Raw genomic sequence first — 115343 nt, 5'->3', positions numbered from 1 at the left:
CTGTGAAAGGAGGAAGCCGTGTGATGTCCCTTCGTTTTTTTCTTATTGAAGATGATGCCGTTGTCCGAAAAATGCTAGAAAAAATAATTGTAGAAAGCGGACTTGGCGAAGTGGTAGGTCAAGCGGAGGATGGCTTGCATGTATCAATCGATCAGCTCTATTCCGTCGATGTTATTTTGATTGATCTTTTGATGCCAGGCTTAGATGGGATACAAACCATCAAAAAATTAAAAGCGCAAGGATTTACCGGTCCTTTTATTATGATTTCACAAGTAGAGCATAAAGAAATGATCGGGCAGGCTTATCTTTGCGGAATTGATACGTACATCCACAAGCCGATTAATCGATATGAGGTCATTTCTGTTCTCAGACGCGTAGCCGACTATATGGCGGCCGTTTCTTCCCTGAATTCGATCCGCCGTTTATTGCACACTTTGGAGCAAAGCAAAAAACATGACATGTATCCTTCTCCGCCGCAGCATACGGCTTATTATGAAAAAGCGGGCTTGGAGCAAAAAATTGAACAACTCCTTTTAACATTAGGAATTGCTGGTGAATCGGGCGCAGCCGATTTACTGCACATTATGCAATGGCTTGCTGAAGCTGAACACAACGGAGCGACCATGCATGATTTGCCACCGTTAAAAGAGCTATATCGGCAAATTATCAAGCGGCTGCACGGCTCAGACGAGGAATCATCCCTTCAAAAAGAAATTAAAGCGATGGAGCAACGGGTTCGCCGCATGATTTTTCAAGCTTTTACCCATTTATCCTCACTCGGATTAACCGACTATACAAACCCTACCTTCGAGCATTTTGCGCCGCGTTTATTTGATTTCAAGCAAATTCGCCTTCGCATGAAGGAGCTGGAAGCCGGTAAAAAAACAACGAAATGCCGGATTAACGTAAAGAAATTTTTATCCGCTTTTTATATCGAAGTAAAAGGAGCATAGGCGTCTATGCTCCTAAGCAGATAGCCAAAACCCATTTTGACTTTAGCTATCATCCGAAGTTTCAAAAACGCTTGGCGGATAAGAAACGCAACTGAATGCAGGCACAAATGAAATGAAACCAAGACGTTCATAAACGATCGAGCGAGTTCAGTGACACAGGAAAAAGCAGTGATCCCCCCTTCCTCTAAAACTCTAAAGCAAATGCCATTTTAATAGTTAACATAATATTAATTATGTTTGCTAAATGCGATTTGTATTCCAATAGCCCCCAATAATACCGCCTTGACCCGATTGATTCGCTTGGCGATCGATGAATGGGCAAGCAACACATGCCGCAGTTTTTCAGCCCCCACACTGACAGCGACAAAAATAACAAGAGCTTGGATCAGAAAGATCAGCCCCAAGATGAACATTTGCAGCGCTGCATGCCCTATCGATTTATTGACGAACTGTGGCAACAGCGCTAAAAAGAATAGCGAGACCTTCGGGTTTAATAAATTCATCAAAATGCCCTTTTTGTATAGAGCTTTGTATTCTAAAGATTGCTGGTTATCTAAATGAAAGCCTTCTTGCTTTTCGCGCCACGCCTGCCACGCCAAATAGAGCAAATAAGCAGCACCGGCATATTTTACAACAGCGAATGCTAGAGCCGATTGATAAATCAATGCCGAAACGCCAAGCGTAGCGGCTGTTATATGGACAATGAGTCCTGAGCATAGACCAAACGCTGTGGCTATTCCCGCTTTCTTATTTTGTGAAAGGCTTTGAGCGATCACAAATAAAATATCCGGTCCCGGCATAAGCGTCAATAAAACGGCGAATCCTAAAAAAGATAGGATCAACGTCAAATCCACATTCCCCACTCCTTTTCTAATCGCTCCCCCTGCTTATAATTTTGTGCGAATATTCCATAATTCAGGGAAGAAGCGATGATCAAGCACTTTCTTTAAATACGTGACACCCGATGAACCTCCTGTCCCTATTTTGTGCCCGATAATGCGTTCCACTGTTTTCATATGCCGGAACCGCCATTGCTGAAGCCAATCTTCAATATCAACGAGCTTTTCAGCCAGCTGATATAATTCCCAATATTGGTCCACCTTTTTATATACATCTAACCAAGCGGCTTCCACCGTCGAATCTTCTTGATACGGCTCTGAATAATCCCGGTCCAAAAGGGATGGATTAATCGCAAATCCAGCGCGGGCCAGCGCCTTTAAGGCGACATCGTAGATGCTTGGAGCATATAGCGCTTCTTTTAGCTCCTCATACAAAACTGGATCCTTCTCGTAAATTTTTAAAATATAGTCCGTTTTGTAACCAAGAGCGAACTCAATCATGCGATATTGGTAAGACTGAAAGCCGGACGCCTGTCCTAATTGATCGCGAAACTCCATATATTCGGATGGAGTCAATGTCGCCAGTACGTCCCAGGCATGAATGATTTGCGACTGAATTTTCGACACTCTCGCCAGCATTTTAAAGGCTGGATCCATTTCATTCCGTTCAATGGCTTGAATCGCTGCTTTTAGTTCGTGAAGAATCAGTTTCATCCATAATTCACTCACTTGGTGAATGATAATAAATAACATTTCATCATGGTGATCGGACAGACGCTTTTGGCTTGATAGAAGCGCATTCAACTGCAAATAATCACCATAGGTCATTTTATTTAAAAAATCCGTATGAATGCCTTTTTCCGCCGCTAGCTTTTGATTTCTTTCTGATGAACTGTGCATGATAGAACCCCCTTCTTATCTATGTTGCCATCGGCTTAATAACTGCGCGCACCGGGCTTCCGTCAGCATCCTTTAACGGAAGCGGCAGTGCGATAAGCTCATAGTCGCCGCATTCGACATGGTCAAGCATTACATTTTCTAAAATATGCACACCGTTTTTGGCAAATGAATGGTGCGTCTTAAGATCTTTGCTGTCAAGCGGATCGACTGACGGAACATCCACTCCAAGCAACACAATCCCTTTCTCTTTGAAAAACGGGCCTAAATCTGGATCAAGCAGCGGAATCGACTCAGGAAACCGCTCTGGCTGGTTCGGAACATTCGTTTTTAATAATAGACGCTGAACGCCGGAAAGATCGAAGGATTGCAGCACAGCGCTATTAATAATGGAGAATGGTGATACATCAATCACACGCGCCGGTCCAATAAAAACATCGATCGCCAAATCGATTATTTTTTGACCATGATCGTCAAAATGAAACGGTGCATCGACATGTGTGCCAATATGGACGCTTGTTGTCATTTTTCCGATATTGACTGAACCCGTTTGTTCTTTTGTAAAAGATACCTCATACGCAAATGGTGTGTCCCCCGGCCAATGAGCAATCGAATGAGAAAGCGGCTGTGAAATATCGATCCATGAAGAGGAGGTTTTTTTTGTCATGCCACCACTCCCCGTTCGTTCGGAAATTTTTTATGCTTTTCTTTCTCCATAATCTCCTTTAAAATATGAACTGCTTGCCAAACATCTTCATACGTGTTGTATAATGCGACCGGAGCCAAACGAATCCCATTCGGCTTACGAAAATCAGGAATGACCCCTTCTGCCTTCAACGCTTGGCAAATTCTCGCCGCTTCTGGATGCTCTAAATAAACATGTCCTCCTCTGCGCTTATCTTCTCTTGGATTCCCTATCATAAATTCGTAGTTTGCCAATTCACGCTCGATCAGCGCCATCATATACTCGGTGAGACGCAATGATTTTTGGCGAATATTCTCCATCCCGACCTCGCAAAATAGAGAAAGAGAGCCAATCAGAGGAGCAGTGCTTAAAATATGCGGTGTGCCGATTTGAAAAGCGCCAGCATGCTCTTCAGGAGTCAGATCCGGCTCCATATCAAACTGCTTGTTTTTCTTTGAGCTAAACCAGCCGCTTAATCCAGGCTCTCTCCCAAAATGCCTTTCGTGAACATACAGAGCCGCCACACATCCTGGGCCGCCGTTCAAATATTTGTAATTGCACCAAAAAGCAAAGTCGACTCCCCAGTCATGGAGCTGATGCGGAATGGCGCCAACGGAATGACATAAATCAAATCCGATCATAATTCCACGTTTATGCGCTTCTTCTGTGAGCGTTTTCATGTCAAAAAGCTGGCCGCTGCGATAAAGAACACTTGGCAGCACAATGAGAGCAATCTCCTCTGTCATCGCTTCAATCAAATCGGCCTCCTCGATGGTTTTTCCATCCCTGCTTTTGACGAGCACGAGATGCTCCTTCGGGTCGTATCCTTTTAGCTTAAGTTGGCTCTTTAATGCATAAATATCCGATGGAAACGTCAGTTCATCGGCTAAAATTTTCGTTCTTGCAGCTGTCGGTTGATAAAATGTAGCCACAAGCTGATGAAGGTTAACCGTCGTGGAACCTGTAACCACCACTTCCTCCGGTTTGCAGCCAACAAGATAAGCCATGCGCTCTCCCAATGCTTCTGATAAATAAAACCATGGATGGTGTCCGTTTGTCCACCCGTCAATGCCGTATGATTTCCATGAATCTAGAATTTCCAGCAATGACCGTTCCGCGCGTTGTGAAAGCAAGCCAAGTGAATTGCCATCCAAATAGATCGTGCCTTCCTGAAGATAAAATTCCTTTCGATACGATGCCAACTTATCTAGTCGATCAAGCTGGCGTGCTTCCTCTCGTGAATACATTTTCCCACCGCCTTGTTTGTTGTGTTTGAATTTTCTATATTTTTAGTTAAAATATATAGGTAAGTTGACACAATGTCAATGACAGATTATCACCAACATACAGAAAGGAAGATAAGCGATGAAAAAGCTTTCTTCAAGACAGCTTCAAGCAATGGAAACAAGACAAAAAATTATCGCTGCATCCTACGACGTATTTTTAGAAAACGGATTTCAGAAAGCCACCATTTCGCAAATTATCCAAAAAGCAAATGTGGGCTATGGAACAGCGTATGTGTATTTTAAAAACAAGGATGACATTTTTGTTGAAATGATGGAAAAAACGATGAGAAAATTTTACGAAGTAGCGGAAATCCCGTTTGCTCCCCGAACAAAAGAAGAAGCCCGCCATCTCATTGAGCATCAAGTCCGCCTTTTTTTACAATTAGCCATCCAGGAGCAGCGGCTGCTTCAGCTAATGAAAGAAGCGATCGGCATTTCCGATTTAGTCGCGAAAAAATGGAAAGCAATCCGCGAACAATTTATCACCCGCATCGCACAGGATGTTGCCTATTCGCAGGCAAACGGACTAGCAAAATCACATTTGCAGCCAAGTTTGGTCGCACGAGGTTGGTTTTACGCTAACGAAATGTATATGTGGGAATTAACCGAACAAGAGGTTCCTTTTTCATTGGAAGATGCCGTTTATCATTTAACAGAAATGTACACAAACGGCATATACGAATAATACGTTTTCACAAGAAGGTGAAATAGATGCTTTTAGCAAAGCTAATGCTTGATTCAAAGCATACAGTCATATTGACCGGGGCAGGAATGTCAACAGAAAGCGGATTGCCCGATTTCCGCTCCGTACAGACAGGATTATGGCAACAAAAGGATCCACAGCGCTTAGCAAGTACGCATGCGCTTCAATATCACCGAGAGGACTTTATCTCCTTTTATCAATACCGCATTCGCACGCTCCGGCAATGTCAACCCCATGCTGGTCATCGTATTCTCGCTGACTGGGAAGCACGTGGGCTTATTCAAACTGTCATCACCCAAAATGTCGACGGATTTCATCAGCAGGCCGGCAGCCGAAAGGTCATCGAACTTCACGGTTCACTTCGGACGGTCCGTTGTGCGCGCTGTAATCAGTCTGATGAAAGCGAGGCTTATCTTGATGATACCTTTTACTGCACATGCGGCGGCTTTTTGCGCCCCTCCGTCGTTCTGTTTGGCGAAGCGCTGCCGGCGGAAGCGGTAGAACAAGCATGGCGCGCCGCCGAGCAAGCCAAACTGTTCATCGTGCTCGGTTCTTCCTTGCAAGTATCGCCCGCTAATCAGTTGCCGCTCATCGCCAAACGAAACGGCGCCCAACTCGTCATCGTCAACCTAGAGCCGACCGAACTGGACGAATGGGCCGATCTTGTCATCCAAAATCGAAAAATCGGCGATGTACTGGCAGAGACGGATCGGCAGTTGGAACAAAGGATATAAACAACAGAGCGTGGCCTCTATTCTATAAAGAGGACACGTTCATCCTTTTCCTTTGGCGATCGATGCCTAACTCCACTTTTCTCGTTCGAACTGCTAAGCAATCGTTTTGCCATTTCAATATATCAAAGCGATTAGTCATCGCGATCACTATTTTTCCTTCATGATAACACTCCATAATATTCATAGCATGAACCTATCCAAACCAATAACGGTATCGTCACCTTATAGCAATGTCTTTCAATCCATAGTTTTCTATACCAGTCTAAATCATCTGTCTTTTTGCAATATCACATGGTTAATTAATCGAGTATCATCATGATCCACATTCATCCACTACCCGGCTCACGGTAACCATATCGGTGATCAACAAAAAACATAGGGCCCGTTCATATGAATGAGCCCTGTGTGGATACACAATGAATCATATAAATATACTACTTTATTTCTTCAAGCGCTCCCGTCAATGTTTGCACTAAAAAGGCAGCATCCTCGCTTTCAATCGTCAAAGGAGGCGACAATGTTAACACATTATTAAAGCCAGCTACCGTCACACCGTTTTTGCCAATCAACAAGCCGTTGTTTTTGCAAATATTGATGGCTTGATTGACAAGCGACACATCCAGCGGCTCTTTTGTAGCTTTATCTTTCACCAGCTCGATCCCAATCAGCAAGCCCCTGCCGCGAACGTCGCCGACATAAGGATGGTTTTGCAGTTTATGCTTCAACTCATTCAACAGCTGTTCGCCAGCTTCGCGGGACCGGTCAAACAAACGCTCTTTTTCCATAATTTCTAAATTTTTTAAGGCAAGGGCGCATGCGGCCGGATTTCCGCCAAACGTATTTATATGACGGAAATAATCATATTCCTCTTCCCCTTTGAATGCCTCATAAATTTCTTTGCGGACTGCAGTGGCCGATAGCGGCAAGTAAGCGCTTGTAATTCCTTTCGCCATGGTGATGATATCCGGTTTCACTCCATCATGCATAAAGCCAAACGGTTTGCCTGTTCGGCCGAACCCGCATATCACTTCATCGACAATCAGCAAAGCTCCGTGCTTTTCACACACTTCCTTCACCGCTTTCATATAGCCATCCGGCGGAATGAGCACTCCCCCGCCTGTGATCATCGGTTCCATGATGACCGCGGCGATGGTTTCACTTAATTCCCATGTCATCACTTGATCAATCGCTTGAACGGATTTTAAATTGCGCGGATTTTCCGCTGTCTCGTTATCGCGGTAGCAATCGGGAGGAGCGACATGAATAAAGCCCGGTGCCAAAGGTTCGTATTTATATTTGCGCTGCGCCTGTCCAGTAGCCGCGAGTGCTCCCATCGAGTTTCCATGATACGCCCGATAACGGGAAATAATTTTATAGCGGCTATGCTCTCCTTTTTGCTGATGATATTGCCGGGCCATTTTAAAGGCGGTTTCATTAGCCTCGGAGCCGCTGTTAGAGAAGAAAATGACATATTCGTCTCCTAGCAGCTCGTTCAATTTCTCTCCCAGTTCAACTGCCGGTGCATGGCTTTGCGTCAGCGGAAAATAAGCAAGCTTCTTTAGCTGCTCATAAGCGGCCTCTGCTAACTCCTCGCGACCGTAACCGACATTGACGCACCAAAGCCCAGCCATGGCATCTAAATATTTTTTTCCGGTATGATCGGTTACCCAGCATCCCTTTGCTTCCTCGACAATCAATGTTGATTTAGGATTGTACGGCTTCATGGCATGCCATATATATCGACCATCTTTTTCCAATAAATGTTGACTTTGATCTGTTTGAACCATTCTGTTCCCTTCCTTCTGTGAAAATTAAAAATCAAATCGGGAGGTTATCATTTTTTTTCGTGTATAGAAATTTACACCATCTTTTCCGTTGACATGAAGATCGCCATAAAATGAATCCTTCCATCCTGAAAATGGGAAAAAGGCCATCGTCGCTGGCACACCGACATTAATTCCTAACATTCCGGCATCTGCTTCTTCGCGAAATTGACGGACGGCTTTTGCATCCTTTGTATAAATGGTCGCTCCATTTCCATAGCGGGATTGGCGGATATATTCAAGCGCTTTATCTAAATCAGCCGCGCGCAGCAAGCTAAGGACAGGGGCAAAAATTTCTTCTTTGGCAATTGTCATTGTTGGCGTTACATGATCAAAAATCGTTGGCCCGAGGAAATTCCCTTCCGAAAGCTCCGCCATTTCTTTTCGTCCGTCGCGAATCAGCACAGCGCCTTCTTCCACTCCTTTTTCGATGTAACCAAGCACTTTCTCCCGATGTGATTGGCGAATGACCGGGGTCAGCAACACGTCCTCATCCATTCCATTGCCGATCACCAGTTCATCCGCTTGCTTTTTTAACGTTTGGACAAACCGTTCATTCTCTCCTACCACCACGACGGCACTGCACGCCATGCAGCGCTGGCCTGCACTTCCGAAAGCGGAGTTGATGATATGCTGCGCAGCAAGCTCAACATTGGCATCGGGCATCACAATATGGTGGTTTTTCGCCCCGGAAAGAGCCTGTACGCGTTTGCCTCTTGCAGCCGATTGCTCATACACATATTTGGCTACAGGCTGGGAACCGACAAAGGAAATAGCCCGAATATCTTCATGGGCAATCAGCGCGTTGACCACATCGTGGGCGCCGTGCACAATATTTAAAACCCCTTCTGGCGCACCGGCTTGCGTAAATAACTCGGCTAATTTATTCGCTAAAATGGGCGTGCGCTCGGAAGGCTTTAGCACAAATGTATTTCCGCAGGCAATCGCCAATGGAAACATCCAAAGCGGTACCATCATCGGAAAATTGAACGGTGTAATTCCCCCGACAACTCCTAACGGATAGCGAAGCATTTCCGAATCAATGTCTTCCGCAATTTCTGCAAGCGTCTCGCCCATTATTAAAGTCGGAGCCCCCGCGGCAAACTCGACGCATTCAATTCCGCGTTGAACCTCGCCATACGCTTCTTTATATGCTTTTCCGTTCTCTTGCACGATCAGCCTTGCCAATTCTTCATGATGCTCCGTCAACAAATGGTGGAACTTAAACATGATGCGCGCCCGTTTTGGAACAGGAGTGTTCTTCCATGAAGCAAACGCCTTTTTCGCCGCTTGTACGGCACGCTCCACATCTTCTTTTGTAGAAATCGGAACTCTAGCCAGCACTTCCCCTGTCGCCGGATTCGGTACTTCCAGCGTTTCCGCTCCGCTCGAATCTACCCACTTTCCATTAATGAAATTTTTTAAAACAGCGGTTTCGTTTCTAACCAAAGCCATGGCGTTCCCTCCTATTGATTGATGGTGCGAAATATTCATTGATCGCCGCGTTGATGAACCAAAAGATTCGTTGCGGTCGCTTAGCGGCTGGACTTCCTGCTTCCTTAAATAAAAGAGCGGATCATCAACACTCGTCATTCATTTCCATTATCGCTTAGTTCGTTGACGCATTCATTAGACATAATGTAAAAAGTGCGTTCGTTCCCATTCCACAATATGACAACTACTTAGACTTTATGACGCAAAATGAAAAACTCTCCTGCTGTTTCAGGAGAGTTTTTCATTCATTGCCGGCTGCCAAATATTCATAGGCCTGAATCATAAACTCGATAGCAAGCCGCTTCTCAGGATTCATAAAATCAGCTCCTAGTAGCGATTCTAGCTTTTGAATGCGATGATAAAGCGTTTGTCTGACGACATATAAACGTTTGGCCGTTTCTTTTTTCGAACCATTGCAGGCCAAATAAACTTTTAATGTTTCCATCAGCTTGCCATTATACTTTTTGTCATATTGAATCACCGGCTCCAGATATTCCATCATCATTTCATGCAGATCACCGTCCTTGTGGATAAGAGAAATAATTCTAGCTAAATGTAAATCTTCATAAAAACAGCTTTTTGTTTTTTGAGAAAGCTGCTGCTGGATTTTGCTTGTTTCAAGAGCGGTTTGATAGCTTTTATGAATAAGTGCAAGGCTTTCCGCGAATTTTCCGACACTAAAAAAAAAGCACGGCATGTTTTTCATATTGGCAAATTCGGAGTCCATCAAGCGTTGAATTCCCGCTTGCATCCGCTGCTTCCATGTTTTCCCGCTTCGTTTATCCACTAAAATAAACACGATGCTGCCGCGCATCTCAATCGGGAAGGATTGGAACCCCTGCTGTTCCAGCATCGTGCGAAAGAGCAACTTGAAATAAGTCATATCAAAAGCGGAATGCTGCTTTAATGATTTAAATTTACAAATACAGACACAGCCGCCTTTTGGCTTTAGCTCAACATCATGGTCAGCTAAATAATCCAAAATCATTTGTACGCTATGTTCGCCCTCCAGCCACCCTTTTAGCCATTCTTGCTCCCTTGCTCTTTTCTTCTCTTCAACATATAAATCGCGCAGCAAATACTGGGCGAGCGCCGTCGCCGTTCGATCTAAAATCAGCAAGTCAAACTCGCTAATATCCCGGTCTGTAGAAATCATCGACAGCTCCGCATATTCATGGCTAAAAAGCTGGATCGACTGGGAGGCCGCTTTTTTCGTTGGCTGAGCCACTTGTTTGAGCCATAGCTGTTTTTTTGCTTCACAGCACTCCGGAACAAATTCAACTTCCTTGCCATGCATGCGAAAGAGAATTTGATGACCTAAATACCGATGCAAATATTTTAAAATTTCATTGTAATGCTCAATAAATAAAAGTTTTTGATTTAACTGCTGGGAATAAGCTTCTAAGTTGGAGATCATTTGATAGTGTTGATTAATCAAATAGGCGTGGATATCTTGAGTAATTTCAACGAATGGAACTTCTTTCAAAAAAAGGATGATTGGAAAGTGGTGCTCGTTCGCTAGCTGAATCACTTCTGGCGGGATGGATGACGTGTAGGTTCCGATTTCGATGCATAACCCGGAGGCGTCGCTTTCAATCAATTGCTCCACAAAGGAAAGGAATAACTCTCCATTTTCTTTCCATCCTACACCCGTAGATAAAATAAGTTCTTTTCCATTTAATAGTTTATGAATCTTCGTCACTTCCACCACATGTACCCATTTGACCGTCCGGTGCAATCCTTGATGTCCTGCAATGACTTGAGTATGCTCAAAGTGCTTTCTGTTTAATACGTCCAAAACAGTAAATTGAAAATGCTCGTGCACTCCTTCCCCTCCTCTATCAACGGAGATTGTCCCATCACACTAAATAATTATTCACCGCAAACAAATCGATTCCTCCTTTTTATTCATGCAAATCTCAGATATGTACATCGTGTAATGGCTGCCTTTGAACCACTCCCACTTTTGCTTTGATTCCTGCGCTTCCACTTCTTATGAAAGGAGAATTAGTAGGCGATCCCCATAGTTCCTACGGTTTCATTGTCCAAACAAGACAACAATCGAAATCCTTCTTTATGGAATGTTTTTGCTTGCGTTTAAATCTCTAGCGTGATGTGTTCTGTAAGATGGGCCTATCCATTCACGAAGATTGAGATTCTTAACATCTTTGCTTTGGTATCCACAGTACGAACATAGAGTATTGGATCTCGATACCTTTGCCTTCTCCTTTAAAATCCATTTTATTTTATACCATTCGCCTTTCCATCGGACGATTCGAGTAAGAAGAAACAGCGCAAGAAAACATGATATCCCCTCTAGTAAGAAAAACTAAATAACTAGATGCAAAAATAAAGGTAGACAAAGTCAAAATGACTTTGTCTACCTTTCGCCTTTTCGCTGATTGTCATAAAGATTTGGAAAGACTGCTTCTCTCCTTGGCTGTCAAAAGCTCATTAGGACGATCGCTTCATTTGCTGAATCAGCAAAGAAGAAACATATTTTCTGGCGTCGGCCGTTTGAATGTGCAATGTTTGCAAAGGCTGTTTTGACTCAGAAGCAGCCGGAGTTGGCAGCGCAAATTCTATAAACGCGCCGCTTAAATTTTCATGAACACGCTTGATCACATACCCTCGACGAAGCAATGCATCCATTCGCTCGCGCTCCACCAGAAACTCTTGATAAGACACCGTATCTCCTCCTTTATATCTACCATCTAGCCAAACAGCAGGACCGTAAGTCCTCTCTCTTGTGGTCTATTCTATTAAATAGTTAATTTCTTGTTTTCGTTTAGAACGGTGTATTTTCCATACTTCTCCCGTTTTAAATATTGGCCATAGCCTGGTTTCCCGACAAAGACTTTGTCCCGTACAACAAACTCACCTCTTGAAAGCACTGATATTGGCTCTCCTGCCACTTTCATTCCTTCAAACGGGTTATAGTCAACGGCCATATGATGAGTTTCAGCGGAAATCACCCGTTCCACATTCGGATCAAAAATGACCAAGTCGGCGTCAGAGCCAACAGCGATCGTTCCTTTTTTCGGAAATAATCCAAACAGCTTCGCGATTCTCGTCGATGTAATGTCGACAAACTGGTTGAGGGTGATTCGTCCTTTCTTTACACCTTCACTAAATAAAATGCTGAGTCGATCTTCAATGATGGGACCTCCGTTTGGTATTTTCGTAAAGTCGTCTCTTCCCAGTTCCTTCTGTCCTTTAAAATCAAATGAGCATTGATCGGATCCCAAGGTTTGCAGTTGTCCATTTTTTAAGGCATTCCATAACACTTCTTGATGCCATTTTTCTCGAAGCGGCGGTGACCATACATATTTAGCCCCCTCAAAGTTCGGTTTTTCTAAATATGACTGGTCTAGCACCAAATATTGTGGACATGTTTCCCCCCACACATTTAATCCTTTATTGCGCGCTTCGGCGATTTTTTCGACTGCTTGTGCACAAGACACATGGACAACATAAAGCTGCGAGTCGGCCAGCTGCGTCAGCTGACAAGCGCGGCCTGTCGCTTCTCCTTCCAATTCCGGGGGCCGAGTAAGCGCATGATAAATGGGCTCTGTGTGGCCTTCAGCGAGCGCTTGCTTTGTTAAATAATCAATCACATCTCCATTTTCGGCATGGACCATGACGAGAGCGCCAAGCTGTTTGGCGGCAGAAAGCGTTCTGTACAAAGTGCCGTCGTCTGCTTGGAACACGTTTTTGTAGGCCATAAATACTTTAAAAGATGTAATCCCCTCTTCTTCGATCACCTTTGGCAATTCGCTTAATACATCATCATTGATTTCGCTAATCATCAAATGGAAGCCATAATCAATGACGGCTTTGCCTTTCGCTTTGTTGTGCCAGGTTTCAATGGCCTTCGCCAGCGGCTCCCCTTTATTCGTTAAACAAAAGTCAATCACCGTCGTTGTTCCGCCAAATGCCGCGGCAATCGTTCCCGATTGAAAATCATCCTTTGTCACTGTCCCGCCAAACGGCATATCTAAATGAGTATGCGGATCAATTCCTCCCGGAAAAACATAGCAACCTTTTGCATCAATGATTTCAGCATCATGCGGACTTACATGTTCGCCAATCGCCGCAATTTTTCCATCTTCAATTAGCACATCTGCATGATAAACATCCGCTGCCGTTACAATCGTTCCATTTTTTATCAGCTTTTTCATAAAAATATTTCCTCCTTGTGTTCTTTACTTGGCTTCCGCATTGGAAACTGTTAATGCACTGATCGCCGCTTGGCGTTCGTTCCATGTCATCGGCGGGCACTCCCTTGGAAGTTCGACCATATCAATCGCGCCGTCAACAGGACAGACAAGCGAACATAAATTGCATCCTACACAATCTTCCTCCCGCACTTTTAAATACTCACGGCCAGTGGCGTCAGCAAGGCGATCGATGCATTGGTGGGATGCATCTTCACAAGCGATATAGCATTTATTACAATTAATGCACACATCGGTGTTAATACGGGCAGCTACTTTATAGTTCAAATCAAGATTGCCCCAATCCGAATATCGGTGAACGGCTTTGCCGACAAGATCCATTACCGAAGCAATCCCTTTGCTGTCAAGATAATGCTGGAGCCCTTCCACCATGTCCTCGATAATGCGGAAGCCATGATGCATCACCGCCGTGCACACTTGCACTCCCGTTGCTCCCATCAGCATAAATTCTACGGCTTCCTTCCAGCTCGATACCCCGCCCATTCCGGAAATTGGCACATTAATTCGCGGGTGGCGAGCACATTCAGCTACCATATTTAGGGCGATCGGCTTCACTGCTGGACCGCAATAACCGCCATGCGCCCCTTTCCCTGCGACATGCGGAATGGTATGCCACGTATCCAAATCGACCCCCATTAAGCTGTTGATTGTATTGATCATGCTGATGGCGTCAGCTCCTCCTTGAACAGCGGCCTCCGCTGTTGCTGTAATATCCGTAATATTAGGGGTTAATTTGACAATAACCGGTTTTTCCGCGACCTCTTTGACCCAATATGTCTGCTTTTCTACTAACTCTGGTACCTGCCCCGATGCTGATCCCATTCCGCGTTCCGCCATTCCGTGCGGACAGCCGAAGTTTAATTCAAATCCATCCACTCCCACATCCTGTACTCTTTTCACAATTTCATGCCATTTTTCCCTTTTTGGCTCGACCATAAGAGAAGCGATAATGGCATGGTTAGGAAATCGTTTTTTTGTTTCATAAATTTCCTTTAAGTTCACCTCAAGCGGACGATCCGTAATCAATTCAATGTTATTAAACCCCGCGATCCGTTGACCGTTGAAGCTGATGGCTGCAAACCGCGACGATACATTTAAAATCGGTTCGCCAAGTGTTTTCCAAACGGCTCCGCCCCATCCGGCTTCAAATGCTCGTTGCACCTGGTATCCCGAGTTCGTCGGCGGCGCAGACGCCAACCAGAACGGGTTAGGAGACTTGATCCCCGCTAAATTCATGCTTAAGTCGGCCATTGTTGTATTCCCCCTTCATTTAAGCCGTCTCGCTTATGTGCTTTTCTAAATATTGATGAATCGCATAAGCAGCCTCTTTTCCTTGCTGCGCAGCTGTGACTACCATCGCTTCACCTTGTCCTTTGCCGAAAACGATATCGCCGCAAGCAAATATTTTTGGATGCGAGGTTTGGTAGCTTCCCTGACGAATCCGAACAACTCCAGCATCGTGCTCTAATCCAAACTCCGTGAGTAGCTCCAGGTGCCGCATCTGGCCAATCGCCTTAATCACGGCATCTACCTGCATGATAAATTCCGATCCTTCAATCGGAACCGGACGCCGCCGCCCATCTTGATCCGGCTCCCCTAATTGCATGCGGATGCATTCGATATGAGTGACTCTTCCTTTCTCATCGCCGATGATTCGTTTAGGAGCCGTCAGCCAACGAAACTCGACTCCTTCCTGTTTGGCAAATTCGTATTCAAAATCATAAGCTGTCATCTCTTCCTTTGTACGGCGATATAAAATCTTTACGTTTTCCGCCCCTAGCCGTACCGAACATGTCGCCCCGTCAATCGCTGTATTTCCGGCACCAATGACAACAACCTTTTTCCCTACCAACCGATCCGTTAACGGCTTGGTTTTCGTTTCTTTAATGAGTTCAATCGCGTCATACACCCCTTCTAAATCCTCTCCTTCAATCCCCAGCATCGGAACTGTCCCCATCCCCGCAGCCAAAACAACCGCATCATAGCTTTCTAAAATTTCGTTTGCGGTTATATCTTTTCCTACCTTTGTATTCGTCCGAATGTCCACACCTAAACGCTTGACTTGGTGAACTTCCCACAATGGCACGCGCTGCGGAAGACGGAATGAAACAATCCCATACGTATTTAACCCACCGGCTTCCTTTTCTGCTTCAAAGATCGTCACACTGTACCCCATAAGCGCCAGCTCCCTAGCTGCTGACAATCCTGCTGGTCCGCCACCAACGACCGCTACCGCCCTACCGTTTGTTCTTCCTACTTGAAATAGCGGTTCGTCATTTTGTATGGCCCAATCTGTCGCATACCGCTGCAAGTTTCCGATCATAATCGGCTTTGTCGAATGGTTCAGAACACAGGCTCCTTCGCATAGCTCCTCTGTCGGACATACTCTCGCGCAGCTTGCGCCTACAGGATTTGACAGCATAATAGTCTTTGCTGCCCCTTTCAGATTCCCTGATGCAATCTTTTTGATGAAGGCAGGAATATCAATTCCTGTCGGGCAAGCCTGAATACAGGGAGCATCGTAGCAATATAAGCAGCGATTCGCTTCCTCAATCGCCTCCCGCTGGGTCAATCCAGACGCGGCTTCTTGAAAGTTTTTCGATAAATCGAATGAGGATTGATTCATGGCACACAGCCTCCTTATCATTTTTTATTTTAAAAAAGGGAATAGAGCTAAAACCCTAATCCCTTCAAAAAACAATGTCTGCCTATCTAGGAGCGCTGCTAGATCTCCACTGTTTATTATTTGCCTTTGCTAAGGCTACATACAAGATTCCTAGATATAGAAATCTATTGAGCGACTTCGCCCTTCTTTCAGTAAAACAACTGGATTTGTGTTCACTCCTTTGCTACGGCAAACGAGGCTATGGCTGTCTTCATGCTCAAGTTTCCAAATTAGCCTAGCGAAAAAAGAAACGCTTTTCTAACCATGGCGTCAATCGTACATGTCCATCTGTACTTTTTAGCATGAGAAAAGCGGTGGATGAGCTCTGCCTTATAATCTATGAGACATACCTATATTTCATTCCTTATGATTGGGTTAAACCCAGAATCTTTTTGTTATTAACAGAAAAATTAAAATATTTAAACATATTTTACTTGATAGCGTTAAGCTTTTCATTATACATTTTGTTAAATAAAGAAGTTTGTTCATTATTCAACATGTCCATTTGATTCCTTTTACGATGCTGCATTGCCGCGATAAATAAAAAAGAGAGCGGCTAGCATAAACAATAGCCCAAAAAGCCGATTCATATTCATCGGAATTTTAGGTACGCCAAATAAACCAAAATGATCAATGACCATACTAATAACAAGTTGTCCAACGATAGCAGCCAAAATAGCAGCTGCTGCCCCTACTTTTGGAACGGAAATAATCGTAATCGTCACAAAAACGGCCCCTAATAAACCTCCTAATAAATTCCATTTGGGAACTTGAAGCAACTGCACCAACTGTCCTTTGCCAAAAAATAAAGCGACAAACGTTAAAAATAAGGTACCGACAAAAAAGGAAGTAAAGGCTCCTTCCAGACTCCCTATTTTCTTTCCAAGGCTTCCGTTGATCGGCGCTTGAAGCCCTGCTAGCATTCCACCTACTAAAGATAATAAAATATACAACCATTTCATACTTCTTTCTCCCTTTCATTCACGTTTGTACAAACGATATCAAATGTTGTATGGCTATAACGGTTTTAAGCATTATTTCACAGCAAGCTGACATCAACCTCTCCCACCTACACTTCGCTTAGAGGTGGGAGACTTCTCGGTGAATGTGTTAAAAATGCTTGCCAGACAAGGAGCACAAATCAAATAAAAAAGTGCATGCGCAGACGAGCTAGACTAGTGCCTATGATTGAAAGCATTTGTCGGCAATCTGAATTCGATCGTTTAACATTTGTTTGGATATGAAGTTGAGAACGTTTTTCTGCGGTCGGGCGAACCAAACAATACGGCTCACAGACGCCCTTATTGGTCTGCTGTCCGGCACTCTGTCACGCTTTGGCATAACGAAAACCAGCATGTTTTCCTCCCGATTGCAGCTCTCCAAAATGATGTGTTCCATCCTTCCGATGTCGTTAAATCCGCATAGAGGGTACGATAAACTCTTTCCTCCTTTCTCCTCATTACATCGTCAAATAAGTGGTAAGAAAAAAACATTCGGGGTTTCCCGAACGCTTTTAACGGTCACTAACACTCTCTAGCAAAGCATCGCCCGCTTGACTTACTCGGACATAGGCGTAACGAGCTCGCTGCTGCAGTTCTATTCCTGTTTTTTCTGGAACAAAAAAGGATTCAATTCCATAAATGATCGTATCTCCTTGCCACTTCCCATTGATGATGACTTCGCCCTTTTTCCGGATATACGACAAATCCTTTTTCCCGTTCATAACATATACGCGTGCAAAGCGGTAAACTCCTGCCTCATCTTTTTGCAAAATGAGTTGAACCTTTCCGTTCCCGCTCATTCCTTGAATCTGCGAAATTTCATAGCGCAGGCGAACATAATCACCCTGGAGTAAAGAGCGCGGATCCATCGGCATGAGCTCCAGCTTTACCACTTCTCCATTTCGCAAAAGCCTTTCTTTATCAAATACGGTATAGCCGATAAAAACGATTTGCAGCGCGATGATCATAAGCAAAGGAATCCATTTGCTGCGAACCCAACTTACTTGTTCGTTTGGCAGAAGATGTTTCTTTTTTTCTAAAAATATTGTACCTGCCAGCACGAGAATTCCAAAAATCAACAGACTTATGGCTTTGTCGAGAAGGCTCCATGCAAATTCGTAATATTTTAAAACAAGAAATAGCCACAAATAAAACCAAGCAATCCCTAATCCAATGGGCTCCTGTTGCTTCGATTGAAAAGCGATCCATCCTGCTGTGATGAATATCAATAAAAGATTCGCCAATACCACCCAAAGATCAAGAGCAAAAAAATCCATACTTGTTAATAATAAAAGAGACCCCATGCCTATAAAGAGAGACAAACGCTGAGTATGCTTCCGCTGGTGGGATGCCATATATAAAAACGCATTCAACAGGACAACGAATAAAAGAGCAAGGCGCAGCTTGTCGCTCCATTCTTCGACAATGAGCATTCCGAAAGCAGATAATGCTACATGAGTAAGGAGCTTAATCCCCGTTTTTTCTGATTTAAAGTATCCAACAAGCAGGACCAGAAAATAGGTTGTGACAATCCAAATGGAAATATCCATGGATGCAATCACACCAACTCCATAACCGATCGCAAGCAGCGTGCAGCGAACTACATCATTCCAGCTTTGCATAAGCATCCCTGGCAAAACAAACGCTCCGACGGATAAAGCAAATAATAGATTTGACGAGAAATGATGGGTCCAAAGCGAAAAAAGGCCCATAATACTTGAAATGGCAATAATGGAAGCAACGGCTGTGACAATAGCCTGAAACACAGCTAAAAAAGTGGTTCCAGCGTTTTCTTCCATTGCCCAATTTCTTAACCTTTTCAGCAAAAACAGACTTCCATAAACAATCCCCGCCGCCAACAGCAGACCTGCAAGCAAAACACCTTCTTGAAAATGCCGGGCCACAAATCGGAAATATTGGACAATCAAAAATCCTCCTGCAAATAAACTTGTGATAAGGACATAGGAGCGATGCTTAACAATCGCGAAAAAATAATAAAGAAACACGAGCAAAAGCAATGAATACACATAAGGCCACCACGTAAAGCTGCCTTCAGTCAAACCGGATCCGACAATCAAGAACAACCATCCTTGCATGGCCACATACAAAAGATAGGAAACAAAAGAAGAACGGTGGAGAAAAAAAACAGCTCCATTCACAGCTGCAAACACAAGCAGAAATAAAAAGGATACCCACTGATCTCTTTCAGTCTGATAAGAGGACGGAAAATAATAAAACCAAAAGGTTAGTTGCAGCAGCACAGCACTTAAGACGCGAAAGGGCTCATAACGAGTGATGAGCGCAAATACAGCACTTGGTATAAACCAAATGAAGAAAAGCCAAAAGCTATCCGCATGTGAATTATAAATTTGTCCTATCAGCGCAACAGAAACCCCAAATCCAATGGCTCCTGCCACAAACAGCCATTGGCTCAAAAAATCGTGGCGATTCATGACATAAGCCAACAAAATACTGATGCCATACAATAAACACATAACCCCTATACTTACTACTATCTTTTCCAATCGATCAAATCCTTGCCAATTAGCAGCAAAAAAATAAATAACAGAAGCCATCATCAGCCCGATTCCCATAAAATACCCGGCCTTTACAAGACGAAGGTTCATTGTCTCGCCTCTCTTTCTTCATTTATCATGGCTACATACCTTTCTTGACTCAGGTGTGTTGATGATCCAATAAAAACCAATTGACATTGTTTGAGGGAAGAGGCAGAAATCTTGTATCTAGCTAGATCATTTCATATTTTCAGTAAAATAATGGAGCATCAACACTTGTGTTCTTGATTTTATTATACCATAATGACACATATAAACCTTGTCCATTTATTGGGGTGCGACCTTCTTTTCCGCATAACCATACATTCGTTCCAATCATTTACAAGCAATCCTCAATACGTTATAATAAATTAACAGCATTTTAATTTTTTTCCTATCATAAACAATTATTAGAACAATGATTCTTCTCTAATCAGTCAAGGGAGTGAAACAATGAAAACGGCCGTTGTGTTTGGCGCTACTGGGGGAATGGGAAGCGCATTAGTCGAAGCCCTTATCAAACGTAAAATATATGTGATAGCGGTAGCCCGTTCAAAACCAACATTATTAGATAAACAGCAAAACTGGGGAAACCTCACAAGCATCCTGCCCGGCGATGCTATGAATCTCGAGGATGTCGAAGCCGCCGTAGCAAAAGGAGACATGGTCTTTCATGCTATCAATCTTCCCTATCAACATTGGGATCCTAATCTAGCGATTATTCTTTCAAACATTTTAGAAGCGTGCCGAATCTACAATAAACCGTTTGTTTACGTAGATAATATTTATTCATATGGTTTGCAATCTCAAAAAACAACCGAAGCGTCTCCTAAAAAACCGCATACAAAAAAAGGCAAACTGCGGTTAAAGCTGTTGGAGCAAATTGAACAATCTAGCATTCCATACCTAATCGTCCATTTTCCTGATTTTTACGGCCCCAACGCAGGAAACACCCTTCTTCATTTTACATTTCAGCAAATGCTAAAAAGGAAAATGGCTTTTTATGTTGGCGATCCTTCCATTCAAAGAGAATTTATTTACATTAAAGATGGAGCAGAAGCATTAGTAGAATTATCGCTGCGTCATGATTGTTTTTATCAATCATGGAATATACCAGGAGCCGGAACGATTTCCGGAAAAGAAATCGCTGAAATTGCCGGAGGCTATTTAAACGCTAACATCCGCATCAAACCCATCTACAAATGGATGATTCAACTTGTCGGGATGTTTAATCCCTTTATGAGAGAATATGCAGAAATGATGTATTTAAACGAAAAGCCGGTCATATTAGACGGCGGCAAATATGAAAAAACCGTCGGTCCGATTCCGCAAACTCCTTATGCAGTCGGCATTAAAGAAACGTTAAAGCATATGCAATCGTAGTTTTCTTCTATAACCAAACTCTTTATGAACCTCTCCCGCCTCCCCTTCGTTTCAAAACGGGAGATTTCTCGATAGATAAGTTCAAGGGAAGATGGGGCGGATGAACTAGAAACGAACACCGCCATCTGCTTGTTCGTTCGAACATTATCGTTTTTAGATTGGATTTATAGACTTGTGATTTAGGCACTCGACTATAAAAAACGGAAGGGACCTTGAAGATCTCTTCCGCTTTTTTAACATCATCTATACAATTACGGTAAATAGGTCACTCCCATTAAGAAACGGTCCACTTCTCTTGCTGCTTCCCGACCTTCATGAATGGCCCATACGACTAAGCTTTGACCGCGTCTCGCATCACCTGCAGCAAACACTCCCTCTACATTGGTTGTATATTGACCATAAGGAGCCTTCACTTTTTGATTGACGGTTTCGACGCCAAATTGCTGTAAAAGAGGCTGTTCAGTGCCTTCAAAGCCAATAGCAATAAACACTAAATCACACGGCCACACTTGTTCAGTCCCAGGAATTTCTTTAAATACCGCTCTTCCGCTTTCATCTGTGATTTTTTCCATTTGAATCGTATGCAGCTCTTTGACTTTGCCCTGTTCATCCCCAACAATTTTTTTCGTTTGAATGCAGTACTGCCGAGGATCTGCACCAAATTTCACTTTTGCTTCTTCATAGGCGTAGTCTAATGTAAACACAAGAGGAAACTGCGGCCAAGGATTATTTTCAGCGCGCTGTTGCGGTAAGGCCGGATGCTTGCCAAACTGAACGACGCTTTTACATTTCTGTCTTAGCGCCGTAGCCACACAGTCCGCCCCCGTATCTCCGCCGCCAATGACAATCACATGCTTATCGCGCGCATCAATCAAACCGTCATCGGTAAAGTTGGAATCAAGCAGGCTTTTGGTCGTTAATGTTAGATAGTCCATAGCAAAATGGATGCCTTCAAGCTCTCGGCCTTCAATGACCAGATCGCGTTGCTTTTGAGCGCCTGTACATAAAACGACCGCATCGTATTGTGAACGCAGTTCATCAGCTGTGATGTCTCTTCCTATCTCCGTATTCGTGATAAATGAAATTCCCTCTTCTTCTAAAAGGCGGACTCTTCGTTCCACGACTTCTTTTTCAAGCTTCATGTTTGGAATGCCATACATCAATAAACCACCGATGCGATCTGCTCGCTCATAAACCGTAACGGAATGCCCGGCTTGGTTTAACTGATCGGCGCAGGCTAGACCCGCCGGCCCCGATCCAACAATCGCCACCTTTTTCCCTGTCCGTTTTTTCGGAATCCTTGGCTGAATCCATCCTTCGGCAAACCCTTTATCAATAATAGCGCGTTCAATGCCTTTAATTGCCACAGCTGGATCTGAAATCGCCACCGTACAGGACCCTTCACACGGCGCAGGACATACCCTTCCTGTAAACTCTGGGAAATTATTTGTTTTTAAAAGGCGGTCTAATGCCTCCTTCCATCGGCCGCGGTAAACAAGATCATTCCATTCCGGAATCAAGTTATGAATCGGACATCCAGAGGTTAATCCGTTCCATTCCATGCCCATATGGCAGAAAGGGGTCCCGCAATCCATACAGCGGGCACCTTGTCTTGCCAACGTTTCATCAGAAAACGGAAATGTATATTCCTTCCAATCATCTAAGCGGGAAAGTGGCTGACGCTTCACTTCTTCTTCGCGCGCATACTCCATAAAGCCTGTTGCTTTGCCCATTGTCATTCCCCCTCCTTTTCCGCTGTGCAGAGGCTATCGCCTATTTTGCGATCGCCTCTAAATTTGCATGCTGAATGTCAATCGACTTTTTTTGCTTTGCCACCACTTCGAATGCCGTCAAAAGCGCTTTTTCCTTCGAGAGACCTGAACGTTCCATTTCTTCGATTGTTTCTATCATTAATTTGTAGTTTTTCGGGATGACTTTGATAAATTTCGCGACAAATTCCTCCCAATGAGCCAATACATGAGCGGCTCTTGGACTGCCGGTATATTGATAATGCTTCGTCATCATTTCTCGTACCCGCTTGATTTCTTCTTCATTTTCCAGCTTCTCAAACAATACCATTTCCTTGTTCGCTGTACGCATAAATTGTTCCGCGTAATCGGCCAATACATAGGCGATACCGCCAGACATTCCCGCCGCAAAATTTTTACCGACGGCCCCCAGTATGACAACACGCCCTCCTGTCATATATTCACAGCCATGATCGCCGATTCCTTCGACAACCGCATTCACGCCGCTATTTCTTACGCAGAATCGCTCTCCTGCCCGTCCGCGAATATAGGCTTCGCCGCTAGTGGCCCCATAAAACGCGACATTCCCGACTATAACGTTATCACCCGAAGAGAAAGCGGCTTCCTCTGGCGGAAGAACAATCACTTTTCCTCCAGAAAGCCCTTTTCCAATATAGTCATTGGCGTCACCGGTCAAGGTCATTGTCATTCCTGTTGGCACAAATGCCGCAAAGCTTTGACCAGCAGATCCATAAAAATGGAAGCGTATAGTATCTTCAGGAAGCCCTTCTTCGCCATAGCGCTTCGATATTTCGCTGCCGACAATCGCTCCAACTGTGCGATGGATATTTCGGATAGAAAGATGCTTCTCTGCTGGCTCCCCATTCTCTAGCGCTGAAGCAGCAACCGGCAACAGCTCATGACAATCAAGCGACTCTTCGATTTTATGGTATTGCGGTCGCGCAAAAGTACGCGGTCCATCCACTTGATAGAGCAATCGAGATAGATCAAGATGCTTGGCTTTCCAATGCTGCTTCATACGATCGCTCACTTTTAATACATCGACGCGTCCAACCATTTCATCGATGGTCCGAAAACCGAGCTCTGCCATCATTTCTCTTACTTCTTGAGCGATGAAATACATAAAATTCACAACATGCTCTGGTTTTCCCATAAATTTTTCGCGCAGTTCCGGATTTTGCGTAGCCACCCCAACCGGACATGTATCTAAATGACAGACTCTCATCATGATACAGCCGAGAACCACCAGCGGCGCTGTAGCAAATCCAAATTCTTCAGCACCGAAAAGAGCAGCCATCACCACATCGCGACCTGTCATCAGCTTGCCGTCTGTTTCCAAAACAACGCGGTCGCGCAGACCATTTAACATGAGCGTTTGATGCGTTTCAGCAAGCCCCAGCTCCCACGGAAGGCCTGCATGCTTAATACTTGTTTTCGGCGACGCTCCTGTACCGCCATCATAGCCGCTAATAACAATGACATCGGCCGCCCCTTTAGCCACACCTGCCGCAATCGTTCCCACTCCAGCCTTCGAAACAAGTTTGACGCTAATACGCGCTTTTCGATTCGCGTTTTTTAAGTCATAAATAAGCTGAGCTAAGTCTTCGATTGAATAAATATCATGATGTGGAGGTGGAGAGATTAGCTCAACTCCCGGCGTAGAACCGCGAACCTTGCCGATCCAAGGATACACTTTGTTTCCTGGCAGTTGTCCTCCTTCGCCAGGCTTTGCTCCTTGTGCCATTTTGATTTGCAGCTCATCCGCATGAACTAAGTAATGGCTTTTCACCCCAAAACGGCCTGAAGCGATTTGCTTAATGGCACTTTTGCGAAGATCGCCGTTTTCATCAGAAACGTATCGGCTTGGGTCCTCTCCGCCTTCACCGCTATTGCTTTTCCCGCCAATGCGGTTCATCGCGATCGCCAGCGCTTCATGAGCTTCCTGGCTCAATGAGCCATAGGACATCGCTCCTGTTTTAAAGCGGCGCACGATCGACTCTACCGGCTCTACTTCTTCGATTGGAACCGGTTTTCTCGTTTTATCAAATTCGAACAAATTTCGCAAAAATGTCATGCGTTCTTCATTTGCCATTTTGCTATATTCCTTAAAGAGCTGATAGTCGTTTTTTCGGCAAGCCCATTGAAGCGTATGAATCGTCTTTGGATTAAACGCATGATGCTCACCGTTTCTTCGCCACTGGAACTCGCTGCCCGAATCCAGTGTCGCTTCCCGTTCCGTTGACTGGAATGCTCGCTCATGGCGCAATTTCGTTTCTAATGCAATCTCATTTAGCCCGATTCCACCGATTTGTGAGGCGGTTCCAGTAAAATACTGATTTATCACTTCTTCGCCGATGCCGACCGCTTCAAAAATTTGTGCTCCCCGATAACTTTGCACAGTCGAAATCCCCATTTTCGACATAACCTTGACCACACCATCTGTCGCTGCTTTTTTATATTTGCTCACCGCATCCTTGTAAGAATAAGCAAGCACTTCTTTTTGGATCGCGTCGCGAATCGTTTCTAAAGCCAAATAAGGATTCACTGCATCAGCCCCATATCCGATCAAGGCCGCAAAATGATGAACCTCTCGCGCTTCCCCGCATTCGATGATAATGCTTGCATTCGTGCGCGTTCCTTTGCGAATTAAATGCTGATGAAGTGCACTCACCGCCAAAAGCGGCGGAATAGCGATATGCTGCTCATCCATGCCGCGATCAGAGAGAATAAGAAGCGTTTTTCCTTCTCTTATGGCAGCATCCGCTGCTTCACAAAGCTGATCGAGTGCCTGTTTTAAATGATCTGTGAATAATGACGGCAGCACAGCACAGCGAAACTCTGGGTACGGATTCGCTTTAAGCGCAGCAAGCTCTTCATTCAAAAGAATCGGAGAGTCTAAGCGGATGCGGCGGGCCGCTGATGCATCCGGATGAAGAATATTTCCTTCTTTTCCGAGGAGTGTCATCGTGGAGGTGACGATGTATTCACGAAGCGAATCGATCGGCGGATTCGTCACTTGCGCAAACAGCTGCTTAAAGTAGTTAAACAAGCTTTGCGGTTGATCTGATAACACCGCAAGCGGCGTGTCATTCCCCATAGCTCCGACAGGATCCTTCCCATCTTTGATCATTGTGAAAATCGTCTTTTCCACATCTTCGTGTGTATAGCCAAACGCCTTCTGCTTGACAACCAGCTCCTCCACCTGCTCCATTTGCTCTGGAATTGGCAAGTCTTCCAACGATATCAACTGTTCTTGAAGCCATTGCCGATACGGCTGCTCTTTGGCAATTTCTGCTTTGACCTCCTCATCGGAAATAATTCTTCCCTCTTCCAAATCGATTAACAGCATTTTTCCTGGGCTCAGACGATCTTTATACAAAATGTTTTCCGGTTCTAATTCAATCACTCCTACTTCTGACGAAAGAACGATGTAATCATCTTTTGTGACATAATAACGGGCTGGTCTCAACCCATTGCGATCTAAAATCGCCCCGATCTGTTTCCCGTCTGTAAACACAATGGCGGTAGGTCCATCCCACGGCTCCATTAAACAGCTATAATATTCATAAAATGCTTTTTTCTCGTCATCCATCTCATGATCCCAAAACCACGGCTCTGGAATCAGCATCATCGCCGCATGTGCCGGCTTTTTGCCCGCTAGAACAAAAAATTCAAATGCGTTATCTAAAATGGATGAGTCGCTGCCATTCATATCTAAAATCGGAGTGATTTTCGCTAAATCATCGCCAAAAAGCTCGGAGACAAATTGTTTTTCTCGCGCTGCCATCCAATTGATATTCCCGCGCAACGTGTTAATCTCACCATTATGAATCAAATAACGGTTTGGATGGGCTCTTTCCCAGCTTGGGAACGTATTGGTGCTGAAGCGAGAATGCACAAGGGCAAAGGCCGATTGAAACCGTTCGTCTTGAAGATCAACATAGAACTCATCAAGCTGATCCGGAGTTAACAAGCCTTTATAAACAATGGTGCGGCTCGATAAGCTAGCGAAATAAAATTCGCTGTCAGAAATCAGCTTTTCCGCTTGCTTGCGTATGATATACAGCTTTCTTTCAAAAGAAAGCTGATCGACAAGATCACGGCTCGCTTCAATAAATACTTGGCGGATGTACGGCTTTGTCTGCTCAGCCTTTTTTCCGAGTTTTCTGATATCCACGGGTACCGTCCGCCATCCTAATAATGTTTGTCCTTCATTTTGAATGATCTCATTAATTTTATGTTCATAATCGATCCGTTCCTGCTCGTTTTCCGGCAAAAATACCATCCCAACACCATATCTACCTTTTTCAGGAAGGTGCATTTTCCCACAAACCTGTCGAAAATAATCGTGCGGAATTTGTACCATAATGCCTGCGCCGTCTCCTGTTTCTGGATCGCTTCCTTGCCCGCCGCGATGCTCAAGCTGGCGCAGCATATGAAGTCCTTTTTTTATAATATCATGGGACGGCTTTCCTTTAAGATGGGCATATAAGCCGATGCCACACGCGTCATGTTCAAATTCAGGACGGTAGAGACCTTGTGCTTGCGGTAATCCGTAATGTTTCATTTGTCTTCTCCCCCATTCCTTTTACCGATAAAGTCTGTTATTGTAATTTTAGTTTCCAAAAATGATATAAACAATATATAATTCAGATTAAATCAATCTCATTTTGAGATAAATGAGAAGGAGAGAACAAAAATGGAGCTAAGGCAGCTAAAATACTTTGTTGAAGTCGCCAAGCGCGAACACGTATCAGAAACCGCTGAAGTGCTTCATGTCGCCCAATCCGCCATCAGCCGCCAAATCGCTAATTTAGAGGCTGAGCTCGGCGTCCAACTGTTTGAACGGGACGGGAGAAATGTGAGGCTTACTCCGGTTGGCCGTTACTTTCTTCCGCATGCTGAAACGGTGCTGCGAGCAGTCGACCATGCCAAGCAGCAAATCGATGAATATTTAGATCCAGAGCAAGGAACAATTAAAATTGGCTTCCCTTCTAGCTTGGCAAGTCACACCATGCCAATGGTGATCTCCGCCTTCAAAGAGCGGCATCCAAACGTAAAATTTCATTTGCGTCAAGGATCTTATCGATTTTTAATTGAAGCCGTGAAAAAAAGAGAGATCGATCTTGCCTTCCTCGGACCTGTCCCGACCGAGGAAAAAGGAATCAAAAAAGAGATTCTATTTATTGAATCTTTTGCCGTGCTGCTGCCGCAAAATCACCGGTTTGCAAAAAAAGAAAGCCTGCTGCTGAATGAACTGCGCCACGAGCCGTTTGTTACTTTTCCAGCCGGTTACATTTTGCATAAAATTGTGCTTGATGCTTGTAAGCAGGCTGGATTTTCGCCAATCATCTCATCTGAGGGAGAAGATTTAGATGCCATTAAAGGGCTTGTGTCTGCCGGCATTGGCGTCACCCTGCTTCCTGAGAATACATTTTATGATACAATGCCGCGCTTTACCGTGAAAATTCCGATTTCCATGCCTGACGTCAAACGAAATGTCGGCATTATTCTTTCTGATTATCACGAGCCGGCGCCATCTGTAAAAGTATTTTATGAGTTTGTGAAACAATTTTTCGCCGTTTTAGAGCGATATAAATAATTGGTAAAAAAATACAAAAATGCTATAATAAACATAAGGAGGGGTTGAGAATGGAACTTTTTATCGGAGCAGTTCTTTTGTTGTCTGGAGCGGTTGTCATCATGAACTTTTTAGGAAGCTCTCCTAGCCTAAAAAAACGTGATGAACACAATCAAAGCAAACCAATGGATGATTCGATCTATCCATCCCATCCATCAGGCCTGTAAACGAACCTAACCACACCTATAAGAAGACCCATTCCAAAGCAGAATCCCCATTTTTTCAACGGTCGGAAGAAAGCCTCCGACCGTTGAAAAGGCGCAAACTTCATATTAAAGGTTACGTTTCTCATTATTTTCGTGACGGTTCCCGCCCTTTTTTTTCCTTCATTATATATAAACACATCCGTAAAGGGAGCGAACGGACTCTAAAAAATCGATACAATCTCCAAGCTCCTGACCTGAAAAGTTCTATTTCTCCACAAAGATAAAAGATTCTTTCCATTCCCCCCGTGATCATGACATTTTTTCAGCAGTAAGATCTAAGCATAAATTAATATAGAAGCTACGATATAAAGATTGAACGAATCCCATCTGTAAAAAACGCGATTGCAAGGCCAGTCAGCCACTTGCCTTTTCGTTGCACCTGCGCATGATGAAAACAACCGTCGCACTCCATATCCATGCCACCGCTACTATATATAATATAAAACCAACCACCTTCCCGTTTTTTAAATGCTTGCTTTTATCGTATTTTATTTTTATATAGATGTCCGTTCATTCTCAGGATCCACACACGATTTTCTCTGATGCTTTTGGTTCATTGTCGCTTTTCATTTATGTCCATTTTTTAATGCCGATTTATATGGTTGCATGTGATGTTCAACTAGCACCATTGGTATCTCTATCCTTCTATTGACAAAGCAAATCAAACTATTATATTCTAGTAACATATTTTTTACTTAAACGCATAAAAGCATAAAAGCGTTTAAGTATTAAAGATCCAGAAAAAATTCTTGAACCTATCGCTCATTTTTTGCAGCAAAAAAGAAGAAAGGAAGGAACAGCATGGAAAATCGTCAGCAAGACTTAAAGCGGGGACTGCTGCCTAGGCATGTCCAATTTATTGCTTTAGCTGGAATGATTGGCACCGGCATCTTTAAAGGCAGTTCAGACACGCTATCAATCGCGGGACCTGGGGTTGTTTTTGCTTATTTATTAGGGGGCTTGCTTTTATTTATCGTCATGTCGGCATTAGCGGAAATGGCCATCGCCCATCCAAACTCAAATGTTCAGCACCTGATAGATAAGGCGTTTGGCTTTCATGTCTCTTTTATTGCGGGCTGGCTCTACTGGATCAACTGGACGATTGTTATCATCGTTGAAATTTTAGCAGCAGGCAGCTTTCTGCAATATTGGTTTCCAGCCATTCCGCTATGGCTTTTAAGCTTGCTTTGCGCCAGCTTCATTTTCGCCATTAACTTTGTTCAAGTGAAATATTATGGAGAAATTGAGTTTTGGTTTGCCGCCATTAAAATTTTGGCGTTAACCGCCTTTATTGTTTTGGGCTGTTTGCTGTTAACAAACATCATCCCAGGACAAACAATCGATGCGCTCTCTCATTACACGGATCACGGCGGCTTTTTCCCTCACGGAATAACAGGGGTGCTAAGTGCCCTCTTAGTGGTGATGTTCTCATATGGCGGTGCGGAGTTAATCGGCGTCGCCGTGACAGAAACAAAAAATGCGGAACAAGTGCTGCCAAAAGTAGTGAAAGGAACGATGTGGCGAGTGATTTTGTTTTATATGCTCCCTATGCTTATTATTTGCGGTTTAATGCCGTGGGATAAAGTGACAGGCGAAAACAGTCCATTTGTCCAAGTATTAGATATGACCGGGTTGCCAGGAGCGGCCCATATTATGAACTTTGTTTTAGTGACAGCTGTTCTATCAGCGGCGAACTCGGGAGTATATGCAACTTCGAGAATGTTATATTCAATGGCACAAAACGGCGAAGCGCCAAAAGCTTTATTAAAAGTAAATAAGCAAGGGGTACCCATTATTGGGCTCACGATTGCAGCCATCTGTATTATCATCGGTTTATTTTTGGCTTATATCGCTCCCGGACAAATTATCAGTTATTTATTGAGCATTCCTGGATTTACTGTTCTTTTATTATGGATCGGTATTTGCTTGGCCCAGTTAAAGCTGCGGTTTCGTTATCAACAAATCCCGGCATTTCATGTCAAGGGATTCCCGTACTTAACTAGTTTTGCCGCATTGTCTTTATCTTCCATTTTCATTTCTTTTCTGTTTAATCAAAACAATTGGATCGGTTCAGCGGTTTGCCTTGTAACGCTTTGTCTGCTTATTTTATTCTCTTTTATAGTCAAAGCAAAAACGAAACAGTCCAACAAACCAAACAACCGCTCGGCCGCCAATCTTTAAAAAATGAACCACTTGAACAGCAAGAGGCCAGTCATTGACTGGCCTCTTCATTATGCCATTCCCTTTAGAGTCCGGCTTGTTTATAGGTAAGTTAAACAATCAGATTTAATAATGCGAGCAATCCTAATGCTACCACCGAAATGATGGTCTCAAGAGCGGTCCACGTCATCAGCGTCTCTTTGACGGTCATGCCAAAATATTCCTTAATCATCCAGAATCCCGAGTCATTGACATGTGACAAAATGAGGGAGCCAGCGCCTGTCGCCAGCACAAGAAGCTCCATATGAGTTCCTGGAATACTGGAAGCAATCGGCGCCACAATGCCGGCAGCAGTCATCATGGAAACTGTAGCCGATCCTGTGGCAATGCGAATAAGCACCGCAATCCCCCAGCCTAGCAATAGCGGCGAAATATGCGAATGCTGAGCCGCTTCCGCAATTTGTGTGCCGATTCCCGAATCAAGCAACACCTTGTTAAATGCTCCGCCAGCGCCAATGACAAGCAAAATATTGGCCACGGGACCAAGGCAGTCGTTCGCTAGCTTTAACACTTTATCACGCTTCCATCCGCGTGCATATCCAAGGCTAAAGAAAGAGTAAACGGTTGCAATCAATAAAGCAACGATCGGGTCGCCAATAAAGCGGATCACCTTCGCGGCTTCTGTCTCCTGGTCGAAGGCAACATTGGCGATCGAGGCCATCAACATTAAAAGAACTGGCAGCAAAATCGTAAACAGTGTGTTTGCGAAGCTTGGAAGTTCCTTCGCTTCATGATGCAGCACCAACTGCTCAGCCATTTCATCCGGCACTTTCTTATGCAGGCGCGCACCGATCCATTTTCCAAACAACGGCCCTGCAATAATGGCTGTTGGTAATCCAACAATGAATGAATACAAAATGGTTAAGCCAACATCTGCTTGAAAGATGCCAACCGCAGCCATCGCAGCCGGGTGCGGCGGAACGAGCCCATGTACAACCGATAATCCCGCAACAAGCGGAACACCAACAGTAATAAGCGAGATGCCCGTTTCCATGGCAATCGTAAATACAAGCGGAACTAATAGCACAAATCCCACTTGGAAAAATACCGGAATCCCCACTAAAAAAGCGACAACCATCATGGCCCAATGCACTCTTTTTTGTCCAAAGCGCTGAATGAGCGTCTTGGCAATTCGTTCTGCCCCTCCTGACTCTGCCATCATTTTTCCGAGCATCGTTCCAAGCGCTAACACAATTGCCAAAAATCCAAGAGTGTTGCCAAGCCCTGCTTTAATCGAATCGATAATACCAGGCACTTCATCGGAAGGAGCAATGAGGGGCATCCCCATCGCTAGACCAACACCAACTGCGGTCAATATTAACGCAACAAACGGATGAAGCTTTGCAACAGTAATTAAAAGAAGCAAAATGACAATCGCCGCAATCACAATAACTATTCCCATCCCCTTATCCTCCTGTTCAACTAAATCGGTTTAGTTTTCATGAATCATAAAGAATGCACCTATTCGGCTTGAGTTTGATCATCCGATCGTTGTCAACATCTATCCTATTTTCGTGAATATTTTGCTTGAAATGCGCTAAGCGCGTCAAATTCATCTTTCAATCGCTGGTACAACCGCTCATATAAATCAAATAACTCTAAATAAACTGCTGTATTTTTCTCGTTCGGAACATGGGTCGCTTGAATATGAACCCACTGCTTAACCTCTTCCAATGACGAAAGGTCGCCAAGCGCATAAAGCGCCATAACCGCCGCTCCCAGCGCTGACGCTTCGTGCGTTTCCGGAACAAGCAGCTCTTTCCCCAGCATATCGGAGAGCATTTGCCGCCAAAATGCCGATTTTGCAAACCCGCCTGATACGCGTATCTCCGACAGCGAACCGGTCACATCGCGGATGGCTAGAACGACAGAAAGGATGCTCAGACACACGCCCTCCATCACCGCACGAATAAAATGCTCGCGCTTATGATGAAGACTAATTCCAAAGAAGGTTCCTCGCGCCTTCGCATTCCAATATGGCGCCCGTTCTCCCGAGAGAAACGGAAGAAATACTAACCCTTCTGAGCCTGCCGGGACGGTTTCGGCATACTGTGTCAAAAGATCATATGGATCCATTCCCAGCTTTTTAGCCACCTCTCGTTCCTGACCGCCAAACTCATCGCGCAGCCATCTTAACAAAATTCCTCCATTATTAGTTGGCCCGCCGACGATCCAATGATGATCGGTCAGCGCATAACAAAATGTCCGCCCTCTTAAATCTGTTTTTGGCACAGAGGAAATCGTACGTACAGCACCGCTTGTCCCGATCGTAATCGCCGCTTCTCCAGGAGAAACGGCCCCTACTCCAACGTTGGCAAGTACCCCGTCACTCGCCCCGATCACGGCAGGGATTCCTTGGTCTACTCCCATTTGTTCTGCCCATTCTTTTTTCATTCCTTGCAAAATATAAGTTACTGGAACAGGGCGGGATAAATGCTGTTTCGTCACTCCGAGCAAATGTAGAACACCGTCGTCCCAGTCCAATGTGTCAAGATGGAAAAGCCCGGTTGCGGAGGCGGTCGAATAATCTACAACGTATTGTTCATATAGCCGATAAATAACATATTCCTTAATCGATACAAATTTATGGGCCTGCCGAAATAATGGCGGCTGCTCTTCTTTCATCCAAAGCAATTTAGGCAAAGGAGACATCGGATGGACAGGCGTTCCTGTCCGTTGATAAATCTCTAATCCTTTCATTTCATCCAACAGCCTCTCCGACTGCGCAGCGCTTCGATTATCTGCCCAGATTAAACAGCGCGTCAAAGGAATCCCTTGTTCATCTAGGGCAATCAGCGAATGCATCGCCGCGCTAAATCCTAAAGCTTTAACTTGAGCAGGCCGAATACCCGCTTTTTTTATGGCAGCGTTTACACTTCGGACAACGGCAGAAAAAATGAGGTCAGGATCCTGCTCTGCCCAGCCGGGATGCGGTTGTATAATAGGATAATCAAATGAAGCGGATGAAACGACTTGGCCAAATTCGCCAAATACCACCGCTTTTGTACTTGTTGTGCCAATATCGACTCCGATGACGACATTTCTGCTGTTGTTCACGGTCACCCGCTCCTTTTTCTTGTCTGTTCTCTATAAGATGGATTGATTTAAACGTATCTGTATGCATCCGTATAAGGAAAACAACCGCCAAAAACAGTTGAAGCTCCGTCATGCAAATGTTCACATGTGAAGTTACGTCCACATAGCAATGATAGAATGACAGATTTTTTTCCATTGCTTCGTGGAATCACAAGTTGGTAGCCATACACTAAGATCAAAATGCCTGATCAGCCCCAAACATACTCGATTGCTTCCATTTGTCCTCAGGTTGTCATAGGTTTGAACGCCATGACACAGACTGGCGTTTTTTCAGCACGGGCTCCAACCGTAAAATTTGCGGCTCTTTTTCTTCATTGTTGCGCTCTATCTTTTGAAACAACCGTTCCGCTGCTTTCCTTCCCATTTCAAACGCTGGTTGGGCAATTGTCGTTAAAGTTGGGGTATAAATGGAAGCAAACGGTACATCGTCAATGCTAATAAGAGCGATGTCATGCGGAATACGGAGCTGATTTTCTTGGACAAAATGCAGTACCTCCATCAATGTTAAATCATTAATCGCAAACAACGCTTGCGGCGGACAGCCAGACCGAAAAAGCTTCGTCAGCCCTTCCTTGATGCAAGGGATCTCCAGATTCACGATGTACTCATCCATCACCTGTAGTCCTCTCGCCTTTACAGCTAGCTTAAAGCCTTCCACCCTCTCCGTTCTTGGAATGTTATACGATACAAGCGGCGGGGTTACGATTCCAATCCGTTCGTATCCTACATCAGCCAAATGATCCACCGCAAGTTTAGCTGCTTTATAGTTATCCAAGAGAACCGCATCCACAGGCAGATCGGGAACCATGCGATCGACAAATACAAGCGGAAACGATTCATTGACCATCTTTTCATACCATTCATAGTTTCTTCCTGTCGGAAAAATAATTAATCCATCAACTTGCTTGGCTCTTAGCATTTCAATATACTTTTTTTCTTTCTCCGGATCATCATCGGTGTTGCATACAATGACATGAAAATCCCGTTCTTGGCATACGTCTTCAATCGCCCGAAGCACCTGTGTTGTTAGCATATGTAAAATATTAAAAACAATGACACCGATCGTAGAAGTGGATTTTTGCTTTAGGCTCCGTGCGACAAAGTTCGGTTGATAGCCAAGTTCTTCAATCGCTTGCGCAATACGTTTTTTCGTCTCTTCACTCATATATTCATAACGCTTATTTAAATACTGGGAAACTGTACTTTTGGAAACATTCGCTGCTTTGGCCACGTCAGCCATTGTAATTTTTTGCAAGGATATCCCTACTTTCCTACTACTAAATCGATTTAGTAAACAAGCAAAATAAACAAATTATTTTATAAACCGGTTTAGTTAAATTATATATCATTTGAAAGCGCTTTTACAACTACTTTTTCGCAAACTTAAGATACAGAGTATAGAAACTCATACAGACAGAGCGCATTAGACAAACCTTTGTCAGGCGAATACGTGATTTTGCTTTTTTTCAATCAATCGAATGATCTCCTATTACCGAAAAAACGATTTTTTATAGAACACCATCCGGCGATGAACCGAAACAATCACACGTCTCCTAAGTCGAATACGATAAAAAACCGTTTAAGTCTAATCTATTTTATTTGATGAACCTGTCTCACTAAATGATTGGATAGATCAAAACAGAACATAGATTGGTAATTTTCTGTTTTTTCTCCTACTTGTCCGTTTTCTTTTTTATCATCTAAATCAGAAACAAAGCGTTCCCTGAAAGAAGATAGGGAACGCTTTGTTTAGCGGAAAAACGCATGAAAAGGGTCTTCCTCTTCTTGTTTGGGTGCTTCTCGTAAGGCTAAGTGCGCGCCGGCTAGCTCTACAGCACATAAAACGATATAAAACAAAAATCCTAGCAACATGATTTCCTCCTTTATGTTATGGTTAAAATGACAATAATTTATGAAATGCGTTTCAATGCAATAGTTTTTTTGAGGGAAGGGAAGACAATGGCAAACATTCGAGAAATCGCTAAACTAGCAGGAGTTTCTGTCGCTACGGTATCGCGTGTATTAAATCATTATCCTTATGTAAAGGAAGAAAAACGGCAAGCGGTCTGGAAAGCGGTCGAGAAGTTAAACTATACAAAAAATATCAATGCTGTTCATTTAGCAAAAGGAAAAACATCGATTATCGGCGTGATTCTGCCGTATGTCAACCACCCATACTTCAGTTCAATTGTGGACGGTATTTCACAAGAGGCGCTCCGCCATGGTTATCATTTTCTTCTGTTTCAGACGAATTATGACGTGCAAAAGGAACTGGAAGCGCTTGAGATGCTGCGAGTGAAACAAGTCGACGGACTGATTATTTGTTCCCGCACAATCAGTTGGGAGATGCTTAAGCTGTACCAAGAAGACGGCCCGATCATCTTATGCGAAGATGCCAAGAGCTGCGAAATGTCGTCCGTGTCCATCGATCATTATGAGGCATTTATGTTGGGGATGAACTATTTGATTGCAAAGGGGCATCGAAAAATTGGCTATTGTATCGGCCGTACGTCAGGCACAAATAGTGAACGGCGAGACGCTGCTTATCGGGATGCCTTACAAAATATCGATGCATCTCCAAGAGAAGAATGGATTTTTGATCATTGTCTCGAAATCGCGGACGGGGCGCGCATTGTCAAAGCACTTCTTTCGATGGAAGACAAGCCGACTGCGCTGCTTGTCGCAAGCGATCAGGTGGCAGCTGGCATCGTGTTGTGGGGGCAAAAAAATGGTTTGCAGGTACCAGAAAACTTGGCGATTGTCAGTTTTGACAATCATCCGATCGCTGAAGCGCTCGGCATTACCACAGTGGACTTGCCTTTGCTATCGATGGGGCAAAAAGCGTTCCAACTCATACACGACTGTTTCATCGGCAAAACAACGATCAACAAAAATGAGCAATTGCCCGTCCGCCTTATCGAACGATTCTCGGTGTAGGGTAGCGTTCAGCAGCGCCCCCTTATAAACGTAACCATCTCGAATCCGCTTTGGGTGGTCTTGGGCTTGCTTATTCTCTCTTGATTCTTTTACGTTATGGTTCAACGAGCATAGCGGATTATGGATGATATGAAAGGGAGTATCACAATGAGCTCTTTGCTTCAGCTTACACTTTCGGCTTTAAAAAAACGGCTTGCCGATCGGCCGTCTATCCAAATCCAGCAGGAATCAGGGTATGTTACAGAAATCCGCTTTTTATTTAATGCCCCTGCGCTAGAATGGGAACTTGTAAAATTTGAAGAAACCAACCAATTGTTTTTGCCGAAGGACTATAAGGAATTTTTATTAATGCATAATGGAGCAAAATTATTTATAGATGAAAAAAGCGGTGCTTCTTTTGAAGTACTAAGTATAAGTGAGATACAAGAGGACCATCAATCTTTAGATTATCCAGAAGGTTGGTATCCTATAGCGTATGGTTTGGAGAGTAGTGTCCTAGTGATGAATCTTAACGAAATCAACCCTCATAAAAGAAGTAATGAATATTTGTTTTGGCTAGAACCGGGAGAAAGCATTGAACATGCGACTCCTCTTTCTATGAATTTTGAGATCTTTTTAGAGAGATTCATTATCTCACAAGGAGTGGAGTATTGGAATTGGCCCGCTTATAAAGCAAGACATTTCTATAAGGCGAATGATTTAGAAGATTAGAATTTGTTTAGCCCCCATACTATGAAGCCACCCACCTTTAAGGAGACTGTAAGCAGGAGGTTTATTTCTTTACATATGGGAAGAACTAAAAATGGTTTATAGGTGATTTTTCATTCTCTTTTCGTTCGGCGATTTGTTTCGAATTTGGATCTTTTTCATTTTTTTAAGTGATTGATGATGTTCCTATAATCTGTTTCGTTCCGGTTTTGGCTTAATTTATAGGCAGCTTGGATTTCTTCCACTTTAATTTTAAATCCAACGATACCTTTTAGTTCGCCTTCTAAGAGCTCAGGAGAAAGCTTGGCCCACAAAATTGTATAATAAACAAGAGGTTTAGTATACCAAATTTATAGGAGTGTATAAAATGAGATTTAAATTAATTGTTTTATTGATACTTTTGTTAAGCTTTTTATCAGCCTGTAAAGATGATTATGAAACAAAACAAGCCATTCTAAAGGAAAAATACAATTCTGTTATTAACCAAGTCATTAAATTAGAAAATGAGAGGTTGAAACGAGAGAATAAACCTGAAATAACCAGAGAAGAAACAGGTATTGTAGTTTATAATAAGGGAACATTAATTTGGCTTCTATATTATGTGGATTCAAAAGAAGTAACAGCGACCTATCAAAAAGAAAATAATAAGTATGTCTTACTTCCTGTCAATGAAGCTTCTAATAAGATTGAGAAATCAAATAAAGATTATGTAGAAAACCTAGGTGCAAAATAAAGAGAGATAGATTATCAACAAAGAGTCGATTCTTTGAGGAACCGACTCTTTGTTTTTTTATGCATATTATCTCGATTAGCTTTGATATCAAAAATTCCTCCCTCTGCAAATGTTGATATATCAAGATTTCTCGGTCTCTCAGCGGTATACCCCAAACATTCCATGGTACGCTTCGCGGATCGAAACATTGATATCGCCCGCTTCATCGATTGGCAAATCGCATACGGGGTGAACGGCTTATGGCAGTAGCACAATTCGTGATCACCATCCACCCGAGTTTCAACCCTTCTTTTCACTGTTTATTCTGCTCTGGCCGTCAGCTTATATCCTTCTGGAATGCGGTGAAGCGCTGTCACCAGCTATAGAAGTAAAATCGGAACCGCCAAAGCAAAACCGCACAAAAATAAACAAGCCGATCATCCCTTCTAGCACGCCGAGCGGCATGAGCCCTTGGGGAATAAAGCGGTTGCTCGAATTGACCCGCCCTAATAAATGGTTCAGCGTAATCGATTGCCGCAAACTCACTTGCGCAATGAAATACACAATGCGGCCGACGCTCGATAAAAATGAGCCGGCAAATATAAACGGAAAAGACCAACGCCTCGAGAACGGCTGTCGTCTCGCTCTGTCCATCCAAACGCGAAAAATAAGTTGAACAAGAAAAATGGCAATGTGCCTAACGCTTGCAATATTCCCATCTCCATTGAATTAGCTTGCAAAAAAGAAACGGGGCCGTAATTGGAATAGCCAGCAGCGAAATTTGCAAGCCAAAAAGCCCAACGGCTTGGCTGAACCAACATTAATGAAATTTCCTATTCATCGAAGGTGTTTCTTCCCTGATTATTATTGAAATATGAATAACAAACGTGGCACCACACATTCTCCTTCAATGGAAATTTTGTTGCCAAAAAAATAAATTTAAGCATGAGAATTTCAACAATTCCCCCGTATAGATGCGGCAGTTCCGAGCATACTAACCGATAACAATATAAATGAATAAGGTGAATGGGATGCTAGAGAATTGGAAACATTGGATTAAGCAAGCGGCCGACGCTATTGAAGATTGGTTCGAACAAGAAGAGCGGTCGTTTGCGGATATTGCGCATTTTATACGCTGTCATCCTGACACGTCTGTCACGGAACAAACATGGCTCGGTCTGACGTACCGCTTTTATTCGCTTCATCTCAAGCACGTCTCGTTCTCGATGGAAGCGAGAAAAAAGGGGACAAACGAAGAACACATTTTATTTCTTTCCGTGTGCCGCCCCTTAAAGGCGCCGATCGTGTATCGTTCTTATGACGAACAAGGCGACCTGTACCGAGTCATCCACGTTCCGCCGCTCACGCAACAAGCCGCATCCCGGCCATAGCGTGATGCGGCTTGTTTCAACCTTTAATGCCTTGCAGCCATTCTTGATAACATTCGGCACACAACGCTTTTTCTTGTTCTTCATTCGCTGTATAGAAGGATACATAATGAACTTGGTCAGCGCATTCGCTTTGGCAGTAAAAACACGTTTCGTCCATCTCCAAATCCCCCTTTGCCCATTATTAGTGTGAGCACACGGGAATTTTTTTTGCGTGTAAACTGCTCCCAATTCTGCTGGTGAAAGCGGCTTTTATTTTTGAAAAAAATTCCGCTAATATACATGTCCACAATGCACACAATAGGTTTCGGAAGGTGGTGAAAGAGATGAGAGCAACAGGTGTTCATGAAATTTTGGAGCTTCATGAGCTTCTTATGTTGAAAAACGTCTGTCTAGCAAAAAGTAAGGTGATGCAGACAATGGCCACAGACCCTGAGCTTCAATCATTAATTCGCCAAGATATTGAGACAACCCAACAACAAATCGTTGATTTACAATCTCTTCTATCCTAACACCAAAAGAGGTGATGTAGATGATGCAACAACCAACTGGTGGCTCTCAACCTTTAAATGATCAATTAATCGCCATCGATCTTCTTATTAGCATAAAGAATGGAATTAAAAGCTACGCAGTAGCCATTACAGAATCCGATACTCCCGAGGTGCGCAACGCCCTTAAACAACATTTAAATGATGCCATTCAATTTCACGAAAAAGTGAGTCAATATACGATTAATAAAGGCTATTACCATCCAATAAATGTTCAAGAACAGCTGCGTGTTGACATGCAAGTGACCCAGCAAATCACACAAGCGAATCAACTTCAATAAACTCATCAGGATTCAGCGTATAACTGAATCCTGATGAGTTTATTTGTTCTATTTTGTCATTTCCATGCCTCTCTGTTCATAAAATCCCCAGACAAATCCATTCGACGCCAACGGAAGAATGGAAAAATACTGCTTTAATGAACCTCCCCACCTAAACTCGGTTAAGAGGCGAGAGACTTCTTGATAGATGATGTTAAAATTCCATTCATTCACCATCATTGATGGATGCCTATTTTTATGGATCTATTTTCATGCCTGCTAAAAACTATCATCCGGACCACTCAAACGAACTTCTCAAATCTCTTCGTCCCGGAAAGAATCGAAAAAATAATACGCTCCACTTCTCTCTTATCGTCTGTCACAGACTATTCACTGCTTCTTTACTGAATATATTTACCATAATCAGGGACCGCTATACGATCGAAATCTCTGACTAACTGGATCAATCCTGCATGGAGCTGCTCTCCAATTACTGGTTTTCCGTGTCCCGTAACAGCTACTTCTGGATGCAGAGTTGCCAATTTACGAACAGACTCTTTTGCCTTCTCCCAATCATTTGTAAAATAACGCGGCGGTCCACTAAACTCTAGCTTCTGCGTCAGCACTTTAAACAGTTGATCCTGACGAACAGTAACAAATGCATCTCCAGCAATGAGCGCGCGGTCTTTTTCACGAAACAATGATATATGTCCAGGGGTATGACCAGGGGTATGAATCCAGCGAAATTCAGGCAGATGAGGAACCATTCCTCCACTTGGAAGTGGTTGAACACTGCTTCCTAAATCGATAGGTTCACTCGGAAAAAGGGCGGATACCTTTGCGATCATCCCTCCCTCTACTGACGGATCAGGCGCAGGGTAGCTTTTTTTCCCTGTTAAATAAGGCAGTTCAGCTGGATGAGCATAAACCGGGATGCGCCAATATCGGATCAGTTCAATCACAGCTCCGACGTGATCAAAATGTCCATGAGTCAAAATGATCGCCTTAGGGCGGCTATTCGAACCAAAACGCTTTTCGGCTGCAGCGATAATCTCATCAGCTGAACGAGGCATTCCCGCATCTACAAGTATAAAATCAGCGGCATTAGGAAGACCGATCAAGCAAATATTCACAACCTGAACGGTATAGCAATATAAATCTGGCAATATTTCTGTTCCTGTTCCATGAGCAACCGATATAGCCGGAATAAAGGTATAGTCGCTTCCATAGTGATTTTCTTCTATCTTCATATCCATTCCCTCCTTCAATGATACTATCCCACTTTTTTTGCCGCCTATTCTGATATAAGAAAATATTCCTAAAAAACCGATTATCCTTTATAATGTGCAGAAGGGGGATATTCATATTAGGAGGGATGTATATGATGAAAGTCTCGTTCCATAAGCTACTCCAAAACGAAGACGGAGCAATCCAGCTGTTTCGCAAAAAAGAGAAAAAGGACGCGAACATGGCTCCCATGCAAACATCTTCGCTTCACTTGCCCGATTCGGCCGTTGCCTATTATCGACAGCTTTCCGCATCCAATTATCATCAACAAGTCGTTCTTATTGGATTGACAGCGGAGGATTTTCAGCGTCTCGCCTCCCTGCGCCCGATTTTTGCCAAACATGTTCAAGCCATTGTTGATGCTTTTTATGAGCGCCTTGGGCAAATAGCAGATTTGGTCCATATTATTGAAAGCCACTCGACGATTGAGCGCCTCAAGAAAACACTGCAATCGTATTTAATGGACATGGTATCTGGTGAAATAGGTGAACAGTATATTATTAGAAGAAAAGTAATCGGCAATGTTCATCATCGTATCGGCTTGTTTCCAGAGTGGTATTTAGGCGCTTATTCTCTTATCCAAAATGAGGTGCTGAAAATATTGATGGAAGAGCTTTCGCCGAGTGAAGCCGTTCTGGCCTATTCTTCTTTTTCCAAGCTTTGTTCGTTCGACATGCAAATTGCCATTGCGACGTATATTGAATCCTATACGTCATCCATGATGAAGCTAAACGAAATCGAAGAGCTGCAGCACCGTCTCACGGAATCAGCTGCGATTCTTGCTTCTAGCGCTGAGGAAACGAGCGCCTCCATCACAGAAAACGAAAAAAATGTACAGGATATTCTAAACGAAATCTATACGATTCAGCAGCAATCAGCCGAAATCGCGGAGCGGGTCGAAAACGGAAAGCACGATGTCATGGACACATTAACAAAGCTTGATACGATCGCCGAGTTAATTCATGGAACGAAAGCATTAACAGCGGAGCTGACTAACAGTTCTTCTCAAATTGGCGAAATTGTGAACACGATTCGCAACATTTCTAATCAGACGAACATTCTCTCTCTCAACGCCAATATCGAGGCCGCCCGTGCTGGTGAACATGGAAAAGGATTTGCCGTTGTAGCAAATGAAGTGCGAAAGCTCGCTTATCAAACGGCTCAATCACTCGATTACATTCAAAATCATATTGATATCGTGCAACAAACGATTCAGCAATTTGAATCCTCGTTTCAACGCATTGTCGATGAAACAGGAGCTTTTCGCGCAGTAAACGAGAGCGTGATTCATATTTTTGATCAATCCATTTCCGATGTTAGGTCGAACAGTGATAAAATTAGTGCATTCACAGAGTTTATGAAAGACTTCCAGCACACATTTAATGAAATCTCGAAGGCTGCTTATCAAATTGCCGAAATGGCAGAACAGCTGAACTATCTGAATCATGAACTCACAGATAAATTCAAAAAGTAGCTCCTTACAACTTTAGGGAGGAAATACGATGAACCAACCTCAATTTAAATATGAACAGCGCACATTTAAACATTTATTTGAAATGTCAGAAACGCTTCTCCACGAAGCTAACGAACAACTGATCCGCATTGACATTGGACAATTGCCAAACGACGTAGACGCACGAAATTATGTTAAATTTCGTCTGATGCATTTGCAGCGCTCGTTTGGCGAAAGCGTTCCGATCGAGTTTCGCTCCACCTATAATTCCTTATGGAGCCAATTGTATCGTCTCGAGCATCAAGCCGACTATCGTCATCCGTATATCCAACAACTTCTTACTCACATCATGAGCGATGATCAAGATCACAGGAAAAATTACCGAAAATAACTATAGCAAAAATATTGCGGCAATGCTCGAACGATTAAATCAATACATTGTACTGACAGAGATGGAACAATACGCGCTGCAGCTTGTCTTGTGGGAGCTCATTTCCAACGTCATTCGCCATTCTACAATAAAAAAAGCGGATGTTCTTATTCATTTATCGACAGAGGACATCACGATTGAGCTCATCGATCACGGAAATGGTTTTGACTGGCGCAGTCAAATCACAAAAGCTCCTCCTTCCCTGCTTGCGCCACATGAAGGATGCGGATTATTTCTCATTCAACAGCTTGCAACACACGTAACCTTTGACGATGCTGGCAAAAAAGCGCGTGTCATCATTCAGCGCGCAAAAATTGAGGAGGAATTTCGATGATTCAAATAACAACCAACAACGATGTGATGATTGCCGTATTTCAGCAAGATATTAACTTTGAAACAACGCGCATCATGGAAGAAATACTGCGTCATCATACATACAGCAACATTTCGCGGTTGCAAATCGACCTTTCTGCCGTCCGATTCATTGATAGCTCTGGAGTGCGCCTATTTATTAGCTGGCTATATCCTCTAAAAGACCGTATACACATTGAAATTATAGGAGCGTCTGCTCCGATTAAAAACGTATTGTCCATTTGTCAAATTGATCAGTTTGTCGATGTCAAATAAAAAATAGCGCCTAAAAGTTTTTATGACGAATCATCAGCTTAAGCTGCCTTTCCTTGACACTCGAGAAAAAGCGGACGATAAGCGGCTTTTGTATAGTAAGAGATCACAACATATTAGACAATGATGCTACATCGCGTCAACATCGCTTTATGCTCCATTCTTATTTATGAATCACTGCCTTGGCCATCGGCAGCCAAAAGCTAGCCGATGGCGCCAGAAAAACAAAAAGCCAGCTGGCGGATCAACATGCTGTGATCCGAAACACTGGCTTGTTCTGTAAACCGGTTATATACTTTTCACAAAAACCGCTGGCCAAATAAACGTTTCCTCGATTAAGAGCGGCTGTTTTTATCCTATCCCGCCAGAACGACTCCCACCTTCAGGAATATGAAGGGCGTTGCCCGATAAACAAGGGGGAGAGGAATGTCGGTTGGCACTAGCCAAAGTAGAATGGAATTACTAGGACATATGGGCTTTTTTATACTTGTAAGTGGTTCTTAGAAAAACGAAAAGATAGGTCGTTTGTCATGTACAATCTTCAACGTGCCCTTGTCTCTGCACGGCTCGAAGCAGCGAAAAACAAGCCCAGAACAAACTTACAAGATTCGTTGTCATTTCACCGTTGGAACGGCGGGGAGAGCCTGCTAAAAAACCGAAAGATGCTTCTATGCTTGCAGGAATCTTCCATTTCGAAGCGAATGCGGAAGTAGCCTAAAAAATATGCATGCCCACAAATGTCATATCATCATCGCCAAAGCGCTGATGATTCATTTTACCTTCAAGTTGCTGCACAAATTCTTGAAACGATCGACAGTTTGGCAAAATGCGCTCCACATAGCTCTCCCATTCCCCTCCGGTCGCTTCGATCATTCCATCTGTATAAATCGCCAAATAAACCGGCCCGCTGAACTGAAGCTTCTCTTTTTTATAAGAAAATTGGGGCACGATCCCGATCGGTATTCCTCCTTCTTTCAATCTCTTCATCTCTCTTCCTTCTAAAAGCAGCGCAGGCGGATGTCCGGCATTCACATACTCGAGCGTTTTTCGTTTCGTATTGACAACACCATAAAAGGCGGTCAAATAGGACCGATTCTCAAAAAGACGCAAGGTATGCCTGTTTAATTCGTAAACCACGCGCAGCGGATCAGTTACACGCATCATAAGCCCTGGCAGCAATGAACGAATCGACATCGCCACAAGCGCAGCGGCAACGCCATGCCCCATCACATCAATAACAATAAACGCATATTCGTGAGGACTCACTTGATTCCAATAATATAAATCTCCTGACAGCTGAGAAGAAGGAATATATTTTCCGTATACACAAATTTCTTCATTGTAGATCGAAGATGGGAGCATTCCTTCTTGGATACAACGGGCAAGCTGCAAATCCTTTTCCATTTTTCTTTTCAGTTCCAACAGCTGCCTGTCTTTCTCGATATGGACGATCCTCATTCTTTTTGACTCATCCGTCCTTTGTTTTTGACGATACGCCAAGCGAATGCGGGAGATTAGCTCCGTCGTTGTAAATGGTTTACGAATATAATCAAACGCTTCGGCCTCCAAAACGTATTCAATCTCGTCATCACATTCAATCATCGCCACAACTAGAATATCTTTTTGAAAAAAAATGGACGGCTTTCGCTCTGTTTGCGCCGCTAATAGCGCCTGAACGTTGGCTAACACAGCATCAACCTGCTTTTCTTGCAACATATACGCGTGGGCCTTATCCATTTGATCAAACACCTGTATCGATATTCCCTTGATCTTCTTTAACATTTCTTTCATTTTCATGACGGCTGCTTGATTCTCTTCAATTACGACGATGTTCATCGTTTAACACCCTTTTTTCATCCCCTGTCTCTTTTATCCGGGCATCATTATTTTCGATAAGCCTTCCATATCAATTGAGTACAATCTAACAAATGCATGGCGGATCGTCAATATGACTTTCTCCTAATGAACCAAAGAGGCGGCCGCACGGTGTCAATAATCGTGTTGCCTTATTGAATAAATAGCTTCATCATCAACGGTAGCCCATAAGATGATGGCTTGCAATCGATTCCGTATTTTTGAATCTGCGTGGCTACATATGAATCGAATTTGTTATCATCATATTTCAGTCAAAAGGCACCCCGAAGGATGCCTTTAATCAAATGACTATCACATTGTCGTCTCGATTTTTCCAAACACTCCATAAATATACCCGCATAGCACGCAGTATACGATATGAAACCTTGTATCCCCATCTTTGCTTTTTCTGACACTGTTACCTGACACAATATTTTCGATCCCACTTGTACCACAATTAGGACATTGCAGATTGACCATTCCTATCCTCTCCTCTCCCTTTATAATCATTCGATAAAAAAAGACAGATTCCTACATGATTTGATCATTTGTTGTCGACAAAAAATAGCGAGACTTAGGATGAATGGTCTTTGCCATTAGAAAATGATACGACGCTTTTAACTCCCTTTGACTCAGATGGTCCCCTCCATCAAAGGGCTTTTTATTGAATGAAGGATTATGAGAGGCCGCTTCTTCAGCAATTGGCAATCCCTGTCCGCAAAACCTCTTCACCGTATGGAAAGCAGAGAAATCGGTATCATTCCTCCTATTCCCGAAACATCAAGCGTCTTTTCTCTCGAACAAGAAATGTTACTGCTTTCTTCTGGATTGCTCATCTGTCTGTTTCACTGCTTATTCTTCCTTCTTGAGTTCCGGGTTCTATTTTACGATATTCAATACTGGATGGATTCAGCCCATTTCCTAAAGATCCGTAAACGTTCCCTTGGCGCGGTTCGACCAATTCGTTTTGCTGATAGTAAAGTCTCGGTGTCTTCCAGAGTGCCCATAATGCTTTGAGCATTGGCATTTCATGATATCGATCTGGCCACATCCTTTTAATATGTTCTTTTACTAACGGATAGTATTTGGAACTCATGCTTGGAAACAGATGATGCTCTGTATGATAGGAAAAATTAAAATGGAGGAAATCCACCCATTTTGGAACGGTAACGGAAAGACTGTTAGCAAGCGGGTCGTTGACAGGAACTAAAGGATTGAGGCGATGATTGGTTGAAATGTAGCTCATCACAATAAAATTAGCGATCAACAGCGGTAATAAAAAGCTAAAAAACCAATTCGCGAATCCAACAATAAACAGCAAACCAATCCATGATATCCAAGGCAACATAAACTGCAAAAAGACGATAGCGCGATTTTTGGGCTGAAACTGTTTGCGAAAATAACCAAGCATTCTGATCGAATGAAACGTAAACATAATCGTTAACGAACTAAAGGCGAAAAACGCCCGTATCGTAAATGGAATTTTATAGATCCAGCGCAACAGACGGCTTTGTGCCAATTTGCTCATGCTCGGCCATGCATCAGGATCTTTTTCTTCATTTTGTGTATGGACATGGTGTGTGGCATTATGCCATTTTCTCCATAGCTTCGGGCCGGTGCATAACGGCCAAAAGGCAACAGCTCCAAGAAAATCCCGTAGCCATGGTGTCCGCACAACCGTACCATGCAAAATTTCATGTCCTAAAAACCCAAGCGCCGCAAAACTAAAACCTAATACAACAGAAATCAAGGTATTCCATATCACATGAAGATCGAACAAAGAAATAACGAGGATACCACTAAGTACTGTCAATAGATACACCAATCCAAGGAAAAGACGGGATGGGGTAGGTTGAAATGCTTTTTTCGGCAAAGACGGGGAGATTTGCGCCGCATACCAACCGAATGAATGAAACTTTTTCATATCATAACTCCTTTCAACTTTAACCTTTTGCCTGTAATCGAATGTAGCAAAAGGGGCCAACCTAACAAAAATTACAATTTTATAAAAAAAATCACATAACTGTTGATACGTTTGATTTATCTTAACATTCCCCTATTTGTCCTGTCAATGGATTTATGACCTAGTATTATTAACAGTTGCTATTCTTTCTATCAGCACGATCCCTAAAGCTGAATATACCAATCGATGGAATTGGGGATAATTTTCCAAATAAAAAAGACATCCTTAAAGATGTCGCTCCCAATCAACGAAATTCTCTATTCTCTTTATCAATGCTTTTCTGCTCACCTTCATTATTTTCAGGCGAGGAGGCTCCCGCTTTAATGAAGAACAGGCGGACACGGGGAAGAGTTGACATGATGGCGATGCAGCAATCCTCCCTTAAAAGAAATCAGCAAAAAACGTCGGTTTTGGCGAAATCATCGCCTCCAGCTGTTTGACTTCGGCTTCTGTTCCCTTCAGCTTGCCCATCTGATATAATGACCAAGGTCGCACATACCCCAGCAGCAGGGCAGCCGCCGTATTGATATCGAGCAAAAGCCCCCGTTTGGGTGGATGCAGACAAGCGGATTCTTCTTTTGTTGTCTTGCGAAATACCTTCACTCCCTTCTCATCCAGTTGGTAAATAGCTGAATTCCACGGCGCCACTTCATCATGCACATGCCAAAACAGCGGATTCTCTTGTTTCACAAAAGGATACGCTTGCAAAAAGCGTTCTAGATCAACGATTCGCGCCATAAAGTACGGATGAATTTCTTGGACGATTCTCGGCTCTTTCAACAAATAAGGAAGCGGATCGTCAACAGTGGTCACAATCGTCACCTGGTCTGCCATGGAATCATGCTGGCAAATAAAGTTCCATAGTCCTCTTTTTGCTTCTTCATGAAGAGCCACCATTTCTTTCACATGCATTTGCCGGTTTTGCATGTCATACAACAAATACCCTGCTGCTTGATGCTCCTTATCTATGTACAATACCGCATGCTCCGCTTTGGCGAACACAAAATGCTCCCACCAAAAATGATCGCGCTTTAATCCGCCGTTATATGAACGAATATAGCCTTCATACACGCTGTTTAACAGATCCACATTCTGAAGGGAGGCCCTCTCCATTCGTCCTGCTGCTTCTGGTAATGGGACGAGCTGCTTATTCTCAATGATTAATTTCTTATAAGAAGCAAAAAGCTCCCAGCCAAATCTTCTGTAAAAATTCACTTGAAACGGATGAAGGAATGATATACTTTTCCCGCTCTCCCTCATTCGTTCCAACGATTTTGTTAACAGCTTGGCCACCTTTCGCTTCCGGCGATGCTCAGGCCATGTCGCTACGCCGGCTACCCCTCCCATTTCCCATTCTTGTTCGTGAATAAAAACCGTAAATGGCAGCAAATGCACTTTTGCAGCAAGTTGGCCATTCTCAAAATCTCCCAAAATCTCTTGTTTATCCATCCATTGTTTGCGAACCATCTTTTGCTGCTCTGTAAGCTTATATTGAAAGGCATATTCTGATAGACGAAAAACCTCTTCATAATCAGCTTCCGTCAATAAACGGACAGATTCCATAATAGCTTCCTCCCTCTTCTCGATATCCTTTTCCCTTATTTCGCTTTTTTTCCTATAAAATCCTTTGTCCAGCAAAAATAAAAACCTTATAACGATAGATGCATTTTCTGGCTTGCTCGTTTTTTGGTCGACTTTCATCTCCTGTTGATGCCAGCTTTCTCATCAGAAGATTCAACTCACAGCAGATTTCCATTTTTTATAATCGAGGGCCAGTAATCGACTGTCGAAATCGGTTATCACCTGTTCATTTGGAGATCACTAGCAAGAAAGCCCTCTTAATCTCAATTGAATAGAGAGCCCAGCCAAACCTAGTTTTTTAATATCATCCACCGAGAAATCTCCCACCTCTAAGCGAAGTGGAGGTGGAGGAGGTTCATCGCGGAGAGCTTCTTAGGACGAAACTGCCCAGCATATAAAGGGAGTGTTACGAAAATCGTCTGATTTATGCTATTCTAATAGTGCGAAAAAATAAACAGAAAAGGTGTTTTTCATGAAATCATACATCGTTGTAGGAGCCGGCATTTTAGGAGCATCAACCGCCTACCATTTAGCAAGAGAGGGAGCAGCCGTCACCATCATCGATCGCGGCGACAAAGGCCAAGCCACCGCCGCAGCCGCCGGCATTGTCTGTCCATGGGTATCCCAGCGCCGCAACCAAGTTTGGTACCGCTTAGCCAGAGGCGGAGCCAAATTTTATCCTTCGTTAATTCAAGAACTTCAATCGCATGGAGAAACAGAAACAGGCTATGAACGAGTAGGGGCCCTTTGTTTGCATACAGATAAAGAAAAACTTGAAAAGATGATGGATCGTACACTGCAGCGCCGCCAAGAAGCGCCGGAAATCGGAGAAGTGACAAAGCTATCCTTTGCACAAGCAAAACAGCTAGTTCCAGCGCTGGCTGAAGGCTACGAGGCTGTTTACGTCAGCGGAGCAGCGCGCGTCAATGGCAAAGCATTGCGCGATGCGTTAGTGAGAGCCGCCCAAAAGCTGGGGGCCATCTATATAAAAGGAGACGCCAAGATTGTTCAGCAACATTCGCATGTGAACGGTGTGGAAGTCGCTGGCACTTATTATCAGGCTGACGCGGTCGTCATCGCAGCCGGCGCATGGGCAAAAGAATTGCTGCTGCCGCTCGGCATCGAATTTTTAGTCACGCCGCAACGGGCGCAAATCATTCATCTCGAAAAGCCAGAACAAGATACCGATCACTGGCCTGTCGTGATGCCGCCTAACAATCAATACTTGCTTACTTTTCCAAAGGGGCGGGTCGTTGTCGGGGCGACCCATGAAGACGGTGTCGGTTTCGATTGTCGAGCAACCGCAGGGGGAGTGTATGAAATATTACATAAAGCGTTAGCAATCGCACCCGGATTATCGGATTGCACACATAGCGAAACAAGAGTCGGATTTCGCCCATATACCCCAGGGTTCCTTCCTGTCTTTGGAGCGCTTCCCGGCTTTACCGGCATTTATGTGGCCAACGGCTTAGGGGCATCCGGGCTAACAGCAGGGCCTTACTTGGGCGCTGAGCTTGCCAAGCTCATTGTCGGAAAGCCGACCGAGCTGAATCCACTCGACTACCATATCGCCGGCGCGGTAAAATGAGAGAATACACCTAACAAAAAAGAACCCTCGCCATAGCTGATATTCAGTTGAAAAAGCTCCCCAATTCATTTCGGCTACTGGATGCTTATTTCACACGCCAATCATAAGCCAAACCGCAATTATCCGTATGACGGTTTGGCTTAGATACCTGGGAATAAGCGAAAATGTTGTGCCCTTCCCGTTTTTTTTTGGATAGAATAATAATATACTTACCGTTCGCAAGAAGGGAGCGAGAGGATGAAAATTACGCAAACGACAGACTACAAAACTATTGCCGCATTGAATAAACACGTTCACGATCTGCATGTTGCGTTATATCCCCGGCATTTCAAAAAATATGATGCGGAAGCCATGAAGCGGTTTTTTCAAAGTGTGATCCACCAGCCGCATTTCATTTTTCTATTATTGGAAGAAAACGAACAAGCATGTGGATATGCTTGGCTGGAGATACGAACACATCCGGAAAATATATTTTTTCAGTCCTATCAATCTATATACGTCCACCAAATTAGCATTAGCGAATCCGTCCGAAACAAAGGCTATGGCACGCAACTGATGGAGTACATTTACCAGCTGGCACAAGACAAAGGCATCTATTTAGTAGAGCTCGATTATTGGAGCAAAAATGAAGTCGCAAAAAATTTCTACGCAAAGCAAGGATTTCAAGTATACCGAGAGCTTGTTTATAAAGAGCTTGCGCCCCGTCATCTATCAGAGGATCATGCTTAAGATCAGATAACGGAATAGTCAAAAAAGCTAGTTTTTAAGTTACGGCGTGCTTTTTCTCCGGTTCGGAATAGAGCAGAGGGTGAGCAGACGAACGAGGCCCGTAACGCAAGATAAAGGCATTTGTCAACATTCTAAGCGGAAGATTTTTTACGCATCTTCCGCCGTTTCTTTTTATCTTGTGATCATTTCCTGTCCCTCTATATATTGTTCCACTTCACGAATGGAAGGAAGACCTTCCCAGTCTCCTTTAAATTGTGTAGCTAGGGCGCCTAATAAATTCGCCCGCTTTAATGCTTTAGGTAAACAAATGTTTAAAACATCCTCATCGAGCGGCTGATCTTCATCTAACAGCACAGACAGCAAGCCCGCGGCAAACGCATCTCCGGCCCCTACCGGATCAACAACCTTATCCATACGAAAAGCGGGGGATTGGACCGCTTCATTTTGATAAAAGCCAATAGATCCCTCTTGTCCAAGCTTCATAACAACCAGTTTGGGGCCCATTTGCAAAAACTGCTTTCCATACTCTGCGACCGGCTGCTCACCAATTAAAAATTTTGCTTCTTCTAATCCAGGTAAAAAAATATCGCACAACGGCATTAATGACAATAAAACGCGCCTGCTCCTCGCTCCATAGCTTTCGGCGTAAGTTCGGGTCAAATGAGACAGTTAATCCTCTTGCTTTCGCTTGCTCCATCACTTTTTTAATAAAATCTTCCGTCCGTTCGCCTAGTGCGGGCGTAATTCCGGTTACATGCAGATGACGGGCGTTGGCCAACCACTCAGGTTGGATATCTGCTTCGGAAAATTTACTTGCTGCTGAATATTTTCTATATTAATATATCATTGGGTCGCCGTAACCTTTAAATTCTTTAAAATAAATGGCGGTCGGCGCCTTCTTATCACGAATAACGCAGGAGACATCGACTCCCTCCCCGGCAAGCGTGCTCACAATCAAATCGCCGAATGGATCGCAGCCAAGCCGGCTGATCCATCTTACTTTTTTGCCGAGCCGCGTAAGCCCGATGGCCACATTGGATTCAGCGCCTGCTATCGATTTGGTAAATAAAGGAGAGTACCTTAAGGAGCCGTCTGTCATTGGTTGAAAGAGAATCATGCTTTCCCCGACTGTCACCACATCAACATCATTATTTTGCTGCATCGCTGCCAACCCCTTTAGCAAGCTCAACAAACATACGCGCCCGCTTTGTGAGTTCATCGTAGTTTTTTTGTTGCACAAGCTGTTTGTCGACTAAATTTCCTCCTAATCCGACGGCAATGGTCCCATTATTTAATATTGTCATCATATTTTTTGTATTGACGCCTCCTGTTGCAATCATTTCAATAAAAGGAAGAGGAGCTTTTACCTCTTTAATATAGTTCGCTCCTAAAGTTCCGACCGGAAACACTTTCACAGCGCTCGCCCCTAGCTGATAGGCCCTGTACATCTCGGAAGGTGTCATCGTACCAGGCCATACGTCGATCCCTTGTTCGACACAATAAGCAATCACTTGTTCATTTAGATGAGGAGAAATAATATATTGCGCTCCCGCCTGTATGGCTTCTTTAGCCATCTCTAGATTTAACACCGTCCCCGCACCAATATAAAGGCGGTTTTCATATGTTTCTCTTAGCTTCGCAATAGCGGCTAAAGCTCCATCGGTATTCATTGTGATTTCCAAAAATTTCATTCCCCCTGACTGTAAAGCCTCGGCAATTGGTTGTATGGAATCTTGTGAAACTCCTCTAATGATCGCGATGATTTTTTCCTCTTTCAATAATGGGAGCAAACGAGACGTCATCAGTATCATGCCTCCATTCTTATCGTTTTATAGTGTAACCCCTGTTTTCCAAATGGCCATGTCGTGAACATGATGATTTCTTATGATTGACTGCTTTGCCACTTGCTATTTCGATAATATACGATATAAAATCACATAATACCTCTTTCCACGAATTTCCTTCTAGTAAACGTCCAACAATGAACCTCTCCCGCCTCTTAACGGAGTAGAGGTAGGAGAGGTTCATGAATTAGAAAATATTTGCTGATCATTAAGGTATGCGCCATCCATTATTTTGCAAAAGCCTTCATAAAAGAGGTCCACCCTCCCCCATTACCCCCACCACATATTGGTCGGTTGGTCTTCGATTAAGACTTGTTTTAAGTTGCTGACAGCGCGTTTAAATCCCTCTTCAATCGACATGAGTGGATCTTCGTGTTCGATGCTGACGACGTAATCGTATCCGTATGTGCGAAGGGCACTCATCATATCAGACCATTCTTGAAGGCTATGACCGCATCCAACAGACCGGAATGTCCAGGATCTTGTTTGAACATTACCGTATGGCTGCATGTCCGTTAAACCATACATATTGACATTGTCTGGATCAATATAGGTGTCTTTTGCATGAAAATGGTGAATAGCCTTTTCTTTTCCTAAAATTTTAATCGCAGCTACCGGGTCAATCCCTTGCCACCAAAGGTGACTTGGGTCAAGGTTTGCGCCTACTGCTTCACATGTTTCCTCACGAAGCTTTAACATCGTATATGGTGAATGAACTAAAAAGCCACCGTGCAATTCTAGACCAATTTTAACGTTATGATCTTGAGCAAATTTCCCCCACTCTTTCCAATATGGGATAAGCTTTTCTTCCCATTGCCACTTTAAAATATCATTGTATTCATTGGGCCAAGGGGCAACCGGCCAGTTTGGATATTTCGCCTTTTCATGGTCACCACTAACGCCAGAGAAACAGTTCACAACAGGAACCTCCATCATCTCTGCAAGCTGAATGGTTTTAACAAACGTTTCATGGGATTGCTTCGCAAATTTTTGGTCGGGAGAAAGGGGATTTCCATGACAGCTAAATGCACTGATCATGAGCCCACGAGATGCTACTTCCTTAAGGTAGCGCTCGCGCTTTTCTTTGCTTTCTAATAATTCATCAAGGTTGCAGTGAGCAGAACCTGGATAGTTTCCTGTTCCAATTTCGACTGCGTGTAATCCTGCTTCTTTCACGTAATCGAGCATGTCTGTAAACGATTTATTAGAAAAAAGCACTGTAAATACGCCTAGTTTCATGACAAACTTCCTCCCATCTCCGTTCGTAATATGCTTTTACTTTTTTCACTGCTTTCATAAATCACATCGATTATATGTGAAACTTGTATCGCTTCTTCTGGTTTCACTAAAGGTTCTTTTAATCCAAGACACGCCTCCACAAATGCTTTTGCCTGTAAAAACCCTTCCTCTTTTTCCTCGGGAATATAGGCAGCCACACTATTAAACAGCATCCCATGTTTCGCATAGTTTAAGGTAAAAGGAAAAACGTCTAAGCCGCCTTTTTCGCCAGAAATGGAAAGAGTATCTTCATCTTTCGAAATGTTAGCAGACCATGATGTTTCAAAAAGGAGGCTTGTTCCATTTTGAAAACGAAGGTAGGCTGTCGCATGATCTTCAACATTGAATGTTTCATGATTAAAGCTGCCCCATTCATTTACTTGATTTAGTATTTTACTAAGTACGTTATAGGTGGCACCTGTGACTTCTTTCACTTTTGGATTTCCCATCAACCAAAGAGCAAGGTCTAATAGATGACATCCGTAATCGATGAGGCACCCTCCACTCTGCAAGTCCTTATTGGTAAAAACGCCCATCCCGGAACCTTTCTTCGCCGTAATGCTTTGACACGGACAACGAGCGGATGACCAATTTCACCTTCATCGATCACTTTTTTTGCTGCTTGTGCTTCTTTCATAAAGCGATAGTGGTAGGCGATCCATAATATTTTCCCGGACTTTTCTTTCGCTTTTATCATTTCCGCACATTCACTCGCATTCATCGCCATTGGCTTTTCACAAAGAACATGAACGCCGGCTTCCAGTGCCGCAATAGTCATTTCCTTATGAAATTTATTCAGGGTACAAATGACAACAGCATCGACATGTGGCAGCATATCTTTATAATTCTCGTAAACTTGTGGAATATGAAATTGGTTTTGTACTTGTTTTGCTTTATCGATGTTTACATCGCAAACAGCCGTGACGGCTTGCTTCATTTAATTGCTGAAATGCTGGAATATGGCAAAATGTAGCGATTCCCCCTGCTCCAATCATACCGACTCTTAATTTTTTCATGGTGACACCTCTTCGCCGTTGGTCTCGTTTCATGAATTTGTTCGGTTAAGCTCGACAACTAAGCAAACAAACCTGTTCTCAAATAAAAAGGACGGCACTCATGTTTTATATGTTGGTTCTTTATTTCTAGGTTCATATCTTTTACGGGCTAGTTTGTATGAGGTTGAAGCGCTGCTATTCGGCTTCGAATTGACATTTTTTGATAATGAAGCTCATTGACTACGGGTCTGGGCTTTCCTTTCAGCTTTGCGGCTTTGATCGCGGTTTAGCACTAGTTTTCGTGTTTTCAGCACCCTTTTTCACGATTTTCGAATAATGCCTATCCGCCACGTTGAATGCTTTATCACTTTTATTCGAGGGTGAGGTTCTTTTTTCCGCAGCTTCATGCCTTGATCCTGCTGCTCTGCGATTTTCCTCCTGAAATAAGCCCAACACATGGATTTTTCCCGCCCTGAGATTTGATCCCCACATCTTTTATTGTTTGACTCTTTCCCATGTTAGCGGTACGACTTTTTTTGCTTGGGCTGCTTCGAACGCAGCAAGAATGACTAGCAAAGATTCCATTCCTTCCTCTCCCGATATCGGCGGTTCTTGGTCGTTTAGAATGCTTTCAACAAATTGGTCAATGACGTGAGATGTTGTTTGCCCGCCTTCTTCATTGGATTGAATGGCACTAAGCTTGTAATTGACCACTTCTCCATTTTTGTATTGGACTACTAAAGAATAGTATGGGTCGTCTTCTAAACGTAAAATTCCTTTTTCACCATAAATGATGGTTGAGTTGTCTTCTTTTCCGTTGTATGACCAGCTAGCAGCTAAGGTTCCGATAATGCCGCTCTCTGTTTTTAAGAGGCAAACGGCGTTGTCATCGACATCTGTTTGTTCCTTTGCTATTGTTTCGACAAATGCGGCTACTTCGATGATTTCTTCACCAAGTAAAAAGCGAATTAAGTCCGCTTTATGGACACCTAAATCGCCCATTGCTCCCATTGCAGCCTGCTCCTTTTTAAAGAACCAGCTCTCCCTTCCATCAGCGCTCCATCCTTCAGGTCCAGGGTGCCCGAAAGCTGTGCGGAAACTGTAGATTTTTCCGATTTTTCCTTTTTCAATTAACTCTTTGGCTTTCACATGGGAGCTTACAAAGCGTTGATTATGGGCAATCATTAATTTCTTTCCAGTTTGTTTGGAAGCTTCAATCATTTCCTCAGCTTCTTCTTTCGTTGTCGCCATTGGCTTTTCACATAGGACGTGTTTCCCTGCTTTTAGGGCAGCAATAGAGATAGGGGCGTGTAAATAGTTGGGCGTACAGACACTAATGGCATCAATTTCTTCATTTGACAAAAGGTCCTCATAATTTGTATAAGGTGTTACATGATATTTTTTAGCTATTTCGACTGCGCGTTCTTTATTACTATCACATACAGCGACAATGTTTACGTGTTCATTTTTTTGAAAATTATGTCAAATAGCGGTGTTTAGCAATACTTCCACACCCAATTACTCCGACTTTCAATTTTTTCATCACAAATATTCCTCCTTAAAACATCGGTGTTGTTTAGGACCTCTTCCGTTAAGATTGGATTGTGCTTTATAAGAGTATAATCCAGCTCCCCAAGCAGCTGATGAGAGCAAGTGCCGCCAATAGTAGTCATAATGGCATGAATACGCGGATTGGCAAACATATCATGTAAATCTTCTAGACGCTCTTCCACTGTACCTGCCATATATTCATTTTGTTTTTGAGCATGCTTGCCAACGGCAACGTTAAATCCTAGTCTCTCAAATTCGGCGATCCCTCTTTGCAACCGTCTTGGACATAAAGCCGCAACCCCCGATGAAGGGGAAATAATGCCAATGGTATCTCCAGGACGCAATCGGTCAGGACGCAACGCCATTTTTTCTCCCTATTTGTAAAAATACACATACAAACAGATAAACTCCAATCCATTTTATCCAGCCTCATCTTGAGTGCTATGGGCAAAACCACTGGCTCTATCGAGATATTCTCCGTCTATGTTAATAGCACATTACCAAATGGCTTTGATTCTTGTTTTATTTTTATCACCTGTAAAAAATAACCAAATTGATAATAACACATAAAGCAGCTGATCTTTGAAGCTATGCCTTTCACAAAGTGAGTTCGGCAAACAAAAACCGAGTAATGTCAGCAAAAAATGGTCACTGTCTTGGTGCCCATAACATGACAGCTACGCCAGCTAAACAAAGAAGCATGCCCATCCAGTCATAGGAATCAGGCACTTTTCGATCAATTCCCCATCCCCAAAGAACAGCAAGTACAACAAAAATGCCCCCATAAGCCGCATAAACTCTACCGAAATTCGGAAATTGCTGTAAGGTTGGAATAATCCCATAAAGAACAAGAAGTAGGCCTCCCAGCATTCCATATATCATTGGCTTGTCTTCACGAAGCCACAGCCAAACTAAATATCCTCCGCCAATTTCCGCTAATCCCGCCAGAACAAATAGAACGATCGCTACAAACATATGTATTTCCTTCCTTTTCCATCCCTAAAATTCAAAAAGCACAGCGATATCTTCTCTCGCAAAGACAGCAAGATGCCCTGTTCTCTATTTTCTTTTTATAGACAATGTCTTCATTTCTCATTTATATCATTATAAACGATCAAATGTTTATTTTATATGATCGCTTGATAAAATCAGAGAATCGACGATCGTCGATTTCCTTAACACTTCCACTTTCTTTTGCCGATAATCAATATGAACAACAAAATAAAAAGATGCTAAATCTCAGCATCTTTTTTCAAACAGAGAGCCGGGCACATAGCTTCTATAAAAGCCGGCTTGTTTTATACGGTTTGCCTTCTCATAGCACTTTTTGCTCGTCTTCCCATTCTTCGATGACCGCTTGATGATCGGGCTGAAGATGAGAAGCCGGACGCCAATAGGAAAATAGAATCATCGATACGATGCTGGCTACGATGCCATACATAATCGGTTTCGTCGAGCTGAGGCCTTCCAACGCTAAACCAGCAAATACGACAAGTGAGCTAATAACCATCGAATACAGCCCTGCTTTCGCTGTTGCTTTTTTCCAAAAGAAACCAAGAATAACAGGGACGAAAATGGCACCTGATAAAATCGCATAAGCCACGTCAAGAGCAACGAGCACATCTTGAATCCAAATGGCAAAGATAATGGCGATCACACCGACCACAAGGGTAATGATCCGCGATAATCGTACAACATGCTGGTCGCTCATATTTTTTAGCCAATATTGCTTCAAAATATCATGTGAGATCAGTGTCGAGGAAGCGAGCAGCGTTCCTGAGGCGGTAGACATGAGCGCAGAACACACGCTTGCTAAAATGAGACCTAATAACCCATGTGGAAGAATAGCGAGCGACATGCTGGCAAATACATTTTGCGGATCACTGATGGTTGGAAAGACAATCACTGCACACATGCCAATGATACTTAAAGCTAACGCATACGCAATGCTGTACACCCCGGCATACACCGCTCCGCCTCGAGCGATTTTCGTGGTTCGTGCTGTAAATACTCGCTGCCAAATATCTTGAGAAACGATCATTCCTAATGTATATAATAGAAAGTATTGAAAAATGCTGGACCATCCGATGGAGGTAAAATCAAAATGAGAAGCCGAAAGCTGTTGAGAGAGCGCCTCCCATCCGCCGGCGCGAGATAAGCTCATCGGCAGCATAATGAAAAAGATGCCGATGGTCATCACAAGAAACTGAATAATATCTGTCATCGTTACACTCCACATTCCGCCGAGGATCGTATAAAATAGGACGATGCCGCCTCCCACAAGCATGGAGGTCGTCATAGGCCAACCGAGCACCGCGTGTATAATGCTGCCCATTCCGATCACCTGCGTAACAGAAACCATTAAGGTATAAATCGCCGCCACAATCGCGCTAATTAAACGAGCTTCTTGATTGTAGCGCCTTCCTAGCAATTCACTTATCGTCGTAACGTTCGCTCCGTAAATCTGCCTAATAAAAAACAAGCCTAATAGAGTGATGCCCAGACCAATCATAAAGACAAACCACATGCCTGAAAGCCCGAATTGATACCCCAATTTGGTCGTGCCAATCGTTGAAGCGCCGCCAAGAATGACGGCGGATAAACAACCAAGGTAAATAAACAAACCAAGATTTCTGCCTGCAAGCGCGTAATCTTCCGCCGTTTTCGCTTTTTTCGCTCCTAAAATCCCCACGACGATCAAAAGGAGAAAATAAACCAAAATAACACCTGTATCAAGCATGCTCATCCTGATTCCCCCATTCTTGTTTTCATCAAGAAACCCGCCGCTATCTGCCTGTCATTTTAGCTTCAAATGAACGGAAGCCCATTTCGTTTTCATACTCCGTTAATGCCTCCGCCAGCAAGCGCAAGCCATCATCAATCTGCTCCTTCGTCACAGTCAGCGGTGGAATCATGCGAATAACTTCTCCTTGATTTCCGCATAAATAGAAAAGAACCCCTTTTTGCAGACAGCGGTTTAAAATATTCATCACCCCCTCTCCATTTGGTTCCCCTGTCATTGGATCAACGATTTCAATGCCAATCATCAATCCGATCGAGCGCACCTCGCCAATCATGGCGTGTTTTTCTTTGAGCTCATCCAACCGTTCACGAGCATATTGTCCAACAATCCGGCAATTTTCCAGCACGTTTTCTTCCTTGAATACTTCTAATGTCGCCAGCGCTGCCTCGCAGGCAATCGGATTGCCGCCAAATGTTGTTCCGTGACTTCCTAGCGGCCATTGCTGCATCAGCTCTTTAGAAGCCACCGTTGCACTTAGCGGAAGACCTGAAGCGATTCCTTTCGCAATAGCCATAATATCTGGAGCAACGTCAAATGTTTGTGCGGCAAACCATTCCCCCGTGCGTCCAAATCCTGTTTGCACTTCGTCAAAAATAAGCAAAATTCCATGTCGGTCACAAATTTCTCTTACTTTATGCAGCCATCCTTTTGGAGGAACAATATATCCTCCCTCTCCCAATACCGGTTCTAAAATCATGCACGCTACTTCTTCCGGGGTCACTTGATGAGCAAATAAAGCCGCAGCCTCTTTTTCTAGTTGGTGAGCAAAATAAACATCCGGATCTTCACTGTCTGGACACGCTTTCGGATTCGCGTATGGCAGTTGATACGTCAATCCGTTTGGCTGCAAATATTGGCGATATTTGCTTTTGGAGGTGCTGACGCTAAGCGATCCTAAGGAACGCCCGTGGAAACAGCCTGTAAACGATATCACATACGGACGTTTCGTAACATGCTTGGCCAGCTTCATCGCTCCTTCAATCGCTTCCGTTCCGCTATTGGCAAAAAAGAAACAGTTTAATCCTTCAGGCATAATCTGTGTTAGCTCTTCGGCCAAACGAAGAATGGACTCATACATGATGACCCCGCTCGGCCCATGCAGCAGACGGTCTGCCGCATCTTTAATCGCCTGTACTACTTTCGGGTGACGGTGACCAATGTTTGTTACGGCGATCCCGGAAGTAAAATCAAGATATTTTTTTCCATCCACCCCGTAATAATAGCAGCCTTCCTCCTTTACAACTGGCAAATTCGGATGATCTTTTGCCATCGTTGGCGCAAGCAAATCCGGCATTTGTTGAAATAGATGAATCCAATTGCTTTCTCTCATCTTTTTTCTCCCCTTGTGCGAATGAAATTTGTTTATTCATAATCCGCTATGATGATACCAGTACACAGCGCGGAAGGAATGTTCTCAACCACACAACCTCATTTGCAGGATGCTGATCCATCCTGTTGCTTTCAAGCGAAAGGGCCGATGATCCGCCATCCCTTCAACCGCTCGTTCATGATTGCATCAACTGGGCTTTAGATGCTGGCTGAATACACGCTTTTCCTAGGTTTCAAGTTCATTCTTGCCGACCACTCAAAATCAGGCGCCCCAGCTAAAGGGCCTTTTATCCTTCTGTTCCGCATCCCTTTCATTGTCTAGCAACGCCAGATCGTCTCTCTTGATGCGATCGCCTTTTCTTTAAAGCGATGAGTGTGATCATTTCATAAATAATGGCGGAGGCCAGCACAGCCGTAATTTCGCCCTGATCGTATGAAGGCAATACTTCAACTAGATCAAAACCAACGATGTTTAAACCATCAAGTCCTCTCACATATTCGAGCGCTTCATAACTTGTAGGCCCTCCTACTTCCGGTGTACCGGTTCCAGGAGCAAATGCCGGATCAACAAAATCAATGTCATAAGAAACAAAAACAGGCCGATCTCCCACTCGTTGATGAATGCGATCCATCACTTCAGAAAAGCCTGTTTTTCGAACTTCCTTCATCGGAATCACTTCAAAGCCGAGGCGGCGCGCATCCTCGATATCATCTGCGCTATAGAGCGGTCCGCGCATACCGACTTGAATGGAGTGATCCACATCGAGCAATCCCTCTTCTACAGCCCGGCGAAACGGCGTACCATGCATATACTTCTCTCCATAGTAATGGTCCCATGTATCTCCATGCGAATCAAAATGAACAAGCGCGATCGGCCCAAAACGTTCATAAAATGCCCGCAAATGTCCTAATGTGATGGAATGATCTCCGCCCATCATAATGGGAATAATATTTTTTTGCAAAAGAGGACGCAATTCCTTGACAATCCGACCATATGTCCGCAGCGCATTTCCAGGAACAACATCTATATCACCATAATCGATTCCAGAGCAGTATTGAAAAATATCAATCTCCATATCTGGATTATACGGACGAAGCAGTACTGAGAAATTTCGAATGTGTTGCGGACCGTATCGCTGTCCCGTTCGATTAGAAGCAGCCGTATCAAACGGAACACCAAGCACCGCAAAATCAACGTTATCCGTTGTGCGAACATGCTCTAGCCGCATAAATGTGCGAACGCCACAAAAGCGTGGCGATTGCGATGAATCTTTTGGTTGATACACACAAACCCCTCCCTTTATAAAAATATATAAATGCAGCTTGAAAATAGAACGAACGAGCTGTGGAAAATGGACGGTCGCGGCAAGGCTAATGGAAATATTTTGACTAGCTACCCTCATTTTGTTATCGTTATAGACAAACGTTACAAAATCAAGCGGGGGGATAATCGATGCCGCTTGATATGTAAGCATTTGCATCCATATGGAGCTTGGCCTTTTTCAACGTCCTTTGTCACACCCATGCCTAGTCTTTTTGTTGTAGACATGATTCGTTCCGTCTTGCCATGACGTTTAGATACCATGGACATTCGATCTAGATTTGTGAATAATATAGCGAAAATCGGCCATACTGGATTTGCGCCGCTAAAATGGAAAGAGCGAAAGATGGCATGAAACGAGCAACAAACAGCAAAAGGCGGCTCGCAAGCAGAAGCTTACGAACCGCCTTTATTGTCTAGGATTCTTCCTCACCCTTCAGCTTTTTCACAACTTTCCTGCTCTTAATGCCCCAAAGCTGCCGACCGGCCTTTATCTTTCGGCAGCCAATAAGTCAACACTCCGAGCAGTGGTAAAAAGCTGCACATCCACATCAACGATTTAAGCGTGTATGTATCGGCAATTTTACCAAGTACGACCGCGCCTAACGCTCCCATTCCAAACGCAAGACCAACAATTAATCCAGAGGCCATTCCGACATTTCCCGGAAGCAGCTCTTGTGCATACACGACAAAAGTTGAGAAGCTAAGTGATAAAATAAAGCCAGCTAAAAAGAGCGCAGGCAGCGCCCATCCGAGCGGAAGATGCGGAAGCAGCAAGGCGAACGGAGCGGTACCGACTGTAGAAAACAGCATTAAATTCTTCTTTCCAAATCGATCGGCAAGCGGGCCGCCAACAAATGTGCCAATCGCTCCAGCGATCATAAAAATAAATAAGTACAGCTGCGCTTCTCGTATCGAAATATGGTAATATTGAGTCAAATAAAACTGATAATAGTTGGAAATACCGGCCGAATACCAAGAGCGAGTAAACACTAAAAAGATTAATAGAATTAAAGCAAAGAGAACGCGTCGCCGCTCTTGCCCTTCCAATTTTACCACTGTTTTTTGGGCACGGTCTTTCTCTCGCTGTTCTAGTTTATGAGAATACCACCGTGATACGCGAGATAATATCATAATGCCCAGCAGTGCCACCACTGTAAACCATCCGGCCCCTTTTTGGCCAAACGGTACAAAAATAAGAGCCGTAAACAATGGAGCAAGAGCATTTCCTGTATTTCCTCCTACCTGATAAATCGATTGGGCAAACCCTCGTCTCTCTCCTGCTGCAAAATAGACCACCCTTGCTCCCTCCGGATGGAACACGGCAGAACCAAGCCCTACTAATAATACCGATAATAAAACAAAGAGAAAGCTAGGCGCCAGCGCCAAACCGACCATTCCCAACAGGCTCGCAGCCATTCCCAGCGGCAGAAAGTATGGGGAAGGACGCCGGTCCGTAAATAAGCCAACAACAGGCTGAAGAACCGAAGAGGTCATATTCAAAGTAAACGCAATCCAACCAATTTGCATATACGATAAATTCATCGATGATTCCAAAATCGGAAACAGCGCAGGGACAACGGCCTGCATGGCATCATTAAGCAAATGGCCCATGCTGATGGCAATCAAAATAGGATAGACTGTCATCCGAACAGGAGCAGCCTGCTGAGCACTTGTATACATCTTTTCTCTCCCTTTCTATTAATTTAAGCATTTCCCTAAGAAGTCTCCCTGACCAATGGCAGAGAGGCGTCAGCTACCATTATACTCCTTTTAACAAATGTTTCAATTATTTAGCATTTCCTTTCCAAATTAACATCTAGGCATGAAGCTTTAGAAACCTTCTATGATGTTCCTCTCGTCATTATCGTGATGATATACATATACAAAAATGCTTATGTATACAAAATGATAGCTGGCACTACTTCTTGAAGAAGCATACCATGCTTAAGTGCCGCCGCTGCACTTAGCTTGTTTGGTGAAGGGATCGCTTTTTTGTCATTCCCTGAGAAATGACAGGCGAAATGGTGTGAACAGCGATCGAACACATGCAACAGCCAGTGTGAGAAAAAGCAAGGATGCTCTAGCTGAGTCTCATGAAGCCCATGTTAACTAAATACATACACAAAAAACGGCTGTCATCCGCCATGACTAGGCATGGCACAGCAGCCGTTTTTTTGCGTTCTTTCTGTTCCGAAAAGCAGCTATTCACGATTTATTTGCCAAAAAACCCTTTTAACGCAAACGCGACATTTTGTGGTCGTTCCGCTAGGCGGCGCATAAAGTAGCCGAACCAGTCGTTGCCAAACGGAATATACACACGCATTTTATATCCTTCAGCCGCAAGCTGTTGCTGCATGTCGGTGCGGAATCCGTACAACATTTGAAATTCGAATTGGTCGCGCGGAATATTGTTCTCTTTAGCAAATTGCTTCACTTTCGCAATAATGTTATGGTCATGTGAAGCAATGGCCGTGTAGCTTCCGCTTAACAAATGCTGTTGAATAATGTTCATGTAATTGGCATCTACTTCCTGTTTATCCTGATAAGCCACCTCAGGTGGTTCTTTGTAAGCGCCTTTTACTAAGCGAAGAGAGACTCCTTTTAAATCTTTGACATCTTGCTCCGCACGATATAAATAGGCCTGAATGACTGTTCCTACATTGTCATACGTTTTGCGCAATTCATGCAAAATATCTAATGTCGCCTGACAATGGGCGGAATCTTCCATGTCAATGCGGACAAAGTTATTGCACCGCTTAGCGGTTTCCATAATTCTTTTCATATTGTCAAGGCAAAAATGCCAATCAATATCAAGCCCCAGTTGTGTCAGTTTAACAGAGAGATTGCTGTTGACCCCCGCTTTATGAATGGCCTCTAACGTTCTCACATTATATTCTGTCGCCTCAATCGCCTCTTCTCGGCTCGAAACAAACTCGCCTAAATGGTCAAGCGTACAAATAAGCCCTTTTTCATTCAGCTCTTTCACTTTAGCAATAGCGCTTTCAATCGTCTCACCAGCGACAACTTGGGAAGCTCCAAATCGAAGCCCCCATTTTTTAGCCGCTTTATTTAATGCTTTGCTTTGCGAAGCATATAGAAAAATATTTTTTGAGATTTGTGCTAACATCGTCTGTCCTCCTAAAACGCCTCACTTACGGTTTTTGCTTGCATATGAAGAATTAAATAATCAGGGCCCCCTGCTTTTGAATCGGTTCCCGACATATTAAAGCCGCCAAATGGCTGATAACCGACAATCGCACCTGTACAGCCGCGATTAAAGTAAAGATTGCCAACATGGAACTCCTCACGAGCTTTTTCAAGATGGGCACGATTTCTCGAGATGACAGCTCCTGTTAATCCATATTCCGTATGATTTGCCATTTCAAGCGCATGGTCAAAGTCCTTCGCCTTCGTAAAAGCGACAACCGGACCGAAAATTTCTTCCTGCATAATCCGTGCGCTTGGATGGACATCGGCAAAGATCGTTGGCTGGATAAAAAATCCTGTTGAATCGTCTCCTTCTCCTCCAGCCATCAGCCTGCCTTCTTGCTTGCCAATCTCGATATATCCCATAATTTTGTCAAATGACGCTTGATCGATAACCGGTCCCATAAATGTGCTCTGCTCTTCTGGATTCCCCACCTTTAGCTGTTTTGTCAGCTCGACCACGCGGTTTAACACTTGTTCGTACACATCTTCAACGATAATCGCCCGTGAACAGGCTGAACATTTTTGTCCGGAAAAGCCAAAAGCCGATGCAACAATAGACTGTGCCGCTAATTCAAGATCGGCTTCTCGATCCACAATGATCGCATCTTTTCCACCCATCTCGGCAATCACTCGCTTAAGCCATTTCTGTCCAGGCTGAACGATCGCTGCTCGTTCGTAAATGCGGCAACCAACAGCGCGTGAACCAGTAAACGAAATAAAACGCATCTTTGGATGCTCGACTAAATATTCGCCAACCTCCGCTTCGCCGCCTGGCAAATAGTTTAGTACCCCAGCTGGCAGCCCTGCTTCCTCCATCATTTCGACAAATTTCGCAGCCACGACAGGCGCACGGTCCGACGGACGCAAAATAACCGTATTTCCTGTTACGATAGCCGCCACAGTCGTGCCAGCCATAATCGCCAACGGGAAATTAAATGGAGAGATAATAAGCCCGACCCCTAACGGAATATAATGAAACGTATTGTGCTCACCAGGACGACTCTCCACAGGGATGCCGCGCTGTAAATGCATCATTTGGCGCGCGTAATACTCCAGAAAATCAATCGCTTCTGCCGTATCAGCATCCGCCTCTTTCCAAGGCTTTCCGACTTCTTTTACTAAAAGCGCGGAAAATTCATGCTTTCTTCTGCGTAAAATAGCCGCTGCTCGAAATAAAATGTGCGCACGTGCTTCAACAGGTTCATTTCGCCATGTTTCAAACGCTTGGAGCGCTGCTTCCATCGCTTTATCCGCCCATTGCTTCGTCGCCTTTGAAACCATGCCAACAATCTCTGCCTTGTTCGCCGGATTGCGCGAAATCACTTTTTCTTCTGTAGTTACGCGTTGCGTCCCAATCACAAGCGGATATTCTTGTCCAAGCTTCGATTGAACATCGGTTAATGCTGCTTGAAATGCTTGCCGATTTTGCTCAACAGAAAAATCGGTAAACGGCTCATGCTTATACGGTACAGCCATTCTCATCGTCCCCTTCTTGATCAGCTTATATGATTCATTATAATGGATACATTCAGAAGATTCTTTGTTTCTCCGGTATAATGATCAAGCCTTATATTTGTGTGTCGAACACAATATCATCCTTATATTGGAGAAGGAGGAGATCAATGTATAACATCATTCGTTGTTCAAAATCAGCAAAATCAATGCCAGTAATCGCTTGAATGCGCTTGATTCGATAATGCAATGTGTTAGGATGTATGTATAAGTCCTCTGCTGTTTCTTTAATTTTTCCATCATTTTTAAGATACTGCTTCAATGTTTCGACAAGCGTTGTTTGATTTTCCATATCATATCTTTTCAATTTCTGCAATTGTTCGTTTTGATAGCGCTGCCGCTTATGCTGCGCATATATGGCCGGAAGCAGCCGATAAATCCCTAACTCCTCATAAAAATGGCCAAGCGGTTCATGAAGTCGCGTTTTAATATGTATCACCTCAGTCGCTTCTGTATAGCTTTGTCTCAGATCCTTTAATCTGCGATACTCTTTGCCGATTCCCACAAGGACATCCCGCTGTAAATCACAGTGAAACTCCTTCTCTAATTTTTCAAGCAGCAGCCGAGCTTGGTCCAAAGCTGTATGAGAGGAAACAGAGGGATTTCCAATGATGCAAATCAACTGCTCATGATTTTCGATCAAAAAGGTGGAGCCACTTAACGCATTCATGCTAAAAATAATATAATGGCGAATGATTTCCTTCCTATCGGACCGCAAAACCCGAAACAGAACGACAACAAACTCCTTTGGCAGTTTGATTCCTCTCAGTTCTGCTTCAATCTTTACAGCTTGGTCACTTGGGGCTCCTTCTCGAATGAAGCTCATCAATATCCGTTCCATTTCCTTCTGCCGCTTACGAGTCACACTCATTTGTTGTTCAAACCATTCCGCCGCTTTCTTCGCCGCCTCCACCAAAAAAGACTGATGTTCCTCCGCAAATGCGTCACTGGCTTCCTGAACCCATAAATATCCATAAATTTTTTTCCCGCTTTTGATACAGGCGACCGTGCGAGGGCCAAGTCCAATTTCTGTCAATGTTGGGATTTTAACGACTCCACTCGCCTCTTCAATGCGCTGAAGCCAACCACTTTCATGCAAATAATGGACAACATGGGCCGCGGCCCGTTTGCTTAAAATGGTATTCATGCGCACCGCATCCGGTTCGTTGTGGTTTCCGCTATAAGCCATCAGTTCCAAATCACGTGATTCAATGGTCACTGGACATTGAACATGGGCGGAGACAAAATCAGCTAATTCATGAAGAGAAGCAAACTCTTTTTCATTCCATTGTGACTCTTGTTTGGATCCATCCATACAGACGATTCTCCCTTCATTAAAACCCCTTTTGATAGTATGTACACTTTCATTGATTTACAATATACACTTGCATGCTTGCGACATTTGTGTTAGCAGTAAAAAACGCCTGTTCTAGTGAAACAGCAGGCGTTTTTGCATTCGTTGACATCACGAAGACGGCAAAAATGTCTTTGGCATGACGACCGCAATCACTTCTCCTTGCGCGCAAAGAACATCATTTGCATAAACTTCTGTCTGCACTCTCCATTTTTTCGGATGTATTTCCTCCACCGTGCCAATCGCTTTGAGCGGTACCCCCTGTGGAGTGGGCTTCAGAAATTGCACATTTAAAGAAGCGGTTACAAACCGCGGCGGGGCTGTGCCATCTCCGGGCTCATAGCCATTTTTACGATGCAGGGCCAATGCCGCTGAACCGGTTCCGTGGCAATCAATTAAGGACGCGAGCAGCCCGCCATATACAAATCCCGGAATTGCTGCATGCTCTGGACGCGGTGTATAAATAGTCACTGTTTGCTCCCCTTGCCATCCCGTCCGAAAATGATGGCCATTTTCATTAAGACGACCGCAGCCATAACACCAAGCAAAATCATCCGGATATTCATCTTGAATCGCGTTTACAACCTTTTCTTCCATCTTCTCTCCCCCTTTCCATTAAGTATAGCCGAGCGGCTATAGACAGAGCAATCTCTATTCATCTCTAGACGTACATTTTTCGTTTGTCAACTGCTCCTATGGGAAGTCATCTTCTTTGTTTCCAAAAATGGGCCCCTTCTGCTCACGTTGAATGAAATCTGCTACACACATTTTTTATCAAAGTTCACAAAGTTGTAAGTCTTGCAGAGCAAACGGCTAATAAAAGGGCTGGCTTACGTTGATACACAACGTAAGCCAGCCCTTTAACCGATTGATATTTTTTACGAAAACCATTTAATCAAATAGCTCAATAAAATACCAACAATACCAAAGTCTGAATCACCAAATGTCGTGTTTTCAAACCCTAGCGACCCAAGAACTGGCAAAAGAAGCGCCGGCAAGAACGAAATGAGAAGTCCGTTGACAAAAGCCCCCAAAATAGCTCCGCGTCTGCCTCCTGTAGCATTTCCAAAGACACCTGCTGCTGCTCCTGTGAAAAAGTGGGGAATCAGTCCAGGCACGATTACCTTTAAACCGACAGCCGGCAAAATAAGCATGGAAATCATTCCAGCAACAAAGCTTGATAAAAAGCCAATAATGACGGCATTTGGTGCATAAGGAAATACAGTCGGACAATCGAGAGCAGGCTTGGCATTGTTTACGACTTTATCGGCAATCCCTTTAAAAGCGGGAACAATCTCGGCAATTAACATCCGCACTCCAGCAAGCACCACATATACGCCAGCAGCAAATGTAATTCCTTGCATTAACGAGAAAACAAGAAAATTGACGCCGCCGCTTAACTGTGTTTCAACGAACTCTTTGCCCGCCAATGGTACAACAATCAGAAATAAGATCGTCATCGTCAGCGACATCGCTACGGACGTATCACGCAAAAAGCTCAACGATCTTGGTACGTGCAAATCCTCAGTAGAGCGCGCTTTATTGCCAAAGCGCTTGCCGATCCATGCAGACGCAAAATATCCGACAGATCCAAAATGCCCTAAAGCAACTTGATCTGTCCCGGTCACTTGACGCATATATGGCTGAAGCAGGGCCGGCATGAATACCATCAAGGCGCCGAGAATAATCGAACCGATCACGACAAGAAGAGCTCCAGCAACACCGCTTGTTGCCAACACTGCTGAAATTAAGCAAGCCATAAATAACGTATGATGTCCAGTTAAAAAAATGTATTTAAAACGGGTAAACCGAGCAAGAAGCAGGTTGACAATCATCCCAAACAGCATAATGAGCGCCGTTTCTTTGCCAAATGTTTGCTGGGCAATTGCGACAATCGCTTCATTATTCGGAATGACCCCTTGAATCGCAAAAGCTTTTTCAAATAATTTGCCAAACGCATCAAGTGATTGGATCAGAATCGCGGCACCGCCGTTGAGAAGAATAAATCCCATAATGGTTTTTAACGTTCCTGAAATAATGTCAGAAACACGCTTTTTTTGCAGCACAAGCCCCAAAAACGCGAACAACCCCACTAAAATGGCTGGTGATCCCAAAATATCCTTCATTAATAAATCTAACATCCGCCTCTCCCCCTTGTTGTTTATACATACTGCTGTAAGACGGATTTCAACTCTTGCATGTCGAAAATATTGGCTAGTTTAGCGACTGCCCTTGTTCCGTCGTCAAGGACATCCATTAAATCCTTCGCACCGACGTACAGATCCGCTTTTTCGGTTTTGCTTGCAGCTAAATCTGTATGGGACACATCGACCTCAATTCCCAGATACTGTAAAGTATTTTCACATTTAACTCGATCATAAAGCTGCTGCCAAGCCTATTGCCGCAGACCACCAAAATTTTTTTTCATCCTTTTCACCTCCTTTCGTCTGCTAAAGACGCAACGGGACTTCGCCTTTTCACATTCGAAACTGAAACTCGATGGTTAGGGTTAAGCGTTTCATTGATCGATTGCTAGAAGCGGCGGTTGTTCAGACCTGGCCGCATAAACGGGCCATAAAGCAAGCTGCAAACTGCTGACCTTCCCAAAATTATTCTTGTATTTTATCTACCATACATTTCAAAAGTCACATACCTAGTGCGCGTGATCCACTGCAAATAAACGGATAAGATCGCCTTTATTTCCTAACAGCGCTGCCTATTATGAAAGCGCTTTTAAATAGAGACGGGAGGTTACTGCTGCTCAAATGATGACCTTACGTACGTGATGTTTTTGTTAGATCCCCCGGCCGATTGCTTTTTTTGATGATGGTTTGTCATGTAACCGTTATGCAATTACATGCAGCCATATCCATCGTCGCTTTTCAATATGCAACACAATCCATAAAAGGAATGTGGGTTAAAGAAAACGAGTCAGTCAGCAGAGAACGCTCTTCTCCTCTTGCCTAAGAAAACAGAAAGAGGGACATGCCATAAAAATCGGCTTGAGCTATTTTCTTATTTTCATATGTATGACATGATGGTGAAAATATTAATCTTAATAGAAATCCCCTTCGTATCCACAGCATTTTATACCCATACAGAAGCCGAAAACCCAAACAGAAAAAGGGCGTTCCCACAAAATTATGGGCCCCCCTTTTCCTTCAGCGGTTCTATTTTATTCGGTTTCTGGTTTTTCCGCTGTTACTCCTACTTCTTTCCATTTCCAGTTGAATGGATCGATATCAGCCGTAAAGTTTTTCACGCGATTATTCACAGCAAATATTTGTGAACGATATAAGGTTGGAATCACCGGCACTTCTTCATTCATTAATTCTTGCCATTGGTTATAAATATCTTTCCGGTATTGTTTATCGAAGGCTTGTTCAGAATGGCCTTTTTCAAGCAATTCATCATTTTTTTCGTTCACCCACCGAGAATAGTTGAACATAACATTGCGGCCGTATAGCCCGTACGGGTCGACATCGGTCCCTGTTCCCCATGCCGCTGCAAAGATATCCACTTTTGGATCGTCTTTTTCAACCATATCGTAAAATGAATTAAACTCTGCTAAACGGCCATCCACAAGCTGCACATCCAAACCGACTTCCTTCCAGCATTGGATATAAAACTTAGCAAGCGGTTCCGCAATATCTCCTCCACTCATTGAAAGGAAATTGATTGTAAATTTCTTTCCATCTGGATCTTCGCGAAGACCATCGCCATCTTTATCTTTATAGCCCGCTTCATCTAACAGTTTTTTCGCTTTCTCAGGATTATATGAATATCCTTTTGCATTTTCGTCATGATAGCCTGGAAATGATGGCGGAATGAGTGTAGTGGCCGGGAAGCGGAGCCCATGATATAGTTTGTCGGCAACCGCCTGATTGTCAATGGCGTACGCCATTGCTTGGCGCAGCTTTTTATTTTGGAATTTCGGATTATCCATGACATTTTCTTGTTTTTCTGCATCCCAATGCCCCAGCTTAAATCCAATATAATTATAGGCTAACTCAATGTTGCCAACGAATTGAATATTTTTTGTTCCTTTTGCGCTGACATATTGATCAGTTGGAAATTGCGCAACATCGATTTCTCCTTTTTTTAATGCCTGCAACACAACTTTTGGATTGACCACTTTAACGATAACGCCTTTTAAGTTCGGCTTTCCGCCGTAATAATCATCATTGCGTACAAGTTCAACCGACTCACCCGGAACGATCTTTTTCACTTTGAATGGCCCGAAACCGATCGGGTTTTTGCGGATTTTATCGGATTGCGCCATTTGTTTGATTGGAATATCTTTTAAATAATGCTTGGGCAATGGATATGCCCAAATGCCTGTTAAGATGGACGGGTTTGCATGCTTATATGTGATGGATAATGTTTTGTTATCGATCACTTTAATTCCAGAAATATTCGCTGCTTTTCCCGCATGATATTCATCCATGCCAACAATGTCCTGAATGAGTGCGTCTCCGTAGCGGACACCTGTATAATCCTTATGGCCAATGACTAAATAGGCATACTCTAAATCTTCTGCTTTAACAGGTTCTCCATCATGCCAGTTGACATTGTCTTTAATTTTAATCGTGATCGTTTTTTTATCATCAGAAAGCTCATACGTTGCGGCACCGTCATTCGTAATTTCATAATCCCCGTTTACATGGAACAGTGACTCATCAAAAAAATGTAAAATTTCCACATCTGGCTGGCCTTGATAAAATGCATAATTCAGCGTTCCTTCAAAAGGCGTATCGTAAACAAGCCCATACGTCAACACCCCGTCAACAATCTTGCCATCGTTTTTGACCGCCATCGGGAAGTTTCCGATCGTTTCTTTTTGCGTTGTCTGCGTGTTTTTGCTATTCTTTCCATCGCTGCTTGTTGTGCTGTTTGTGCAAGCCGCTAGCAAAATCGAAAAACCGACTAACAAGCTTAAAAGCTTCCCATACCTTTTTTTCAATGTTTATTTCCCCCTTTATCCTAGCCGCTGTCTCGCGTCAGCTGCTCTTTTTAATGCTTGACCAATAAAATTTATGCACAGCATGATCACTAAGATTAGCAATGATGCCGGAAGCCATACCCACCATTTATTTTGTAAAACATCCGGATTTGTCGCATAGCTTACTAGTGTGCCAAGGCTCGGTGTGCTTTCGGGCAGCCCAAATCCTAAGTAGCTCAATCCGGATTCGATGCCAATATTCCCAGCGAGATTTAGCGTTAAATTCACAATGATGATCGAACTTAAATTGGGCAAGATTTCGCGTATCATAATTTTCCAATCCGGAGTGCCGAGTGTTTTTGAAGCACTGACATAATCCAGCTCCCTTTCAGCCAATGTTTTAGCTCTAATCAACCGCGCTTTCCCAGTCCACAAAAAAGCGCTCATGATTAAAATAAATGTAAAAACATTATACTTTGGTACAATCGCTACAAAAACGATGACAAGCATTAAAAAAGGCAAAACCAAAATAAAATCAATGATACGCATAATCACATTGTCAATGATCCCGCCATAGTACCCAGCAATTAATCCTATGGCAAGGCCAATGAAGCCGGTCAGAAGCGTAATGAGCAAACCAATTGTAAAGGAATTTCGGGCGCCAATAATCAATTGGCCCAAAATATCTCGTCCTCCATAATCGGTGCCTAACCAATGTTCCGCAGAAGGCGGCGCGTAGATAGACAGTAGATCCACTTTCACAATTTTGTCTTGATCTAAAAAAAGCGCAGATCCATAGACAATAAGAAGAATGCACGAAAGAACAACGAGAGAAATAAGCGCTAGCTTATCTTTTATCATTTCACGCCATAATATGAAGAGGCTTGAAGGACTTTGGCTAACATCCTTCGCTATTTGCTGAGAATCATTCACATTTGCTCTCATAATCGTTCCTCCATCTGTACTATTCAATTCTAATGCGCGGATCTACAGCACTTAAAATGATGTCGGATAACAAAGTTCCTATTAATGTCGCCAAACCTGAAATCATGACAAGTGCTGTAACTACGCTATAATCGCGCTGCATAATGGATTGAAGGAACAGCTGTCCTAGCCCCGGATAGCTATAAATAGATTCTAAAAATATGGAACCGCCAATAAGCCCCGTAATTTCATACCCTAAAAAAGCGGCAATCGGTAAAAATGAATTGCGTAAAATATGATGAGAGTAAATTTTCGATTCCGGTATTCCTTTGGCTCGCGCTGTTTTCACAAAATCTTTAACCTTCGTGTCGATAATCTCACTTCGCAAATATTGAATAATACCAACCGTGCCAATAAGAGCACCGGACAAAGACGGCAGAAGGAGATGATAAAATTTATTGATATAATAGTCCAATGTCCCCTTCTCTACTTGAATATCGACACTTCCTCCCGTTGGAAACCACCCTAGTTTAAATCCAAATACAAACAGCATAACTAAGGCAAAAATAAATAATGGTGTAGCAAAACTAACATAGCTATAACCAACAATGAGCTTGTCCGCCCAAGAATCTTGCCAACGTCCGGAAACCAATCCTAATGGTATGGCAATAAGATAGGTAAGCAATAGAACGCACGCGGATAATAAAAGAGTATTGGCCAATCTGCCGGATAGAAGATCTGTTACGGGCTGTTGATGAATATACGAAAGACCAAGATCTCCATGCAAAAGATTTTTCACCCATCTTACGTATTGAATATGAACAGGATCATTTAATCCGAGCTTTTCCCGCATTTCCATTAATGTATTGGCATCCATCTTTGGAGATTTAGCCAACTGTCCAGTAAGCGCATCACCTGGCATTGCTTTAGCTAATGCAAAAACAAGAATACTCAAAATCAATAATTGAGGAATCATCATCACGATTCGTCGCAATATAAACTTCAGCATGTTTCGACTTCCTCTCTCACAAAATAGCAACAGAATGTGTGTCTGAGATGCGTTTTAACGGATAAGCCTTCCCTTCCGCATTAAAATAACGCTGCCAAGAAAGCTTATACTCTTTGTCAACGTGCTGGCGAAGCTTTATTTGTTCTTGTTTTTTTCGAGGATCGACATTAGGAATCGCCGAAATCAGCCGTTTTGTGTAAATATGCTGCGGATTGTTGAATATCTCCTGGCTTGCGCCTTCTTCAACAAATTGTCCTCTATACATAATCCCGATACGGTCACACATATGACGGATAATCCCTAAATCATGACTAATAAACAAATATGTCAGCTGGAATTCTGTTTGAATGTCTTTCATAAAATTTAACACTTGAGCTTGTACAGACACATCTAAAGCTGACACAGGTTCATCTGCAATAATCAGTTTGGGATGAAGCGTTAAAGCGCGCGCAATGCCAATGCGTTGCCGCTGTCCTCCAGAAAACTCATGCGGATATTTATAGATAGAATCCGGATGAAGGCCTACCCTCTCGATTAGATACTGGACTTTTCGCTTTTCCTCCTGAGGAGATAACTTTTCAAAATTGCGTATCGGTTCGGCAATAATATCAAGAACTCGTTTTTTAGGGTTAAGCGATGAATATGGATCCTGAAAAATCATTTGAATGTCTTTGCGATGATATGACCGTTCACGGCGATTCAGTTTTGTAAGATCCTTGCCCTCTAGTAAAATCTCCCCCGCTGTTGCTTTGATTAAGCCAATTAACGTTCGCCCTGTTGTCGTTTTGCCACATCCCGATTCACCGACCAATCCGTATGTCTCTCCTCGGTTCAATTGAAAGCTTATATCATCGACCGCTTTTACATGGCCGACTACTCTGCGCAAAAAACCACTACGAATCGGATAATATACTTTTAAATGATTGACTTTAAGAAATTCCATATTTCATGTCCCCTATATGGTCATATGGAAAGTGAAAGTTTTTATAGCAAATGCAACGTACAAAATGCCCCGGCTCCACTTCTCGCAAAATCGGCTGCTCTTCATGCTCTGATTCATCGATCCATCCAATTCTTGAGCGAAATCGGCATCCCGTTCTTGGCAATTTTTGAAGCGGTGGAACAATGCCTTGGATGACATGAAGCCTTTCTTTTGGATGTTGGGCAGATGGGATGGACTGGAGCAATGAACGTGTATATGGGTGCAAAGGACGATCAAATAGCGTATAAACATCCGCCATTTCAACAATTTCACCTGCATACATCACCGCTACACGATCCGCCATTTCCGCCACCACTCCTAAATCATGCGTAATTAAAATAATGCCTGTATTCATCTGCTGCTGGAGTTCTCGTAATAGATCCATAATCTGTGACTGAATTGTGACATCTAATGCTGTTGTCGGCTCATCCGCAATAATTAATGAAGGGTGACAAGCAATCGCCATCGCAATGACAATTCTCTGTCTCATTCCCCCCGACAGCTCATGCGGGTACCGATGATATACTTGATTTGGATTAGGAATGCCAACACGTTCTAACAACTCTATCGTACGGCCTCTTTTTTCTAGCGAAGAAAGAGACAGATGAAAATCCATTCCTTCTTCAATTTGTCTTCCTACCGTCATGAGCGGATTGAGAGCGGTAAGCGGATCTTGAAAAATCATCCCAATATCCTTTCCGCGAATTTTATTTAGTTCATGGACAGATAATGATAACAAATCGGTTCCATGAAACAGAATCTTTCCTTCTAATTTCGTTTTTGCAGGCGGATGCAACCCCATAATGGATAGAGCCAATGCACTTTTGCCACAGCCTGACTCGCCCACAACAGCAAGCACCTCATTTTTGTGAACATTCAGCGATACCCCATCAACTGCAGCATAATAGGTATCATGAACCCGAAATGAGACTCGTAAGTTTTCAATTTGTAAAACTGGCTGGTTAGACACATCATCACCTCCATAACAGAGATTGAAAAGTTGTTTTTTTCTGAATATTTTTATTGATATATTATTACATTAATATAAAAAATCAAATATTTTTTAGTGAATATTCCTTAATTTCTCAATATATCTAAATATAATCTATTTCATTGCACCTAAATCCCTGTTTATTTCTCAACATGTTAAAAGATGACGTCTTCCATAAAAGCGAGCTTCGATATAGATACAAGCGGCTCTCTAGGCATCTGTAAATGTTTTTCGTCGTTCTTTCCGTTCATAAGCCGGATGACTAAACCACACCTCTAATCAAAAATAGAGCTGAAAGTAGCGTTGCTCCAACCTTGTTCACGCAGATGCATCCCCAAAAAAGATCAGTCACTAAGATTCTTCTGAACGTGGAATTCGTTTCATTTTTAATGATGTAAATAAAGCAACAATGGGGCTGTCTGATAAGTCCCTAAAATGAAACAAGTGGAGAAAAACGAGCCGTTTTTCTCCACTTGCTTTTGTATTTTTTCGATTTTTCTTCGAAAGTAGCTGGCGGATACCTGCTACTTTCAGTATGTTGTGGGCTAACGCCACAATCCCAAACTCGACATGTACCTTGTCGAGGCCCCGCAAAGAAAATCTGCGGAACGACCGATTGCCCTTGATGTGACCGAACACACTTTCTACTTCGACTTTGCGCCGAGCGTAGATGGCGGCTTTCTCTTCACATTCAAGGGCTGTTTTTGCCTTCGCTTTCATTTCTTCGAAGACGGTATTCCAGTGAACTTGACGATTGCCCTTCGCCTTCGTGCATTTCGCTTTTAATGGGCAATCTGTACAATCTTCACATTCGTATATTTTGAAGCTTTGTTCATAACCAGATGGATTCTTTTGGTTTTGATATTTTTTAAACGTTACTTTTCTTCCATTCGGGCAAATAAAACCATCATCTTGCTCACAATAGGTCCAGTTTTTCGCGTTTTTGATATCCTTTTTGTCTTTGCGTGTCTGTTCTCGTACATAGGATCCATAAGGAATGAGAAAATCCAATCGAGGCTCTTTCTCATCACCAATCGCATATACATAGTTTTCTTCACTGCCATATCCTGCATCCGCGATGACGGTTTTGGGCATCGGTAAAGAAGTAGCCGCCAGTTTCTCCAAATGTGGGATCAAACAACGCGTGTCTGTAGGTCGTTGGTGAATCGTATAAAACAAGGTAAACTGATTCTCTGTCCCTATTTGCACGTTATACCCTGGCTTGAGCTGACCGTTTTTCATATGATCTTCTTTCATGCGCATGAAGGTTGCGTCTTTGTCTGTTTTGGAATAACTGTTACGGTCGCCAAAGATTTCGTTCTGTTCCTTGTATGTAGCTAGTCGTGGTAAGAAATTTTCCCGAATCAGCTTTAAAGGTTTTTTCCATTTCCTGCATTCTTGGCGCTTTTCCTTACGAATCTTTGTCTCTGGTTCCTTTTCTATTTCCTCTGTTAGCGTTTCAACTTTTTCTTCTATCTCCTTAGCGACTGTCTCTAAATGATGTTCGGTGATCTCTTCACGTTGTTCGGTTTCCTTTTCTCCCGTTCCAGCTTCTAATGGTGTCAATTCATGAATGTACTCAAGTGTTTCTTGAATTTTTTCTTTTAATGTTGCTTCCCATTTCTCTGTTGATTTTTTCCACACGAAAGAATACTTATTGGCGTTGGCTTCCATCTTGGTGCCATCCAAAAAGTAGTTTTCCATTGTGATGTACTTTTCTTCAATCAATTTTAGAATCATGGCTTCAAATAACTCATCCATCAAGGCTTTCATCCGTTCTCCGCGGAACTCATTGATCGTGCGGAAATCGGGTTGTTGCATCGCAGCTAACCATATGGCAGGAAGATTTTCTTTTATGAGTTTTTCGATTCCACGGCAGGAATAAACCTTTTGGGAATAACTATACAGAATGATTTTCAGCATCATTTTGGGATGATAGGAACTTCTGCCACCACCTTTATAATGAGAAAACAATAGCTCATCTGGTACAGATTCCACCATTTCGTCCACTACTCGTGCGACGTGATGTTCTGGTATAAGGGCTTCAATATCAAAAATCACTTGAGTTTGACGATTGTCATAGGGTTTAAAAGTAGGGGCTAATGGTCTTTTAGAGGGCTTTTTTTCCTCTGTCTCTGGAAAAAGTGTCATTTGCGTGTTATAATTTTCAGTAGTAATCATTTGATTGCTCATAAAAATCGTCCTTTCTGGAATGTTGTGCTGGTACCTTCATTTTACAGGATAGGACGATTTTTTTGTGTACTTTTTTAAAAAATGAAAAAAATGAGAGGGGCTTCAAAAAGTCAGTTACCCTGACTTTTTGGACAGCCCCAACAGATTATAGATGAAACCGCTCAATGGTTTCAAATAAGTCTTGTGCTTTGCTATTCAGCGACTGGACCGATGAGGAGATTTCCTGCATGGAAGCGAGAAGCTGTTCGGCCGCGGCTGCCACCATTTGTGTTTGCTGTCCGGATTCTTTAGAGATATGCTCCGTCTCTTGAATCGTTTCTGAGAGCTGCTGCAGTGATGACTCCATCATGGAAAGCTTGGCAGACACCCCGTTAATTTGTTCAGTCACAGCATCGGTTGAGGATAAAATCTTTTCAAATAGTGCCTAGCTTACAAAAAAGTATACAAAAGCAGCAAAAACAGGGGAAGAAGCATCGAGAGGGTGTGGTGTCTTTGATAAAGAATTTATTTACAGTTGACAAGAATCGTTAGCCGCGGAGGAGAAAAAGGGGATAGATATTCTCTGTTTGATTAAACGCATTTTAAAAGACCAAAAGACCTGATGTTCTCCATCAAACCTTTTGGTAAAAAAATAGCGTATTTTATCAAGAAAGTGCATCATGCTACAATCGTAGTGTAAACCTATACAAAAATAAGGATAGTACCAACTTAGCGAGATTATTTTTTACAGGGAAAGAACGATTGTAGAACAAAATCCTTTTATTTAGAATTTTTTTGAAGCAATAATAAAAATAAAATTCTTACATTATCGCTAAATTTTGTACAATTTTAAGTTTTTGCTTCATGATTCACACACTGTACAAATTGTACAAAGAACACAAAAAGCGACGTTCTAAAAAGAAATGTCACAAGTAACCAAACAAAAGGAAATGCTACCTATAAGATAGTGTTCCTGTATATAAAATACATACTATCATCCCTCAAACTAAATGCTAAAAATCATAACTCATTGATAACCAATTTCCGAAAACGCTTAGTTGTTTCGAAGAATAGCATACAGATTGAATAACGTATTAATTTATTTATAGAGAACAAGATGCATCAAGGAGTAAAAATCTGATTATGACTTACTCTCTGTACAACGCGATTAAAAAAAGAAATGTAAAAATATTAGAGTTAGTATGCTTGGTATGGAAACAATCATCAAATTGATTGTCCATTTCATTCTCCATTTTTTGTCTGAATCGTCTTCGTATGCTTGGTTTGCCCTCATCCTATCTCCACTTACCGAAAATCCTGATATTACTATTGACGATAGGATTAAAATACCAGAGATTATAAAAAGATATATTTTTATGTTTTCTAAGGAATTTCCTACCATTGTGAACAAAAAGATCCCTAAAGTTAAAATTACCCCAGATACAAATGATTTTAGCATGTCCTATTTGCTCCTTTTTTTCATGAAATATAACGTAAATAGAGGCACAATGTGCCTCTATTTTACCATAATATTGTTTAACTTCCTAGATTATTCGTAAGACTTAAAGTCCAAGAACTAGTATTGTGTGCCGAGTCACGTTTGATTGTTACAGTTGAATTCATACCAACACCGGAACCCGTTGGCGTGAACGAACCACTAGCTACTACAGGAACCCAAGAGCTTGGTGCCGTATATGAATAAGTACGACTAGAAGGATATTTAGTAACACTCTGAGCTGTTACTATTCCTCCCCAATAGGACCAGCCATTTTGACCAATAACCACTTTCATACCTGACAAGATGTATGTATTATCCTCAATTTGCCATCCACCAGAAACACTTGTTATATCCCAATGCTTTGAACCTCGAGGATCTGACACTATGCTATAGTACACTGTGGAATAAGCTTTAACGCCTAAGGTACTATCCCATTTATATCTATTCTGACTCCCACCTTCATCACTAACAGTAGATAATGTATTGGTCGGTTCATTTGCTATAGCGAAAGTAGTGATAGCGTAATCTTTTTCAACACTCCCATCCTCATATTCCCTTGTCTCTAATAACTGGGAAGTTTCAAAAGTTTCCACATTAAGATTTAAAGAATTAGGTTCCTTATCGTCAGCTTTTAACTCAGCTTTACTTGCTAATTTCTGAAGTTGTTTTTCGTTTAAATCACTTTTCCCTCTTTTAGCATTTTCAAAGAGAATATTTAAATCTGTGACTTCCTTATTTTTCTCTACAACTCTATACTTTTTCTCTTTGAACTGTTCCGTAGCCGCATGAGTATCTGTTGCTAGAAGGCCAGAAACTGCTAAGCCGACTGATAATATGGTTGATACTAACCTTTTCATTATCAATTTCACTCCCTATACAAATATTTACAAGTAATATTTTAGCATCTAATATAAAAAATTAAATATTTTTTAGTAAATACTCCTTAATTTCTCAATATATCTAAATATAATCTATTTCATTGCACCTAAATCCCTGTTTATTTCTCAACATGTTAAAAGATGACGTCTTCCATAAAAGCGAGCTTCGATATAGATACAAGCGGCTCTTCAGGTATCTATAAATGTTTTTCGTTGTTCTTTCCGTTCATAAGCCGGATGACTAAACCACACCTCTAATCAAAAATAGAGCTGAAAGTAGCGTTGCTCCAACCTTGTTCACGCAGATGCATCCCCAAAAAGATCAGTCACTAAGATTCTTCTGAACGTGGAATTCGTTTCATTTTTAATGATATAAATAAAGCAACAATCCCCCTTTCGTGATCGAAAGGGGGAACAGGTTATAGATGAAACCGCTCAATGGTTTCAAATAAGTCTTGTGCTTTGCTATTCAGCGACTGGACCGATGAGGAGATTTCCTGCATGGAAGCGAGAAGCTGTTCGGCCGCGGCTGCCACCATTTGTGTTTGCTGTCCGGATTCTTTAGAAATATGCTCCGTCTCTTGAATCGTTTCTGAGAGCTGCTGCAGTGATGACTCCATCATGGAAAGCTTGGCAGACACCCCGTTAATTTGTTCAGTCACAGCATCGGTTGAGGATAAAATCTTTTCAAAAATGGTTCCTGTGCGATTGGCTACTTCTACTCCTTTTTCCGCTTCTCGCAGCACATGTTCCATAGCTTTCATCGATTGGGACGTATCATCCTGAATCTCACTCAGCAGTTCATGAATTTGCTTAGCCGATTGCGAGGACTGTTCAGCGAGCTTGCGAACTTCCTCGGCCACGACAGCAAAGCCTCTTCCCTGCTCTCCAGCACGCGCCGCTTCAATCGCTGCATTGAGGGCCAGCAAATTCGTTTGCTCAGCAATAGCTGTGATCATTTGTGTCATCTGTCCAATATTATTTGAACGCTCATAAAGTGTTTGAATGAACCGCGAAGATTGCGAGACTAGTTCGTTGACGCTGGACATTTGCTGCATCATTTGCCGAACGGATTCACTTCCGCTCTTTGCCTCGTTTGTCATTTCAAATGAAGAAGTTGCTACTTGCTTTGCCCGATCCGCGATAAAGTGCGTATCGCGTAAAAGCTCATGAATCGAGTGCGTATTTTGTTCCGCATATTTCAATTGCTGTTCAGCACCCACAGCAACATTTTCAATCGTTGTCGCCACTTGTCCTGCCGCTTGTGCCGTCTCCTCGGTAATGGCTGTCAATTCTTCTGATGCAGCAGATACCTCTTCGGTCATTTGCTGGTTGACAGAAATGATCGAACGAAATGAATCGACTAATTCATTAAACGAATGGGCGATATGAGAAAACTCATCGTTTGTTCGAATATTCATTCGTCCTGTCAAATCTCCAGTAGCCGCCTGTTTAATCGCCATCTCTGTTGCTGAAATATGATAACGAACAGAAAAATAAAAAGCGATAAACAGATAAATCATAATAATCGATGCAGCTAACATGACGGAAATAGTCAGCCATTTATTCATATTTACCGATTGAGAGCGTTCATGAATTCGATCTTCCAAGAGTTTGACGCTGAATGTGGATAACTCATATAGCCGCTCATTCGCCTTGCTTGTCTTTTCATATATTTCCTTCGGTTGAATAGACACTTGTCCAACCATTAAAAAATCCTTATCCATCATTCCTGACATGCTGATGACTTCGGTCATAGCCATGTCTTTATGTTGGTCAAACTGATTCTGCAACGCTTTATGATTAGCAAACATCAGCGAAGCAGAGCGGTTCAGCGCATTTAACGAATTATCAATGGCATTTAAAAAATAAGTCATTTTCGATTGATCGATCTCATATATTTGCGTGCTGAGCGACATTTTCACCCCAAGTGCCTGCGCCGAGCTAATGAGCTCCGTTAAAGTAGGAATTTTTTCAACGATGACATCGGCAAGATAGTTATTATCAATATCATCATCCAACGCTAAATTAGAACGGTCTGTCACATTCATCATCATATCTATAAAATTATTAATCATAATGTTATGGCGCGAAACCGTTTCGTCCATTGTATAGGATGTCCACCCTTTTTTCATTTGTTCCCAGGATTCATAAATTTCCTTCCATTGCTTGTCTACTTTGAATACATCCTCATATGTTTTTTGCATAGCCTGTATTCTCTTAAAAACTTGATCCAGCTTGTTTTCATCGGCTTGAATGCTTTGTTCGCTTGATTGATCCCCGGATAGGTAAAGGGTGGTATGCTCGCGGTGGTCTTGGAGCGCTCTTAGCCCGGTTAAAAAGTCTTGGACATACAACAGGCCAATCTTTTCTTTTTCTATAAAATTCGATTTCGTTTCTAGTTCACGAATGTAAAATATTCCAATCGTTGCAAGCGAAAAAATAAAAACAATAAATAAGAGCATAAATTTTTTTCCAAATTTTAATCGGTTTAACAATTGCGCTCCTGGCTGAAATAGATGCATCTTCGTCCGTCACTCCTTGCCTGAAAAAATATTATTTAGAAAATTATGATTAGTTTTTATTTTATCAAAAAAACAACAAAATGAAAAAGATTATTTGAACGAAATCTAGGGCTTTTTTCTCACTGGCCGCATAGCTTTATCACATTTTTTATTTCTAAATTCATAGATGCAAATTCGCCGGTCGAGCGACTGAACAACTCCCGTACTAACAAATGAATTTGTCTGTAAGCGTCAATTGTCCCATACTCTCTCTGCCATCTTTCCGTATGACAGAGGAAAATGATCAGGACGTGCTTAAGGGAGGCTTTTCAAACCGTTATATTTAAGAAATTTGCAAAAAAAGGAAAAGAGGAATCTCATACTTATAAGAACGTTAAGTGTGAGAGACTTCTCGGTAGGTAGGTTAAATAAAAATCACAGGGAACCCTCAAAGGGTTTCCCTGTTTTGTTAAATTAAAAACCGTTAATCATCATATGATTCTACGTTATGGTTGTATCGTTTATTTTGCAAAACCTCTTTGTTTTTGGATATTACTTCAATTTCATACGTTTCATCGTTTTTAAGAAGAGAAGGTAGATTTTGAGAAACAATAACGTTATTCGTTAACTCCATCCAATCTTTTATTTCTTTCTCAGCAAAATCGGACTCAGAATAAGAGGATTTTAGAATGTATGTAATGGATTGGGGATTAAAGCCAATGGCAATGCCTATATATTTGTTACTTTCTCTTTTTAATTTCTTATCAATTTTCGATACGACGGACATCCATTTTCTTTCCCTTTCTGCTTGTTCAACATCGATTATTTTCACTTGAATGGATACATTGTGATCTTCCAACTCATTTTTGATGTAATTTTTTATAGCTTCTTTTGTATGGGACAGATTAGGCTCTTTATTTGATAATTGTACGATCATTTCTTTATTTTTGGGGCTATACGAAATAACTCCAATATGATAGCCTTTCCTATCTAATTCTTGTGAGAGCTTAGCTAGATCAATATCTTCCTGCTCATTTTGATGTAAGCGAGATAAAAGATAGATTATTCCGACAATAAATAATAGAGATAATGCAGTAAAGCCAAATAATTGCTTTTTATTCATCTTATGTCTCTCCGTTTCTCATCACAAGTGTTGATGATCCATTTTTTACTAAAAATACAGAATGATATCGCTAGGCATCAAGCAATATCCATTAATTTTTATTGGATCATCAACACACCTGTTTTCTCCTAATAAAAATTCTCGTAGTGCTAGAAAAAATAGATTTACTGATGACCCTCGTAATGAACGGTATCTGTCAAAACTCACGGTTAGAAGCGGAGCATTGCTCACATGAAGAGCAACATTGGGGAATCGAATTTTCGATCATGATGGCAAGCACCACCGGTTAAAAATTCCCCCGTCCCATTGCCAAAGCCAATCAATCGTTACCTGCACAACTAATGATATGTTGGAAAAGCTGTGTAGCTTATTTACATTTCATTTTCGTTTTTTCTTACAACAAAGAGCGCTACAGCCTTGCCCCCATCCAAATCCAAGAAAGCACTTGCACAGATTCGTACCGCTTCATATAGGTTTTATTTTAACGATATTTCCATGCATCAACATTGTACCCTAACAGAACTATTCTAACAAGAGAGATTTGTAAATTTACACATATATGGAATAAAAATCCTTTTCCATTGTTGTATAGCCGAGCAAAACCACTTTACGAACCATGAAGGGGCTCAATTGCGTTTCGACCGTGAGTTTTTACAGACATCGTTCGTTCCATCTTTATAAACATACTATAATCCCCTCGGCTATTGGGCACGAGAACCGCTTTGATCGCCGAGGGGAAGCTAAAAACGTGATATTTATCATTCCATTCTACCAAAAGGTTTGTTTTTCCCAAGTGTTGAAGATTGATGATCTGGCTCATTTTATGAACGAGCCTGTTTTTTTCGGCTAGCAATATCAATCCATACCGCGAGAACAAGAATGCTTCCTTTCACTATATACTGCCAAAATGTTTCCATTCCTAATAACGACATGCCATTATCAAGCGAGGTCATGACCATCGCCCCAATAATTGCTCCAATGATCGTACCTGATCCACCAACAAGCGAGGTTCCACCGATGACACACGCAGCAATGGCGTCAAGCTCATACATTTGCCCTGCTGAAATGGTGGCTGATGAAAGACGAGCAGTGAGTACGATAGCAGCAATGGCTGACAGTAAACCCGTAAAAACAAATAGAATCATCGTATGACGTTGAATATGAATTCCGGATAAACGCGCCGCCTCCGCATTGCCGCCAATCGCGTACACATGGCGGCCAAACGTTGTTTTATTCGCAATAAACGAAAAAATAAGCGCCAAGCCAATAACAAAGATAATCGGAAACGGAATACCTTTATAGCTGTTCATTGTGAATACAAATGCTACAATAAGGGCACTGATCGCCATTACTTTTGCCATTTCAAGAGAGAGGGGAGCTACAGAAAAACCGTAACGCTGCCGCGACCGCCGTTTTTGTATCGTTGAAATCACAAGAGCTGCAATCGCCACCACTGCTAAAACGACTCCAAAGCCATTGGTGAAATAAGCGCTCCCTAACGCAATAAAATTAGCGTCTGAAATAGGAACAGTCGTCGATTTCGTAATTCCCATGAGCACACCACGAAACACCATCATTCCACCCAGTGTTACAATAAAGGCTGGAATCGCTCGGTAGGCAACGAGCCATCCTTGCAGCATTCCAATCAACGCACCGGCTACGAGTGTACCTAAAATGACGACACTTGTGGGCATGCCCATCCAGTTGCTCAAAATAGCGGCAAGTCCTCCTGTTAAACCGACAATGGAACCAACGGAAAGATCAATATGTCCCGCCACAATGACAAATACCATACCAATCGCTAAAATGGCAGTAACAGACATTTGCGTAAATAAGTTAGAAAGATTTCGCGCACTTAAAAACGTATCATTTAAAAAGCCAAAAAAAATCCAAATCACCACTAACGCGCCAATCATCGTATAGGCGCGAATGTCTATTTTCCCCCATATCGGATCCCGTTTCTTTTCCACTGTATGTTCGTTATGGATGACCGTTTTTGCTTCCATACTATTTCCCTCCTGTCGCTGCCATCATAATATTTTCTTGCGTTGCTTCCTCGTGAGTAAACTGCTTAACGATCCGGCCTTCGCGCATAACGAGAATACGATCGCTCATTCCCAGGATTTCCGGGAGCTCTGATGAAATCATGATAATGGCTACACCTTCCTCAGCAAGCTTGTTCATTAAATGATAAATTTCATATTTAGCTCCAACATCAATCCCCCGCGTCGGTTCATCCAAAATCAAGATCTTCGGTTTAGCCATCAGCCATTTCGCCAAAACGACCTTTTGCTGGTTTCCTCCTGACAGCGTTCCGACTGGTGTTTCCAATGAAGCGGTTTTTGTTCTAAGCTCCTGGACATAATTTTGGCTCCACTTTAATTCTTCATTTTGATTAATGACGCCGAATTTACTCATATTTTTTAAGCTTGCAAGAGTTGTATTAGCTTTGACATCCATCCCGAGCACAAGTCCGAGACGTTTTCGATCCTCGGTAACAAGCGCGATCCCTTCACGAATCGCATCCTGCACAGTACGGATGCGCACTTTCTTTCCTTCAATCCATACTTCTCCTTCTACTTTTCCTTCATAAGCGCCAAATAAACTCATTGCCAGTTCTGTACGACCGGCTCCCATCAGCCCTGCAATACCGACAATTTCCCCTTTCCTTACGGATAAATCAATATCGTGATTGACTTTCATTGGCTTGTCTTTATGCCAAACTGAATAATGTTTAACTTCTAATACCACTTCTTGGGGATTCCGTTTCATATATGGATAACGCTCCGTCAATTCACGGCCAACCATTAATGAAACGATTTGATCCTCATTCGTTTTTGTTCTAGATAATGTGGCGATGGATTTGCCATCGCGCAAAACGGTAATCGAATCGGCTAAGCGAAACACTTCCGGCATTTTATGAGAAATATAAATGCAAGCGACCCCTTGACTCCGCAACTGTTCCAAAATGCCTAACAAAATTTCGACTTCGCTTTCTGTAAGCGCCGCTGTCGGCTCATCTAAAATCAAAATTTTCGCTTGCTTGGCCAGCGCTTTGGCAATTTCGACCAACTGTTGCTGGCCAATCCCTAATGACTGCATTTTGGTTTGCGGCGCAATGTCTAAACCTACCTTTTTCAGCCATTTTTCCGCTTCATAATACAGTTCATCCCATTGGACTATGCCAAATTTTTTAGGTTCACGTCCAAGAAACAGATTTTCACCGACGGTCATTTCTTTGACAAGGGCAAGCTCTTGATGGATAATAGCAATTCCTGCGTTCTCAGCATCAACAATATGGCGAAACATAACTTCCTGGCCATCAATGCGGATGGTTCCGGAATATGTTCCAACTGGATAAAGCCCGCTCAATACTTTCATTAAGGTGGATTTACCCGCACCATTTTCACCACAAAGAGCATGAATCTCTCCTTTTTTCACTTTAAAGCTGACACGATCAAGCGCTTTTACGCCGGGAAATTCTTTGGTAATGTCCATCATTTCTAACGCATACATATGCCTCACTCCCGTGCTATCAATCTCCTTTAAAAAGAAGGGGCTGGCCCTATAAGCCAATTCCCCTCCTCTGCGGCTTTATTGCTTCGGCCATTGATCCTTTGGAACATTTTTAAATACATCTTCAAGCTTTTGATATCCATCTTTAATGACCGTCTCCACAATATTATCTTTTGTGACTGCAATTGGATCTAACAGCACAGATGGAACATCAATTTTACCATTAGAAACGGTTTGGTTCGTGTCAATTTTTTCCCCTTTTGCAACCGCTACTGCCATTTCCGCCGCTTTTGTCGCAATTTCTTTAATTGGTTTGTATACCGTCATGGTTTGTGTTCCTTCTACGATACGCTGAAGCGCTGCCAGTTCTGCATCCTGACCGGAAACTGGTACTTTTCCTGCCAGCCCTTGAGCAGCGAGAGCTTGAATCGCACCACCGGCTGTTCCATCGTTCGCCGCAATAACGGCTTGAATATTATTGTTGTTTGCTGTCAACGCATTTTCCATATTTTTGAGAGCTTCTTCAGGCTTCCAATCTTTAGAGAACTGATCGTAGACAATCTTGATATCTCCTTTTTCCGCCAGTGGTTTTAATACATTCATCGCCCCTTCGCGGAATAAATGAGCATTGTTGTCTGTATCTGCACCGCCGATGTATACATAATTTCCTTTTGGCGCTTTTTCCACAATCGCTTTTGCTTGCATTTCGCCAACACGCACATTATCAAAAGAGATATAGTAGTCGACATCCGAATTTTTAATTAACCGGTCATACGAAATCACTTTAATTCCTTCTTTATGCGCTTTTTCTACAATCGCAGCGGATGCTTCTGCGTTATGCGGCACTACCACAAGAACATCGACGCCTTCGGAAATCAGCTGTTCAGCTTGGCTTAGCTGGGCTGCATCGTCGCTGTTGGCCGCAAGCGTTTTTACCTCTGCACCAAGCTCTTTCGCTTTTGCTTCAAACATTTCTTTATCGTGCTGCCACCGTTCTTCTTTCAGTGTATCGAGCGAAAAGCCGATCACAATCTTATCATCTTTTTTCTTTGCATTGTCAGCGGTTTCATTTCCCGATGAAACGACGCCGCATGCCGTGAGCGCGGATGCCAGCACAAACACCGCTGCCCCTTTTGCCGCCTGTTTCCACCATTTCACTCTGTATTCCCCCTTTAAAAGTTTCCCTAATTTTCAAATTAATCATAGCATGATCAAAGAAAGCGTTTTCTTCTAGCATTCTTCATTTCTTTGTCCGATCATCGCACAAATACCATACTTTACTTCCGTGATTTGCGAAATGGATAGCATTTTTTTGTCATGGGACAAAAAAATACAGACAATCTATGATGATCGTCTGTCAATGTGCTCCCGATATTGCTTTGGAGTCATATTCGTTATTTTTTTAAAGACGCGGCTAAAATAGTTTGGATCTTTATAGCCGACATCATAACATATTTCTTTTATATTCAAGCTTGCGTCACGCAAAAGCTGCTTCGCTTTTTCAATCCGCAATCCTGTCACATAGTCGCTAAAGGTTTGGCCGGTTTGTTTTTTAAACAGCTTGCTGAAATAATGCGGAGTCAAATGGACTGATTGTGCCACCTCTTCAAGCGAAAGGTCCCGATCGTAATTTTCCTGCAAAAATTCTTCTACCTGTTCGATTACCGATTGCTGTTTGTCTACTGCCAGCGGCTTCCATTCCTCTGAGCTTGCAGTCAACGGTACATCAGCAATATGCTGAACCCGTCCAAACACCGGCAAATAATAAAGAGCGGCGGCGGCTTCTTGATACGATTGCTTCAAACCTATGATCCCTTTTTGAATGGTGCCAATTCCTATTTTGATTCTTATTTGCAGTATTTTTTCAAGCTGTTTCATGAGTTTTTGCGCAAACGAAACGGTTTTTCCCTCCCAATGATCATCAGATTTGAAAAAAATAGAAAATTGACGGTCTATAAGCGGGCTGCATAAGCAATGCCCCACCCCTTGAACATGGTGTTTCATGGCTTCCAGCGCTTCAGGGCGTTCAGGCATCGATTCTAATTGAACAGCTAAAGCAAAACCAGACTCTATTTCCATTGGAATCATTTGTTTTTCATCAAAATCGGCAATATGCCCCATCAAAAAAAGAGTAAAGGTGGACTCGCTGAGAGCATATAGCTTTGCCAGCTTTTCTTTTGTATCAAGCTCCGCTTCGCGCGCTTTTCTTTCAGCGTCAATTTCCGCTGTCAATTTTTTGAGCACCGAAACAATTTGCTCTTTTTTGACCGGCTTCAGTAAATATTCGCTAACCCCCAGCGAAATTGCTTCTTTTGCGTATGCAAAATAATCATAGGCGGTGACGATCACGATTTTCATCATCGCGTGTGTTTTGCGAATTTCGGCAATGGCCTCCAGTCCATGAATTCCCGGCATTTTAATATCCATAAATACAATATCAGGCTTGTGCTGTTCCACTTGTTGAATGGCACTGCGCCCATGCTCAGCATGAAAAATAACAAATTGATGGGGCAGCAGCCGTTCAATCATTAATTGCAGTCCCTCCCTTTCAAGTGGCTCATCATCAGCGATTAGCAGCTTGTACATCCTTCTCTCCCCCTTCTCGTTTTGGCAACATCAAAATAATGGATGTGCCTTTATTGGGCGCGCTACAAATATCGACAATGTCTTCTGTGCCATAAAATAATCGAAGTCTGCGCAAAACGTTAGCCATTCCAAGCCCCGTCGAATGTCCCTTTTTAGAAAATGAATAAGATGACGATTGCAAAATCGCTTGGCGAACTTCTTCTTCCATCCCGGTTCCATTGTCACTTATGACAACATGGATGCGATCTCGCTTCTGACGAACAGATAAGCGAATCACTGCACCAGCCTCCATTCCTTCAATGCCATGAACAAAGGCATTTTCCAAAAGCGGCTGCAGCGTCAAGCAAGGGATGACTTGTCCAAGACATTCTTCAGCAATGTCGAGCTGAAACATAATTCGGTCGCGAAATCTCGCTTTTTGAATCGCAAAATATTCTTTAGCATGAGCCACCTCGTCTCGCAATGTAACAGGCTCATCAAGCTTGCGCAGATTGTAACGCAATAAATTCGAAGTGGAGATGGTTAGTTCGCTCGTTTGCTCTGCCCCTTCGATATAAGCGAGCTTGGAAATCACATTCAATGTATTGAATAAGAAATGCGGATTAATTTGGCTTTGCAGAGCCTTCAGTTCTAATTCTCGGACCAGCTTTTCTTTTTCTAATATTTCCATATTTTTCGAGATTAACGTACGCAAATTTTCCATCATTTGCTGGAAGGTTTGCCCTAGAAGTCCGATTTCGTCGTTCCCATCCATTTGCGGAATATGCGCATCCAGCTTTCCAGCCGAAATTTGCTTGGCGGCAAAGACGAGCCGATAAATTGGAATCACGATTGTTCGCGATAACCAGATGGCAAAAACGATGCTTAAAAGCGTTGTTAAAACAAATAATATTCTGCCAAGCTCATTCATTTTGCCAATATTGATTAACATCTGCTTATAAACAGGCTGATAGGCGCTTAATTCTAAATCAACAAGCGCCTGGCTATCCTCGCGAATAAACGTTGACACCTTTTCAATTTCATTATAGGGTTCTGCATAATCTGACAGCTGTTTGTTTACCATCATCTGCACAATGGATGCCTCTAACTCGATAAACACTCCTATCATGTGTTTATAGTTTTCTAGAGTTAAAGCATCATTTCCCTGCAGTTTGCGATGGCTAAGCTGCTGATGCAAATCTTCGAGCCGCTGCCGATGCTTCACAAGCAGGCGATAGTTTTTTTCGTCCTGATGAATCATATAACCACTTAAAAAACGCAAATTTTCTTGCATTTCAGACGAAACCTGTTTATATAAAAAAATGCGCTGCATCATAACATCATAGCTTTCCTGCACTTTTTTGCCGCTTTGAAAAATAAAGAAGGCGATCACATTTAAAAGCAGTACAAGCAGAGGGATAAAAATAAACAGTTTCATGCGTATTTTCATTCCGTTCCCTCCTGCTGAACATTTGTTTTGTCCACGATTTTTATCGCTGTAAAATGCTCTTTTTCAATGTGCTGGCCTGATAAATGCTTGACCATTAACTCAACAGCAGAATATCCCATATCATATGGCTGCTGGATAATCGTGGCCACAATTTGTCCTTGGCGGATCGCTTGCAGCGTTTCTGTGACATTATCAAATCCAAAAATCTGAACATCTTTGCGGTTTAAATTTTTCGTCGCCATTAGAATTCCAATAGCATCTAAGGCACTCGTTCCAACCATTACCGAGATATCAGGGTGCGCTCGCAGCATTTTTTCTGTTTGAATCGAGGCTTGGATTCGAGAAATATTGGAGGAAGCGATCGCTGCAATCGACAATAATGGATTTTGGGCAATGACTGAGCGAAAGCCTTCCAGACGAAGGTTCTGATTAGCTGACATATCACTTCCAATAATGACCCCAATTTTCTTTTTACCATTCACTCTAGAAATCACTGCTTGACCAAGCAACTTTCCCGCTTCAAGATTGTTTGTGCCGACATAAGAAAGGCGGCGACTGAGAGGGGCATCTGTATCAATTGTAATAACTGGGATTCCTTGTGCCATCGCTTTGTTAATTAACGGGGTAAACCGCACATCGTTTAAGCTTTGGACAATAATGCCGTCAACGCGGGACGCAATCGCTTTTTCTAACAGTTTCATTTGTTCATCCATGTTGGTCCTCAATGGACCAATATATTCCACATTGACATGATAATGTTTGGCTGCTTCTTTTGCCCCGCGTTCAATCTCTCGCCAATATAAATTATCAAGTTCTTGGGAAATCAAAACGAAATGAGGAAGGGCCGGTGAAGAATGAACCGTTTGCCGCAATTGCTCAACCGTTTTTTCGATTTTTTGCGTCGAAACCACAAATTGAATCAAAACATAGAGAAATAGAAAAAACAAAACGGCTAAGCTAATCGTCCATTTTTTATTTGTCATACTATTCACCCAATTTTACTATAATCCGTTTCGAAAGCGGTTACAAGCAAAAAAATAGGATTTGATTCACTTTTGTTGACATGGATGGAAGTTATAAATTGATTATTTAGAACATAGTTTGATTTGATATTGTTAGTTGTTATATGAGGTTTGTGTTCCTTTCTTTTTCGGAGCTAACTCGTTTCATCTTAAATTTTTATTCATATAACTGAATTTTTTGATTTTAAGCGTTTTCCTTCTTTATTTTTCGACAAAACCGAAAAAAAACATGGTAATATGTAATTAGATGCGATTTGAAATAGGCTAAACGGCATGATGTCTAGCCTTTTTTCCAATCTAGCAAATTGTTTTTTCGGCATTTACGACATGGAATTGGCTCAATTGCTATCGCTCAAAAGCAAAAGGCTCTCCATTCTTCTCGATGAAAACGGTCTGGTCCTCGCTTCTCTGTTCGCTGTTGAAGCATTGACACGTGCAGTATAGCAGAGTCCTTCCTTTCATTTCCGCATACTCATATGCATGGACATATCCTCAAGCCATCATTTGTTCTGCTTGGGGATTGAAGGGATGGAGGCTTATTCATTTTAGTTATCCATTTTCCGAATCGCTGAACGTTTTGCAGACAAAAGAATGAGTCTAAAAGCAGCTTATATGAAGGACTTAATATAAAGGGTATATTGTTTTCCGGCCATTATACAATCGGGGAACGAATCGATTCACAGCCTGTTAATAGGTCTTAAGGCGGTATTGTTCAGCTGCGACCTTTATCTCATTCGCGTACCGAAGGCAAGTCCACACCAACTTGCCCTCAGATCGTCGATTTTCCAGTGACTATTCCATCTTTCAGTTGCATTTCTATCATTTTGTCTTATGTCACGTCATCTCTAGGCTCGCTGAAAAATCGACCTCTCAGGTGTACATAAACTAACGGGGACTGGGGAAACTCTCGTTTTTATCATTCTCTAAATCAACGGCTGCTCAGCTAAGAATCGCTTGCTTTCATCTTTTCGTTATTTACGCAATGACACCATTTCGATTCATTGCTTGGCAGTCTATGAAAACGAAGTGCACAAATACACATACACTTACACAGATTGGGGTTGCTTTGTTTATGGAGATCCACTCATACGATTCGTCCTATATGCGATTCTATTTTTTTATGCCTGCCATGCAATTCATTTTAGATGAAAACGGGGATATCGTAGATGTCAACGAATTTGCTGCGCGCTACTTAGGGTATATGCGCACGGAGTTGATTGGAACATCGCCGTTTGCGCTCGTTCATCCGGAAGACCGGAAAAGGGTAAGGCACCGTTCTAAATGGCTGTTCCTTCATCAGCCAAATAACATTCATTCCCTTGAATTTAGAGCATTAAAAAAGAATGGCGAAATCATATTGATTCAACAAAATATGTCTCAGATGACCAGCGAAGACGGAAAAACGCTTTTTCTTATTTCGTGCCATCACATCCCGTCAGAAAAAAAAGCAAGGCAGCTGCTTACCGGACAAAAGAAGGTGCTGGAATGGATTGCGAAAGAGCTTCCTTTGTCCGATATATTAACTGAAATCTCCCGTACCGTCGAAGAAATCCGTCCCAACATTCTTTGTTCTATCCTATTAATGAATGATGAAACGAAAAAGCTTTATCATGCGGCTGCGCCAAGCCTGCCTACTGACTATGTTGAAACGATCAATGGAATGGAGGTAAAAATGAACGCCGGTTCTTGCGGCACAGCAGCATACCAGCGCGATCTTGTGATCGTTTCTGATGTTCAAACAAGCCCGCTCTGGCAACGTTATCAAGCGTTAGCTCGATCGCATGGATTGCGAGCTTGCTGGTCCATTCCCATTTTTTCATCAACAAAAAAAGTTCTTGGAACTTTCGCTATGTACCATCGCGAGCCTTGTGAGCCCGATACTGAAGATATGGATCTCATCTATACGTTTTCATCCTTAGCTGGCCTAGCTATTGAACAAGCTCGAATGCGGGAGGAGCTTCAAGAAAGCCGACAGCATTATCAATCATTATTTGAATACAATCAAGATGCTGTATTTTCACTCCATTTAGACGGAACATTTTTTGCGGCTAATGGCGCGGCTGCGCAAATTACCGGATACTCTCGCCATGAATTGCTCAGCATGACATTGCATGATTTAGTCATAGGAGAGGATTGGCCGAAAACCATTGAAGCATTTGCCAACACAGCAGAAGGCTACTCCCGCCATGTCGATTTTCGTATTCAGCATAAAACAGGAACGATTTTATATTTAAACGCCACCTCGATTCCGATTTTTATCAATAAAAAAATTATCGGCGTTTCTGTGATTGCAAAAGATGTGACAGAGCGTGAGGAACGGGAAGAACGCATCCAGCAAATGGCTTATTACGATCCGTTAACTGGTTTGCCCAATCGGCGATTGTTCCCTGAACTCGTTCTCGCTGCCGTTAAGAAAGCCAGGGAAAACGGAAAAATGGCGGCCGTTTTATATATGGATATCGATCGCTTTAAATATGTCAACGACTCTCTTGGCCATAGCTTTGGCGATCAAGTATTGCAAAAAACAGCGGATTTAATTAAAAAATGTGTGGCTAATAGCGGCACAGTAGCAAGAATGGGCGGCGATGAATTTACCGTTATTTTGCCCAACCTCGATCATCAAGAGCAGGCAATCGACATAGCACAGCGTATTTTGCGAATGTTTCAAGATCCTGTCCAAATTGACGATTTAGAATTATTTTTGACGCTTAGCATCGGCATTTCCCTTTATCCGCAACATAGTGAAAACGTAGATGCATTAATTCAATATGCCGATATTGCGATGTATGAAGTAAAACAAAAGGGCAAAAACGATTACTATGTTTTCCAAGATGATCACTTAAAGAAAAAATTGCCGGACCTCATTTTGCTAGGAGATTTGCATAAATCCATTCGAAATCGCGAGTTATTTATTGTGTATCAGCCCATTATTGATGTAAAAACGACAAAAATTCGCGCAATGGAAACACTTGTCCGTTGGTATCATCCCGTTCACGGTACGGTTCCTCCAAGTGAATTTATCCCTTTAGCAGAAGAAACCGGCTTTATTGTCTCCATTGGCGAATGGGTCATTCGCCAGGCGTGTGAACAGCATGAAAAATGGAAAAAGATTGGATTGCCGCCCGTTCGAATTGCCGTCAATATTTCTGTGAAAGAACTGCAAGACCAGCATTTTGCCAAAAGAGTGGAAGCCATTCTCTCACAAAAGCAGATATCGCCAGAATATTTAGAGCTTGAGATTACCGAAAGCCTTATGATTTATAATGAACCGATCATCTTAAATAACTTAATGCGGATGAAAGAGATTGGCGTGCGGCTTTCCATTGATGATTTTGGGACAGGCTACTCATCGCTGGCATACTTAAAGCGGCTGGATGTGGATACGGTTAAAATCGACCAATCTTTTATCGCCGATTGTCCCCGCTCTTACTACGGAAGCGTGATTACAACGACCATTATTTCGCTGGCACACCACCTTGGAATGAACGTGATCGCTGAAGGGGTCGAGCATCTCGATCAATTTCGTTACTTAGAAGAAAAAGGTTGCCAAGAAGCGCAAGGGTACTTGTTCAGCAGACCGCTGCATCCAAAAGAAGCGACTAAGCTATTATTTCAAGGAATTCGCCATCTTTATTAGCAACCGATCAACGGATGATCGCCATTCCTGTATATATTAAACGTTTTCCTGTCTATCTGTCGTTGTTTTCGACGGCTATCTCCCTAAACACCAAACCGATTCTTGGGACTGATGTGTGGATCTTGGAAAAGACAAAGAGTCACCCATTTTATGACCAAGTCAGCCAGAGTCGTTTTGCTCATCATTTTTGACAATGGAGTGTGTGCTGGAGTCAAAAAGACGTTTGCGCACAATGCTGGCTAGATCGTGATTACAAAGGGATGAAGGATGGCAATCCATTTGCCCTATCTCTTACTCTATGCTTCTTTGCATAATTGATAAACCAAAAAACAAAAACCCACACATTCCTCGATCCATTCGAGATGTATGTGTGGGTTTCCGAATTGATATAAGGCAGCAAATCATGTAAGCGTTGTCAACACTTTTATTTTTTCACAATTTGAATGTAATCAAAATCTAATGTATCAATCGCGTCTTCGATGTGCAAACGTGTGATAAAGCGATATGAAACCCCCAGCTGCGAAGGAAGAATATCTTCAGGGATTTGATAGGAAAAAGGCAAAAATTTTTTTTGTTCCTCTTTAATGATAAACTCCCCAGCAATTGGAATGGTCGCAATGACCGTATCTTCTTCCTTTCCATCTCGCAGCATTTTGCAAACAAAATCGACATCAAGCTTCTTAATTTTCTGCTCCACTGTGCCGCCGCGAATATACAGCTGCCCTTCAATCACATCTCCGGGATGAAGTATATTTTTATTTAAAAGCAGATCCACATATGCTGAACCAACACCTAGTTTGGACATCATTTTCCGCAATAGCATCCTCTTGTCACCTCTTACATTATCTTTTATACTCTTTCTTTATTAATGTGAACGATATAACATACGTTTGTCACTCCGATCTTGTTTCATTTTCTTGTCTATATAGCAAAAAAAAGATAAAAGACCCATGCCATTTAAGCAAAGGTCTGAGCGCTTATCGAGAAAATGACAGCGCTTCCATCACTTTCTATTTTCTAATTTATTCCACAAAAACCATTTTGTCAATATAAAATTTATCCGCCAACATGCAATTGGCAGATAGTGAGAATCATCTTCAGAAAATCGACGATCAAAGACAAACCACGGCGTCCCTCTATGAGGTAAATGCATGACAAAACTCCAAACAAATCCCGCTCGTTTCATCCCGTCCATCGGTCTAAGAAACGAGCGGATGGTCGAGCCACGCCGCTTCACAGAACCATTGATGGGGACTGTTCTAGCCTTTATCAAGCCGATTCATAACGAAAAGGCAAGTGGTTGTACTTGCCTTCCGATCGTGTGTTTGATGGATATCGCCCGTTTCATCTTTCCATTACATGATTGATCTAGCGCAAAGGCAACATGGAGCGAGACAAAACCCCGCATCCCCACCCCGTTATGAGCTGAGAGACCTCTCGGTGGATGATGTTAAATAAACATGCTAAACGACAGCCAATATTCACCTTCGTTCACAGCTTTTTCTTCCATTGCTCCCACATATGATGTTCGCCATCCTTTGGCGCGTCCGATTAGAAAGATTGTATACACTTTGGAATTACTCGTAAACATTTTGGTTTTCAATAACATAATCCACCCGAATAACAGGAACATCATGCTGCTCCAGTTCAGCGACGATCATCCCTACATGATCATTGTAAATACAAAACGTCTGCTGTCCTTTTTGAAAAGCTGTTTCGCCATATGAAAGAACGGTATGATAAAGCTTACGCACATCAACATTCTGTGTCTTCACTCGTCTTCCTAAATGGATAATCACTTCTTTTCCAGCGATTTTTCCACGATACATACGCAATATCCCCCTTTGCACTTGTATTCTCAATATATGATAAGTGCTATATATTCATACGCGCTTCTTTTTATGTCTTAATCAAGTAATTCGCCAGTCACACGGCATTCCCCTTTTGGATTAGAATATTACCAAAAAATTTGCAAATTTTTTCTGAATTTCACTCTCTTTTCCTTGACGATGACGTTGCATTAGTGTATAGTAAAAACATCATTTAACAGAATATATTTCAACCCAAGCAGCACGCACGTTCACCTTAGACCGCTGTGGAGTATATTCCGTTATTTGATAAAATTTTTTAATTAGCCATAGGTGCTAAAGGTATTAGGAGGAATTAAGTATTATGCAAAACGGTAAAGTAAAATGGTTCAACAATGAAAAGGGTTATGGGTTCATTGAAGTGGAAGGTGGAGCTGATGTATTCGTTCACTTCACAGCAATCCAAGGTGACGGCTACAAAACATTAGAAGAAGGCCAAGAAGTTTCCTTTGAAATCGTACAAGGAAACCGCGGACCTCAAGCAGCTAACGTTGTAAAATTATAATCAAGCGCTCGTTGACATAGAAGTAAGACGAAAGCGAAAGCCAAGGGCTGACCTAACAGCGGTAGGTTAGCCCTTTTTTGCTGCTACCAACGCAGACAACAGATGATTCGTTCATATGGACAGATCAAGCTGAAAAAGAATGTCCGATCCTGCGCTGCCCATGATTCAAACAACCGTTCGTCCTTGCATCATCAAGCTACAGTGCATGATATCTTGTTATCTCGGCCATTTCCTTTTTCATTGCTTTCCTTCCAGCGAATGCACCCTTTAAATAACAAACATCGAACTAAGATAATCTCTAAAAGGGTAACGCCTATCTCTCCTGATAAGAGCTTGAGGAAACCGTGAGCAGCATCTCCCCATATTGCTTAATTTGCTCTCCCACCGTACAACAGGTAATACAAAAAGACTGCGCTGATCTTTTTCCTTCTTCCTTACGCAGTGTGTTTTTTATAAAACAGCCATCACAATATGTAGAATGAAGATCGTTTAGTTTCGCCAGTATCTCTTTTCGTTTTGCTAATTTTTTCTCCCTATTCATCTGCATTAGTTCCTTTCTTTGTAAGTTCAATTGTGCTTTCAATGATTTTTCCTTCAAGCGCCTGACGCGCCAGCTGATCCGCTTCCTTATTTTGCTTTCGAGAAATTGGTTCATAAATCGGATGAATACCGAGCTCCTTCAGTTTGGCTTCAATTCGGTCAAGCCACGCACTATAGTCCTTTTCAAAGCAAGGCCATGCACCAGACAGCTGATTCAGCACAACATGAGAATCGCCGCGGAAGACAACCGGCAAATGATGGACTCCCATTTCTTCAAGAGTTTGTACAACCGACCAAAAAGCAGCGTATTCCGCCTCGTTATTTGATTTTAATTCATAAAGACGGCGATTCATGCGAAATCGATATGGCTGATGATTTTGATGGTAATAGATCACCGCCCCGATTCCCGCTTCTGATGTTTCGTTATCAAAGCCCCCATCAAAATAAGCAATAATATCATGAGGTTCGCTTTCCACTTCTTGCAATAGCTTAACGAGCTCTTTTTTCGTCCATGACGTATTTTGCCGATCAATAAACACTAAGTCCTTCACACGTCCCGTTTTCTCAAAATCCTCCGCCATCCATAACGCCTTCTCCGCTTCAAGAAGCTCCGAAGTTAATATAATTTCTTGTTTTTTAGGAGTTATATATGTCCATTGAATGATTACATCCATTTTTGTCATCCTTCCGCCATTGTTCTTCTTTTATTATATATCAAACAAATGTACGAAATAACTGCTTATGGTTAACAAAAAAATATAGAAATTTCCTAAAAATGATGATAAAGTAGCAATAGTTCTTCATATGCGCTTCACTCGTAACCGATATAAGTTCAGGTTAAGAAATCGATATTTTCGTGAATACAGAAGAAAAGGCTGCCTCTATTTAGCTAGATGGCTATTTTTCGGCTTCGGTAAGCTAAAAACCAGCTTGCGGCATATGCGACTTCCCATGGATGATGCCGCGCACCGACCTGTGTTTAGCGAGGCTATTTCACACGACGGAGGGATGAACACTTGATTGAAGTATATATTGATGGAGCAAGCGCCGGCAATCCTGGGCCTTCAGGTGCCGGAATTTTCATTAAAGGAAATGGAACAGTAGAACAATATTCGATTCCGCTCGGTATCATGTCAAATCACGAGGCAGAGCTCTATTCTTTCATTAAAGCACTTGAAATTTGTGTGGAAAAAGGTTATCGCGTCGTTTCCTTTCGCACAGACTCTCAGCTCATTGATGATGCAGTCGAGAAGGAATATATAAAAAATCGGCAATACGCCCCGCTTTTACAGCAAGCCCTCCTATTAACGAAAAAATTGGATTTATTTTTTCTAAAATGGATTCCGAGCAAGGACAATCATGTCGCTGATGAACTGGCTCGACAAGCAATTCATAAAAATAAATCCTAGTTAAGGGGGAGAAACATTGAAAAAGCAATGGATCGCCGATGCTAGCCTACTGGCTGTTACGTTTATATGGGGAGCGACATTTGTTGTTGTTCAAAATGCGATCTCCTTTCTTGAACCGCTTTCCTTTAACGCTGTACGCTTTTGGATCGCAGGCATTTGTTTGCTCATTTGGCTGCTTCTATTTCAACGATCTTCGTTACAACATTTTAATCGCTCGCTTTTATATGCCGGATTTTGGATGGGGCTATGGCTGTTTAGCGGTTATGCGTTGCAGACAATAGGGCTCTTATATACAACATCTTCAAAGGCCGGTTTTATTACCGGTCTTAGCGTTGTATTAGTGCCGCTATTCTCTTTCTTTTTTTTAAAACAAAAGCCAACCGCTAATGCCGTATTTGGCTCGATTATCGCTGCATTCGGCTTATATTTTTTAACGATGGAACGAGCCGAATTATCGATTAATCAGGGCGATGTGTTCGTTTTCTTTTGCGCTGTTTCATTCGCCATGCATATTATTATCACGGGAAAATACTCCGCACATTATCCAACGCTTTTGCTGACGATTATGCAAATTTTTACTGTCGCTGTCATGTGCTCCATTGGCGCCTTTTTGTTTGAAGATGCCCCCAATATGTGGAATGGCGCTATTTTAGCGAAGCGGCAAGTATGGACAGCTCTGCTGATTACATCGCTGTTCGCCACAGCTGCTGCTTTCCTTATTCAGACAAACTTTCAAAAATACACAACAGCTGCCCGTGTAGCGCTTATCTTTGCAATGGAGCCCGTATTCGCCGCTGTAACCGCCTATATTGGGGCAGGAGAACGGCTTTCCGTTTCTTCTATCATCGGATGCATTGGCATTTTGTGCGGTATGATCGTGTCAGAAATTCCGATTTTTTCATGGTTCTCCAAACGAACGCTTACACAAGGAAATCCTCGAACCTAACCTTCGAGGATTTTTTTAATCAATCAATCCTTTTTCTTTCATGAATAACTGTACCTGCTGGCGCGTTTCCAGCCTCTGTTGGCAAAACTCTTCAAGCAGCGAAAGAAAAAAGCTGCCGTCAAACTGCTTTTGAATTTTTAGCGTCCACTCCAGAGCCATAATGGTTAGTTCATCACTTGCTTGCACATATTGCTTTCCGAACTGAACAAAACGAAAAACATCTTCATGGAAACGGAAGCCCTTGCTCTCTAAAAAAAGAAAATATTGTTCGATTGTTTGCTTTCTCATACGCGGATCTCCCTATGGTAGATTCGCTTTCATCTTAACTCATTTTGCTCATTATGGCTAGCTTATTTTTTATTTGTTCGTTGATATGAAAAACAGCCTGTGGCTATTCCAAGCAAAGCGCCAGCCATCACTTCGATTGGCTGATGCCCAAGACGCTCGCGGATCCATTCTTTTTTCTGCTCATACCATTTTTGCTTTGGGCTTTGTTCAAGTCGCATGACTTCCTCGGCCAAATCATTCAACCGAATCGCTAGCTCCCCCGCCTGCCGCCGCACGCCCTGAGCATCATACATGACAATAAGACCGAACAACGCAGCCAAAGCAAAATCAATGGTTCGCATTCCTTTTTTTAATCCAATAAATGTAGCAAGCGAAGTAACACCGGCAGAATGAGAGCTGGGCATTCCCCCTGTCTCAAAAAAATACTTCCAATCCCACTGTCCAGTCTCTCTTTTTTTTAACGGGATTTTTAGGAATTGTGCAAAAGCGATTGCTGACAAAGCTGTCTTTAATGCTTGATTCATCTTTTTTCCCCTTTCATGTGTCCTAAACATATTTTTTTCATAACTAGGCAACACTATCCGCGGTGGTGAACGGAAAATGGCGAAAAACGGAGGAACAAACCGCGGGACAAAGGCCCCTAGCGTAAATCCCCAAGGATACGGGCAAGATGCAACATTTTCTCCAGATCCAAAGAGTGAACTTGAAAACGCAGCAATACGAAGCAATACGAAGCAATACGAAGCAATACGAAATAGCACAATTAAAAGCTTGAGGTGGAAGGGATGCGTAAAATGGCTGTAGACAAAGTCCATTGGACTTTGTCTACAGCCATTCTCTTATTATTTATGCAATTTTTCACGCAAGACCATTTGCAAGATTCCGCCATGGCGATAGTAGTCGATTTCCACTTCGCTGTCAAAGCGCACAAGCACTTCGAATTCCTTCTTGTTTCCAGCTTCATCTGTCGCGGTTACTTTTACATAATCACGCGGTTTCACATTTTCATCAATGTGAATTTCAAATGTTTCTTTTCCGGTAAGCCCTAATGTTTCAGCATTTTCTCCCTCTTTAAATTGAAGCGGCAATACTCCCATGAGGACGAGGTTGGAGCGGTGAATGCGCTCAAAGCTTTCAGCAATCACCGTTTTAATTCCTAACAAGAATGTACCTTTCGCCGCCCAGTCACGAGAGCTTCCCATTCCGTAATCTTTACCAGCAATAACAACAAGACCCGTGCCGTCTTGTTTATATTTCATGCAGGCATCGTAAATCGACATGACTTCACCAGTTGGCCAATATGTTGTGTAGCCCCCTTCTGTACCAGGAGCAATCTGGTTGCGGATGCGAATATTCGCAAACGTACCGCGCATCATCACCTCATGGTTACCGCGCCGTGAACCGTAAGAGTTGAAATCTTTCGGCTCGACGCCTTTAGAAATCAGATACTGGCCTGCTGGAGTGTTTTTGCCGATCGATCCGGCCGGAGAAATATGGTCAGTTGTGACAGAATCGCCAAACTTGCCTACTACGCGCAAGCCTGCGAGCGGTTGTACTTGGCGAACGTCTGGAGACAACCCTTCAAAGAACGGAGGATTTTGAATATATGTGGAATCCTCGTCCCATTGATAGAGCGGTTCATCCGTTGTCTCGATTTCATTCCAGCGTTGATTATCATCGAACACACGCTCATACTCCTTGCGGAACAATTCTGGTGTTACGGTTTGCTTCACTACTTCTTTTATTTCTTCCGTTGTTGGCCAAATATCGCTAAAGTACACATCGTTTCCGTCTTTATCCTTGCCAATTGGATCGTTAAGAAGATCGATATCAACCGTACCTGCTAGCGCATAAGCTACTACAAGCGGAGGAGATGCTAGGTAATTCCCTTTAACAAGCGGATGAATCCGGCCTTCAAAGTTACGGTTTCCGGAAAGAACGCTTGTCACTAACAAATCATTTTCCGCAATTGCTTTCTCAAGCTCTGGAGCTAGCGGACCAGAGTTACCGATACACGTTGTACAACCGTATCCAACAATATTAAAGCCAATTTGCTCAAGGTATGGAAGCAAACCAGAATCTTTTAAGTATCCAGTAACAACCTTAGAACCAGGAGCTAACGATGTTTTTACATATTTTGGAACATTCATTCCTTTTTCAACTGCTTTTTTCGCTACTAATCCGGCACCTACTAACACATACGGGTTTGACGTATTCGTACAGCTTGTTATCGCAGCGATGGCGATCGCACCTGTTTTCATTTTAACTTCTTCGCCATTTAATGCGACCGTTATTTCTTTCTCAAGATCTGCCTCTGTTAATCCAAAGCCTTGGTTTCCTTGCGGAGCTTTTATTGCTTCACGGAACGAGCTTTGCATTTTAGAAAGCGGAATCAAATCTTGTGGACGCTTTGGTCCGGAAAGATTGGCTTCAATTTCAGATAGGTTGAGTTCAACCACATCTGTGAATGTCGGTTCTTCTGCATCTGGTGTATAGAAGAGACCGTTTGCTTTACAATACGCTTCCACCACTTGAATATGATGCTCATCTCGTCCTGTTAACCGCAAATAATCAAGCGCTTCAGCATCTACAGGGAAAAAGCCGCATGTCGCTCCATATTCTGGCGCCATATTCGCGATGGTCGCACGGTCAGCGAGAGGCAGAGTAGCCACACCAGGGCCGAAAAATTCCACAAATTTGCCGACTACGCCTTTTTTACGAAGCACTTGTGTTACTTTTAAAGCAAGATCCGTAGCTGTTGTCCCATTTGGTAATTTTCCCGTCAAACGAACGCCGATAACCTCAGGAACAGGGAAATAAGAAGGCTGTCCAAGCATTCCCGCTTCCGCTTCAATTCCGCCGACGCCCCATCCAAGGACACCGATACCGTTAATCATCGTTGTATGGGAGTCAGTTCCAACAAGCGTATCAGGAAATGCTTCATATTCGCCGTTTTCTCCTTCTACTGCATGAACGACGTTCGCCAAATATTCTAGGTTCACTTGGTGAACGATTCCTGTTGCTGGTGGCACCGCACGATAGTTATTAAACGCCTTTTGAGCCCATTTTAAAAATTTATAGCGCTCAGCGTTTCGTTCAAATTCTAGATTCATATTGTATTGAAGAGCATCATCACTGCCTGCTCTGTCCACTTGAACAGAGTGGTCGATCACAAGATCCACCGGAATTTCAGGATTGATTTCATATGGATCTCCGCCGATATCCGCCATCGCTTTGCGCATAGATGCCAAATCAACAACAGCAGGAACACCAGTAAAGTCTTGCAAAATAACACGAGACGGCTTAAACGGGACATCGATCTCCTTTAATTCGTCCGTTCCCCATTTTGCTAAATTTTCCACATGCTCTTTTGTAATGACACGCCCGTCTACTTGCCGAAGCACTGATTCTAATAAAACTTTGACGGAATAAGGTAAACGGGAGATGTTACCGATTCCCGCTTCTTCAAGCGCTTGTAAACGATAGTAGTTATATTTTTTACCGTTTACCTCAAATGAAGTGCGGGCTTGAAATACATCTTGTTTTGCCATATGTATTACCCCCTCAATCAATACTATACTATTTTTTCACATAAATGTCGAAAAAATAGTACGAATTCTCCCAAAACCCGTAAAATTGGTACGCTTTTATCTTATTATAAGCACTATGAATTGTAAATAATTATTCCCTCGTTTCTCCTTTTCAGAGAATAAATTTCCCTCTCTTTCGCAAACTATAGTAGGGAGGTGAAAGGAGAATGGGAAAGCGGAAGGCCCATCATGTCATTCCGGGCATGAACGCAGCAAAGGCGCAAGGAATGGGAGCTGGCTACAAAGAGGAATTTGCCAATGAACCATTAACGGAAGCAGAACGCCAAAACAATAAAAAGAAAAAAAAGAATCAATAACCCCTCTTCGCCGCTGCGAAGTGAGCAGCAGCATAAAAGGGAATGCTGCGATGCACATTCCCTTTTATTGAATCTCGTTTACCTCGTCTACAATCGTTTGCAAATCCGTACGAAATTGTTCAAGACGCAGTCGCTGCGTTTCTGAAGCGACTTCCATTGCGTTATTGATTTGTTCAAATGCTTCATTGACTTCCTGCTTTAAATGCTTTAACTGGCTTCCGTAATCGGCCTGATCGCGAACTAAATGGTCATACCATTCCTTCGCTTCCATCGTCCCTTGTTCAGCGGCTTGAAACGCTTGTTGCTTATCTTTATGATACGGCATGTTCTTCCTCCTTCCACTGCATTGCACATTTATATCGTGTCAAATATTCAAAAATTTATACGATGAATAAATAAAAAAAACCCTGCTATCCTAATCAATAAAAGGAGGTTATTTTTATGAGCAAAGACACAGCAAAAAACGGCCGCAATAACGAACAGTCGGGACAACCCAAACCGCTGGACGGCTCCAAAAAAGTCAAAAATCGCAATCATACGCGGCAAAAGCATAACGCTGGACATGATATGTAATGCAACAAAATAGACAGAAGAAAGGGGCAACTGCCCAAGGCTTCCCCTCCCAAAAATCTAAAAGCTATCGTTTTTAATAGCTTTTAGATTTTTTTATTTATTTGGTTTACAAATAATAATCGCCATTCACTTTGTTAAAATGTGTGTGAACATATAAAAGAAAATATGATTGTTAGTCAGTTCTACTTCTGGGAATCTATCTTTTTGGAACGCATTGCGGATAGATTTAAAAAAGCCCCTAACGTATCGCACAAGTTCATATGTCGAAAGTTGAAATGGGATTTATATAGGTTCATTTATTACTTTAGATCGATAAAGCTGAAAGCATGATTGCATCATGAACAAAAGCCTCTTTTCAGCCTGTTAACAAACTCAACCAGCGGAAAGAGGCCTTCTTCTATCAATATTTTTGGCTTATCTTGCAAATGCGTGATGACCGATCCGGATGGTAACGGGTCTTGAAAGCATCCAGCGGTCTTTTGTAATAGCCGGATTATAAAAATACAACGAATGGCGCCGATCGCTTGGGAATAATGCTACCGCGCGATCAACCGCATCGTAGTCTTGCTTTGTTGGACGGATTTTTGTCAGCTTTCCTGTTTTGACAGGAACAAACGCATAGCCTGTTTTCGTTTTTTGATAAATCACGCCCTTTATCGTGTTAGGAAACGCCGGATCTTTGACCCGGTTCAGAATCACAAGCGCAACCTCTACTTTTCCTGCGAACGGTTCACTAGATCCTGTTTCCGCTTGAACAAGTTGCGCTAAAAGCGTTCTTTCCTCTGCGGTAATTTTCCATTTCGCTGCTGACGAAGCGGTTGTCGTTTTTTTCGCTGTTGCTATGACAGGCACTTTCAATGTTTCTCCGACCAAAATGCGGTCTGTTGTTTTTTTATTTAGCGTCTTTAACATTGAAACACTCGTTTTGTATTTTTGAGCGATTTTATAAAACGAATCTCCTTTTTGCACTTTATAGTATGTATATGTGGTTGCTGCACTACTTTTATGTGGCGTAAACGCTACAACCATACAGCCAACTACTGCGAGTATTGCTAAAATCCTTTTGATCATGATGGCCTCCTCATAGTCGCTTTTTGGTTTTCCCGTTCGCATTTACTAGATTAGCATGTTTCAAGTGTGCTGACACTGGGCGACGTTTCCATTCCGGCTCATGAAATGTTCTCCATCTGTTGATATATAAAGGACGAGCTTATTTTTTTACAGTTGTATTACAGTTTCGTAACAGCGCTTATAACAGCGTTCTTGCCAAATATTCTTCTTTTAGAGATAATGTTTGATAGATCATGAAGGCTGTATTGAGGTGAAAACATGCTAACAGGCTGGTTTCTTTGGTTTATTTTATTCTGGGTGGTCTTTTTGCTTACGATGATGTCGATTGGCGGCTTTTTTATGTTCCGTAAATTTTTAAAGCGCCTGCCAAAAGCAGACGGAAAATCAGAGCTCGATTGGCAGGAATACTACATTGAGCAGACCCGGCATTTGTGGGGAGAGGAAGAAAAAGCGCTGCTTGAGGACTTAGTGAAGCCCGTTCCCGAGTTATTTCGCGATGTCGCTCGTCAGAAAATCGCAGGTAAAATCGGCGAATTAGCACTTCAAGAGCAAGCTTCACGCATTACAAAAGATCTTGTTATCCGCGGTTACATTATCGCTACACCAAAACGTGATCATAAATTTTTAGTCAAAGCTTTAAACGAAAAGCAAATCGATTTGGCGCCATATGCTCATTTACTTGAGTAAATCCGACACAACAAAAAAGATGGGGAGTCCCCATCTTTTTTATTGTGTCGACCAAAGAGTCGGATTATTGTTTAATTGCTTCTCTAGACGTTTATAAGAAACATACATCGCCGCTCGCCACGGAACGATCATCGCAAATGCCAATAAATAAAACATGCCGCTCAGCTGATGATAATCAATCGTTCTGCCTAAATAGACCTTTAAACCAAGACGAATGATAATAAGACCAACTAAAATCCAAACAAATGACTTGGACCGCTTTAAGTAAATATGGTGATCGCGAATTTCGAACTTGGATGTTTTAATTAAAAAAACCGAGAAACAGGCACCTAAAACAATGGCTTCCATCAGTTCCCCTTTTGTCACGCGAAACAGTGGATCTAAAAACATGAGCGAGCCGGTGCTCATAAAAAGCGGCGGCAGAATAATTTTTTTGGCATTTGTCGGTTTTTTCGATGCCTTCATACGAACAAACAAAATGAGTAGCGCCATTATAATCGCGATAATTGTGCTTAAAATTGCCAAGCAAATCATCCTTTGCTATAAGATTTTACTGCTTTCCTTTATTTCATTATAGACTTCTATAAGCAAGAAGATTCAGCAGCAACAAAAACACGCAAATAGAGCATGCCCAGAAGCCGCTCTAAAATTAGTGTCACCGTCATCACTACTGAACACGCAGCAATATGCTTTAAATCAACACACAGCCTACGTTCCATTATTTAGGTGTCTATTTACACACTTTAAATTTCCAAAATCCACCTATTTTACATTAAAGCACGGGCAATCGCTTCCATCACACGGCTTTCATCAAACGGCTTCACAATAAAATCGATCGCTCCTGCCTCGATTGCTTCAACCACCATTTTTTGCTGTCCCATCGCCGAACACATAATAACTTTCGCTTTCGGGTCTATTTGTTTGATCGTTTTGATCGCTTCAATGCCATTCATTACAGGCATTGTAATATCTAACGTTACGATGTCTGGCTTTAATGCTTGATACAGCTCGATCGCTTCTTTTCCGTTTTCTCCTTCTCCTACTACTTCACAATTCGCTTTTTTTAAAATATTTGACAATGTCATTCTCATAAATTTCGCATCATCGACAATCAACACTTTTGCCATAATAATCCCCCTATTAGCCAGAAAAATAATATGCGCGATCATGGGTCGACAATAATCCTATGCAACAATGTAACGAATTTGCGGAAGAATTTCAACTTAAATATAGTGACAATCTATGATTCCTTTTGACAGAAAACATCCCATCACCTACGCTTTGTTTAGAAATGGGAGACTCCTTTTCGATAGCGCTAAAATCCCGTAAAACCTCCAAAAATACTGGTCGTGTAGATAATGATTTTCGTCATCCAGTCAAAAAACAGCAAAATCCCCATTATAATCATCACATATCCGCCTGCTTTCATAATTTTCATATGATAGCGGCGAATCCATTGCATTTTCCCAATAAAAAACGATAAAAGAAAAAACGGAACGGCAAAGCCTAGAGAATAAGCTGTCATATAAACCATTCCTGATCCTGGATTTGTCGCTGCTAAAGCAATCACTGACATTAAAATCGGGCCTGTGCACGGCGACCACCCTGCTGCGAAAGCCATGCCAATCAATATCGATCCCGCATACCCTGACGGACGATTGCGAAAGGAAATGCGATGATCTCTCATCAAAAAGCCTGGCTTAAATACACCGATGATCACAAATCCAAAGAAAATAATTAAAATGGCGCCGACTTGCCGAATAAAATCTTGATATTGTTTAAACAGTTCGCCAATTAGTGAAGTGCCAAATCCAATGGAAACAAAAATAAGAGAAAAACCAAGCAAAAAAAACAGCGTATGCAACAAGCTCCTCTTTTGCAACATCGCATTCTCCGCTTGCAGTTCCGCGACCGAAATGCCGGTAATATAAGATAAAAATGCCGGATATAACGGCAGACAGCATGGAGAAATGAACGATAAAAATCCTGCTCCAAATGCTAAAAAAAGATTTACGTCTGTCATCAATTTCAACCCCACAAGTTCTATTTTTTCTTTAATTTTACCAAAAAATAAATCTTAATGGTGATGTATGAATTTAAAAAAAAACCGACTTTTTTCTTTTGAATTAATTGCCAGAATAGTATACAATACCTATATAACTTTGTACAATAGAAAGGACTTGTTCTCCCGTGTCAAAACAAGAGATGCTTCGGCTCATTGAAAAGAAAAGAAACGAACTGATTGAAATGGTTGCCAAAAGTGGATTAAACGCAGCGATTACCATTCAAATCAGCCAAGAATTGGACTTGCTTTTGAACCAATATAATGAATACGTATACAAGAAACAGAAACGCCTCTCTTCTCAGTAAAAAAAAACGATGAGGCGTTTTCTCACTATGAAACATTCCGTTTGTTGCAGAGTAACGGACCACTTGTATAGACAAGCTTTCGTTCGCTGCGCTACTAACGACGTTCAGGCGTCTCCCCTCTTAAAAGCTCATTCGATCTAACTCCTGCTTTGTTAGCTTTTACACCGTTTAGCGCAAATAAAAAGACACTCCGCGGAGTGCCTGTCCCATGTTTATTTAAGCTGGTTGTTCATCGCTTTCATCATTTGGTTGATTTTCTTTTGCGATGGTGTCATTCCCATCTGCATCATCATCATTCGAATCATTTGCTCATTAATTGGCGGGTTTTTCTTTAAATAGTTCATCATCGTTTTACGGGCAATGAAAAATCCTAGCGCTGTTCCAGCGATAAGCGCTAGAATGCCAACGAGAATCGTTGTCCACATACTGCTTTTTCCTCCTTCATGTTGTCTATCTAACAGTGTACTAAACAATGAGCTATTATACAATATTTTCCCTTAAAAATCTTTTATTTACGCACAATTCCGTCGATCAGAAAGAACAATAAATACAGTTTGCTACAGAAGAGCAGATCAAGAAGACGATCTTGATTGAACTGAGTGAATCTTCCGATTTTTTCACGCTGGAGCGTGATCGATATAAGTCGCCAACTTATCTCCTACCGTCGAAAAAATGGGAATCTGCTTTTGACTATATATGTTCCATCTTTTCACTGAATCTCTATCATTGGTAAATGGATCGAAGGCTAAATGAATCACTGCTGGTGCATCAACATGGGTCCACAAGTGGACGACGGTCGATCACGCGAATACGAACGAAAAGCAAGTCCAAAGACTTGCCTTTCTATTGCCAGTCCATGTGATTTTTTCTCCCAAGATCCAACGCCCTTTTTTCACATAGACACGCTATCCCAAATCATTATTTTTATTTCCATCTTTTAGGCAAATTTTCTGTTTTCTAATTCTGCTTTGAGCCATTGATAGTGGCTAAACTCGCTGTCAATCGCTAGAAAAGCGGATGATATCATAGCTAATGACTGGAAAATACGATTGGTTAAATCATAGCAATCGCTAATGAGGAGTAAGCGGCGCTTTTGGACAATGACAAGTGCCTCTTCATTCGTTTGATCATGTTTAAACATTAGCATATTTCGTTCCAAGTTTCTCTCAACTTGTCCAGAAAAATGCTCTTTTATTCCTAACTCTACACGTGAAAACGAAATGCGTTCTGTAATAAATTCAACTTGTTTATGGCAAACACTTTTAAAAGGGGCCTTTTGATATTCCCGAAGCAGCTCGACGATTTTTTCTGGACGATGATAGTAATCTTTCACTACATCGTCTCGAAACAAATAAATCCAATAGCGCGTCACATTTCGTCCTCCATTCTTTTCTTCTTTTTACCTATTATAGAAAAACAGAAGAGAGAAACGTGTCTATTGGCGCAAAAATTCTTCACTATTTTTGTCGAAACAAAAGAAAAAGCTACCTTTCGCTAATAAAAGGCAGCTTTTTCACCTTATTTCATTATGGATGCAAAAGCTTCTTCACACGCTCGATTACATGCTCCACTGTGAACCCATACTCTTTCATAATCTGTTCGCCTGGAGCAGAAGCGCCGAAGCGATCGATTGCTAAAATGTCTCCTTCATCTCCCGTATAGCGCTCCCACCCGAATGAAGCCGCCATTTCAATCGCTAGACGCTTTTTCAAAGCAGACGGCAAAACTTGCTCTTTATATTCTTCCGGCTGCTGTTCAAAACGATCCCAAGATGGCATGCTAATAACCGAAACATAAATGCCCTCAGAAGCCAACGCTTTTTGCGCTTCAACAGCTAAACTCACTTCTGAACCGGAAGCAAGCAACAAGGCCTGCGGTTCTCCATTCGTTGCTTCTGATACGACATATGCACCTTTTTTCACACCTTCATATGCGCGCTCTGCCGTGGTTGCAAGCGTCGGGAGGTTTTGTCTTGTCAACACAAGCGCTGTTGGGCGATCCGTTGATTCCAGTGCTAAGCGCCATGCGGCCGCGGTTTCGTTCGCATCTGCTGGGCGGATTAACGATAAATTCGGCATTGCCCGCAATGAAGGAAGCTGCTCAATCGGCTCATGAGTCGGTCCGTCTTCACCGACCGCAATACTGTCGTGCGTAAACACATAGGTGACTGGTAAGCCCATTAATGCAGCAAGACGGATAGCTGGACGCAAATAATCAGAAAACACAAAGAATGTACCGCCAAATACTTTTACTCCCCCATGAAGCGCCATTCCATTCAATGCCGCTCCCATGGCAAATTCACGAACCCCGAACCAAATGTTTCGCCCTTCATAGCTTTCCGGCATAAAGTTGCCTGTTCCTTTAATCAGCGTTTTATTCGATCCCGCAAGATCCGCGGAACCGCCAATAAACTGTGGAACAGCTTTCGCAATCGCATTTAACACCTCTCCTGAGGATGCGCGTGTAGCTATGTTCTTGCCTTCTGGGTAAACAGGCAGCTGCTCTTCCCATCCTTC

Annotated in this window: 101 protein-coding genes and 6 pseudogenes (2 of these 107 only partly in view); 29 read left to right on the top strand and 78 right to left on the bottom strand. The window is 42.6% G+C overall.

Translation table 11 applies throughout. The features are described 5' to 3' along the window. On the top strand, positions 1-6 hold the 3' end of the coding sequence (locus GRQ40_RS07890) for a sensor histidine kinase (RefSeq protein WP_159719690.1). The gene continues 1248 nt to the left of window position 1, outside the view; 6 of the gene's 1254 nt are visible here — the last part of the coding sequence; its start codon lies beyond the left edge, outside the window; the stop codon is at positions 4-6. 17 nt (positions 7-23) lie between these two features. Continuing rightward, complete coding sequence (locus GRQ40_RS07885; protein WP_159719689.1) at positions 24-953, top strand: response regulator; 930 nt, start codon at positions 24-26, stop codon at positions 951-953. Positions 954-1180: 227 nt separating this feature from the next. Here the strand turns inward: GRQ40_RS07885 and GRQ40_RS07880 are convergent, their stop codons facing one another. The 4 genes from GRQ40_RS07880 to kynU are packed head-to-tail and all read right to left on the bottom strand — an operon-like array spanning position 1181 to position 4621. After that, on the bottom strand, positions 1181-1807 hold the full coding sequence (locus tag GRQ40_RS07880) for a LysE family translocator (RefSeq protein WP_159719688.1): 627 nt from the start codon (positions 1805-1807) through the stop codon (positions 1181-1183). Between the two features lie 33 nt (positions 1808-1840). Continuing rightward, complete coding sequence (kynA, locus tag GRQ40_RS07875) at positions 1841-2692, bottom strand: tryptophan 2,3-dioxygenase (RefSeq protein ID WP_066147562.1); 852 nt, start codon at positions 2690-2692, stop codon at positions 1841-1843. A gap of 19 nt (positions 2693-2711) precedes the next feature. After that, positions 2712-3356, bottom strand: coding sequence for an arylformamidase (gene kynB, locus GRQ40_RS07870; protein ID WP_044745436.1), 645 nt, complete (start codon positions 3354-3356; stop codon positions 2712-2714). Further along, complete coding sequence (gene kynU, locus GRQ40_RS07865; RefSeq protein ID WP_066147558.1) at positions 3353-4621, bottom strand: kynureninase; 1269 nt, start codon at positions 4619-4621, stop codon at positions 3353-3355. The genes kynB and kynU overlap by 4 nt, the downstream gene beginning before the upstream one ends. Positions 4622-4739: 118 nt before the next feature. Between kynU and GRQ40_RS07860 the strand changes: the two genes are divergently transcribed. Further along, entirely contained in the window at positions 4740-5345 is a 606-nt protein-coding gene (locus tag GRQ40_RS07860) for a TetR/AcrR family transcriptional regulator (protein ID WP_159719687.1), read from the top strand. Between the two features lie 26 nt (positions 5346-5371). Continuing rightward, positions 5372-6097 carry an NAD-dependent deacylase gene (locus GRQ40_RS07855; RefSeq protein ID WP_159719686.1) on the top strand — a complete coding sequence of 242 codons (726 nt, stop codon included), beginning with the start codon at positions 5372-5374 and terminating at the stop codon, positions 6095-6097. A 434-nt stretch (positions 6098-6531) separates the two neighbouring features. On the opposite strand, the gene GRQ40_RS07850 is transcribed toward GRQ40_RS07855, so the two are convergent. From GRQ40_RS07850 to GRQ40_RS07805, 10 genes and pseudogenes are all read right to left on the bottom strand, one after another. Then, positions 6532-7884, bottom strand: coding sequence for an aspartate aminotransferase family protein (locus GRQ40_RS07850; protein ID WP_080861702.1), 1353 nt, complete (start codon positions 7882-7884; stop codon positions 6532-6534). A gap of 24 nt (positions 7885-7908) precedes the next feature. After that, the gene (locus GRQ40_RS07845; protein ID WP_159719685.1) at positions 7909-9375 is read right to left on the bottom strand and encodes a CoA-acylating methylmalonate-semialdehyde dehydrogenase; all 1467 of its coding nucleotides are present in this window, start codon (positions 9373-9375) and stop codon (positions 7909-7911) included. A gap of 280 nt (positions 9376-9655) precedes the next feature. After that, positions 9656-11239 carry a PucR family transcriptional regulator gene (locus GRQ40_RS07840; RefSeq protein ID WP_159719684.1) on the bottom strand — a complete coding sequence of 528 codons (1584 nt, stop codon included), beginning with the start codon at positions 11237-11239 and terminating at the stop codon, positions 9656-9658. Positions 11240-11421: 182 nt separating this feature from the next. Beyond that, positions 11422-11665, bottom strand: a pseudogene (locus GRQ40_RS07835) (zinc ribbon domain-containing protein); the annotation flags it as partial. A 203-nt stretch (positions 11666-11868) separates the two neighbouring features. Next, positions 11869-12102 carry a hypothetical protein gene (locus GRQ40_RS07830; RefSeq protein WP_159719683.1) on the bottom strand — a complete coding sequence of 78 codons (234 nt, stop codon included), beginning with the start codon at positions 12100-12102 and terminating at the stop codon, positions 11869-11871. Between the two features lie 74 nt (positions 12103-12176). Beyond that, positions 12177-13595, bottom strand: coding sequence for a dihydropyrimidinase (gene hydA / locus GRQ40_RS07825; protein ID WP_159719682.1), 1419 nt, complete (start codon positions 13593-13595; stop codon positions 12177-12179). Positions 13596-13619: 24 nt separating this feature from the next. Continuing rightward, the gene (gene preA, locus GRQ40_RS07820) at positions 13620-14903 is read right to left on the bottom strand and encodes an NAD-dependent dihydropyrimidine dehydrogenase subunit PreA (protein ID WP_044745445.1); all 1284 of its coding nucleotides are present in this window, start codon (positions 14901-14903) and stop codon (positions 13620-13622) included. 19 nt (positions 14904-14922) lie between these two features. Beyond that, on the bottom strand, positions 14923-16278 hold the full coding sequence (locus tag GRQ40_RS07815) for an NAD(P)-dependent oxidoreductase (protein ID WP_159719681.1): 1356 nt from the start codon (positions 16276-16278) through the stop codon (positions 14923-14925). Positions 16279-16832: 554 nt separating this feature from the next. Then, a complete protein-coding gene (locus tag GRQ40_RS07810) occupies positions 16833-17279 on the bottom strand; it encodes a DMT family transporter (RefSeq protein WP_066147538.1) in 447 nt (148 codons plus the stop codon). Positions 17280-17830: 551 nt separating this feature from the next. Continuing rightward, positions 17831-19945, bottom strand: a complete 2115-nt coding sequence (locus GRQ40_RS07805) for a GDYXXLXY domain-containing protein (protein ID WP_066147536.1) — start codon at positions 19943-19945, stop codon at positions 17831-17833. A gap of 381 nt (positions 19946-20326) precedes the next feature. Here GRQ40_RS07805 and GRQ40_RS07800 point away from each other — a divergent pair, with 381 nt between their 5' ends. Then, entirely contained in the window at positions 20327-21256 is a 930-nt protein-coding gene (locus tag GRQ40_RS07800) for an NAD-dependent epimerase/dehydratase family protein (RefSeq protein WP_159719680.1), read from the top strand. A 251-nt stretch (positions 21257-21507) separates the two neighbouring features. On the opposite strand, the gene GRQ40_RS07795 is transcribed toward GRQ40_RS07800, so the two are convergent. Both GRQ40_RS07795 and gltB read right to left on the bottom strand, forming a co-directional pair. Then, positions 21508-22989, bottom strand: coding sequence for a glutamate synthase subunit beta (locus tag GRQ40_RS07795; protein WP_159719679.1), 1482 nt, complete (start codon positions 22987-22989; stop codon positions 21508-21510). A gap of 40 nt (positions 22990-23029) precedes the next feature. Then, the gene (gltB, locus tag GRQ40_RS07790; RefSeq protein WP_159719678.1) at positions 23030-27592 is read right to left on the bottom strand and encodes a glutamate synthase large subunit; all 4563 of its coding nucleotides are present in this window, start codon (positions 27590-27592) and stop codon (positions 23030-23032) included. A gap of 132 nt (positions 27593-27724) precedes the next feature. Between gltB and GRQ40_RS07785 the strand changes: the two genes are divergently transcribed. The 3 genes from GRQ40_RS07785 to GRQ40_RS07775 all read left to right on the top strand — a co-directional run bounded on the left by GRQ40_RS07785 (position 27725) and on the right by GRQ40_RS07775 (position 31053). Next, the gene (locus GRQ40_RS07785) at positions 27725-28627 is read left to right on the top strand and encodes a glutamate biosynthesis transcriptional regulator GltC (RefSeq protein ID WP_159719677.1); all 903 of its coding nucleotides are present in this window, start codon (positions 27725-27727) and stop codon (positions 28625-28627) included. Positions 28628-28677: 50 nt separating this feature from the next. After that, on the top strand, positions 28678-28833 hold the full coding sequence (locus tag GRQ40_RS07780) for a hypothetical protein (RefSeq protein WP_159719676.1): 156 nt from the start codon (positions 28678-28680) through the stop codon (positions 28831-28833). An 840-nt stretch (positions 28834-29673) separates the two neighbouring features. Next, the gene (locus tag GRQ40_RS07775; RefSeq protein WP_159719675.1) at positions 29674-31053 is read left to right on the top strand and encodes an amino acid permease; all 1380 of its coding nucleotides are present in this window, start codon (positions 29674-29676) and stop codon (positions 31051-31053) included. Between the two features lie 91 nt (positions 31054-31144). Here the strand turns inward: GRQ40_RS07775 and GRQ40_RS07770 are convergent, their stop codons facing one another. The 4 genes from GRQ40_RS07770 to GRQ40_RS18735 form a co-directional block, all read right to left on the bottom strand. Beyond that, a complete protein-coding gene (locus GRQ40_RS07770) occupies positions 31145-32494 on the bottom strand; it encodes a GntP family permease (RefSeq protein WP_159719674.1) in 1350 nt (449 codons plus the stop codon). 104 nt (positions 32495-32598) lie between these two features. After that, entirely contained in the window at positions 32599-34149 is a 1551-nt protein-coding gene (locus GRQ40_RS07765) for a gluconokinase (RefSeq protein ID WP_159719673.1), read from the bottom strand. A 271-nt stretch (positions 34150-34420) separates the two neighbouring features. Beyond that, positions 34421-35443, bottom strand: a complete 1023-nt coding sequence (locus tag GRQ40_RS07760) for a LacI family DNA-binding transcriptional regulator (RefSeq protein WP_159719672.1) — start codon at positions 35441-35443, stop codon at positions 34421-34423. A gap of 494 nt (positions 35444-35937) precedes the next feature. Next, entirely contained in the window at positions 35938-36060 is a 123-nt protein-coding gene (locus GRQ40_RS18735) for a hypothetical protein (RefSeq protein WP_255357496.1), read from the bottom strand. Positions 36061-36147: 87 nt separating this feature from the next. Between GRQ40_RS18735 and GRQ40_RS07755 the strand changes: the two genes are divergently transcribed. Both GRQ40_RS07755 and GRQ40_RS07750 read left to right on the top strand, forming a co-directional pair. Then, entirely contained in the window at positions 36148-37125 is a 978-nt protein-coding gene (locus GRQ40_RS07755) for a LacI family DNA-binding transcriptional regulator (protein ID WP_159719671.1), read from the top strand. A 120-nt stretch (positions 37126-37245) separates the two neighbouring features. Continuing rightward, positions 37246-37836, top strand: coding sequence for an SMI1/KNR4 family protein (locus tag GRQ40_RS07750; RefSeq protein WP_159719670.1), 591 nt, complete (start codon positions 37246-37248; stop codon positions 37834-37836). A gap of 85 nt (positions 37837-37921) precedes the next feature. On the opposite strand, the pseudogene GRQ40_RS07745 reads toward GRQ40_RS07750, so the two are convergent. Beyond that, a pseudogene (locus GRQ40_RS07745) lies at positions 37922-38150 on the bottom strand (FMN-binding negative transcriptional regulator); the annotation flags it as partial. 50 nt (positions 38151-38200) lie between these two features. Between GRQ40_RS07745 and GRQ40_RS07740 the strand changes: the two are divergent. Further along, positions 38201-38566 carry a hypothetical protein gene (locus GRQ40_RS07740; protein WP_159719669.1) on the top strand — a complete coding sequence of 122 codons (366 nt, stop codon included), beginning with the start codon at positions 38201-38203 and terminating at the stop codon, positions 38564-38566. Positions 38567-38887: 321 nt separating this feature from the next. Here GRQ40_RS07740 and GRQ40_RS07735 read toward each other — a convergent pair whose 3' ends face one another. Beyond that, positions 38888-39109, bottom strand: coding sequence for a hypothetical protein (locus GRQ40_RS07735; protein ID WP_159719668.1), 222 nt, complete (start codon positions 39107-39109; stop codon positions 38888-38890). Further along, entirely contained in the window at positions 39088-39366 is a 279-nt protein-coding gene (locus GRQ40_RS07730; protein ID WP_066147515.1) for a hypothetical protein, read from the bottom strand. The genes GRQ40_RS07735 and GRQ40_RS07730 overlap by 22 nt, the downstream gene beginning before the upstream one ends. Before the next feature lie 210 nt (positions 39367-39576). On the opposite strand from GRQ40_RS07730, the gene GRQ40_RS07725 reads away from it, so the two are divergent. Continuing rightward, entirely contained in the window at positions 39577-39936 is a 360-nt protein-coding gene (locus GRQ40_RS07725; protein ID WP_159719667.1) for a hypothetical protein, read from the top strand. A 16-nt stretch (positions 39937-39952) separates the two neighbouring features. On the opposite strand, the gene GRQ40_RS18305 is transcribed toward GRQ40_RS07725, so the two are convergent. Next, positions 39953-40093 (bottom strand): hypothetical protein, encoded by a 141-nt coding sequence (locus GRQ40_RS18305; protein WP_201295981.1) that lies wholly within the window; start codon positions 40091-40093, stop codon positions 39953-39955. Between the two features lie 166 nt (positions 40094-40259). Between GRQ40_RS18305 and GRQ40_RS07720 the strand changes: the two genes are divergently transcribed. Both GRQ40_RS07720 and GRQ40_RS07715 read left to right on the top strand, forming a co-directional pair. Continuing rightward, on the top strand, positions 40260-40445 hold the full coding sequence (locus GRQ40_RS07720; protein ID WP_044745463.1) for a spore coat protein: 186 nt from the start codon (positions 40260-40262) through the stop codon (positions 40443-40445). Between the two features lie 23 nt (positions 40446-40468). Beyond that, on the top strand, positions 40469-40762 hold the full coding sequence (locus GRQ40_RS07715) for a spore coat protein (protein WP_159720803.1): 294 nt from the start codon (positions 40469-40471) through the stop codon (positions 40760-40762). Positions 40763-41142: 380 nt separating this feature from the next. Here the strand turns inward: GRQ40_RS07715 and GRQ40_RS07710 are convergent, their stop codons facing one another. After that, entirely contained in the window at positions 41143-41991 is an 849-nt protein-coding gene (locus GRQ40_RS07710) for an MBL fold metallo-hydrolase (RefSeq protein ID WP_159719666.1), read from the bottom strand. A gap of 131 nt (positions 41992-42122) precedes the next feature. Between GRQ40_RS07710 and GRQ40_RS18845 the strand changes: the two genes are divergently transcribed. Genes GRQ40_RS18845 through GRQ40_RS07690 form a run of 4 tightly spaced genes read left to right on the top strand, consistent with a single transcriptional unit; the run spans position 42123 to position 44538 of the window. Continuing rightward, positions 42123-43502, top strand: a complete 1380-nt coding sequence (locus GRQ40_RS18845) for a globin-coupled sensor protein (RefSeq protein ID WP_159719665.1) — start codon at positions 42123-42125, stop codon at positions 43500-43502. A gap of 28 nt (positions 43503-43530) precedes the next feature. After that, the gene (locus GRQ40_RS07700; protein ID WP_044745467.1) at positions 43531-43872 is read left to right on the top strand and encodes a hypothetical protein; all 342 of its coding nucleotides are present in this window, start codon (positions 43531-43533) and stop codon (positions 43870-43872) included. After that, a complete protein-coding gene (locus tag GRQ40_RS07695; protein ID WP_066147504.1) occupies positions 43838-44245 on the top strand; it encodes an ATP-binding protein in 408 nt (135 codons plus the stop codon). Before GRQ40_RS07700 ends, GRQ40_RS07695 begins: the two co-directional genes overlap by 35 nt. Further along, positions 44242-44538: an STAS domain-containing protein gene (locus GRQ40_RS07690; protein ID WP_066147502.1), complete on the top strand. Its 297-nt coding sequence runs from the start codon at positions 44242-44244 to the stop codon at positions 44536-44538. The genes GRQ40_RS07695 and GRQ40_RS07690 overlap by 4 nt, the downstream gene beginning before the upstream one ends. A 711-nt stretch (positions 44539-45249) precedes the next feature. Here the strand turns inward: GRQ40_RS07690 and GRQ40_RS07685 are convergent. The 3 genes from GRQ40_RS07685 to eis form a co-directional block, all read right to left on the bottom strand. Continuing rightward, entirely contained in the window at positions 45250-46371 is a 1122-nt protein-coding gene (locus GRQ40_RS07685; protein ID WP_066147501.1) for a PP2C family protein-serine/threonine phosphatase, read from the bottom strand. An 850-nt stretch (positions 46372-47221) separates the two neighbouring features. Beyond that, a complete protein-coding gene (locus GRQ40_RS07680; protein ID WP_159719664.1) occupies positions 47222-48313 on the bottom strand; it encodes a Delta(10) desaturase DesB in 1092 nt (363 codons plus the stop codon). Between the two features lie 420 nt (positions 48314-48733). Continuing rightward, positions 48734-49915 carry a GNAT family N-acetyltransferase gene (gene eis / locus GRQ40_RS07675; RefSeq protein ID WP_159719663.1) on the bottom strand — a complete coding sequence of 394 codons (1182 nt, stop codon included), beginning with the start codon at positions 49913-49915 and terminating at the stop codon, positions 48734-48736. Between the two features lie 490 nt (positions 49916-50405). On the opposite strand from eis, the gene GRQ40_RS07670 reads away from it, so the two are divergent. Both GRQ40_RS07670 and GRQ40_RS07665 read left to right on the top strand, forming a co-directional pair. Then, positions 50406-51521, top strand: coding sequence for an NAD(P)/FAD-dependent oxidoreductase (locus tag GRQ40_RS07670; protein ID WP_159719662.1), 1116 nt, complete (start codon positions 50406-50408; stop codon positions 51519-51521). Between the two features lie 237 nt (positions 51522-51758). Beyond that, positions 51759-52250: a GNAT family N-acetyltransferase gene (locus tag GRQ40_RS07665; RefSeq protein WP_066147491.1), complete on the top strand. Its 492-nt coding sequence runs from the start codon at positions 51759-51761 to the stop codon at positions 52248-52250. Positions 52251-52421: 171 nt separating this feature from the next. Here the strand turns inward: GRQ40_RS07665 and GRQ40_RS18970 are convergent, their stop codons facing one another. The 35 genes and pseudogenes from GRQ40_RS18970 to GRQ40_RS07495 all read right to left on the bottom strand — a co-directional run bounded on the left by GRQ40_RS18970 (position 52422) and on the right by GRQ40_RS07495 (position 94987). Further along, positions 52422-52850 (bottom strand): carbohydrate kinase family protein, encoded by a 429-nt coding sequence (locus GRQ40_RS18970; protein ID WP_275192202.1) that lies wholly within the window; start codon positions 52848-52850, stop codon positions 52422-52424. A 235-nt stretch (positions 52851-53085) separates the two neighbouring features. Further along, the gene (locus GRQ40_RS18965) at positions 53086-53412 is read right to left on the bottom strand and encodes a PfkB family carbohydrate kinase (protein ID WP_275192196.1); all 327 of its coding nucleotides are present in this window, start codon (positions 53410-53412) and stop codon (positions 53086-53088) included. Continuing rightward, positions 53399-54052 carry a bifunctional 4-hydroxy-2-oxoglutarate aldolase/2-dehydro-3-deoxy-phosphogluconate aldolase gene (locus GRQ40_RS07655; RefSeq protein WP_159719661.1) on the bottom strand — a complete coding sequence of 218 codons (654 nt, stop codon included), beginning with the start codon at positions 54050-54052 and terminating at the stop codon, positions 53399-53401. The genes GRQ40_RS18965 and GRQ40_RS07655 overlap by 14 nt, the downstream gene beginning before the upstream one ends. Before the next feature lie 312 nt (positions 54053-54364). Then, a complete protein-coding gene (locus GRQ40_RS07650) occupies positions 54365-55333 on the bottom strand; it encodes a sugar phosphate isomerase/epimerase family protein (RefSeq protein WP_080862791.1) in 969 nt (322 codons plus the stop codon). Beyond that, positions 55330-56388, bottom strand: a pseudogene (locus tag GRQ40_RS07645) (Gfo/Idh/MocA family protein). Before GRQ40_RS07645 ends, GRQ40_RS07650 begins: the two are co-directional and overlap by 4 nt. 474 nt (positions 56389-56862) lie before the next feature. Further along, a pseudogene (locus GRQ40_RS07640) lies at positions 56863-57910 on the bottom strand (Gfo/Idh/MocA family protein). Continuing rightward, on the bottom strand, positions 57864-58283 hold the full coding sequence (locus GRQ40_RS07635) for an LD-carboxypeptidase (protein ID WP_159719660.1): 420 nt from the start codon (positions 58281-58283) through the stop codon (positions 57864-57866). The pseudogene GRQ40_RS07640 and the gene GRQ40_RS07635 overlap by 47 nt, the downstream one beginning before the upstream one ends. Positions 58284-58566: 283 nt before the next feature. Then, complete coding sequence (locus tag GRQ40_RS07630) at positions 58567-58893, bottom strand: YnfA family protein (protein ID WP_159719659.1); 327 nt, start codon at positions 58891-58893, stop codon at positions 58567-58569. A 340-nt stretch (positions 58894-59233) separates the two neighbouring features. After that, complete coding sequence (locus GRQ40_RS07625; RefSeq protein ID WP_159719658.1) at positions 59234-60664, bottom strand: sodium:solute symporter family protein; 1431 nt, start codon at positions 60662-60664, stop codon at positions 59234-59236. 40 nt (positions 60665-60704) lie between these two features. After that, positions 60705-62051 carry an aspartate aminotransferase family protein gene (locus GRQ40_RS07620; protein WP_159719657.1) on the bottom strand — a complete coding sequence of 449 codons (1347 nt, stop codon included), beginning with the start codon at positions 62049-62051 and terminating at the stop codon, positions 60705-60707. A gap of 310 nt (positions 62052-62361) precedes the next feature. Beyond that, a complete protein-coding gene (gene speB, locus GRQ40_RS07615; RefSeq protein WP_066147733.1) occupies positions 62362-63336 on the bottom strand; it encodes an agmatinase in 975 nt (324 codons plus the stop codon). A 497-nt stretch (positions 63337-63833) separates the two neighbouring features. Next, on the bottom strand, positions 63834-65054 hold the full coding sequence (locus GRQ40_RS07610) for an MFS transporter (RefSeq protein WP_159719656.1): 1221 nt from the start codon (positions 65052-65054) through the stop codon (positions 63834-63836). Positions 65055-65586: 532 nt separating this feature from the next. Beyond that, positions 65587-66501, bottom strand: a complete 915-nt coding sequence (locus GRQ40_RS07605; protein WP_159719655.1) for a proline dehydrogenase family protein — start codon at positions 66499-66501, stop codon at positions 65587-65589. Between the two features lie 11 nt (positions 66502-66512). After that, positions 66513-68060, bottom strand: coding sequence for an L-glutamate gamma-semialdehyde dehydrogenase (gene pruA, locus GRQ40_RS07600; protein ID WP_159719654.1), 1548 nt, complete (start codon positions 68058-68060; stop codon positions 66513-66515). Between the two features lie 91 nt (positions 68061-68151). Beyond that, on the bottom strand, positions 68152-69411 hold the full coding sequence (locus GRQ40_RS07595) for a PucR family transcriptional regulator (protein ID WP_159719653.1): 1260 nt from the start codon (positions 69409-69411) through the stop codon (positions 68152-68154). A gap of 150 nt (positions 69412-69561) precedes the next feature. Next, entirely contained in the window at positions 69562-70047 is a 486-nt protein-coding gene (locus GRQ40_RS07590) for a PaaI family thioesterase (protein WP_159719652.1), read from the bottom strand. A gap of 281 nt (positions 70048-70328) precedes the next feature. Continuing rightward, positions 70329-71591, bottom strand: a complete 1263-nt coding sequence (locus tag GRQ40_RS07585; protein WP_066147462.1) for a PTS ascorbate transporter subunit IIC — start codon at positions 71589-71591, stop codon at positions 70329-70331. 20 nt (positions 71592-71611) lie between these two features. Then, positions 71612-71829: pseudogene (locus GRQ40_RS07580) on the bottom strand (PTS lactose transporter subunit IIB). A 796-nt stretch (positions 71830-72625) separates the two neighbouring features. Continuing rightward, positions 72626-74413, bottom strand: coding sequence for an oligopeptide ABC transporter substrate-binding protein (gene opp4A / locus GRQ40_RS07575; RefSeq protein WP_159719651.1), 1788 nt, complete (start codon positions 74411-74413; stop codon positions 72626-72628). 15 nt (positions 74414-74428) lie between these two features. Then, positions 74429-75337 carry an ABC transporter permease gene (locus GRQ40_RS07570; RefSeq protein ID WP_159719650.1) on the bottom strand — a complete coding sequence of 303 codons (909 nt, stop codon included), beginning with the start codon at positions 75335-75337 and terminating at the stop codon, positions 74429-74431. A 19-nt stretch (positions 75338-75356) separates the two neighbouring features. Next, on the bottom strand, positions 75357-76325 hold the full coding sequence (gene opp4B / locus GRQ40_RS07565; RefSeq protein WP_159719649.1) for an oligopeptide ABC transporter permease: 969 nt from the start codon (positions 76323-76325) through the stop codon (positions 75357-75359). A 16-nt stretch (positions 76326-76341) separates the two neighbouring features. Continuing rightward, complete coding sequence (locus GRQ40_RS07560) at positions 76342-77268, bottom strand: ABC transporter ATP-binding protein (protein ID WP_159719648.1); 927 nt, start codon at positions 77266-77268, stop codon at positions 76342-76344. After that, entirely contained in the window at positions 77255-78277 is a 1023-nt protein-coding gene (locus tag GRQ40_RS07555; RefSeq protein WP_159719647.1) for an ABC transporter ATP-binding protein, read from the bottom strand. The genes GRQ40_RS07560 and GRQ40_RS07555 overlap by 14 nt, the downstream gene beginning before the upstream one ends. Positions 78278-78649: 372 nt before the next feature. Continuing rightward, positions 78650-80449 carry an IS1182 family transposase gene (locus tag GRQ40_RS07550; RefSeq protein ID WP_370514201.1) on the bottom strand — a complete coding sequence of 600 codons (1800 nt, stop codon included), beginning with the start codon at positions 80447-80449 and terminating at the stop codon, positions 78650-78652. Positions 80450-80636: 187 nt separating this feature from the next. Beyond that, a complete protein-coding gene (locus tag GRQ40_RS07545; protein WP_159719646.1) occupies positions 80637-80840 on the bottom strand; it encodes a hypothetical protein in 204 nt (67 codons plus the stop codon). Positions 80841-81638: 798 nt separating this feature from the next. Further along, positions 81639-81872, bottom strand: a complete 234-nt coding sequence (locus GRQ40_RS18960; RefSeq protein WP_370514200.1) for a DUF5316 family protein — start codon at positions 81870-81872, stop codon at positions 81639-81641. Positions 81873-82006: 134 nt separating this feature from the next. Further along, positions 82007-82825 carry a hypothetical protein gene (locus GRQ40_RS07535; protein WP_159719644.1) on the bottom strand — a complete coding sequence of 273 codons (819 nt, stop codon included), beginning with the start codon at positions 82823-82825 and terminating at the stop codon, positions 82007-82009. A 440-nt stretch (positions 82826-83265) separates the two neighbouring features. Beyond that, on the bottom strand, positions 83266-85371 hold the full coding sequence (locus tag GRQ40_RS07530; RefSeq protein WP_159719643.1) for a methyl-accepting chemotaxis protein: 2106 nt from the start codon (positions 85369-85371) through the stop codon (positions 83266-83268). A gap of 463 nt (positions 85372-85834) precedes the next feature. Continuing rightward, positions 85835-86473: a hypothetical protein gene (locus tag GRQ40_RS07525; protein WP_159719642.1), complete on the bottom strand. Its 639-nt coding sequence runs from the start codon at positions 86471-86473 to the stop codon at positions 85835-85837. 821 nt (positions 86474-87294) lie between these two features. Continuing rightward, on the bottom strand, positions 87295-88479 hold the full coding sequence (locus GRQ40_RS07520) for a sugar ABC transporter permease (RefSeq protein WP_044745246.1): 1185 nt from the start codon (positions 88477-88479) through the stop codon (positions 87295-87297). A 1-nt stretch (position 88480) separates the two neighbouring features. Continuing rightward, positions 88481-89989: a xylose ABC transporter ATP-binding protein gene (locus GRQ40_RS07515; protein ID WP_066147448.1), complete on the bottom strand. Its 1509-nt coding sequence runs from the start codon at positions 89987-89989 to the stop codon at positions 88481-88483. A gap of 78 nt (positions 89990-90067) precedes the next feature. Continuing rightward, on the bottom strand, positions 90068-91147 hold the full coding sequence (xylF, locus tag GRQ40_RS07510) for a D-xylose ABC transporter substrate-binding protein (RefSeq protein WP_066147446.1): 1080 nt from the start codon (positions 91145-91147) through the stop codon (positions 90068-90070). A gap of 183 nt (positions 91148-91330) precedes the next feature. Then, the gene (locus GRQ40_RS07505) at positions 91331-92575 is read right to left on the bottom strand and encodes a response regulator (RefSeq protein WP_066147444.1); all 1245 of its coding nucleotides are present in this window, start codon (positions 92573-92575) and stop codon (positions 91331-91333) included. After that, positions 92553-94004, bottom strand: a complete 1452-nt coding sequence (locus tag GRQ40_RS07500; protein ID WP_066147442.1) for a sensor histidine kinase — start codon at positions 94002-94004, stop codon at positions 92553-92555. The genes GRQ40_RS07505 and GRQ40_RS07500 overlap by 23 nt, the downstream gene beginning before the upstream one ends. Beyond that, on the bottom strand, positions 94001-94987 hold the full coding sequence (locus GRQ40_RS07495) for a sugar-binding protein (protein WP_066147441.1): 987 nt from the start codon (positions 94985-94987) through the stop codon (positions 94001-94003). The genes GRQ40_RS07500 and GRQ40_RS07495 overlap by 4 nt, the downstream gene beginning before the upstream one ends. Before the next feature lie 1111 nt (positions 94988-96098). On the opposite strand from GRQ40_RS07495, the gene GRQ40_RS07490 reads away from it, so the two are divergent. Continuing rightward, a complete protein-coding gene (locus GRQ40_RS07490) occupies positions 96099-98663 on the top strand; it encodes a bifunctional diguanylate cyclase/phosphodiesterase (RefSeq protein WP_159719641.1) in 2565 nt (854 codons plus the stop codon). A 424-nt stretch (positions 98664-99087) separates the two neighbouring features. Here GRQ40_RS07490 and GRQ40_RS07485 read toward each other — a convergent pair whose 3' ends face one another. After that, positions 99088-99486 carry a sporulation protein gene (locus tag GRQ40_RS07485; protein WP_066147437.1) on the bottom strand — a complete coding sequence of 133 codons (399 nt, stop codon included), beginning with the start codon at positions 99484-99486 and terminating at the stop codon, positions 99088-99090. 754 nt (positions 99487-100240) lie between these two features. Beyond that, positions 100241-100492: a hypothetical protein gene (locus GRQ40_RS07480; RefSeq protein ID WP_044745255.1), complete on the bottom strand. Its 252-nt coding sequence runs from the start codon at positions 100490-100492 to the stop codon at positions 100241-100243. A 343-nt stretch (positions 100493-100835) separates the two neighbouring features. Between GRQ40_RS07480 and cspD the strand changes: the two genes are divergently transcribed. Beyond that, the gene (cspD, locus tag GRQ40_RS07475) at positions 100836-101036 is read left to right on the top strand and encodes a cold-shock protein CspD (RefSeq protein WP_044745256.1); all 201 of its coding nucleotides are present in this window, start codon (positions 100836-100838) and stop codon (positions 101034-101036) included. 313 nt (positions 101037-101349) lie between these two features. Here cspD and GRQ40_RS07470 read toward each other — a convergent pair whose 3' ends face one another. Then, on the bottom strand, positions 101350-101577 hold the full coding sequence (locus tag GRQ40_RS07470) for a zinc-finger domain-containing protein (protein ID WP_044745257.1): 228 nt from the start codon (positions 101575-101577) through the stop codon (positions 101350-101352). Then, positions 101570-102250 (bottom strand): ribonuclease H family protein, encoded by a 681-nt coding sequence (locus GRQ40_RS07465; RefSeq protein ID WP_044745258.1) that lies wholly within the window; start codon positions 102248-102250, stop codon positions 101570-101572. The genes GRQ40_RS07470 and GRQ40_RS07465 overlap by 8 nt, the downstream gene beginning before the upstream one ends. A 342-nt stretch (positions 102251-102592) precedes the next feature. On the opposite strand from GRQ40_RS07465, the gene GRQ40_RS07460 reads away from it, so the two are divergent. Together GRQ40_RS07460 and GRQ40_RS07455 are read left to right on the top strand one after the other, a co-directional pair. Next, positions 102593-102985 (top strand): RNase H family protein, encoded by a 393-nt coding sequence (locus GRQ40_RS07460; protein WP_044745259.1) that lies wholly within the window; start codon positions 102593-102595, stop codon positions 102983-102985. 16 nt (positions 102986-103001) lie between these two features. Further along, positions 103002-103931 (top strand): DMT family transporter, encoded by a 930-nt coding sequence (locus tag GRQ40_RS07455; protein WP_044745260.1) that lies wholly within the window; start codon positions 103002-103004, stop codon positions 103929-103931. 15 nt (positions 103932-103946) lie between these two features. Here the strand turns inward: GRQ40_RS07455 and GRQ40_RS07450 are convergent, their stop codons facing one another. Then, positions 103947-104219 (bottom strand): DUF6123 family protein, encoded by a 273-nt coding sequence (locus GRQ40_RS07450; RefSeq protein WP_044745261.1) that lies wholly within the window; start codon positions 104217-104219, stop codon positions 103947-103949. 62 nt (positions 104220-104281) lie between these two features. Then, positions 104282-104743 (bottom strand): divergent PAP2 family protein, encoded by a 462-nt coding sequence (locus GRQ40_RS07445; protein ID WP_066147431.1) that lies wholly within the window; start codon positions 104741-104743, stop codon positions 104282-104284. 76 nt (positions 104744-104819) lie between these two features. Here GRQ40_RS07445 and sspL point away from each other — a divergent pair. Further along, positions 104820-104954, top strand: a pseudogene (sspL, locus tag GRQ40_RS07440) (small, acid-soluble spore protein L); the annotation flags it as partial. Positions 104955-105061: 107 nt separating this feature from the next. Here the strand turns inward: sspL and acnA are convergent. After that, positions 105062-107770: an aconitate hydratase AcnA gene (acnA, locus tag GRQ40_RS07435; RefSeq protein ID WP_066147426.1), complete on the bottom strand. Its 2709-nt coding sequence runs from the start codon at positions 107768-107770 to the stop codon at positions 105062-105064. Between the two features lie 206 nt (positions 107771-107976). Between acnA and sspO the strand changes: the two genes are divergently transcribed. After that, positions 107977-108126, top strand: a complete 150-nt coding sequence (sspO, locus tag GRQ40_RS07430) for a small acid-soluble spore protein SspO (RefSeq protein WP_159719639.1) — start codon at positions 107977-107979, stop codon at positions 108124-108126. A gap of 64 nt (positions 108127-108190) precedes the next feature. On the opposite strand, the gene GRQ40_RS07425 is transcribed toward sspO, so the two are convergent. Further along, positions 108191-108451 carry a hypothetical protein gene (locus GRQ40_RS07425; RefSeq protein ID WP_066147422.1) on the bottom strand — a complete coding sequence of 87 codons (261 nt, stop codon included), beginning with the start codon at positions 108449-108451 and terminating at the stop codon, positions 108191-108193. 116 nt (positions 108452-108567) lie between these two features. Between GRQ40_RS07425 and GRQ40_RS07420 the strand changes: the two genes are divergently transcribed. Beyond that, positions 108568-108699, top strand: coding sequence for a small acid-soluble spore protein P (locus tag GRQ40_RS07420; RefSeq protein WP_063504932.1), 132 nt, complete (start codon positions 108568-108570; stop codon positions 108697-108699). Between the two features lie 414 nt (positions 108700-109113). Here the strand turns inward: GRQ40_RS07420 and GRQ40_RS07415 are convergent, their stop codons facing one another. Further along, complete coding sequence (locus GRQ40_RS07415; RefSeq protein WP_159719638.1) at positions 109114-109770, bottom strand: cell wall hydrolase; 657 nt, start codon at positions 109768-109770, stop codon at positions 109114-109116. A gap of 258 nt (positions 109771-110028) precedes the next feature. Between GRQ40_RS07415 and GRQ40_RS07410 the strand changes: the two genes are divergently transcribed. Beyond that, positions 110029-110457 carry a DUF2621 domain-containing protein gene (locus GRQ40_RS07410; protein ID WP_044745268.1) on the top strand — a complete coding sequence of 143 codons (429 nt, stop codon included), beginning with the start codon at positions 110029-110031 and terminating at the stop codon, positions 110455-110457. Between the two features lie 39 nt (positions 110458-110496). Here the strand turns inward: GRQ40_RS07410 and GRQ40_RS07405 are convergent, their stop codons facing one another. The 3 genes from GRQ40_RS07405 to GRQ40_RS07395 all read right to left on the bottom strand — a co-directional run bounded on the left by GRQ40_RS07405 (position 110497) and on the right by GRQ40_RS07395 (position 112480). Continuing rightward, positions 110497-110991 (bottom strand): CcdC family protein, encoded by a 495-nt coding sequence (locus tag GRQ40_RS07405; RefSeq protein ID WP_369815497.1) that lies wholly within the window; start codon positions 110989-110991, stop codon positions 110497-110499. A 233-nt stretch (positions 110992-111224) separates the two neighbouring features. Then, positions 111225-111584 carry a response regulator gene (locus GRQ40_RS07400; RefSeq protein ID WP_044745270.1) on the bottom strand — a complete coding sequence of 120 codons (360 nt, stop codon included), beginning with the start codon at positions 111582-111584 and terminating at the stop codon, positions 111225-111227. Positions 111585-111772: 188 nt separating this feature from the next. Beyond that, entirely contained in the window at positions 111773-112480 is a 708-nt protein-coding gene (locus tag GRQ40_RS07395; protein WP_066147414.1) for a cytochrome c biogenesis CcdA family protein, read from the bottom strand. Between the two features lie 167 nt (positions 112481-112647). Here GRQ40_RS07395 and GRQ40_RS07390 point away from each other — a divergent pair, with 167 nt between their 5' ends. Continuing rightward, positions 112648-112827, top strand: coding sequence for an aspartyl-phosphate phosphatase Spo0E family protein (locus tag GRQ40_RS07390; protein ID WP_044745272.1), 180 nt, complete (start codon positions 112648-112650; stop codon positions 112825-112827). 212 nt (positions 112828-113039) lie between these two features. On the opposite strand, the gene GRQ40_RS07385 is transcribed toward GRQ40_RS07390, so the two are convergent. From GRQ40_RS07385 to tkt, 3 genes are all read right to left on the bottom strand, one after another. Next, positions 113040-113252 carry a YneF family protein gene (locus GRQ40_RS07385; protein WP_044745273.1) on the bottom strand — a complete coding sequence of 71 codons (213 nt, stop codon included), beginning with the start codon at positions 113250-113252 and terminating at the stop codon, positions 113040-113042. Positions 113253-113764: 512 nt separating this feature from the next. Next, entirely contained in the window at positions 113765-114199 is a 435-nt protein-coding gene (gene sirA / locus GRQ40_RS07380; protein WP_044745274.1) for a sporulation inhibitor of replication protein SirA, read from the bottom strand. A gap of 154 nt (positions 114200-114353) precedes the next feature. Then, positions 114354-115343, bottom strand: partial view of a transketolase gene (gene tkt / locus GRQ40_RS07375; protein WP_080862635.1) — the 3' end only. Its footprint extends 1017 nt past the window's final position; the window shows 990 of its 2007 coding nt (coding positions 1018-2007); its start codon lies off the right edge, out of view — the gene reads right to left on this strand; it ends in the stop codon at positions 114354-114356.

Origin of the sequence: Anoxybacillus sp. PDR2 (assembly GCF_009834045.1) — a bacterium.
Classification (GTDB): domain Bacteria; phylum Bacillota; class Bacilli; order Bacillales; family Anoxybacillaceae; genus Anoxybacteroides; species Anoxybacteroides rupiense.
The sequence above is the reverse complement of the archived record's forward strand: the minus strand, read 5'-3'. Positions and strand labels throughout refer to the sequence as shown.

Excerpts from the sequence above, each read along its gene's own strand:
- GRQ40_RS07470 (WP_044745257.1), bottom strand. The coding sequence starts at position 101,577 with ATGAATAGGGAGAAAAAATTAGCAAAACGAAAAGAGATACTGGCGAAA.
- GRQ40_RS07465 (WP_044745258.1), bottom strand. The coding sequence starts at position 102,250 with ATGGATGTAATCATTCAATGGACATATATAACTCCTAAAAAACAAGAA.
- kynA (WP_066147562.1), bottom strand. The coding sequence starts at position 2,692 with ATGCACAGTTCATCAGAAAGAAATCAAAAGCTAGCGGCGGAAAAAGGC.
- GRQ40_RS07425 (WP_066147422.1), bottom strand. The coding sequence starts at position 108,451 with ATGCCGTATCATAAAGATAAGCAACAAGCGTTTCAAGCCGCTGAACAA.
- GRQ40_RS07740 (WP_159719669.1), top strand. The coding sequence starts at position 38,201 with ATGAGATTTAAATTAATTGTTTTATTGATACTTTTGTTAAGCTTTTTA.
- GRQ40_RS07605 (WP_159719655.1), bottom strand. The coding sequence starts at position 66,501 with ATGTTAGCACAAATCTCAAAAAATATTTTTCTATATGCTTCGCAAAGC.
- GRQ40_RS07610 (WP_159719656.1), bottom strand. The coding sequence starts at position 65,054 with ATGTATACAAGTGCTCAGCAGGCTGCTCCTGTTCGGATGACAGTCTAT.
- GRQ40_RS07780 (WP_159719676.1), top strand. The coding sequence starts at position 28,678 with ATGGAACTTTTTATCGGAGCAGTTCTTTTGTTGTCTGGAGCGGTTGTC.
- GRQ40_RS07885 (WP_159719689.1), top strand. The coding sequence starts at position 24 with ATGTCCCTTCGTTTTTTTCTTATTGAAGATGATGCCGTTGTCCGAAAA.
- GRQ40_RS07695 (WP_066147504.1), top strand. The coding sequence starts at position 43,838 with ATGATCAAGATCACAGGAAAAATTACCGAAAATAACTATAGCAAAAAT.
- GRQ40_RS07450 (WP_044745261.1), bottom strand. The coding sequence starts at position 104,219 with ATGAGAAAGCAAACAATCGAACAATATTTTCTTTTTTTAGAGAGCAAG.
- GRQ40_RS07570 (WP_159719650.1), bottom strand. The coding sequence starts at position 75,337 with ATGAGAGCAAATGTGAATGATTCTCAGCAAATAGCGAAGGATGTTAGC.
- GRQ40_RS07505 (WP_066147444.1), bottom strand. The coding sequence starts at position 92,575 with ATGTACAAGCTGCTAATCGCTGATGATGAGCCACTTGAAAGGGAGGGA.
- GRQ40_RS07620 (WP_159719657.1), bottom strand. The coding sequence starts at position 62,051 with ATGAGAGAAAGCAATTGGATTCATCTATTTCAACAAATGCCGGATTTG.
- gltB (WP_159719678.1), bottom strand. The coding sequence starts at position 27,592 with ATGAAACATTACGGATTACCGCAAGCACAAGGTCTCTACCGTCCTGAA.
- GRQ40_RS07420 (WP_063504932.1), top strand. The coding sequence starts at position 108,568 with ATGAGCAAAGACACAGCAAAAAACGGCCGCAATAACGAACAGTCGGGA.
- preA (WP_044745445.1), bottom strand. The coding sequence starts at position 14,903 with ATGGCCGACTTAAGCATGAATTTAGCGGGGATCAAGTCTCCTAACCCG.
- GRQ40_RS18305 (WP_201295981.1), bottom strand. The coding sequence starts at position 40,093 with ATGGACGAAACGTGTTTTTACTGCCAAAGCGAATGCGCTGACCAAGTT.
- GRQ40_RS07845 (WP_159719685.1), bottom strand. The coding sequence starts at position 9,375 with ATGGCTTTGGTTAGAAACGAAACCGCTGTTTTAAAAAATTTCATTAAT.
- GRQ40_RS07545 (WP_159719646.1), bottom strand. The coding sequence starts at position 80,840 with ATGATGGAGTCATCACTGCAGCAGCTCTCAGAAACGATTCAAGAGACG.
- GRQ40_RS07485 (WP_066147437.1), bottom strand. The coding sequence starts at position 99,486 with ATGCTATTGCGGAAAATGATGTCCAAACTAGGTGTTGGTTCAGCATAT.
- cspD (WP_044745256.1), top strand. The coding sequence starts at position 100,836 with ATGCAAAACGGTAAAGTAAAATGGTTCAACAATGAAAAGGGTTATGGG.
- pruA (WP_159719654.1), bottom strand. The coding sequence starts at position 68,060 with ATGGCTGTACCGTATAAGCATGAGCCGTTTACCGATTTTTCTGTTGAG.
- hydA (WP_159719682.1), bottom strand. The coding sequence starts at position 13,595 with ATGAAAAAGCTGATAAAAAATGGAACGATTGTAACGGCAGCGGATGTT.
- GRQ40_RS07650 (WP_080862791.1), bottom strand. The coding sequence starts at position 55,333 with ATGAAACTAGGCGTATTTACAGTGCTTTTTTCTAATAAATCGTTTACA.
- GRQ40_RS07655 (WP_159719661.1), bottom strand. The coding sequence starts at position 54,052 with ATGACGTCTCGTTTGCTCCCATTATTGAAAGAGGAAAAAATCATCGCG.
- GRQ40_RS07595 (WP_159719653.1), bottom strand. The coding sequence starts at position 69,411 with ATGGATGGATCCAAACAAGAGTCACAATGGAATGAAAAAGAGTTTGCT.
- GRQ40_RS07755 (WP_159719671.1), top strand. The coding sequence starts at position 36,148 with ATGGCAAACATTCGAGAAATCGCTAAACTAGCAGGAGTTTCTGTCGCT.
- GRQ40_RS07500 (WP_066147442.1), bottom strand. The coding sequence starts at position 94,004 with ATGAAAATACGCATGAAACTGTTTATTTTTATCCCTCTGCTTGTACTG.
- GRQ40_RS07685 (WP_066147501.1), bottom strand. The coding sequence starts at position 46,371 with ATGAACATCGTCGTAATTGAAGAGAATCAAGCAGCCGTCATGAAAATG.
- GRQ40_RS07770 (WP_159719674.1), bottom strand. The coding sequence starts at position 32,494 with ATGGGAATAGTTATTGTGATTGCGGCGATTGTCATTTTGCTTCTTTTA.
- GRQ40_RS18845 (WP_159719665.1), top strand. The coding sequence starts at position 42,123 with ATGATGAAAGTCTCGTTCCATAAGCTACTCCAAAACGAAGACGGAGCA.
- GRQ40_RS07635 (WP_159719660.1), bottom strand. The coding sequence starts at position 58,283 with ATGGCGTTGCGTCCTGACCGATTGCGTCCTGGAGATACCATTGGCATT.
- kynB (WP_044745436.1), bottom strand. The coding sequence starts at position 3,356 with ATGACAAAAAAAACCTCCTCTTCATGGATCGATATTTCACAGCCGCTT.
- GRQ40_RS07715 (WP_159720803.1), top strand. The coding sequence starts at position 40,469 with ATGCAACAACCAACTGGTGGCTCTCAACCTTTAAATGATCAATTAATC.
- GRQ40_RS07535 (WP_159719644.1), bottom strand. The coding sequence starts at position 82,825 with ATGAAAAGGTTAGTATCAACCATATTATCAGTCGGCTTAGCAGTTTCT.
- GRQ40_RS18735 (WP_255357496.1), bottom strand. The coding sequence starts at position 36,060 with ATGTTGCTAGGATTTTTGTTTTATATCGTTTTATGTGCTGTAGAGCTA.
- GRQ40_RS07415 (WP_159719638.1), bottom strand. The coding sequence starts at position 109,770 with ATGATCAAAAGGATTTTAGCAATACTCGCAGTAGTTGGCTGTATGGTT.
- GRQ40_RS07480 (WP_044745255.1), bottom strand. The coding sequence starts at position 100,492 with ATGTATCGTGGAAAAATCGCTGGAAAAGAAGTGATTATCCATTTAGGA.
- GRQ40_RS18960 (WP_370514200.1), bottom strand. The coding sequence starts at position 81,872 with ATGGTAGGAAATTCCTTAGAAAACATAAAAATATATCTTTTTATAATC.
- GRQ40_RS07815 (WP_159719681.1), bottom strand. The coding sequence starts at position 16,278 with ATGAATCAATCCTCATTCGATTTATCGAAAAACTTTCAAGAAGCCGCG.
- GRQ40_RS07725 (WP_159719667.1), top strand. The coding sequence starts at position 39,577 with ATGCTAGAGAATTGGAAACATTGGATTAAGCAAGCGGCCGACGCTATT.
- GRQ40_RS07405 (WP_369815497.1), bottom strand. The coding sequence starts at position 110,991 with ATGATTTGCTTGGCAATTTTAAGCACAATTATCGCGATTATAATGGCG.
- GRQ40_RS07385 (WP_044745273.1), bottom strand. The coding sequence starts at position 113,252 with ATGTGGACAACGATTCTCGTTGGCATTCTAGCGCTTATCGCTGGAACA.
- GRQ40_RS07855 (WP_159719686.1), top strand. The coding sequence starts at position 5,372 with ATGCTTTTAGCAAAGCTAATGCTTGATTCAAAGCATACAGTCATATTG.
- GRQ40_RS07490 (WP_159719641.1), top strand. The coding sequence starts at position 96,099 with ATGGAGATCCACTCATACGATTCGTCCTATATGCGATTCTATTTTTTT.
- GRQ40_RS07515 (WP_066147448.1), bottom strand. The coding sequence starts at position 89,989 with ATGTATGCGTTAGAAATGATGGACATTACCAAAGAATTTCCCGGCGTA.
- GRQ40_RS07720 (WP_044745463.1), top strand. The coding sequence starts at position 40,260 with ATGAGAGCAACAGGTGTTCATGAAATTTTGGAGCTTCATGAGCTTCTT.
- eis (WP_159719663.1), bottom strand. The coding sequence starts at position 49,915 with ATGGAATCTGTCCGTTTATTGACGGAAGCTGATTATGAAGAGGTTTTT.
- GRQ40_RS07585 (WP_066147462.1), bottom strand. The coding sequence starts at position 71,591 with ATGTTAGATTTATTAATGAAGGATATTTTGGGATCACCAGCCATTTTA.
- GRQ40_RS07775 (WP_159719675.1), top strand. The coding sequence starts at position 29,674 with ATGGAAAATCGTCAGCAAGACTTAAAGCGGGGACTGCTGCCTAGGCAT.
- kynU (WP_066147558.1), bottom strand. The coding sequence starts at position 4,621 with ATGTATTCACGAGAGGAAGCACGCCAGCTTGATCGACTAGATAAGTTG.
- GRQ40_RS07750 (WP_159719670.1), top strand. The coding sequence starts at position 37,246 with ATGGATGATATGAAAGGGAGTATCACAATGAGCTCTTTGCTTCAGCTT.
- GRQ40_RS07730 (WP_066147515.1), bottom strand. The coding sequence starts at position 39,366 with ATGTTGGTTCAGCCAAGCCGTTGGGCTTTTTGGCTTGCAAATTTCGCT.
- GRQ40_RS07665 (WP_066147491.1), top strand. The coding sequence starts at position 51,759 with ATGAAAATTACGCAAACGACAGACTACAAAACTATTGCCGCATTGAAT.
- GRQ40_RS07625 (WP_159719658.1), bottom strand. The coding sequence starts at position 60,664 with ATGAGCATGCTTGATACAGGTGTTATTTTGGTTTATTTTCTCCTTTTG.
- GRQ40_RS07530 (WP_159719643.1), bottom strand. The coding sequence starts at position 85,371 with ATGCATCTATTTCAGCCAGGAGCGCAATTGTTAAACCGATTAAAATTT.
- opp4B (WP_159719649.1), bottom strand. The coding sequence starts at position 76,325 with ATGCTGAAGTTTATATTGCGACGAATCGTGATGATGATTCCTCAATTA.
- GRQ40_RS07850 (WP_080861702.1), bottom strand. The coding sequence starts at position 7,884 with ATGGTTCAAACAGATCAAAGTCAACATTTATTGGAAAAAGATGGTCGA.
- GRQ40_RS07520 (WP_044745246.1), bottom strand. The coding sequence starts at position 88,479 with ATGGAAGCAAAAACGGTCATCCATAACGAACATACAGTGGAAAAGAAA.
- GRQ40_RS07785 (WP_159719677.1), top strand. The coding sequence starts at position 27,725 with ATGGAGCTAAGGCAGCTAAAATACTTTGTTGAAGTCGCCAAGCGCGAA.
- GRQ40_RS07445 (WP_066147431.1), bottom strand. The coding sequence starts at position 104,743 with ATGAATCAAGCATTAAAGACAGCTTTGTCAGCAATCGCTTTTGCACAA.
- GRQ40_RS07710 (WP_159719666.1), bottom strand. The coding sequence starts at position 41,991 with ATGAAGATAGAAGAAAATCACTATGGAAGCGACTATACCTTTATTCCG.
- GRQ40_RS07410 (WP_044745268.1), top strand. The coding sequence starts at position 110,029 with ATGCTAACAGGCTGGTTTCTTTGGTTTATTTTATTCTGGGTGGTCTTT.
- GRQ40_RS07690 (WP_066147502.1), top strand. The coding sequence starts at position 44,242 with ATGATTCAAATAACAACCAACAACGATGTGATGATTGCCGTATTTCAG.
- GRQ40_RS07495 (WP_066147441.1), bottom strand. The coding sequence starts at position 94,987 with ATGACAAATAAAAAATGGACGATTAGCTTAGCCGTTTTGTTTTTTCTA.
- GRQ40_RS07800 (WP_159719680.1), top strand. The coding sequence starts at position 20,327 with ATGAAAACGGCCGTTGTGTTTGGCGCTACTGGGGGAATGGGAAGCGCA.
- GRQ40_RS07395 (WP_066147414.1), bottom strand. The coding sequence starts at position 112,480 with ATGACAGACGTAAATCTTTTTTTAGCATTTGGAGCAGGATTTTTATCG.
- GRQ40_RS07700 (WP_044745467.1), top strand. The coding sequence starts at position 43,531 with ATGAACCAACCTCAATTTAAATATGAACAGCGCACATTTAAACATTTA.
- GRQ40_RS07860 (WP_159719687.1), top strand. The coding sequence starts at position 4,740 with ATGAAAAAGCTTTCTTCAAGACAGCTTCAAGCAATGGAAACAAGACAA.
- GRQ40_RS07680 (WP_159719664.1), bottom strand. The coding sequence starts at position 48,313 with ATGAAAAAGTTTCATTCATTCGGTTGGTATGCGGCGCAAATCTCCCCG.
- GRQ40_RS07670 (WP_159719662.1), top strand. The coding sequence starts at position 50,406 with ATGAAATCATACATCGTTGTAGGAGCCGGCATTTTAGGAGCATCAACC.
- GRQ40_RS07525 (WP_159719642.1), bottom strand. The coding sequence starts at position 86,473 with ATGAATAAAAAGCAATTATTTGGCTTTACTGCATTATCTCTATTATTT.
- GRQ40_RS07550 (WP_370514201.1), bottom strand. The coding sequence starts at position 80,449 with ATGACACTTTTTCCAGAGACAGAGGAAAAAAAGCCCTCTAAAAGACCA.
- GRQ40_RS07810 (WP_066147538.1), bottom strand. The coding sequence starts at position 17,279 with ATGAAATGGTTGTATATTTTATTATCTTTAGTAGGTGGAATGCTAGCA.
- GRQ40_RS18970 (WP_275192202.1), bottom strand. The coding sequence starts at position 52,850 with ATGCCGTTGTGCGATATTTTTTTACCTGGATTAGAAGAAGCAAAATTT.
- GRQ40_RS07560 (WP_159719648.1), bottom strand. The coding sequence starts at position 77,268 with ATGGAATTTCTTAAAGTCAATCATTTAAAAGTATATTATCCGATTCGT.
- GRQ40_RS07795 (WP_159719679.1), bottom strand. The coding sequence starts at position 22,989 with ATGGGCAAAGCAACAGGCTTTATGGAGTATGCGCGCGAAGAAGAAGTG.
- GRQ40_RS07630 (WP_159719659.1), bottom strand. The coding sequence starts at position 58,893 with ATGTTTGTAGCGATCGTTCTATTTGTTCTGGCGGGATTAGCGGAAATT.
- GRQ40_RS18965 (WP_275192196.1), bottom strand. The coding sequence starts at position 53,412 with ATGCAGCAAAATAATGATGTTGATGTGGTGACAGTCGGGGAAAGCATG.
- sspO (WP_159719639.1), top strand. The coding sequence starts at position 107,977 with ATGGGAAAGCGGAAGGCCCATCATGTCATTCCGGGCATGAACGCAGCA.
- acnA (WP_066147426.1), bottom strand. The coding sequence starts at position 107,770 with ATGGCAAAACAAGATGTATTTCAAGCCCGCACTTCATTTGAGGTAAAC.
- GRQ40_RS07805 (WP_066147536.1), bottom strand. The coding sequence starts at position 19,945 with ATGAACCTTCGTCTTGTAAAGGCCGGGTATTTTATGGGAATCGGGCTG.
- GRQ40_RS07590 (WP_159719652.1), bottom strand. The coding sequence starts at position 70,047 with ATGGAAGAAAAGGTTGTAAACGCGATTCAAGATGAATATCCGGATGAT.
- GRQ40_RS07400 (WP_044745270.1), bottom strand. The coding sequence starts at position 111,584 with ATGGCAAAAGTGTTGATTGTCGATGATGCGAAATTTATGAGAATGACA.